101 protein-coding genes, 1 tRNA gene and 1 pseudogene (1 of these 103 running past the window's edge) are annotated in these 115,343 nt (G+C 42.0%); 44 read left to right on the forward strand and 59 right to left on the reverse strand.

From position 1 onward, the window contains the following. The first annotated feature begins 377 nt into the window (after nt 1–377). The 13 genes from FHS10_RS09590 (at nt 378) to FHS10_RS09650 (ending at nt 21,777) form a co-directional block, all read left to right on the forward strand. A complete protein-coding gene (locus FHS10_RS09590; RefSeq protein WP_259089844.1) occupies nt 378–2,747 on the forward strand; it encodes an ABC transporter permease in 2,370 nt (789 codons plus the stop codon). A 504-nt stretch (nt 2,748–3,251) separates the two neighbouring features. Continuing rightward, nucleotides 3,252–3,878, forward strand: a complete 627-nt coding sequence (locus FHS10_RS09595; RefSeq protein WP_259089846.1) for an RNA polymerase sigma factor — start codon at nt 3,252–3,254, stop codon at nt 3,876–3,878. Nucleotides 3,879–3,931: 53 nt separating this feature from the next. Further along, the gene (locus FHS10_RS09600) at nt 3,932–5,104 is read left to right on the forward strand and encodes a FecR family protein (protein ID WP_259089854.1); all 1,173 of its coding nucleotides are present in this window, start codon (nt 3,932–3,934) and stop codon (nt 5,102–5,104) included. 252 nt (nt 5,105–5,356) lie between these two features. After that, nucleotides 5,357–8,626: a SusC/RagA family TonB-linked outer membrane protein gene (locus tag FHS10_RS09605; RefSeq protein WP_259089858.1), complete on the forward strand. Its 3,270-nt coding sequence runs from the start codon at nt 5,357–5,359 to the stop codon at nt 8,624–8,626. A gap of 11 nt (nt 8,627–8,637) precedes the next feature. Beyond that, on the forward strand, nt 8,638–10,152 hold the full coding sequence (locus tag FHS10_RS09610) for a RagB/SusD family nutrient uptake outer membrane protein (RefSeq protein ID WP_259089860.1): 1,515 nt from the start codon (nt 8,638–8,640) through the stop codon (nt 10,150–10,152). Between the two features lie 28 nt (nt 10,153–10,180). Next, on the forward strand, nt 10,181–11,050 hold the full coding sequence (locus tag FHS10_RS09615; RefSeq protein ID WP_259089861.1) for a PKD domain-containing protein: 870 nt from the start codon (nt 10,181–10,183) through the stop codon (nt 11,048–11,050). A gap of 29 nt (nt 11,051–11,079) precedes the next feature. Continuing rightward, complete coding sequence (locus tag FHS10_RS09620; protein WP_259089862.1) at nt 11,080–12,192, forward strand: acyltransferase family protein; 1,113 nt, start codon at nt 11,080–11,082, stop codon at nt 12,190–12,192. 215 nt (nt 12,193–12,407) lie between these two features. Next, nucleotides 12,408–14,030: a glycoside hydrolase family 31 protein gene (locus FHS10_RS09625; RefSeq protein ID WP_259089865.1), complete on the forward strand. Its 1,623-nt coding sequence runs from the start codon at nt 12,408–12,410 to the stop codon at nt 14,028–14,030. 23 nt (nt 14,031–14,053) lie between these two features. Beyond that, nucleotides 14,054–15,580, forward strand: coding sequence for a DUF4832 domain-containing protein (locus FHS10_RS09630; RefSeq protein ID WP_259089866.1), 1,527 nt, complete (start codon nt 14,054–14,056; stop codon nt 15,578–15,580). 158 nt (nt 15,581–15,738) lie between these two features. After that, complete coding sequence (locus tag FHS10_RS09635; protein WP_259089867.1) at nt 15,739–17,736, forward strand: hypothetical protein; 1,998 nt, start codon at nt 15,739–15,741, stop codon at nt 17,734–17,736. A 66-nt stretch (nt 17,737–17,802) separates the two neighbouring features. Further along, entirely contained in the window at nt 17,803–18,936 is a 1,134-nt protein-coding gene (locus FHS10_RS09640; RefSeq protein WP_259089868.1) for a phosphotransferase enzyme family protein, read from the forward strand. Between the two features lie 119 nt (nt 18,937–19,055). Next, nucleotides 19,056–20,093 carry a LacI family DNA-binding transcriptional regulator gene (locus FHS10_RS09645; RefSeq protein WP_259089869.1) on the forward strand — a complete coding sequence of 346 codons (1,038 nt, stop codon included), beginning with the start codon at nt 19,056–19,058 and terminating at the stop codon, nt 20,091–20,093. Between the two features lie 130 nt (nt 20,094–20,223). Further along, nucleotides 20,224–21,777: a right-handed parallel beta-helix repeat-containing protein gene (locus FHS10_RS09650; RefSeq protein WP_259089872.1), complete on the forward strand. Its 1,554-nt coding sequence runs from the start codon at nt 20,224–20,226 to the stop codon at nt 21,775–21,777. A 708-nt stretch (nt 21,778–22,485) separates the two neighbouring features. On the opposite strand, the gene FHS10_RS09655 is transcribed toward FHS10_RS09650, so the two are convergent. Beyond that, nucleotides 22,486–25,251: a substrate-binding domain-containing protein gene (locus FHS10_RS09655; RefSeq protein WP_259089874.1), complete on the reverse strand. Its 2,766-nt coding sequence runs from the start codon at nt 25,249–25,251 to the stop codon at nt 22,486–22,488. Nucleotides 25,252–25,593: 342 nt separating this feature from the next. On the opposite strand from FHS10_RS09655, the gene FHS10_RS09660 reads away from it, so the two are divergent. From FHS10_RS09660 to FHS10_RS09690, 7 genes are all read left to right on the forward strand, one after another. Next, nucleotides 25,594–26,919, forward strand: coding sequence for a sugar porter family MFS transporter (locus FHS10_RS09660; protein ID WP_259089878.1), 1,326 nt, complete (start codon nt 25,594–25,596; stop codon nt 26,917–26,919). 8 nt (nt 26,920–26,927) lie between these two features. Next, a complete protein-coding gene (locus FHS10_RS09665) occupies nt 26,928–27,842 on the forward strand; it encodes a carbohydrate kinase family protein (RefSeq protein WP_259089879.1) in 915 nt (304 codons plus the stop codon). Nucleotides 27,843–27,869: 27 nt separating this feature from the next. Continuing rightward, nucleotides 27,870–31,010 carry a SusC/RagA family TonB-linked outer membrane protein gene (locus FHS10_RS09670; protein WP_259089882.1) on the forward strand — a complete coding sequence of 1,047 codons (3,141 nt, stop codon included), beginning with the start codon at nt 27,870–27,872 and terminating at the stop codon, nt 31,008–31,010. An 18-nt stretch (nt 31,011–31,028) separates the two neighbouring features. Next, nucleotides 31,029–32,735, forward strand: a complete 1,707-nt coding sequence (locus tag FHS10_RS09675) for a RagB/SusD family nutrient uptake outer membrane protein (RefSeq protein WP_259089884.1) — start codon at nt 31,029–31,031, stop codon at nt 32,733–32,735. Between the two features lie 124 nt (nt 32,736–32,859). Beyond that, nucleotides 32,860–34,389, forward strand: a complete 1,530-nt coding sequence (locus FHS10_RS09680) for a glycoside hydrolase family 32 protein (protein ID WP_259089885.1) — start codon at nt 32,860–32,862, stop codon at nt 34,387–34,389. 179 nt (nt 34,390–34,568) lie between these two features. Beyond that, complete coding sequence (locus FHS10_RS09685; RefSeq protein ID WP_259089886.1) at nt 34,569–35,411, forward strand: helix-turn-helix domain-containing protein; 843 nt, start codon at nt 34,569–34,571, stop codon at nt 35,409–35,411. Nucleotides 35,412–35,478: 67 nt separating this feature from the next. Next, nucleotides 35,479–35,835, forward strand: a complete 357-nt coding sequence (locus tag FHS10_RS09690) for a hypothetical protein (RefSeq protein WP_259089887.1) — start codon at nt 35,479–35,481, stop codon at nt 35,833–35,835. 72 nt (nt 35,836–35,907) lie between these two features. Here FHS10_RS09690 and FHS10_RS09695 read toward each other — a convergent pair. The 4 genes from FHS10_RS09695 to pyrE all read right to left on the reverse strand — a co-directional run bounded on the left by FHS10_RS09695 (nt 35,908) and on the right by pyrE (nt 39,292). Further along, nucleotides 35,908–35,980, reverse strand: a tRNA-Lys gene (locus FHS10_RS09695). A 146-nt stretch (nt 35,981–36,126) separates the two neighbouring features. Continuing rightward, nucleotides 36,127–37,755: an ABC-F family ATP-binding cassette domain-containing protein gene (locus tag FHS10_RS09700; protein WP_259089888.1), complete on the reverse strand. Its 1,629-nt coding sequence runs from the start codon at nt 37,753–37,755 to the stop codon at nt 36,127–36,129. A gap of 374 nt (nt 37,756–38,129) precedes the next feature. Continuing rightward, nucleotides 38,130–38,525 carry an SRPBCC family protein gene (locus FHS10_RS09705; RefSeq protein WP_259089889.1) on the reverse strand — a complete coding sequence of 132 codons (396 nt, stop codon included), beginning with the start codon at nt 38,523–38,525 and terminating at the stop codon, nt 38,130–38,132. A gap of 107 nt (nt 38,526–38,632) precedes the next feature. Continuing rightward, nucleotides 38,633–39,292, reverse strand: coding sequence for an orotate phosphoribosyltransferase (gene pyrE / locus FHS10_RS09710; protein WP_259089890.1), 660 nt, complete (start codon nt 39,290–39,292; stop codon nt 38,633–38,635). On the opposite strand from pyrE, the gene FHS10_RS09715 reads away from it, so the two are divergent. Next, on the forward strand, nt 39,291–39,929 hold the full coding sequence (locus FHS10_RS09715) for an NUDIX hydrolase (RefSeq protein ID WP_259089891.1): 639 nt from the start codon (nt 39,291–39,293) through the stop codon (nt 39,927–39,929). The two genes, pyrE and FHS10_RS09715, sit on opposite strands and share 2 nt — an antisense overlap. Here FHS10_RS09715 and coaD read toward each other — a convergent pair. The 3 genes from coaD to nudK all read right to left on the reverse strand — a co-directional run bounded on the left by coaD (nt 39,898) and on the right by nudK (nt 41,369). After that, a complete protein-coding gene (gene coaD / locus FHS10_RS09720; RefSeq protein WP_259089893.1) occupies nt 39,898–40,359 on the reverse strand; it encodes a pantetheine-phosphate adenylyltransferase in 462 nt (153 codons plus the stop codon). The genes FHS10_RS09715 and coaD overlap by 32 nt on opposite strands. Nucleotides 40,360–40,425: 66 nt before the next feature. Continuing rightward, nucleotides 40,426–40,794, reverse strand: a complete 369-nt coding sequence (locus FHS10_RS09725) for a DUF4406 domain-containing protein (RefSeq protein WP_259089895.1) — start codon at nt 40,792–40,794, stop codon at nt 40,426–40,428. Then, the gene (nudK, locus tag FHS10_RS09730) at nt 40,791–41,369 is read right to left on the reverse strand and encodes a GDP-mannose pyrophosphatase NudK (RefSeq protein ID WP_259089896.1); all 579 of its coding nucleotides are present in this window, start codon (nt 41,367–41,369) and stop codon (nt 40,791–40,793) included. The genes FHS10_RS09725 and nudK overlap by 4 nt, the downstream gene beginning before the upstream one ends. A gap of 57 nt (nt 41,370–41,426) precedes the next feature. Here nudK and FHS10_RS09735 point away from each other — a divergent pair, with 57 nt between their 5' ends. After that, nucleotides 41,427–42,176 (forward strand): DeoR/GlpR family DNA-binding transcription regulator, encoded by a 750-nt coding sequence (locus FHS10_RS09735; protein WP_259089897.1) that lies wholly within the window; start codon nt 41,427–41,429, stop codon nt 42,174–42,176. 12 nt (nt 42,177–42,188) lie between these two features. Here FHS10_RS09735 and FHS10_RS09740 read toward each other — a convergent pair whose 3' ends face one another. The 5 genes from FHS10_RS09740 to FHS10_RS09760 form a co-directional block, all read right to left on the reverse strand. Then, nucleotides 42,189–43,202, reverse strand: coding sequence for a hypothetical protein (locus FHS10_RS09740; protein ID WP_259089898.1), 1,014 nt, complete (start codon nt 43,200–43,202; stop codon nt 42,189–42,191). A 24-nt stretch (nt 43,203–43,226) separates the two neighbouring features. Beyond that, nucleotides 43,227–43,763 carry a 16S rRNA (guanine(966)-N(2))-methyltransferase RsmD gene (gene rsmD, locus FHS10_RS09745; protein WP_259089899.1) on the reverse strand — a complete coding sequence of 179 codons (537 nt, stop codon included), beginning with the start codon at nt 43,761–43,763 and terminating at the stop codon, nt 43,227–43,229. Next, nucleotides 43,739–44,551, reverse strand: a complete 813-nt coding sequence (locus FHS10_RS09750; protein WP_259089900.1) for a DUF3822 family protein — start codon at nt 44,549–44,551, stop codon at nt 43,739–43,741. Before FHS10_RS09750 ends, rsmD begins: the two co-directional genes overlap by 25 nt. 25 nt (nt 44,552–44,576) lie before the next feature. After that, complete coding sequence (locus tag FHS10_RS09755; protein WP_259089901.1) at nt 44,577–44,789, reverse strand: hypothetical protein; 213 nt, start codon at nt 44,787–44,789, stop codon at nt 44,577–44,579. 173 nt (nt 44,790–44,962) lie between these two features. Then, the gene (locus FHS10_RS09760; RefSeq protein ID WP_259089902.1) at nt 44,963–45,442 is read right to left on the reverse strand and encodes a hypothetical protein; all 480 of its coding nucleotides are present in this window, start codon (nt 45,440–45,442) and stop codon (nt 44,963–44,965) included. Between the two features lie 78 nt (nt 45,443–45,520). Here FHS10_RS09760 and FHS10_RS09765 point away from each other — a divergent pair, with 78 nt between their 5' ends. Both FHS10_RS09765 and FHS10_RS09770 read left to right on the forward strand, forming a co-directional pair. After that, entirely contained in the window at nt 45,521–46,942 is a 1,422-nt protein-coding gene (locus tag FHS10_RS09765) for an ATP-dependent DNA helicase (protein WP_374759823.1), read from the forward strand. Between the two features lie 299 nt (nt 46,943–47,241). Continuing rightward, nucleotides 47,242–48,072, forward strand: a complete 831-nt coding sequence (locus FHS10_RS09770) for a nuclear transport factor 2 family protein (RefSeq protein WP_259089903.1) — start codon at nt 47,242–47,244, stop codon at nt 48,070–48,072. Nucleotides 48,073–48,150: 78 nt separating this feature from the next. Here the strand turns inward: FHS10_RS09770 and FHS10_RS09775 are convergent, their stop codons facing one another. From FHS10_RS09775 to FHS10_RS09790, 4 genes are all read right to left on the reverse strand, one after another. Then, on the reverse strand, nt 48,151–48,597 hold the full coding sequence (locus FHS10_RS09775; protein WP_259089904.1) for a YybH family protein: 447 nt from the start codon (nt 48,595–48,597) through the stop codon (nt 48,151–48,153). Nucleotides 48,598–48,765: 168 nt separating this feature from the next. Next, nucleotides 48,766–49,092, reverse strand: a complete 327-nt coding sequence (locus FHS10_RS09780) for a HesB/IscA family protein (protein WP_259089905.1) — start codon at nt 49,090–49,092, stop codon at nt 48,766–48,768. A gap of 133 nt (nt 49,093–49,225) precedes the next feature. Continuing rightward, the gene (iscU, locus tag FHS10_RS09785; RefSeq protein ID WP_259089906.1) at nt 49,226–49,639 is read right to left on the reverse strand and encodes a Fe-S cluster assembly scaffold IscU; all 414 of its coding nucleotides are present in this window, start codon (nt 49,637–49,639) and stop codon (nt 49,226–49,228) included. Nucleotides 49,640–49,752: 113 nt separating this feature from the next. Then, nucleotides 49,753–50,964 carry an IscS subfamily cysteine desulfurase gene (locus tag FHS10_RS09790; protein ID WP_259089907.1) on the reverse strand — a complete coding sequence of 404 codons (1,212 nt, stop codon included), beginning with the start codon at nt 50,962–50,964 and terminating at the stop codon, nt 49,753–49,755. Nucleotides 50,965–51,071: 107 nt separating this feature from the next. On the opposite strand from FHS10_RS09790, the gene mce reads away from it, so the two are divergent. The 6 genes from mce (at nt 51,072) to prmA (ending at nt 55,619) form a co-directional block, all read left to right on the forward strand. Beyond that, a complete protein-coding gene (mce, locus tag FHS10_RS09795; RefSeq protein ID WP_259089911.1) occupies nt 51,072–51,470 on the forward strand; it encodes a methylmalonyl-CoA epimerase in 399 nt (132 codons plus the stop codon). A 199-nt stretch (nt 51,471–51,669) separates the two neighbouring features. Next, nucleotides 51,670–51,918 (forward strand): type B 50S ribosomal protein L31, encoded by a 249-nt coding sequence (locus FHS10_RS09800; RefSeq protein ID WP_184550243.1) that lies wholly within the window; start codon nt 51,670–51,672, stop codon nt 51,916–51,918. A 66-nt stretch (nt 51,919–51,984) separates the two neighbouring features. Then, nucleotides 51,985–53,169 carry a GlmU family protein gene (locus FHS10_RS09805; RefSeq protein ID WP_259089916.1) on the forward strand — a complete coding sequence of 395 codons (1,185 nt, stop codon included), beginning with the start codon at nt 51,985–51,987 and terminating at the stop codon, nt 53,167–53,169. Between the two features lie 161 nt (nt 53,170–53,330). After that, nucleotides 53,331–54,095 (forward strand): triose-phosphate isomerase, encoded by a 765-nt coding sequence (gene tpiA / locus FHS10_RS09810; protein ID WP_259089917.1) that lies wholly within the window; start codon nt 53,331–53,333, stop codon nt 54,093–54,095. A 151-nt stretch (nt 54,096–54,246) separates the two neighbouring features. Next, the gene (locus tag FHS10_RS09815; RefSeq protein ID WP_259089918.1) at nt 54,247–54,729 is read left to right on the forward strand and encodes a hypothetical protein; all 483 of its coding nucleotides are present in this window, start codon (nt 54,247–54,249) and stop codon (nt 54,727–54,729) included. 53 nt (nt 54,730–54,782) lie between these two features. After that, nucleotides 54,783–55,619, forward strand: a complete 837-nt coding sequence (gene prmA / locus FHS10_RS09820; RefSeq protein ID WP_259089919.1) for a 50S ribosomal protein L11 methyltransferase — start codon at nt 54,783–54,785, stop codon at nt 55,617–55,619. Between the two features lie 90 nt (nt 55,620–55,709). Here the strand turns inward: prmA and FHS10_RS09825 are convergent, their stop codons facing one another. After that, entirely contained in the window at nt 55,710–56,354 is a 645-nt protein-coding gene (locus FHS10_RS09825; RefSeq protein WP_259089920.1) for an NAD(P)-dependent oxidoreductase, read from the reverse strand. Between the two features lie 54 nt (nt 56,355–56,408). Beyond that, the gene (locus tag FHS10_RS09830; protein WP_259089921.1) at nt 56,409–56,816 is read right to left on the reverse strand and encodes an Rrf2 family transcriptional regulator; all 408 of its coding nucleotides are present in this window, start codon (nt 56,814–56,816) and stop codon (nt 56,409–56,411) included. A 301-nt stretch (nt 56,817–57,117) separates the two neighbouring features. Here FHS10_RS09830 and FHS10_RS09835 point away from each other — a divergent pair, with 301 nt between their 5' ends. Beyond that, on the forward strand, nt 57,118–57,459 hold the full coding sequence (locus FHS10_RS09835; RefSeq protein ID WP_076378169.1) for a helix-turn-helix domain-containing protein: 342 nt from the start codon (nt 57,118–57,120) through the stop codon (nt 57,457–57,459). 27 nt (nt 57,460–57,486) lie between these two features. On the opposite strand, the gene FHS10_RS09840 is transcribed toward FHS10_RS09835, so the two are convergent. The 4 genes from FHS10_RS09840 to mqnC form a co-directional block, all read right to left on the reverse strand. Next, nucleotides 57,487–58,605 carry a GNAT family N-acetyltransferase gene (locus FHS10_RS09840; RefSeq protein ID WP_259089922.1) on the reverse strand — a complete coding sequence of 373 codons (1,119 nt, stop codon included), beginning with the start codon at nt 58,603–58,605 and terminating at the stop codon, nt 57,487–57,489. Between the two features lie 81 nt (nt 58,606–58,686). Then, the gene (locus FHS10_RS09845) at nt 58,687–58,884 is read right to left on the reverse strand and encodes a hypothetical protein (protein ID WP_259089923.1); all 198 of its coding nucleotides are present in this window, start codon (nt 58,882–58,884) and stop codon (nt 58,687–58,689) included. Nucleotides 58,885–59,024: 140 nt separating this feature from the next. Continuing rightward, nucleotides 59,025–59,576 carry an SMC-Scp complex subunit ScpB gene (scpB, locus tag FHS10_RS09850; protein ID WP_259089924.1) on the reverse strand — a complete coding sequence of 184 codons (552 nt, stop codon included), beginning with the start codon at nt 59,574–59,576 and terminating at the stop codon, nt 59,025–59,027. 86 nt (nt 59,577–59,662) lie between these two features. Next, entirely contained in the window at nt 59,663–60,787 is a 1,125-nt protein-coding gene (gene mqnC / locus FHS10_RS09855) for a cyclic dehypoxanthinyl futalosine synthase (protein ID WP_259089925.1), read from the reverse strand. A gap of 189 nt (nt 60,788–60,976) precedes the next feature. Between mqnC and FHS10_RS09860 the strand changes: the two genes are divergently transcribed. Beyond that, on the forward strand, nt 60,977–62,593 hold the full coding sequence (locus FHS10_RS09860) for a DUF5597 domain-containing protein (RefSeq protein ID WP_259089926.1): 1,617 nt from the start codon (nt 60,977–60,979) through the stop codon (nt 62,591–62,593). A 225-nt stretch (nt 62,594–62,818) separates the two neighbouring features. Here the strand turns inward: FHS10_RS09860 and FHS10_RS09865 are convergent, their stop codons facing one another. Next, nucleotides 62,819–64,807, reverse strand: coding sequence for a M1 family metallopeptidase (locus FHS10_RS09865; protein ID WP_259089927.1), 1,989 nt, complete (start codon nt 64,805–64,807; stop codon nt 62,819–62,821). A gap of 539 nt (nt 64,808–65,346) precedes the next feature. Between FHS10_RS09865 and FHS10_RS09870 the strand changes: the two genes are divergently transcribed. From FHS10_RS09870 to FHS10_RS09880, 3 genes are all read left to right on the forward strand, one after another. Beyond that, a complete protein-coding gene (locus FHS10_RS09870) occupies nt 65,347–66,093 on the forward strand; it encodes a carboxypeptidase-like regulatory domain-containing protein (protein ID WP_259089928.1) in 747 nt (248 codons plus the stop codon). A gap of 260 nt (nt 66,094–66,353) precedes the next feature. After that, the gene (locus tag FHS10_RS09875) at nt 66,354–66,929 is read left to right on the forward strand and encodes a hypothetical protein (protein ID WP_259089929.1); all 576 of its coding nucleotides are present in this window, start codon (nt 66,354–66,356) and stop codon (nt 66,927–66,929) included. Nucleotides 66,930–66,980: 51 nt separating this feature from the next. Beyond that, the gene (locus tag FHS10_RS09880; RefSeq protein ID WP_259089930.1) at nt 66,981–67,694 is read left to right on the forward strand and encodes a carboxypeptidase-like regulatory domain-containing protein; all 714 of its coding nucleotides are present in this window, start codon (nt 66,981–66,983) and stop codon (nt 67,692–67,694) included. 249 nt (nt 67,695–67,943) lie between these two features. Here the strand turns inward: FHS10_RS09880 and FHS10_RS09885 are convergent, their stop codons facing one another. The 6 genes from FHS10_RS09885 to FHS10_RS09910 all read right to left on the reverse strand — a co-directional run bounded on the left by FHS10_RS09885 (nt 67,944) and on the right by FHS10_RS09910 (nt 73,847). Beyond that, nucleotides 67,944–69,155 (reverse strand): hypothetical protein, encoded by a 1,212-nt coding sequence (locus FHS10_RS09885; RefSeq protein WP_259089931.1) that lies wholly within the window; start codon nt 69,153–69,155, stop codon nt 67,944–67,946. Nucleotides 69,156–69,267: 112 nt separating this feature from the next. Beyond that, entirely contained in the window at nt 69,268–70,578 is a 1,311-nt protein-coding gene (locus tag FHS10_RS09890) for a DUF885 domain-containing protein (RefSeq protein ID WP_259089932.1), read from the reverse strand. Between the two features lie 24 nt (nt 70,579–70,602). Beyond that, the gene (locus FHS10_RS09895; RefSeq protein ID WP_259089933.1) at nt 70,603–71,607 is read right to left on the reverse strand and encodes a hypothetical protein; all 1,005 of its coding nucleotides are present in this window, start codon (nt 71,605–71,607) and stop codon (nt 70,603–70,605) included. 170 nt (nt 71,608–71,777) lie between these two features. Then, complete coding sequence (locus tag FHS10_RS09900) at nt 71,778–72,272, reverse strand: hypothetical protein (RefSeq protein ID WP_259089934.1); 495 nt, start codon at nt 72,270–72,272, stop codon at nt 71,778–71,780. A 195-nt stretch (nt 72,273–72,467) separates the two neighbouring features. Then, nucleotides 72,468–73,124, reverse strand: coding sequence for an NAD(P)-dependent oxidoreductase (locus FHS10_RS09905; RefSeq protein WP_259089936.1), 657 nt, complete (start codon nt 73,122–73,124; stop codon nt 72,468–72,470). A 126-nt stretch (nt 73,125–73,250) separates the two neighbouring features. Next, the gene (locus FHS10_RS09910) at nt 73,251–73,847 is read right to left on the reverse strand and encodes a short chain dehydrogenase (RefSeq protein ID WP_259089937.1); all 597 of its coding nucleotides are present in this window, start codon (nt 73,845–73,847) and stop codon (nt 73,251–73,253) included. 100 nt (nt 73,848–73,947) lie between these two features. On the opposite strand from FHS10_RS09910, the gene FHS10_RS09915 reads away from it, so the two are divergent. Further along, nucleotides 73,948–74,292 (forward strand): winged helix-turn-helix transcriptional regulator, encoded by a 345-nt coding sequence (locus FHS10_RS09915; RefSeq protein WP_259089939.1) that lies wholly within the window; start codon nt 73,948–73,950, stop codon nt 74,290–74,292. A 382-nt stretch (nt 74,293–74,674) separates the two neighbouring features. On the opposite strand, the gene FHS10_RS09920 is transcribed toward FHS10_RS09915, so the two are convergent. Continuing rightward, on the reverse strand, nt 74,675–75,724 hold the full coding sequence (locus tag FHS10_RS09920; RefSeq protein ID WP_259089940.1) for a DUF2332 domain-containing protein: 1,050 nt from the start codon (nt 75,722–75,724) through the stop codon (nt 74,675–74,677). Between the two features lie 376 nt (nt 75,725–76,100). Here FHS10_RS09920 and FHS10_RS09925 point away from each other — a divergent pair, with 376 nt between their 5' ends. Continuing rightward, nucleotides 76,101–76,661, forward strand: coding sequence for a dihydrofolate reductase family protein (locus FHS10_RS09925; RefSeq protein ID WP_259089942.1), 561 nt, complete (start codon nt 76,101–76,103; stop codon nt 76,659–76,661). A 93-nt stretch (nt 76,662–76,754) separates the two neighbouring features. Further along, nucleotides 76,755–77,327 (forward strand): dihydrofolate reductase family protein, encoded by a 573-nt coding sequence (locus FHS10_RS09930; RefSeq protein WP_259089943.1) that lies wholly within the window; start codon nt 76,755–76,757, stop codon nt 77,325–77,327. A 461-nt stretch (nt 77,328–77,788) separates the two neighbouring features. Here FHS10_RS09930 and FHS10_RS09935 read toward each other — a convergent pair whose 3' ends face one another. After that, nucleotides 77,789–78,154 carry a nuclear transport factor 2 family protein gene (locus FHS10_RS09935; RefSeq protein ID WP_259089944.1) on the reverse strand — a complete coding sequence of 122 codons (366 nt, stop codon included), beginning with the start codon at nt 78,152–78,154 and terminating at the stop codon, nt 77,789–77,791. Between the two features lie 99 nt (nt 78,155–78,253). On the opposite strand from FHS10_RS09935, the gene FHS10_RS09940 reads away from it, so the two are divergent. Then, nucleotides 78,254–79,168, forward strand: coding sequence for an AraC family transcriptional regulator (locus tag FHS10_RS09940; protein WP_259089945.1), 915 nt, complete (start codon nt 78,254–78,256; stop codon nt 79,166–79,168). Between the two features lie 35 nt (nt 79,169–79,203). Here FHS10_RS09940 and FHS10_RS09945 read toward each other — a convergent pair whose 3' ends face one another. The 8 genes from FHS10_RS09945 to FHS10_RS09980 all read right to left on the reverse strand — a co-directional run bounded on the left by FHS10_RS09945 (nt 79,204) and on the right by FHS10_RS09980 (nt 86,993). Then, a complete protein-coding gene (locus tag FHS10_RS09945; RefSeq protein WP_259089946.1) occupies nt 79,204–80,130 on the reverse strand; it encodes a Ppx/GppA phosphatase family protein in 927 nt (308 codons plus the stop codon). A gap of 144 nt (nt 80,131–80,274) precedes the next feature. Next, entirely contained in the window at nt 80,275–81,528 is a 1,254-nt protein-coding gene (locus FHS10_RS09950) for an ABC transporter permease (RefSeq protein ID WP_259089947.1), read from the reverse strand. After that, complete coding sequence (locus FHS10_RS09955) at nt 81,521–82,441, reverse strand: ABC transporter ATP-binding protein (RefSeq protein ID WP_259089949.1); 921 nt, start codon at nt 82,439–82,441, stop codon at nt 81,521–81,523. Before FHS10_RS09955 ends, FHS10_RS09950 begins: the two co-directional genes overlap by 8 nt. A 185-nt stretch (nt 82,442–82,626) precedes the next feature. After that, nucleotides 82,627–83,826, reverse strand: coding sequence for an exo-alpha-sialidase (locus FHS10_RS09960; protein ID WP_259089951.1), 1,200 nt, complete (start codon nt 83,824–83,826; stop codon nt 82,627–82,629). Beyond that, the gene (locus FHS10_RS09965; RefSeq protein ID WP_259089952.1) at nt 83,827–84,423 is read right to left on the reverse strand and encodes a hypothetical protein; all 597 of its coding nucleotides are present in this window, start codon (nt 84,421–84,423) and stop codon (nt 83,827–83,829) included. It abuts the gene before it with no gap. Then, nucleotides 84,420–85,052, reverse strand: coding sequence for a hypothetical protein (locus FHS10_RS09970; RefSeq protein WP_259089954.1), 633 nt, complete (start codon nt 85,050–85,052; stop codon nt 84,420–84,422). The genes FHS10_RS09965 and FHS10_RS09970 overlap by 4 nt, the downstream gene beginning before the upstream one ends. A gap of 10 nt (nt 85,053–85,062) precedes the next feature. Next, a complete protein-coding gene (locus tag FHS10_RS09975) occupies nt 85,063–85,638 on the reverse strand; it encodes a hypothetical protein (protein WP_259089955.1) in 576 nt (191 codons plus the stop codon). A 203-nt stretch (nt 85,639–85,841) separates the two neighbouring features. Next, nucleotides 85,842–86,993 carry a DmpA family aminopeptidase gene (locus FHS10_RS09980; protein WP_259089957.1) on the reverse strand — a complete coding sequence of 384 codons (1,152 nt, stop codon included), beginning with the start codon at nt 86,991–86,993 and terminating at the stop codon, nt 85,842–85,844. Nucleotides 86,994–87,501: 508 nt separating this feature from the next. Between FHS10_RS09980 and FHS10_RS09985 the strand changes: the two genes are divergently transcribed. Further along, on the forward strand, nt 87,502–88,884 hold the full coding sequence (locus FHS10_RS09985) for a Fic family protein (protein WP_259089960.1): 1,383 nt from the start codon (nt 87,502–87,504) through the stop codon (nt 88,882–88,884). Nucleotides 88,885–88,943: 59 nt separating this feature from the next. Here FHS10_RS09985 and dnaJ read toward each other — a convergent pair whose 3' ends face one another. The 5 genes from dnaJ to FHS10_RS10010 form a co-directional block, all read right to left on the reverse strand. Then, the gene (gene dnaJ, locus FHS10_RS09990; protein WP_259089961.1) at nt 88,944–90,113 is read right to left on the reverse strand and encodes a molecular chaperone DnaJ; all 1,170 of its coding nucleotides are present in this window, start codon (nt 90,111–90,113) and stop codon (nt 88,944–88,946) included. A gap of 184 nt (nt 90,114–90,297) precedes the next feature. Further along, complete coding sequence (locus tag FHS10_RS09995) at nt 90,298–90,900, reverse strand: nucleotide exchange factor GrpE (RefSeq protein ID WP_259089962.1); 603 nt, start codon at nt 90,898–90,900, stop codon at nt 90,298–90,300. A 329-nt stretch (nt 90,901–91,229) separates the two neighbouring features. Then, entirely contained in the window at nt 91,230–91,910 is a 681-nt protein-coding gene (locus FHS10_RS10000; RefSeq protein WP_259089963.1) for a cell division ATP-binding protein FtsE, read from the reverse strand. 5 nt (nt 91,911–91,915) lie between these two features. After that, a complete protein-coding gene (locus FHS10_RS10005; RefSeq protein ID WP_076378137.1) occupies nt 91,916–92,119 on the reverse strand; it encodes a fructose-6-phosphate aldolase in 204 nt (67 codons plus the stop codon). Nucleotides 92,120–92,228: 109 nt separating this feature from the next. Next, a complete protein-coding gene (locus tag FHS10_RS10010) occupies nt 92,229–93,254 on the reverse strand; it encodes an acyl-CoA reductase (RefSeq protein WP_259089964.1) in 1,026 nt (341 codons plus the stop codon). A gap of 101 nt (nt 93,255–93,355) precedes the next feature. Here FHS10_RS10010 and FHS10_RS10015 point away from each other — a divergent pair, with 101 nt between their 5' ends. Continuing rightward, nucleotides 93,356–93,709, forward strand: coding sequence for a 4Fe-4S dicluster domain-containing protein (locus tag FHS10_RS10015; protein WP_259089965.1), 354 nt, complete (start codon nt 93,356–93,358; stop codon nt 93,707–93,709). Nucleotides 93,710–93,930: 221 nt separating this feature from the next. Further along, nucleotides 93,931–94,692 carry a C40 family peptidase gene (locus FHS10_RS10020; RefSeq protein WP_259089966.1) on the forward strand — a complete coding sequence of 254 codons (762 nt, stop codon included), beginning with the start codon at nt 93,931–93,933 and terminating at the stop codon, nt 94,690–94,692. Nucleotides 94,693–94,939: 247 nt separating this feature from the next. Here the strand turns inward: FHS10_RS10020 and FHS10_RS10025 are convergent, their stop codons facing one another. The 13 genes and pseudogenes from FHS10_RS10025 to FHS10_RS10085 form a co-directional block, all read right to left on the reverse strand. Beyond that, nucleotides 94,940–95,842, reverse strand: coding sequence for a WD40 repeat domain-containing protein (locus FHS10_RS10025; protein ID WP_259089967.1), 903 nt, complete (start codon nt 95,840–95,842; stop codon nt 94,940–94,942). Between the two features lie 387 nt (nt 95,843–96,229). Then, nucleotides 96,230–97,114, reverse strand: coding sequence for a class A beta-lactamase, subclass A2 (gene bla, locus FHS10_RS10030; protein WP_259089972.1), 885 nt, complete (start codon nt 97,112–97,114; stop codon nt 96,230–96,232). 39 nt (nt 97,115–97,153) lie between these two features. Continuing rightward, nucleotides 97,154–97,759, reverse strand: a complete 606-nt coding sequence (hisIE, locus tag FHS10_RS10035) for a bifunctional phosphoribosyl-AMP cyclohydrolase/phosphoribosyl-ATP diphosphatase HisIE (protein ID WP_259090426.1) — start codon at nt 97,757–97,759, stop codon at nt 97,154–97,156. A gap of 74 nt (nt 97,760–97,833) precedes the next feature. Continuing rightward, on the reverse strand, nt 97,834–98,619 hold the full coding sequence (gene hisF / locus FHS10_RS10040; RefSeq protein WP_259090428.1) for an imidazole glycerol phosphate synthase subunit HisF: 786 nt from the start codon (nt 98,617–98,619) through the stop codon (nt 97,834–97,836). Nucleotides 98,620–98,628: 9 nt separating this feature from the next. Next, nucleotides 98,629–98,973, reverse strand: a pseudogene (locus tag FHS10_RS10045) (endonuclease domain-containing protein); the annotation flags it as partial. Between the two features lie 41 nt (nt 98,974–99,014). Continuing rightward, nucleotides 99,015–99,764, reverse strand: coding sequence for a 1-(5-phosphoribosyl)-5-[(5-phosphoribosylamino)methylideneamino]imidazole-4-carboxamide isomerase (locus tag FHS10_RS10050; protein WP_259089973.1), 750 nt, complete (start codon nt 99,762–99,764; stop codon nt 99,015–99,017). A gap of 5 nt (nt 99,765–99,769) precedes the next feature. After that, nucleotides 99,770–100,435, reverse strand: coding sequence for an imidazole glycerol phosphate synthase subunit HisH (gene hisH / locus FHS10_RS10055; protein WP_259089976.1), 666 nt, complete (start codon nt 100,433–100,435; stop codon nt 99,770–99,772). A gap of 33 nt (nt 100,436–100,468) precedes the next feature. After that, entirely contained in the window at nt 100,469–101,611 is a 1,143-nt protein-coding gene (hisB, locus tag FHS10_RS10060) for a bifunctional histidinol-phosphatase/imidazoleglycerol-phosphate dehydratase HisB (RefSeq protein WP_259089977.1), read from the reverse strand. Between the two features lie 57 nt (nt 101,612–101,668). Beyond that, the gene (hisC, locus tag FHS10_RS10065) at nt 101,669–102,718 is read right to left on the reverse strand and encodes a histidinol-phosphate transaminase (RefSeq protein WP_259089978.1); all 1,050 of its coding nucleotides are present in this window, start codon (nt 102,716–102,718) and stop codon (nt 101,669–101,671) included. A gap of 135 nt (nt 102,719–102,853) precedes the next feature. Then, nucleotides 102,854–104,137: a histidinol dehydrogenase gene (hisD, locus tag FHS10_RS10070; RefSeq protein WP_259089980.1), complete on the reverse strand. Its 1,284-nt coding sequence runs from the start codon at nt 104,135–104,137 to the stop codon at nt 102,854–102,856. Nucleotides 104,138–104,245: 108 nt separating this feature from the next. Next, the gene (gene hisG / locus FHS10_RS10075; RefSeq protein WP_259089982.1) at nt 104,246–105,097 is read right to left on the reverse strand and encodes an ATP phosphoribosyltransferase; all 852 of its coding nucleotides are present in this window, start codon (nt 105,095–105,097) and stop codon (nt 104,246–104,248) included. A 305-nt stretch (nt 105,098–105,402) separates the two neighbouring features. Further along, nucleotides 105,403–106,932 carry a hypothetical protein gene (locus tag FHS10_RS10080; RefSeq protein ID WP_259089984.1) on the reverse strand — a complete coding sequence of 510 codons (1,530 nt, stop codon included), beginning with the start codon at nt 106,930–106,932 and terminating at the stop codon, nt 105,403–105,405. Between the two features lie 188 nt (nt 106,933–107,120). Beyond that, nucleotides 107,121–107,612: a D-glycero-alpha-D-manno-heptose-1,7-bisphosphate 7-phosphatase gene (locus tag FHS10_RS10085; protein WP_259089985.1), complete on the reverse strand. Its 492-nt coding sequence runs from the start codon at nt 107,610–107,612 to the stop codon at nt 107,121–107,123. 524 nt (nt 107,613–108,136) lie between these two features. Between FHS10_RS10085 and gltB the strand changes: the two genes are divergently transcribed. Both gltB and FHS10_RS10095 read left to right on the forward strand, forming a co-directional pair. Further along, a complete protein-coding gene (gene gltB / locus FHS10_RS10090) occupies nt 108,137–112,654 on the forward strand; it encodes a glutamate synthase large subunit (protein ID WP_259089987.1) in 4,518 nt (1,505 codons plus the stop codon). 7 nt (nt 112,655–112,661) lie between these two features. Continuing rightward, complete coding sequence (locus tag FHS10_RS10095) at nt 112,662–114,140, forward strand: glutamate synthase subunit beta (RefSeq protein ID WP_259089988.1); 1,479 nt, start codon at nt 112,662–112,664, stop codon at nt 114,138–114,140. A gap of 68 nt (nt 114,141–114,208) precedes the next feature. Here the strand turns inward: FHS10_RS10095 and FHS10_RS10100 are convergent, their stop codons facing one another. Next, nucleotides 114,209–115,343 carry the end of a TraB/GumN family protein gene (locus FHS10_RS10100; protein ID WP_259089991.1) on the reverse strand. Its footprint extends 2,423 nt past the window's final position, so the window shows 1,135 of its 3,558 coding nt (coding positions 2,424–3,558); its start codon lies beyond the right edge, outside the window — the gene reads right to left on this strand; the stop codon is at nt 114,209–114,211.

Raw genomic sequence — 115,343 nt, forward strand, 5'->3', positions numbered from 1 at the left:
AGACCTGTATAGTTCATCTTAGGACTAACAGAATACCTTGTATAGTATTTACAGGATTTACTCACAAATCTGTATAGCTATTTCCGGACGGGTCACATAGTGCAAATTGGCCCATAATCGGACACATAGTTGTAATGTAACCGAACATTTCTTTTTATAGGGCTTCATTTTAACTAATTGATTGTCAATTAATTATTATATTGATGGCATGTATTTGGTGCCACTAAATCATTCAGTTCTTGGAAAATGTCAACCTTTAAGTGTCACCGGCTAACCCGATGAAGAATCTTCGTTCAGAATGACCTACTGTTCCCGAAGAGAGTTTGAGCGGCGCGCTGTAAATGAATGAATAAGTGAACCAATAAACATACAACGTCATGATCAGGAATTATTTTAAAGCCGCGTTCAGGAACCTTTGGTGTAACAAGGCGTTCTCTGTAATCAACATCTTGGGCCTCAGCGTAGGTCTGGCCTGCTGCATGCTCATCTTTCTATATGCCATGGACGAGCTGAGTTACGACAGGTTCAATGCAAACGCCGCCAACATTTATCACCTGGCAGTTAACTCTAAAAGCCCGGATGGAGAGGTACACAAATTTTCGGGCACAGGCAACATGCCTGGTCCAAGCTTTAAACGGCAGCTTCCTGAAGTTGAGGATTTTGTGCGTATATATGGCACCGATTATACCGTTAAACGAGACAATGAGGTGTTTGATCAGGTAGCATTGTTTGTCGACAGTAACTTCTTTTCCGTTTTTACCTTTCCAATGCTATATGGTAATCCGCAAAATGCGCTTAATGCGCCCAATTCCATTGTGCTCTCGGAAGAAATAGCAGAAAAATATTTCGGTAGGGGAAATCCGGTGGGGAAAACACTCGATCTGAAAGTGCACAATAAATTCCAGCCATTCACGGTAACTGCCGTAACCAGAAAGTCGCCTCAAAACTCGTCGATCAAGATCAAAATGTTAGTGCCGCAGAAATTAAGAACAATGGACGATCATTGGCTTAACTTTTTTCAAAACACTTTCCTGGTGATAAGGCCTGGCACGGATATCAGGCAATTGAATGCAAAGATCAATAAGGTATACCTGAGTGATGCTGCAAGCCAGATTAAAGAGTCTGGTGATAAGGATAAAATAACGTATGTACTGCAGCCTCTGCTTGCCATGCACACCAGTACCGATTATCCGGCCAATAACGGTTTGTCGGATGCCAGTAATCCAACGTATTCCTACATCCTGACTGGTATCGCTTTATTTATTCTTGCCATAGCCTGTATTAATTTTGTGAATCTTACCGTTTCCCGTTCGCTCAAGAGGGCCAAAGAGATCGGAATCCGCAAGGTGATGGGTGGTCTGCGCAAACAATTGATCATGCAGTTCCTGGGTGAGTCATTTATGCTAAGTTTTATGGCCTTTGTTTTGGCGATACTTTTGGTTCAGCTGGCGCTGCCCTTATTTAATGTGCTGACCAACAAAGTCTTGGATTTTTCATACCTGCTCAGCTTAAAATTGGTGGCCGGTTATATTGGTATTTTCCTGCTGACAGGTTTGTTATCCGGTTTTTACCCGGCATTGGTATTGTCGGGCTTTAGCCCGGTGCAAACATTGTATAACCGCACGCAATATGTCGGCAAAAATTATTTATCAAAAGGCCTCGTCGTACTGCAGTTCACCCTGGCTACGTTCCTAATCATATCCACTGTTACCATTTATTCTCAGTTCAATTACCTGATGAATTTCGACCTGGGCTATAATGATAAAAATGTGGTATCGATCTTCGCTTTTAGTATTGATAAGGCCAAGTTTTCCACTTTCAAAAACGAATTATCAAAAGATCCGAATATCCTTAGCGTAACTGCCGACCAGGGGGGCGGCCCATGGGGAACTTCGGCAGTTATCAACGGCTCCCGGGAATTCGGGTTTAATCTGCAACATATCGATGAAGATTACCTGCCTTTGTTCCAGGTACCTATCGTAAAAGGTCGCAATTTTTCAAAAACAATGGTTTCTGACAGCGCTGGTTCGGTACTGGTGAGTGAAGAGTTTGTGAAGAAGGCAGGCTGGAAGAACCCGATAGGGCAGACGGTTGATTTCGCTTCCGATAAAAGGAAATACAACGTGGTTGGTGTGGTAAAGGATTATCATTACCAGTCACTCACTGAAAAAATGTCACCGGTTTTGTACAGCATGAAGCCGGATTATCCGTGGGGGAATATCTTTATCCGGATCAATGATCAAAATAAACCAGAAGCGTTAAACCATATCGGGCAAGAATTCAAAGCGGAGTTCCCGTTCATACCTTATCAATATAAATTCAAAGATGATGAGGTTGCCGAACAATATGATAAAGAGGCTAAATGGAAGCAGATTATAACCTTTGGCGCTGTGCTCACCATTTTCATCTCGTGCATAGGCCTCTTTGGCCTGGCCACATTGTCTGCAGAACGTCGCAAAAAAGAGATAGGAATCCGTAAGGTGCTGGGTGCCAGTGTTGAACGAATTGTGAGGAAGCTTTCTGCCGATTTTTCCGTTTTGATTTTGATTTCCGCTGTAATATCAACGCCTGCAGCACGGTGGACCATGCAAAGGTGGCTGGAAAATTATCCATATCGGATTACGATGGACGCATGGGTATTCCTGTTGGCGACAGTATTTGTATTGCTTATAGCACTGATAACGGTAAGTTTCCAGACCATCAAGGCGGCAGTAGCAAACCCGGTAAATAGTTTACGAAGCGAATAGGCCATTCTAAATCCTTTCATAAGTGGATGGCTTAAATTGTGTTTTTCTTTTCGGGAGTTCATTTGCCGCTGTCTGTAGTTTCAAACCACAGATAAACTATGTTTTTACACGCAGTTTTCGAACACCTTTATGGAAGATTTGAAGAAAATAGCCCCTATAAATGCTCAATTATGAAGCAATAATTTAACTGTTTATTACTTAACCTGACACAAAGCGCGAACATAAGGCACAAAATGGTATGGCTAAGCATTCCAGAATACCCATTTATGATAGCCATTTACATCAATTACCCGCATATAAAGGGAAGTGAACAGACGTTGGTACAGGTAGGTACATTTTTCATTTGTCGGTATATATTTTTCTTTTTCTAACGGGAAAGACCTCAGTTAAACCCGGCAGCTTTTATTACAAGCCCTGACATCTGCAACAAGCCTAAAAGGGTTAATATTACATTAACAAAATGTTATTCTATTTAACTAAGTTTGTTTTAAGTAATTAAGATTATTGAAAAAGGGGTTGGACTATATAAATGAATGGGATGCATTTGTTCAGGCAGAGAACGAAGCGGCATTTCATGAACTATATTGTCACTATTTTAAATACCTGTCATTTATCGCACTAAAAAAGGGCTTCCCGGTAAATAAGGTTAAAGATAACATTAATGATCTCTTTCTTTGTTTATGGGAAAAAAAGGGGCAATTAAACAACGTGGTTAATTTTCATAATTATATTGTTTCATCCTTTCTACGAAAATTATATCGCAAAGAAAATCTTGAAATTGATGAAAGTATGTTTGTTGAAACTGTGCCGGGATTACAAACTTATCCTTCAGTAGAAAGCCAGTATATTGCCCAGCATACCCAGGATGATCTTAGCCGGATACTGAAGATTTTTGTGGAAAAACTTCCTGATAAGCAAAAACAGATGATTTATCAGAAATTTTATCTTGGGTTATCGTACAAGGAAATTTCAGAAACTAATAGTATTTCTATCAATACGGTATACAATACCATTTATAAAGCACTTGAAAAACTAAAAATAGAAATCGGAAAAGAGAATCTTTCTGCCTTTTCGCTTGCGTTAGCACTGCTTTCCCTCCTTTGTTTAATTTATTTTCAAAAAATTTCATAAAAGAATAGTGAAAAACTGAAAATCTGCACTCTATTGCTTATAAACACGATAGGATGCAGGAGAAAGATATTTTCAACCTTTTAACAGACGAAGGTTTTTGCAATTATTGCCTTAAAACTAATGCTGATGATGTAGAATACTGGGAAAACTGGTTGGAGGAACATCCCTCTGAGCGCGAAAATATTGAATCGCAAAAAAACTTAATAATTTTACTGGCGAATGAAACCGCAGCCCAGGTAACACAAAGTGAATATCAGAAACTGCAGCGGAGAATTCAGCTATCTAAAAAAAATAATCGTAAAATATTTCCACTAATAATGAGATGGGCGGTAGCTGCTTCTTTGATAATCTCATTGTCTTTTGGATATTACTTTTATCATAAAGCCCAAAACAACCGGCAAATCGCCACCACTATTTCAAATAAAACTGCACCGGGTAGTACTAAAGCAATACTTATCCTGGCTAATGGTCAAAAAATTGAATTAAGCGCCGCTGCCAATGGAACAATTGCCACACAAAGCAACACTGCGATCAGAAAGACAAATGATGGCAGGATAATTTATGATGGTGACAGCAAAAGTTTACTTTATAATACTACTATAACGCCACGAGGCGGCAAATTTGATTTAACGCTTGCCGATGGTACTAAAGTTACTCTTGATGCAGCGTCTTCCATAAAATATCCGGTTTCTTTCACCGGCAAAGAACGAAAAGTAGAAATAACCGGGCAGGTTTATTTCGAAGTAGCGCATAACGCTGCTAAGCCATTCAGGGTTTTGACCAGGGGCCAAACAATCGAAGTTTTAGGAACACACTTTAATATTAATGCTTATGACGATGAGCCAACGATAAAAACTACATTGTTGGAAGGTAAGGTAAGCGTTAACTATCTGGGTATAAATGCGCTGCTAAAACCTGGCGAACAGGCATCAGTAAAAAGTGGAGTTAGTGATATCCGGGTAAAAGCTGTAGATACAGAACTGGTAATAGCGTGGAAGAACGGATTGTTTCGATTTAGCAAGACAGGTTTGCGGTCGGTTATGAGGCAAATATCACGCTGGTATGATATGGAAATTATTTACCCTGAAACACTAAAAAATACTGACCTGTTTGAAGGGAGTACCCCAAGATCAGCAAATGTTCAGAGTATCCTCCGGAAACTCGAAGTAACCGGTCATGTGAAGTTTAAGGTTGATGGAAATAAAATAATTATTCTAAATAAATAAACTTCTAAAAAATAAAAAACGATTTAAATGAACGGCCTATGATAAAATAAAACTTACTCAACTCCACCCAGCCGAAAATAAAAAAGCGGAAGTGTTTGCACCACCCCCGCCAAATTTTTCCGGTTTGTCTGCCCCCTTAGCGGGAAATAATTCTTGTCAAAATATTTACATAAAACCAGTTTTCAAATGTATAAAAAAATTAACCGATTTTTTTGTGTTCCGTCGGGCTATCTCAGCAAATTCCTGTTTACTATGAAGCTAACAACTCTTATCATTTTAGTAAGCTTGATGCAGGTTAGTGCTTCAAGCAGAGCTCAGAATGTGACTTACTCTAATAACCTGGCATCATTAGATAAGCTTTTCAATGAAATTGAAAAGCAAACAAGTTATCACGTGTTATGGTCATATGATAGAATAAAAAACTTTCCTTTTTTTCAGGCCGATTTTAAAAAAACTCCCGTTAAGGAGGTACTGGATAAAGTATTTCAAGGTTCAAATCTTGAGTATGTGATTGAAGAACAAACAATTCTGATCAAGGAAAAAGATAATAAACCTGATCATAAAGCCGAAAGTTCTGCTAACCTTATCCGAATGATCACAGGGCGCGTTGTTGACGATAATGACAAGCCATTACCTGGGTTAACCATTACCAATAAAAAAACTAAAAAAATATCAGTCTCCAATAGCCAGGGGGAGTACCAGATTGCTGCAGACGACGGGGATGTATTGTCCTATAGTTTTATTGGATTTAAGACTGTTGAATTTACTGTAACAGCCGGGAGGTCCACTTTTGATTTAAAAATGGAATTAAATACGGCCTCTTTAGGTAACGTGGATGTTGTTGTAACGGGTTACAGTAATAAAAGAAAAAGTGAGCTTACAAGTGCCATCACCGTGGTTTCGGCCGAGAAGCTTAAGGATGTAACCTCCAATGATCTGGGCTCGATGTTGCAGGGAAAGGTGGCGGGCTTACAAGTCGTCGCCTCATCCGGCGCGCCAGGTTCGGCAGCCGAGATCAGGTTACGCGGTATATCGTCCGTTAATGCCTCTCAAAGCCCGCTTATTGTAGTTGATGGGATCATCGGCGGAAATTATGATCCCAATGATGTTGAAACGGTAACAGTATTGAAAGATGCAGGTGCTACCGCCATTTACGGTTCACAAGCCAATGCGGGTGTTTTGATTGTTACCACCAAAAAAGCAAAGGATAACCAAACACATTATGAAGTGAAGGCAACAACCGGTTTCCGGCAGGCGGATTTCGGGAAAATGCAAATGATGAACAGTAGTGAGCTATATAACTATCAAAAACAGCTTTATAGAGATTACGTACCGGGAGCTTCAGATAATTCCTATGTGATTGATATCGTAAAGTTTCAAAATGAAAGGCCTGCATCGGTGCTTAACACTAATACCAATTGGCTAAATACAATGTTTACCAGGGCTCCGGTTCAGAATTACTATTTTTCTGCTATAGGAAAAACCGCAAAAAACGAATACGCTTTCGGAACCACCTTTTATGAAGAAAAAGGAACCTTTAACAATTCTGACTACAAACGTGTCAATCTTCGTGCCTCGTCTATTTATCATTTTACTGATAAGATCAGCCTGACCAACAATGTAAATATTAGCGGCACCCAGGGGAAAAGTTTTGATTACACTGATATGTACAATGCGTATCTTAACTTGCCTTGGGATAATCCCTATGATGCAAATCATAGCCCCATTTATGTAGATGGTAATTCAACCTTTAAATGGTGGTCGAGAGATAAGACCAACCCTTTGAACACGATAGAGAATTCCAGCCACCCCTATAAAAATTTTGATGTAAACTGGGATGCTACCCTAAGCCTTCCAATCACCAAATGGCTAACATTCTCCAGCGCCAACCGGCTTTCTGCATATTATTTCTCCAATTCAACCTTTTATAGTCCGGCAGTTGCCGGAACCTATCATGGAACCGGCTACTTAAACCAGCAAAGTACATTCAATTATGGTGGTATTTCCACAAACTTGTTGCGGTTCAACCTGCAATATGGTGATCATACCATCAGTGGTTTGGCGGGTGTGGAATTTGAAGGGAGCCAGAATAATTTCATGGGAGCCTCTGGAAAAGGATTACCCACTGGTTTGAGCGTTTTAAATGTTGTTTCCAACAACCAGGCTGTGAATGGTTATTATAACGACTATTCCATTATTTCATATTTGTCTCAGGCCAGCTATAGCTATAAGAACCGTTATTTTCTGACCGGATCGTTCCGTGTCGACGGCTCATCGGCGTTCCCTCCGGGAAATCGCTATGCGTCCTTCCCCTCTGTTTCGGGAGCGTGGTTAGCCAGCAATGAAGATTTCCTGAAGGGGAATAATATTGTTAATAACCTGAAGCTAAGATTGAGCTATGGCGTTACAGGAAATCAGGATATAGGTGCTTCCAGGTATTTAGGTCTCTATTCGCTTACCAGTCAGTACAATTCTACTGTTGCCGCAACTCCTCTACAACTGGCCAGTCCCAACCTCACCTGGGAAAGCAAATATCAGACGGATGCAGGTATTGACATTGATTTATTCAAAAGGCTTTCGCTTACCATCGATGTTTATCATAACGTAACCAAAAACCTATTATTACAGGTTTCCCAACCCTTATCTGTTGGATTTGAGACCAGGTGGGCGAACATTGGCCAGGTGGTTAATAACGGCCTGGAATTTGGGATCTCATCTACTAATATCAAAACAAAAAATTTTCAATGGGTGACCGACTTTAATATCAATTTCAACAGTAATAAACTCAGGGATCTTCCTTCTGATATCATCAAGATAGGCCAGCTTCATATTCCACAGATATACAGTAATGGAGGTAATCTTTACGAGTTCTATTTACCTAAATGGATGGGTGTTAATGCCCAGACAGGTGCACCACAATGGGAGGTTGAAACAAAAGATGCAGCAGGTAATATCACCAAATCAGTTACATCAGACTATGCATCGGCAACTCAAGAGAAATTAGGGTCTGCATTACCAAAGTTCCAGGGCGGGTTTAATAATACTTTTAGGTATAAAAATTTCTCTCTTGGGGTAAATGCTTACTTCCTGAGCGGCAATAAAATCTATAATAACAACCGCTCCATTACGATGAACGATGGTCATGAGCCTTATCTCAATCAAATGGTTGCACCTAAAGGAACCGTATTGTGGACCAAACCAGGCGATATTGCTACAGAGCCCAGTTATCAGAACGCGACTAATTCAACCAGCCCATCATCAAGATACCTGGAAAATGGCAGTTACATTAATATAAGAAATGTATCTATCGGTTACTCTTTGCCTAAATCTATTGTGAAAAGTTTAAGGCTTGATGAGGTCAATTTATCTGTGACCGCAGATAATCTGCACACCTTCACCAAATTCACTGGCCAGGATCCTCAAGCAACGATAACTCCCGGAATTTATGTAACTCCCGGAGTATCCGATTTTAAATATCCTAACAATCACCAGTATCTTTTTAATATCAATATCAGATTTTAACTATTGCAGCGATGATAAATAAAATATTTATAGTTATTTGCTTGTTAACTGTCGCACTGACAGGCTGCAAGCTTGAATCGAATCCAAGTGATTCGATCACTACTGAATCCATTACTAAAACAGCCGACGGTTTAACCAATGCCGTGAATGGGGCCTACTCATTGTTTAAGGATAAACTTTCCTTCAATGATAGCCAGGACGACAATTTGATGTATTTAAGAAATTTTTATCAGTTAAGCGATTTTGCCTCTGATGATGTTGTTTGCGGGCAGGTAACAACAGACCCACTGTTTTTAAGTTTTTCTTTGGAGCATTCTCCTACTCAAACCAATGCCGGGTATTTATGGTATATTTCCTATAAAATCATTAATACGGCTAATACCGTTATTGAACAGGGCGAAAAAGGCAGCGACCAAAGCGCGCTTACCAAACAATTGATAGGTGAGTGTTATTTTCTGAGGGCATACTGCCATTTTAACCTGGTTAGGTTATTTGCCAAACCTTACACCGTGGATCCCAATGCACCAGGCATTATTTTAAGGACCTCATCAACAGATAACCCTCAAAAGGCCAGGGCCAGCGTAAAGGACGTATACGCTTCCGTAGTTCAGGATGCTATTAAAGGAGTTTCTTTGATGAACCAGGCAAGGGGAGTGCAATATGGCTCTAAAGAAGCCGCCGAGGCCTTGCTTTCGCGGGTGGCGCTTTACCAGGGGGCATACCAGGACGCCATTAATTATTCAAACCAGGTTATTAATTCGGGAAGATTCACTGAAGTAACACCGGCAACCTACCCAACCATGTTCTCTAATGCAATGGGCAGTACAGAAACAATTTTCTGTATTGCCTTCACCACATTAGATGATTATGGGAAATTTGGTTCTATTGCTTCCCAGTATTATTCAGATGGTAATTCAGGATGGGGAGAGGAGTTCGCTTCAAAGCCATTGCGTGACTTGTATGCCCAAAACCCAACCGACATCAGGATAACCAATATAGTGCCTTTAAAAGATGGAAGTGGTAACATTCAGTTAAAAAATGGCATACCCACTTATTATGTTAACAAATTTTCATTCCAGGGTGGAAGCCCGACGCTAAGCTCACCGATACTTTTCAGGCTTTCTGAGATGTACCTAAACCGTGCGGAAGCTGAGGCAAATCTTAATCAAACGGCAACTGCGCTTAATGATGTGGATATGATCCGTAAAAACAGGGGGCTGTCAAGCGCGCTTTATAATGGCGTAGTACCGGCTAATAGCACCTTGCTGCAGACTGTACTAAAAGAAAGAAGGTTAGAACTTGCTTTCGAAGGGCACCGCACCTATGATGTTTACAGAAATAAGCAAAGTATGAACCGTACCTACTGGGGGTACCATCTCCCCGGTCTGAAAGAAAGTGATATCAATTTGAGCGTAGACCCGGCCAATTACACGGGAATGATTATTCCATACACCAGCACGAAGATCATTTATTACCTGCCGATAGACGAGATACTTTCCAACAAATTAGCAACCCAAAATCCATAATCCTAATTAAAATTTAAGAAAATTAGTTATGAAAATGATCAACAAAATTGTACCATATTTATTGCTGCTATGCTTAGCACTCACCTTTGGCGCATGCAGGAAAAACGATAATGTGGATACCACGGATGTAACCTTCACCATCAGCCAGGCCGGCTATTCAGTTACTTATAACAATACTACGGCAAATGCCAAATCTTTTGCCTGGACTTTTGGCGACGGTGGAACATCAACCGATAAAAGCCCTACACATATCTACAAAACCAAAGGCAAATTTGTGGCAAATTTATCAGCTACATTAACAAATGGTAAGGAGATAAGCGGTTCAACAATCATCAACGTGTCTAAAAGTTCACCAATTGTATTGAACGATAATAGCCTTGCCGATTGGGATACCATATCAAACCACGTTACACCTACAGCAGACTTAGGCAAAATATTTAAAACAGCCAAGTTTGATTATGACAGTCAGAATGTTTACTTCTATATGGAAGTACAAACCACGGTAGCGGCAGGTAACATCTTCGATTTTTATTTGGATACTGACAATGATTCAACCACCGGCCTGCTTACCGGGACTTTCGCAGGCGGAGGTTACGATTATTTATTAGAAGGGCCGTTACTATCAACACCCAACGGATTGGACCAATACCAGCATACCGGCGCACAGAGTGCTTTCAGCTTTAATTCGGTTGGCATAGCTGAGTTCTATACCTTAGGTACTGTACAGGAATCAAGCGGCATAGTGAAATTTGAAATGGCCCTGAGTCGGGGTAAAGTTGGTGGTTTAACGGGTAAGGCGTTGCGGTTTGGCATAATTGTAAGTGATAAGAACTATAATGCGTTGGGTTACATGCCAGGCCAGAATCAACAGGCTATCACGCTGAACATCAGTCAATAACAATCTGGTAACTATAGCAGTAAAGTTTAATGGAAAACATTGTTCCCAAAACGTCAAACAGGCTCATCTCTCTGGATGTAATGCGTGGCCTTATTATGATATTACTGGCCGGCGAAAGCTGCCTGGTGTATGAGAAGCTAATGGCCTTGCATCCAGGATATGTTGCCAACGGCTTAATAAGTCAGTTTTTCCACCACCCATGGCATGGTTTGCATTTTTGGGATTGTGTGCAGCCCGCATTTATGCTGATGGCAGGTGCAGCAATGTACATTTCATTCCAATCAAAAAAAGCAAAGGGCGTAACGTGGGAGCAAAACTTTAAACACATAGCTATACGTTCGCTTAAACTATTTCTATTAGGTACAGGATTGCATTGTGTTGCTGCCGGCAAGCTTGTTTTTGAGCTTTGGAATGTATTAACACAGCTATCCGTTACTACATTAATAGCTTATCTTATCATTAACCGGTCCTTTTGGTTCCAGGTTGGTTTCTCGGCAATGTTATTAGTGCTTACAGATATTTTATATCGAAATGTACTTATGCCAGGCTACAATCAACCTTTTGTGGAGTTCCACAATTTTGGAGCTTATGTGGATACCGTATTGATGGGTAAGATTAATGCGGACGGCTGGGTAACCATCAATTTTATTCCAACGGCAGCGCACACCATTTGGGGAGTATTGGCCGGTAAGCTGTTAATAGCTGATAGGCCTGCCCGTCAAAAGATCAGTTGTTTAATAATAGCTGGTGTAATAGGTTTGGTATTAGGCTACGGCCTTGATTTTGCAAACATTACCCCTATTATAAAAAGGATCAGCACAAGTTCATTTGCCCTTGCTTCTGGCGGGTGGGTATTACTGGTGCTGGCCTTTTTATACTGGCTTGTTGATATAAAGCAGGTAAATAAATATGCATGGGTTTGTATCGTGGTTGGCATGAACTCCATATTTATTTACCTGTTTTTTGAAACAGCAGGAGCACAATGGTTCAATGGTGCCATAGGCATATTTGTTAAAGGATTCCTTGGGTTTACGGGTATATCTACAAAAGTTATTGCAGTTTTTTCGGCGCTGGTTGCCTTATTCACAGAATGGTACCTGTGTTATTTTTTAAGTAAGCATAAAGTGTTCATTAAGATATAACTCAACCTTAATATTTCAACCAATTATTGGCTAAAAAAAGATAAAGATGAAAAGCTTGATGATTCCTATTGCCTTTTGTTTGGTATTTACAGCTGTAAAAAGAGGAAACCGACCCATGCAAATATGGCGAAAGCCCGCATCATTTTGTTTCAGCCGGGTTGATCGGTTACGTCCATTTAAACTTGTTATCATTCAGAAAAATGAATTATTAGATTATGATTATTCAAAAATTAAGAAAACGAATCATTGCCGCTTCGTTGATCATGATGCCGTTTTTTTCAGCGGCTCAGCAAGGGAGCCAGGGGCAGCATTTCAAAATATTAAAAGGCGAGCAGTGGTACGGTGGTACGGTTGACGAAGGGAGCCAGGCACCTTATCAATCAGGCTACAGCTATGATCTTTCGGGGTATAATAATGATAACCAGTCGGCACCGCTTTTACTTTCTTCTTTGGGAAGGTATATCTGGAGTAATCAACCTTTTAAATTTTCCATTTCAAAAGAAGAACTGCTGATTTCAGGAAACCTCGACAGTGTGAGTTTGCATAATACGGGAAAAACCCTGGCCGATGCTTTCCGGGCAGCAAGCCGTGCTCAGTTTAAGGCCAGCGGATTGATGCCCGATAGCCTGTTGTTCACCAGCCCGCAGTATAATACCTGGATTGAGCTTGTTTACAACCAGAATCAAACTGATATCCTAAAGTATGCCCATGCCATCATTGATAACGGATTTCCGCCCGGTGTTTTGATGATCGATGATAACTGGGCAGATTACTATGGCAAATTCGCCTTCAGGAAAGACCGGTTCCCGGATGCGAAACAAATGATCCTGGAGTTACATCAATTGGGGTTCAAGGTCATGATATGGGTTAGTCCCTTCATCTCGTCGGATACGCAAGTATTTCGCGATCTGAATGAAAAGAGATACCTCATCATAGATAGTAAAGGCGATAATAATCTTAAATGGCAGAATGCAAGCAAACCGGCGATCATCAGCTGGTGGAACGGTTATAGCTCATGTCTTGATTTTACAAATCCAGGGGCGTTGGCCTGGTATAAAGGCCAGCTCGACGGTATGATGTCTCAGTACGGAATCGATGGTTTTAAATTTGATGCCGGGGATATCGAATTTTATACTGGTGACATATTGACCTATCAAAAAAAGAACGCTAATGAGCAATGCGAGAGCTGGGGCGCATTTGGAGCTTATTATAAGTTAAATGAATACCGCGCCATGTGGAAAAGAGGTGGCCAACCGCTTGCGGAGCGCCTGCGCGACAAAAAACACAACTGGACCGATCTGAAAAAGCTGATCCCGAATATGATAGCCGCAGGGTTGCTGGGTTACCAGTTCACTTGTCCCGATATGATTGGTGGCGGGGAGTACGGTTCATTTATCGGCCTCGCTAAATTTGACCAGGACCTAGTGGTCCGGTCTGCCGAATGCAGTGCTTTAATGCCCATGATGCAGTTTTCGGTTGCTCCCTGGCGCATCCTGGATAAAGAACACTTAGCGGCCGTGAAAAATGCAGTTCTGTTACGGGAAAAATATACCTCTTATATCCTACAAACAGTAAAAGAATCGGCCAAAAGTGGCGAGCCCGTTGTCAGGAACCTGGAATATGTTTTTCCGGGGCAAGCCCTTTCAGCAGTCAATGACCAGTTCATGCTTGGTAATCGTCTCATGGTTGCCCCGGTTCTTGACAAAATTTCAACCAGGATTGTGGTATTTCCTAAAGGAAAATGGGTAGGGCAGGACGGGAGAATATTCAAAGGACCGCTTAAGGCAGAGATCCGGGCAGCGATAGGGGAACTTCCAGCCTTCGACAAAATAGATTAATTAACCATGATTTTATTATGAAAATGAAGAATATACTAATTATAGCGGCCGTGTTGACCTGCCTGCTTACTTCCTGCAGCAAAAAGGAAATACCCATGAAAAGTACCAGCACCGGACCTGTAAGTGTTACCTACACGGAAAGCACAGAAGATATTGTTAACCCGGAGCGGGGTTTTTATCAGTATGCCGAAATTCATGCATCTGATTATTATCCGCTTGACCAGGCTACATTGGCCGCGTACCGGACGGTTCATCCAATCCCGGATGCGAAGTATTCTGTTTCCAGCAGTCTTGTTTTCCTCGAATATGTGCTGGATAGTTTTAAAAATGCCCCCCTGTCTGCAGATTTTTTGGCCAGGCTGAACAATGACTGTGCAACTGCCAGAGCTGCAGGTGTTAAATTAATACCCCGGTTTGTATATGTCAATACCACGCAAACAGGCAGTTGCCCTGCCGGCTCAATATGTCCTCCTTACGGCGATGCATCGAAAGCCATTGTTTTGGGCCACATTGCCCAATTGAAACCCTATTTTCAGCTTAACGAGGACGTAATAGCCTGTGTGCAGCTTGGTCTTATCGGGATTTACGGCGAAGGTTATTACACTGATTATTTTGGCGATGCATCCGAAAACGCACAAGGGAAATTATTAGATGGCAACTGGAACGATCGTAATGAGGTTATCAAAGCCATGCTTGGTGTAATACCTGCCGACCGGATGTTGCAGGTACGGTATCCCCAGATCAAAGAAAGATATGTTTATGGTATTTCTGCGAATGTGATCTCGGCGGCTACGAGTGAGGATGAAGCCTTTACGGGTACAGACAAAGCACGGATCGGACTACATAACGACTGTTTTTTATCAGGCCCAAATGATGTAGGTACGTATGTTGACTACGGCAATTCGGCTACGCCGCTACAGGATGCCACATCGGCACTCCGCAATTTCGAGAGTTATGACAGCAAATATACGGTTGTAGGTGGCGAAACCTGTGATAACTCCTATAGCCCGCAAAATGATTGTGGCCCCACCGGAACGGCGCAAACAGAATTTGCCATGTTCCATTACAGCTTTCTTAATGCGCAATATAACCTAAGCGTTAACAATGACTGGGTTACTGGTGGCTGCATGGACGACATTAAAAGTAAACTGGGGTATCGGTTGGTTTTAAAAAACGGTTCTTTTCCGGCGCAGGCAGCCGCCGGGAGCCAATTGGAGGTTACAATTAACCTGCAAAACCAGGGTTATGCATCGCCTTTTAATCCAAGGCCGGTTCAACTCCTGTTGAGAAACCAGTCGGGCGGCAAGGTGACTGTTATACCGTTCAATACTGATATCAGGAAATGGTACACCGGAGACGTGGTACTGACAGAAAAACTTTCCCTGCCGGGTGACCTGGCAGCCGGCACATACGATCTCCTGCTGAATTTGCCGGATAAATTTGCGAGCCTGTCATCCCGCCCGGAGTATAGTATCCGGATGGCTAACGGCGATACCTGGGAACCCACAACCGGTTACAATAAACTGAATGCCTCACTGATCATCAAATAACGAATACCTATGAATAAGATACTCAATATCGGGACGGTGAAAAGCACGTCGATCATGGAGCTAATCGCGTGTTTCGGGAAAATAAGTGGGCAAAAGCTCAATTATAAAACTGGAAGGCTACGGCCCGCGCTTATGGTTGTAAACGATAAATTATACGTATGACCAGATATATTCACCTAACTATTTTCTTACTGCTTGCTGTTACAGTAAAGACCGTGGCGCAGGTAACCTATCCCGGCACCGATCCAGGCAGCGCTGTTTGCAGCGCCCAAGGGAATGTTATAAGTATAAGTAATCAGGTTTTGGCCCTGCAATTCAGGCAAGGCACAAAAAAACTGGCTTTAGAAAGTTTTACTGATAAAGCGACCGGAGACCGGTTAGCCATCAGGAATTCCCCTTTGTTCAGGATCGATTTGCAGCAAGGCGGGCTCATTACCTCGTCGGAATTTACGGTGATTGGAAAAGGGATTCAGGTTCAGTCGGATACAGGCAAGCTCCCGGGAAAAAAATTGGTAGCCGTTTTGTATAACCAGCGAATAGGCTTAACTATTAATTGGGAAGCCCTGCTTGGAGATCACGCCAATTATGTCCGGCAGGTCATCAGCATCAGGCCCGGCAGCCCAGTCCGGATTGAAAGCGTAAGCATGATTAGTATCAATAATGGCAAAGGCTTTTATAAAGGTGGAACAGTAGATGGATCACCGTTGATCAGGGGAAATATGTTTTTTGCCATTGAACACCCCATGAGCAGCTCGGGCGTGCGCCATGGACAGGTAACAGCAAAGATCTCCCGGCTTGACCCGGTTACTACCTCTGCACCGCTTATGGTTTCGGCAGTTTGGGGAGTAACGCCCAAAAATCAGTTAAGAAGGGGTTTTTTATATTATGTTGAAAGAGAGCGGGCCACTCCATATCACCAGGTGCTGCATTATAATTCATGGTTCGATATTTCTTATGATACTTTAAAACTGAATGATTCCCTATGCCTGGACAGAATCGGGGTGTTTGGCGACAGCCTGGTAAAAAAGAGAAGCGTGAAGCTCAAGGCTTTCCTTTTTGATGACGGGTGGGATGATCCCCGCTCACTCTGGAAATTCAATTCCGGCTTTAGCGAAGGGTTTAGCAAGGTTCGTTCCGCTGCAGAAAAGCTAAATGCAGGCATCGGCGTTTGGATCTCTCCCTGGGGAGGTTATAATGAACCAAAACAGCAACGCATTGATTTTGGTAAAACACAGGTGCCTCCTTTTGAAACAAATGAGAACGGTTTCGCATTGTCGGGACCGGTTTACAAAGAGCGGTTTACATCCGTCACTACAGATTTTGTGCAAAAATATAACGTGTCTATGTTCAAATTTGATGGGGTGGGAGCCGGGAACGGAGCAGGCGGCGCCAGCTTAAAATACCAAAAAGATATTGAGGCCCTGCTGCAGCTGATCTCTGGTCTCCGGGCTATAAAATCCAATTTATATTTCAGTTTAACAGTTGGTACCTGGCCATCAGTTTATTGGCTGAAGTATGGAGATGTGATTTGGAGGGCAGGGGAAGATACCGGTTTGGATGGACAAGGGCCTAAGCGGCAGCGTTGGATCACTTACCGGGATGGACAGGTATATAAAAACATTGTTAAACGGGCGCCTTTATACCCGTTAAACGCGATTATGAACCACGGAATAGTCATCGCGGGCAATGGCCTGCCAGATTCCCTGGAAATGGATGATAAGAATATCCAGGACGAGATATGGTCCTTCTTCGGCACGGGCACATCACTGCAGGAGTTATATGTAAATCCCCATTTGTTGAACAGCGCCAACTGGGATTGTTTGAGTAAAGCAGCAAAATGGTCACAGCGTAATGAATCCATTTTCGGTGATGTCCACTGGTTGGGCGGTGATCCTGCCAAAGCCGAGGTGTACGGCTATGCTGCATGGAAACACGGTAAAGGTGTGGTTACGCTGAGAAACCCCGGCACGAAAAAAAGAAAGTACCAGGCCGCCGTGTCGCAATTGCTGGATATCCCACAAGGTGAAGGGGATAACTATGTATTTTATGATGCAAGGTCCCAGGATCACCATCAGGTTAGCCAGGGAAGGCAGCTAACTATTGAACTTGAACCCTTCCAGGTATTGGTAATGGACGCTATAAAATTAAAATATTAAATGTGCCTGGGTGCTGGAAATAAACCGCCTTCCGTTTAAGGCATTCTTCAAAATAGAGTAGTTAAAATGACAAATTTAGATTTATACGATATCATCAATGCGTTCAACATCCGGGGCAAGGTTGGCGGGGTAAAAGTTTATGGTTCAGGGCATATTAATGATACCTACCTATTGAAAAATAGAGAGCCGGGCCTTCCTGATTATCTGCTCCAAAAAATCAATGACCATGTTTTTAAAGATGTGGAGGGCTTGATGTCAAATATTGATCAGGTGATCAGCCATCTTAAAAGAAAAGCCATCGCGACACCTGCACTGGACCCCGAACTTAATGTATTAACCCTGGTTAAGTGTAAGAATGGCCGTTTATCACTGGTTGACAATAATGGTGGCCACTGGCGGATGTTTTATTTCATGAGGGAAACGCTAAGCTATGACCAGGTCAGTACTGAAAATCAGGCTTTACAGGGTGGATTGGCCTTCGGCAGCTTTTTGAGCGCGCTTGCCGACCTGGACCCGGCACTGTTGATCCAGACCATTCCCGATTTTCTGAATATAGAAAAAAGACTTAGAGATCTGGACATTGCTATGCACGCGGATGCTGTGGGGCGGTTGCCATCGGTAGGGGAAGAGATGAGGTTCTTACTGGAAAGGTCATCGAAAATGATGAATATCTTGCAATTGGGCCGGGCCGGAGTGTTGCCACTTCGAATAACACATAATGATACCAAATTTAATAATGTGCTGCTCGGAAAGGATGACCGTTTTCAATGTGTGATCGATCTGGATACCGTAATGCCGGGATATACCGCATATGATTTCGGGGATGCGATCCGGACGATCATCAACCAGGGAAGTGAGGATGAAAAGGATCTTTCAAAGATTAGGTTAAATATTCCCTTGTTCACCGCTTTTACCCGAGGTTTCCTTGCCAAAACATTGTCATTCCTTATAGAGCAGGAGGTTCAATCATTGATCCAGGGAGTTTTACTCTTGCCCTATATGCAGGCTGTCAGATTCCTGACCGACCATCTTAACGGGGATATTTATTATAAAATAAATGCTAAGGGACATAACCTCCAACGCACCAGGGCCCAGATTCAGTTAGTGAAGATGCTGGAGGAACATGTTGGGGAATTAAACGGCATTATCTTAAGGGAATGGACTAATATCAAAAATACACCATCGGCGATTAAAATATAACATGAACAGGCTAAATCTATTAGACAAGACCAGGTATGATTAAAGTAACGTGCGGCGGGTATATCGCTTAGCTCTTGTGCCAACGGGAAACAACACCCGGTTAACCTTATGATTTCAATATGGAACGGAAAAAAATTACAACCATCAAAGAGATTGCAAAAGTGCTCAACGTTTCTACTTCAACTGTATCCAGGGCCCTTAACGGACATCCCGGCATCAGCCCCGTAACTACTGATAGGGTATGCAAAGTTGCCAGGGAACAGGATTATATTCCCAACCGGGCTGCCATATCCTTTAGCAAAAGGCGGTCCTATACATTGGGGCTGATCGTCCCTGAGTTCTCAGAACCGTTTTTCTGTTCCGCATTTACTGCGATAGAAAACATCGCGTCCACGCATAACTATAATATCATGATCGGGCAATCCTATGACGATATGGAAACGGAAATCAAGATTGTGAAGAAGTTCATGAACCATCGCATAGATGGGCTGATTATCTCTATCGCCAAAAAAGGCAGCGACTATCAACAGCTATCAGCACTTGAAAAACTTAATATTCCCGTGGTGTTCTTTGATTGCGTTTCTGACCGGACAGATATTCATTTTGTAGCATCCAATCTGCAAGCCGGGCTTTTAAAGGGGATCCATGAGCTGGTAGCGGCAGGGCATCACAAAATAGCGTTAATAAACGGACCAGCTGCCCTTTCTGCGAGCAGGCAGCGGTTGGTTGCCTATGTTAAGGGGCTTAAGGAGCATGGGATTGAGCTGAAATCCGACTTCATTGTAGCAACCGACCTTTCACGGGAAGGAAATTTGTCGGCTTTGAATAAATTGATTGAACTGAATGATCCCCCCACAGCGGTCGTCGTTTTTAATGACTATGTTTTTCTTGATTGCTTCGGAGTATTAAATTCTAAGGGATTAAAAGACCTTTTTCAATTCATCAGCTTTGGGAACCTGCCGGATTGGGGCTTGTTTGAGCACAGGCCATTTGGCTCTATAGAACAATTTCCGGCCGAGCAGGGGAGCATCGCAGCCAACATCCTGATACAGTTAATGAATGAAATGTCTGTTGAAGAACAGGCTCCGGTTAGATGTTTTCAGAAATATGTCGATTCAGATATTATCTTTTTCAGGGACAGCGCAAAAGTAGATTAAGCAACCGTTTGCATACGATAGAACAATCGGTTGCATGGCTTAATTGCCTCATTTTTAGTGCTGTAATGCCTGTACGCTACTTCGGCTATTTGTAAATTGCTTACTAAATTATAAACTAAACACAACAACTATGAGACACTTCCTTTTCGCGCTCTTATGTTTATCCGTTTGCGCCGGATGTTCAAAACAATCCTCGTTAAAACCGGTAACAAACACTTCGGTCACAACAAGTCACCTGTCTGTTTCGTCTGTCACCAGTTATTATGTCAATACCTCGACGGGTAATGACGCCAATTCAGGGCTTTCTGCAACCAGTGCCCTTAAAACTATCCAGGCAGGGCTCAATAAAACCACGGAAGGAGTAGGTGCTACCATTTATGTAGCCGCAGGTACCTATTACGAGCGATTGAACTGGCCGCATTCAGGAGCGTCTGGAGCCCCTATCACGCTCACCAGTTATAACGGAGGGACTGTAAACGTGGATGGCAGTACCACCAATTCTTCACTAATCCCGCTGTTAAATGTTTCCAGCAAGAGTTATATCCGGATTGATCACCTCAATTTTACGAATGATATCCAGGCTTTTGCCAAGGGCATATATATAGCCGGATCGGGAACTGATGTGCAGGTAACTTATTGTAAGATCACCAATGTTGGCTGGACTACCAGTGCAACGGCCGTTCCGTCTTCTACGGACAATGCTAACCCACTGAATGTAGTTGGCACCGGCACCGGTTCATACAACCAGATCTACATTGGCAGTAACCAGGTTTACAATTGTAATACAGGTTACAGCGAAGGCCTTACCCTGGCCGGAAATGTGGAGATTTTCCTGCTGGAAAACAACATTATTCATGACATCCCCAACATTGGCATGGATATGACGGGGCACTATTCCTGGACAGGCGCACCCGCAGCAGTTAATTACGCCCGCTCAGGAAACGTAAGACATAATACGGTTTATAACTGTGTTTCTCCGGTTGCAACTTCTGGCGGGATTTATGTAGATGGCGGCGCTTATATCAATATTGAAGGCAATACCACTTATGGCAATGGCGTAGGGATCACTGTAGGATGCGAGAACAATAATTATAACGCAGACAACATTAACATCCGCGATAACTTAATTTACAACAATGTGAATGCGGGAATATTGATAGGTTCCAACCAGTCGAACGGAAAAGTTACCAATTCAACAATCTCTAATAATTCTTTCTTCAAGAACGTTTCTGCCGGAGGATATGACGGCGAGATAGATATCCAGAATACCGACCATTTAAACATCATTAACAATATTGTACAGTCAAGGAGTAATGTTGTAGTTATCGCGCTGTTGAATTATACATCCACAAACCTTACAATGGATTATAATAATTATTATTCGCTGTCGGGTACCTCGGGCACGATAACATTTGACTGGGGTGGGATCAATGGACAAGGTTACTATTCATTGGCCAATTTTCAATCCGCGTTGGGTTTAGATGCACATTCAACATATGCGTTACCAGGATTTACAACGGCAACCCTGCCCACACCTAATCTTCATTTGACGAGCTCGGCAACGGCTTGTATCAATAAAGGTTTACCATCTTTTACCGCAGCGCCTGGCGAATATGATATAGACAGCCAGACAAGAGTGCAAAACTCGCGGGTTGACATCGGAGCTGACGAAACGGCCTATTAGAATTTATTATAATACAGAAGTTTGAAAAAGGGGCGGAGGTTGATACCCCCGCCCTCTTTAATTCCTATTATGTACCGGCCAATCGTATTACCCTGCCGGGAATGGTATTGAAAAAAAGTTTTTTCGATGCCATAACCATTTGTTAAACAAGTCCAGCGTCATTTTAAATTGTTCCGGAGTTTTATGTTAAATTGCATTCAGGTTGATGATGATGAAGCTGCGGTCATATTGAACTTTCTTTGTTTGGTCGCAAAGACCTATCAATATGATAGCAACTTAAGTGCAGTAAATCTTAACGAGAAATCGAACTATAGAAAAGTAGTTTAATCGCATTTCTGGCGCAATTTTAAACCGTTACCCTTTAATGGTTCCGGAATTTCTCTGCTAAAATCGACCTACAAAAGTCTTTATTGTAATTATTTGATTAACAGATTTTTATTGGTATAAAAAAAGGAGGCAACACCTATATGTTGTCTCTTTAAGTGACTTGCGACCGCAATTTTCAAACTTTTTTGTTGAAGATTTGAGAAAATTAGCTTCAATATAGCTATAAAGAACGGTAGAAGAAGGTGGTAATATGTCTAACTTTTTAACTGATATACAGTCTGTTGTGAATTTAAATCGTTTAAAAGATTTATGACCATTAGCCATGTAGATGCGCAGATCTTGCAAACAGGATACTCAGCCTTAATTAATTCTTCATGTTACTCACGATGCCTGTTTCCGTTTAAATTCGCTTGGGGTACAATTGTACTGAGCCTTAAACACCGTTGAAAAATAATTAGGACTGGCGAAACCTACCATGTAGGTTATCTCGGAGATGGAATATCCTTCGTGGGTTAATAGGTATCGGGCCTTTTTTAACCGGCGGTTTAAAATATAATCGGTAATGCTGCAGCCCAATAGCGCTTTTACTTTACGGTATAACTGCACCCGCGAAATACCGATGTTTTTGCAGATGTCATCCACATTAAAGTTTTCATTGGCCAGGTTTTGCTCTACTATACCTGCAAAATCGTTAAGAAATTTTTTATCAAGCGATTTTGATACCGGTATTTTGCCGTGACTTACATCGCTGGTAAAGTGTTCTTTAAGTAGCACCCTGTTTTTGATGAGGTTTTTTACCGTTGCCAGAAGTTGATCATAATTAAAAGGTTTCACCATATACACATCGGCCATGCTGTCAATGCCATCAATTTGCTGTTCAACGCTGGCCTGCGCCGTGAGCAATATCACCGGGATGTGCGATGTTCGGATATCCGTTTTAAGGTTTTTTGTAATTACCTTGCCCGACATGCCGGGCAGCACTACGTCTGATATAATAAGGTCGGGCACTTTTTCAAATGCTTCTACCAAACCCTGTACGCCGTTATCAGCCATAAAAACCTCGTAATCAGCGCCCAGTTTATCGGCCAGGTAGCCGAGCAAATCGGCATTGTCTTCAATAATAAGGATCGATTGCTCTTTAGGATTGGCAAGGGCAGTTGTTTCGGTATTTATTTCACCTTGTTCAAGATCGGTAGTATAAATACGCGACCGCTCATCAATGGCAGCAGCGTTAACAAGCTTGCCGGGTTGGCCGGTACTGTAATTGTATGGATTGCCAAGTGGCAGTGTAATGGTAAAAATACTTCCCTGCCATTTTTTGCTACTTACTTTGATGCTGCCATGATGCAGGGAAATGATCTCTTTAGATAAGGAAAGCCCCAGGCCAGAACCCTTTGCATCGCCATTATCGGCCTGGTAAAACTGGTCGAAAATGTGTTCAGCTTCTTCAGGCTCCATGCCTATGCCATTGTCCTGGATGGCTATTTCAACGTTTTCGGTATTTTGGGAGAAGGTTACCTGGATGCGACCATTATCGTTAATAAACTTAAGTGAATTGGATAGCAGGTTAAAGAAAACTTTGTCCAGCATATTGGCATCAAACCATACACTGATATTTTTTTCTGCCGATATTAAGTTCAGGCTAATATTCCGTTTCCGGGCATTGTGCTGAAAGCTATCCATAATATCCGTAACAAAATCAATCAGGTTGTTTGGTGCCGCGTTAATCTGCTGCTTATCGTACTCAATTTTGCGATAGTCGATCAGCTGGTTAACCAACCTTAACAACCTGAATATATTTCTATGTATTAGTTTTAAATTGTTGCCAGCTATAATATTCAGCTTCTCATTTTTCATCATATCCTCAACCGGTGATAAGATGAGCGTTAATGGTGTACGAAACTCGTGCGAGATATTGGTAAAAAAATTCAGCTTGGCTTCGGTGGCAACTTCGGCCCGGGCCGACATTTCTATCAATTGGTTACGTTGTGCCAAAATTTCGTTATTTTTTACTTCCAGGCTTTTATTGATCTTGCGGTTTTCCATCAGCCAGTAAAAGGCAAGTCCTCCAAAAACAATGGCCAGCACCAGGGTTATTACAATGATATTTAAAATGAGTTGCTGGCTATTGTAAACCTGTCGCTGCTCTTCCAATAATGATTGCTGCCGTTCAATATCCTTTTGCTGGCTGTTGATCTTGTTCCATTGCATTTTCATAAGCTGTACATTGGTTGAATCGATAACCAGCGATTGCAGGATATTTTCTTTGGCAAAAGCCTCCTTATTCAAGATCCTGAACGCGGTGGTAATGGCTTCTTTACCGCCGGTGGGGTATACCAAACTGGCATCAATAATTTTTGATGCTACCATTTGCAGGCCTCCGCCAGCTCCGGGCATCGCGTCAACCCCTAATACTTTAACATGGTGGTTTAAATGCAGGTTGTTCAAAACCTCTCTGGATGCGCTTGCCATTACATCATTATGGGCAAACAGCGCATCGGCTGTGTTTAAATCGGGCTGTACCTGGTAAAGTTGTTTCTGGGCATGATCTTTCAGCCAGTCGCCATATACCTGGGCTTTAATGTGTATATTATTAAATTTAGCTAAGGCATCGCTAAAGCCCCTGTGTCTTTCAATTGCCGGCGAAGAGCCGGGTAGACCCATCACCTCTACAATGTTGCTGTTGCCCTTTAAATTGCTGCCAATGTATTCGCCGGCCATTTTGCCAATCTGGTAATTATCGGCGCCCACATAAGCTGTGTAAAGGTCTGACGATGTTTTACGGTCAATTACAATAACCGGGATACCTTTATTATACGTTTGCTCTACTATGCCTGTTAAGGGTTGCGCCTCGTTTGGTGATATGATGAGCAGATCGATGCCTTCACCCAGCATTTGCTTTACCTGTTCAATTTGTTTTTTACTGCTGTTATCGGCATCGGCATAAATAAAACGGGCATCCGGATGTAGTGAAAGCTCCATTTTCATTTCATCCAGCATATTACGCCGCCACAAGTCAGAGCCTACACATTGCGAAAAGCCTATGGTATACTGTGATGTTTTGTCGGCTTTTTTACAGCCGGTAAATACCATCAGTATATATATGGTTAGCAATAACAGGTTGCGCAGGTGACAAAGCAAAGCCATTAAAAAATATTAAGTATCCGTTTAAGTATGGTTTTATTGGTTAATACAATCCTTTTTGGGAGGGACGTATACAAAAGTATCGATAAAAGTTTTTATAATACAAATAACAGAGTTCGGCCGCTGACTTCCGCCGTGTCATCATGTATCAAAACTGTAAATACGGTGTATCAAAATCAAACATCCTGGTAAAAAAGTATTGATGATATATTTTATTTTGTTGATAATCAATTATTTATATATGCTTTAATTTTTATACTCTTTTGGTATAAAATCAATAACAGCCGCTTTGCATATCGTCCTACTTTGCAACTGTAAATCCAATTAACACCTTTTATAATTATTATGAGAAAACATTCCGTCCTGGCCTGGTCCATGGTGGTGGCCCTTGGTGGCTTCCTTTTCGGGTTTGATACCGCTGTGATATCGGGCGCCGAAAAATCTATCCAGCAATTCTGGCACCTGTCTGTAATGGAGCATGGGCTTACTATATCTATCGCGCTTATTGGTACCGTAATTGGTTCGTTGTTCGGTGCAAGGCCATCAGATATCTTCGGACGAAAAAATACTTTATACTTTGTAGCTGCAGCCTATTTGTTATCATCAATAGGTACCGCACTCGCAGATAACTGGTACCTGTTTTTAGTATTCAGGCTATTAGGCGGGTTGGGTGTAGGTATATCATCGGTAACAGCACCTATTTATATTTCAGAAGTATCACCCGCCGACAGAAGGGGGCGTTTGGTAGGTTTGTTCCAGTTCAATGTAGTATTGGGTATTCTTATCTCGTACCTATCTAACTACCTTATTAGCCAGGGCGGCGAAGCTTCATGGCGCTGGATGCTGGGTGTACAGGCCTTCCCATCCGCACTGTTTTTAGTGCTGATTTACTTTATACCGGAAAGCCCGCGCTGGCTCATCCTCAAAAAAGGTGAAACCGGCAGGGCGTTAGAGATTTTGCGTGTAATAAACCCACTCAACTGCGAGCAGGAGCTTGCCGCTATCAAAAACTCCAGCCTTCATGAGACCGCTTCGAGTAGCAGTCTTTTCTCTGGTCAGTATAAAACTCCGGTAATATTGGCTGTGCTCTTCGCGTTTTTTAACCAGGTATCGGGCATTAACGCCATTATATACTACGCACCCCGCATATTTGAAATGGCCGGGCTTGGCGCGCACTCTTCGCTGCTATCTACAGTTGGCATCGGGTTAATCAATTTTATATTCACCTTGCTGGGTATCAATATTATTGATAAGGTAGGGCGTCGTACATTAATGCTGGTTGGCTCATTTGGGTTAATAGCATCACTATTTATGGTGGCATTCACTTTTTACTCCGGGCACATGAGCGGGTTTGCGATCCCCATTTATATGATGATGTTTATCGCTTTCTTCGCTTTTTCGCAGGGGGCGGTTATCTGGGTTTTTATATCAGAAATTTTCCCCAACCAGGTACGTGCCAAAGGTCAAACACTGGGCAGTTCAACCCATTGGGTAATGGCGGCTATCATCGCTTTTTGCTTTCCCTATCTGGCCGAGTCGCTGGGCGGCGCGGTTACATTTTCATTTTTTGGTGTGATGATGGTATGCCAGCTCATTTTTGTTTGGCGGTTTATGCCCGAAACCAAAGGCCGGTCATTGGAGCAGATAGAAACTAATATGGTAATGCATTAATAATTAAAATGATGACGACCCAGCAAACAAACATAGCAAACCCGGCCATTTGCTACGGCGAAATCCTTTGGGATGTATTGCCCGATGGCCCGCAACCCGGCGGCGCGTTACTTAACGTAGCTTATCACCTAAATAAACTGGGAATGCCAACCAGCCTGGTAAGCAAAATAGGTAACGATGCAAATGGCCGCAAACTGGAAAATTTGATGGACGGCTGGGGCATACCAAAACATTTATTGCAAACGGATACTGAGCATCCAACCAGCCAGGTAATTGCCAAAATGAACAATGGCAACGAGGTATCGTACGAGATTGTTTTTCCGGTGGCCTGGGATTTTATCAGTGATAGCGAGCAAATCATTGGGCAGTTACAGCCATCAACCTACCTGGTATACGGCAGCTTGGCGTCGCGTAACAGTGTATCGCGTAATACCTTGTTTGAATTGTTGGAGAGCGATGCGATTAAAGTGTTTGATATTAACCTGCGGCCACCGTTCATAAGCCGCGATTTGTTGGATGAACTGCTTCATAAAGCCGACATTGTAAAATTTAACCAGGCCGAACTTGAAATGGTTCAGGGCCTTTTCAGGGGATCGTTCGGCAAAGAATCTGAGCAGATCAGATTTATACAGGACCATTTTAACATTCCCGAAATAGTTGTTACCAAGGGCGAGTTTGGCGCATCGTACTACAAGCCGGATAAGGCCTATCATGTTGCAGGGCGCGAGGTAAAAGTTACTGATACCATTGGCAGCGGCGATTCTTTTTTGGCCGCCTTTATTGTCAACCATTATAACGGCGCACCGCCGGAAATTTTATTAAAAAACGCAATAGCGATGGGTGGCTTTATTGCAACAAAGAAAGGAGGTTGTCCCGATTATAAAATCGCAGAATATCAAGACTTTAAAAACCAACTATTTTAACCAACCAATAAATTTAAATTAAAATCAATGAGAAAACTATTACTTATTTGTTCCTTTCTTATACTGCTAATAAGTGAAGGATACGCGCAATCCCGTATTATCACCGGGACCGTATTGGATAACGCATCTAAACCAATGGATGGCGTTACCATAGTGGTTGTTGAAACCCAAAAATCGGTATTATCGGATGCTAACGGTAAATTCAGTATCTCCGTTGTCACGGGGCAGTCTATCAGGTTTTCATACGTGGGCACTCAGCCTATAGTAATGCCTATTGCAGCCGATACTAAAGTACTTAACGTCGTATTTAAAGATGCTGCAAATGCACTCAATGAGGTGGTTGTAACCGGCTACACATCTGAAAGAAAGAAAGACCTGACGGGCGCGGTAGCGGTTGTTGATTTAGCCCCGGTAAAAAACAACAGCTCGGGTAACACCATGCAGGCTTTGCAGGGCAGGGTTGCCGGTTTGTATATCGAAAAAGATGGATCGGCCAATGGATCAACCAGCAGGATACTGATCAGGGGAGCCAACACTTTGGGCAATAACAACCCTTTATACGTTATTGATGGTATACCCACCACCAGGCCCGAAGTGTTTCAAAATCTATCACCCTCAAACATCGCATCGGTACAGGTACTAAAAGATGCTTCGGCCGAGTCGATCTACGGATCAAGGGCTTCAAATGGCGTTATCATTGTTACTACCAAAAACGGCGGCAATACGCAGGGCAAAGTCCAGTTCCAGTTTAATAACAGTACATCTGTTCAGTCCGAAAAATCACTGCGTTTTAAAATGCTGAATTCTGCTGACAGGGGAAAGGCCTTATGGCAGGCTTCGGTAAATGATGGCCAGGACCCGGCTGCTGGGTATGGTGATATTTACACCTTTAACTGGAATGGTAATTATAACAACCCGGTTTTAAATAGCGTGGTACCCAAACAATTTGTTGGCGGCGACCCGAATACCCCCGCCGGTGATACCGACTGGCAAAGCGTGCTGTATAAAACAGCCATGGTTTATAATAATGATTTCACCGCATCGGTTGGTAACAAGAATGCATCGCTCGAAATAAACTTTGGCAACATCAAAAATACAGGCCTGGTTAGGTTTACCAAATACAACCGTACTACAGGTAGCATTAACGGTGTGGTACGCGCCTTTGATAACAAAGCCACCTTTGGCGTAAATTTAAAAATAACCAACTCTAACGAGACGCTTACGACCACAGATCTGGGTGGCGCAGCAACTACATTTTTGGCGGTAACATTGGCACCTACTATACCTGTATATCAAAAAGACGGTGTTACTTACGCCGGCGAGTCAGGCGCAGGCTATTCTGATAGAAACAACCCTTTGCACATGCAGGATCTGGCCAAATGGAATAATGCCAACCGGGTAAACACATTTGGAAACGTTTTTTTAGAAATCCAGCCGGTTAAGAACCTGTATTTTAAATCGAATTTTGGTGCCGATAATGCAAATTACCTGAGTAAGGTAATAACGCCAACTTTCCAGGAAGGTGCCCTGGCCCGTACAACCAATAGCTTGTTTTTTGACCAGAATCATTACCTGAGTACCACTTTTTCAAACACGTTAAGATACAATTACGATTTAACAACCAACAACCATTTTAAATTATTGGTTGGTACCGAGTATATTAAAACCTTTACCGATTTTCAGACCACGCTTAAACAAGGCTATGCCATACAAACCGAAGACTATTTTACTTTAGATGCCGGCACGGGCAATACCATTGTAACGGGCCGCTCAACGGGGAATAGCTTGTTTTCGCAGTTTGCACGGTTAGATTATAATTATGCCGGTAAATACCTGGCATCGGTAACCATCCGCCGCGACGGTTCATCAAGGTTTGGGTCAAATAACCAATATGGTATTTTCCCGGCTGCCTCTTTTGGTTGGAAAATTGACCAGGAAAGCTTCATGAAAAACAACACTATCTTCTCTGAATTAAAACTAAGGGCAGGTGTTGGCCGCGTTGGTAACCAGGAAATTGGTGATATTTCTCGATTCGCACTTTATGATACCCGGTATGGTACTACCCAAAATCAGTTAACCCCAGGCTTTTGGGAGCAGTACATGAATGTGGGTACTGCTTACTCACTTTCGGGTGCTAATACAGGTTCACTACCCTCGGGTTTTGTACAAACGCAGGCTGCAAACCCAGCTCTTAAATGGGAGTCGACAGAAGAAATAAACGCGGGGCTCGATTTTGCCATTTTGAACGATAAGATCTCGGGATCATTTGATTACTTTACCCGGAAAACCACAGGTATCCTGATTACACCTCCTGTTGCCTCGGCATTGGGCGAAGGACAATCAAAGACCGTTAACGGTGCCTCAAAAAGCAATAAAGGCTGGGAGTTTTTAGTAACCTACCACGGCCAGCAATCAGGCGATTTTAATTACAATGTTACTTTAAACTTTTCTCACTTCAGAGACAAGATCACTGATTTGCCAGAGAACGTTAGACCAGCTTATCCCGGCAATATAGATAACACCATAATAGGGCATTCACAGTTTGACATATTTGGTTATAAAACAGCCGGTCTTTTCCAGTCGCAGGCCGAAGTAGATGCTGCCCCAACGCAAATAGGCGCGGGGCCGGGTCGCATCCGTTATGTTGATGTAAACCACGACGGGAAAATTGACGCCAATGATCAAACCTGGATAGGGACTACATTGCCGGTTTTAGAATATGGTGTAAGAATTGATTTAACCTATAAAAAATTCGACCTGTCAATATTCGGATCTGGCGTTGCAGGCAGAAAAGGATTTGATGTGTATACCCTGTATAATAACCTGATGCATAGCCGCGAAAACGTGGGTCCGGGTGTTTTTGATGGCTGGACACCGCAGCATACCAATACAACGGTGCCCGCACTAACACTAAAAGATAACAATAATGAAGGCCGTACTTCCGACTACTTTATTGTGAATACCTCTTACTTCAAACTACGCAACGTTCAAATTGGATACACTATTGTACCTAAGGCAGTTTTTACCAGGCTGAGGGTATTCGCGATGGCCGAAAATGTGTTTACGTTAAAAAGTAAAAACTATTTAAGTCCCGATCCGGAAAGGATTGACCTTGGCCCGGTTCCAATTCCTAAAGTTTTCAGTTTTGGTATCAACGCATCATTTTAACGATAAAAACTATTCAGCATGAAAGCAAAAATATTATTTACAGCTGTTTTATCCGGACTGATCATCTTCAGTTCATGTAAAAAAGCGTTAGACTATACACCAAAAGGCGTATTGTCTTCATCAGATTTAAAAACACCAACCGCTATTGAAGGTTTGGTAACCGCAGCCTATGCTGCAATTGGTAATGGCGATATGATAGGCCCTATATACAGCAATTGGGCTTACGGCAGCGTACGTTCGGATGATGCCTACAAAGGTGGCGGCGGCACCGGCGACGTTGGCGAGGTTGATGCACTTGAGCATTACAACCTGGTAACCCCATCAATGGATTCGTTTGTTTCGCGTACGTGGAAAAATTTGTTCAAATCTATATCAAGGGCAAATGTTGCGCTAAGAGCAGTTAGTTCGTTATCCGAGGCCGATTACCCTAATAAGAAAATACGTTTGGCCGAATTGAAATTTTTACGTGCCCATAGTTATTTCACCATGAAGCTGCTATACAAAAACATTCCCATTTTTGACGAAAACGCAACCGCGGATGATATCCTGAAAGTTTCAAACACGTTATCAAATGAGGATTCCTGGAATAAAATTGCGGCCGATTTTCAGTACGCCGTTGATAACCTGCCAGCTACCCAGCCAGAGTTAGCCAGGGCCAATAAATTAAATGCCCAGGCTTATTTGGCTAAATTAAGGTTATACCAGGCCTATGAACAGGACGATAAACACCATGTGATCAATATCAACAAAACAAGGTTGCAGGAAGTTGTTACGCTTACGCAAGCGGTTATTTCTTCAGGAAAATATTCGTTAAGTGCAGATATTGCCGACGATTTTTTACCCGAAACCGAAAATGGCCCCGAGTCGGTATTCGCAATTCAGTTCAGCATTAATGACGGCACTACCGACGGGCGTTTGAATTTTGAAGATGGTTTGAATTATCCTCACGGCGCGCCGCAATATGGCTGCTGCGGTTTCCATGCTGCAAGCCAGAACCTGGTAAATGCGCATACTACCGATGTAAATGGTTTGCCCAACTTTGATACATTTAACAACAGCATCGTCGATTTAACAAAAGTAACGGTTGATCCCAGGTTAGACCATACCGTTGGTATTGATGGCCATCCGTATAAATACGATAACACAAAGCCATTCAGCAATAGCTGGGTACGTGATCCGGGTGTCTACGGAAACTTCCATACCATGCGTAATCAGCAATTGGCTACAAGCTCGTCTTATTTTAAGCTTGGTCCGTTTATGGGTTCGGCAAAAAACTATGATATCATCAGGTACGACGATGTGTTGCTAATGCAGGCCGAAGCTTATATTGAACTTGGACAGCAGGCAAATGCCTTGCCGCTCATTAACCAGATAAGAAACCGTGCAGCCGCGAGTACCGGCCGATTGAAAAAAACAGATGGCACCTTTCCGTCAACCTATAATGTTAAACCTTATAGCATAGCCAACTGGACACAGGATTATGCCCGTAAAGCGCTGCAATGGGAAAGGCGCCTGGAGTTTGCAACAGAAGGAGCGCGTTTTTTTGATTTAGTAAGATGGGGAATTGCCGAAAAAACCTTAAACGACTATATCAATGTTGAAAAGGTCAGAAGAACATTTTTAGCTACAGCCAAATTTACCGCCGGCAGAGACGAATATCTGCCCATTCCACAATCAGAAATAACATTTACCAATGGTTTATATAAACAAAACCCTGGGTATTAATTTTGTTCAGCATATAAAGGGGCCCTGGTTTGGTAAAGTAAACCGGGGTTCCTCTATTTATGAAATGTTTATTTACTGTTTTTGAATATCGCTGCCAATTAATACATTATTAAAAACTTAAATTATGAAAACAAAATGCGGCATGTTAATGCTGACAGCCTTTATCACCATAATTGGTGTTTGCAGAGCTCAGGATTTACAAAAAAAAACGTATACAGAGCAATACCGCCCGCAGGTACATTTTTCGCCAAAAGCGCATTGGGTAAATGATCCTAACGGTATGGTTTATTTTAACCATACCTATCATTTGTTTTTTCAGTATTATCCTAAAGATATTATTTGGGGACCGATGCACTGGGGGCACGCTGTAAGTAAGGACCTTGTGCATTGGAAAGAGCTGCCGATAGCTTTATATCCCGATAGCCTGGGTTATATATTTTCGGGCAGTGCTGTTGTTGATTCAAACAATACTTCGGGCTTTGGTAAAAAGGGGAAGATTCCGATGGTAGCGATCTTTACCCATCATAATCCGAAAGGAGAAAAAGCGGGAACAGAAGTTTTTCAAAACCAAAGCATTGCCTATAGTTTAGATAATGGCGCCACCTGGACTAAATATACAGGCAATCCGGTACTTAAAAATCCGGGGATTAAAGATTTCAGGGATCCTAAAGTAATGTGGTATGCCAAACAAAAAAAATGGGTAATGACCCTGGCCACCAAAGATCATATTACCTTTTACTCGGCGCTTGATTTAAAAAACTGGAAAAAGGAGAGTGAGTTTGGTTTAAGAGAGGGAGCCCACGGCGGGGTATGGGAATGCCCCGACCTGTTCCCTTTAAAGCTGAACGGTAAAACATACTGGGTACTTGTGGTAAACCTTAACCCAGGAGGCCCTAACGGCGGCTCGGCCACGCAATACTTTGTAGGCAGCTTTGATGGGCATCAGTTTACACCAACTGATACCCAAACCCGCTGGCTGGATTATGGGCCGGACGAGTATGCTGGTATCACCTGGAGCAACACCGGCAGCCGCAAAATTTTCCTGGGCTGGATGAGCAACTGGGAGTATGCCAACCAGGTACCCACAGCAAAATGGCGCAATGCCATGACCATCCCGCGTGATCTGCATCTCAAGCAAAGTAAACAGGGTATAGTAATTGCATCTGCGCCTGTTCCGGAGTTAGCTAATATCAACGGCAATACATCGGTATCAAAAAATGTGCTGGTTGACAAAACACTTGATCTGAATGCCAAAGTGAATAAATTACAAAGTCAATATGTTTTAAAGTTAGTACCTGCACAATTAAAGGGCTATACCATTAAACTATCCAATAAAAAAGGAGAGGAAGTATTAATTGGTTACGACGATGTTAAGGGTCAGTATTTTATTGACAGGACAAAATCGGGCAGGACTGATTTTCAAAAAGATTTTTCGGGCCGGTTTACAGCACCACGATTGAGCACATCAAAAAGCACCGATCTGACGATTGTGGTTGATAAAGCGTCCGTTGAGATTTTTGCCGATGGCGGCTTAACTACCATGACCGCTGTTTATTTCCCCAATGAGGATTATACTAACCTGGTTGTAAATGTTGACGGGATGTTAAAGTTAAGCACACTTACCATTACCGGATTGAAATCGATTTGGAAATAGGACATGCGGCTATAAGCCGTCATCGATAAATAAAAGAGGCTGCTTCAAAGGATGAAGTGACCCAAAAGTACGAATGTCGAACTCTTTTATTGAGGATTGTAAGAAAATTGTAGCTTTAAAGAAATGAACTTATCACTACAAAATTTCGAGAAAAAAAATCTTAATTAGTATCTTCAACAATGGAGAGTCGGAACTTCATTTTGCAAGGGAGCGCATCCCGATATTATTGGAAAGGAACCGGACTGTGTTCGGTAAAAACATTTTGCAATGGTCCGGCCTACTATAATACAGGGAAAGGGAATTTTAAGGTTGGAGAAGACTCATTTCTATTGCTTAATGATGGCACAGAGTATGCTATCGAGATTGATCATACAAAAAATGTTGATTCCTATTGTCTTTTCTTTGACAACCATTTACTGCGATCAGCATTTTTTAGCATTGGCAAAAACCTGGATTATCAGCTAACTAATTTTGGAAATTTTGATAGCTGTCCAACCTTTTTCGAACGGACATACCCTCTTAAATCGATCGGAAGCCAGCTTATTGCACTGAAGCAGAACCAGACGGCCTATTGCAAAGATGATTTTTGGCTGGAACAAATGTTTGCAGAAATTCTTGGCAGTCTTACAACGCTATTGATCGCTGACCTCCATGCAAGAGCCGGGTTGAACGCAATCAGGACGGCAACAAAACAGGAGCTCTTCCGCCGGTTACTTTTGGCGCGGGAATTTATTCATGCAAATGCCGATAAAAAGCTTTCGCTCCAGGAGATAGCCCATGAGTCATGTCTTTCAATTAATCATTTACTGCGCTCATTTAAACATGTATTCGGCATATCACCACATACTTATCATATTCATTTGAAAATGGATCATGCCGAAAGATTATTAACAAAAACCGATATGTCGGTTTCCGAGATAACAGAATCTATCGGATTTGTGAGCCTGGGCAGTTTCAGTTTGCTTTTCAAGCGGTACAAGGGTCATTCGCCTGAAGTTTTCCGAAAAAAAACAAACAGGTGATTTTCGATAAATCGTTTTTGATGCCATGATCATAAATTCGGCCATGGATAAATTAACACATTAAACAATGAAAAAGACAATACTGCTCTTTGCTCCGGGAATAGCGCTCATGGCTTTTACGCTATTTCCACATAACCTTGTAGGTACCTGGACCTCCGGCAACGGTAATTCAAAGGTTATATTAGACTTTAACGCTGATGGCAAATTTAATGTCACTGTTGACGGGGCGCTTGAAAACCAGGGAACATATTCGTTCAAACAGGATACATTCACTATGTATGATGCTAATTGTGGGAAGGGCATACCGGGAAAATATAAGATGACATTTTTTACGCCCGATTCAGCTGCATTTAAGCTGATAGCCGATTCGTGCAAGGGTAGGTCGGGCGAAATTGACGGAGGCAGGATCAGGAGAATAAAGTAATACTCAAGTATTGGCAGCCATAAGACAATTTAATTAAAAAGCACAGTAATATTGAGTACTACTGTGCTTAAGTGACCTGGGAGAGGATCGAACTCTCGACCCACTGATTAAGAGTCAGTTGCTCTACCGGCTGAGCTACCAAGTCGTTCCGGCTTTTTTGCCGGGTTGCAAATATGCGCAAATTTATTGGAGTCGGAAAGCGTTAAAATCAGAAAGTCCGAAAGGTTGTTGTTGAATGACAATTTTCTTCCGGACTTTCTGTCTTTTCCGACATTCAGACTTTTTGATTATCTACACCAGGGCATACAAATCTTCACGTTGTTTTTGTACAACAGCGCTATTGATATACTCGTCATAAGTCATCAATTTATCTATATAACCGCCCGGGGTAAGTTCAATAATGCGGTTGGCTACGGTTTCAACCAGTTCGTGATCTCGCGTAGTGAATAGAATAGTTCCCCGGAAGTCTTTCATGCCATTATTAAGCGCTGTGATCGACTCCAGGTCCAGGTGGTTGGTTGGTTCATCAAACATCAGTAAGTTGGCTTGTTGTAGCATCATACGGCTAAACATGCAACGCATTTTCTCGCCACCAGATAGTACATTACTTTTTTTCAAAACCTCCTCACCTGAGAACAGCATACGGCCTAAAAAGCCGCGGATAAACTGGTCGTCTTTTTCGCCGGGCGAATATTCACGCAACCAGTCAATCAGGTTATCATCTTTGCCTTTAAAATATTCGGCATTATCAATTGGGATATCTGCCGGATTAATGGTAACACCCCATTTAAATGTGCCTTTGTAATCAATATCTCTGCCGGTTAAAATGTTGTAGAGGGCAGTGGTAGCTAAACTGTTTTGCGACAGGATGGCAATTTTATCGCCTTTGTTAACCGTAAAGCTGATGTTATTAAACAATAAGTCACCGTTAAGGGATTTTTTAAGGTTTTCAACCTGTAATATCTGGTCACCAGCTTCGCGGCCAAGGTTGTTGAATATGATACCCGGGTACTTGCGGTTTGACGGCTGGATCTCGTCGATATTGATCTTGTCCAGGGCTTTTTTCCTGCTGGTAGCTTGTTTTGATTTAGAAGCATTTGCACTAAACCTGCGAATAAACTCCTGCAGCTCCTTAACACGTTCTTCTGTCTTTTTATTCTGATCAGATCTTTGTTTAAGGGCTAATTGACTTGACTCGTACCAGAAAGTATAGTTACCGGTATAGATGGTCATTTTAGCAAAGTCAATATCCACCACGTGGGTACAAACGGTATCCAGGAAGTGTCTGTCGTGCGATACTACTAAAACAATAGCCTCATATGAGGCCAGAAAGTCTTCCAGCCAGCTAACGGTGTGGATGTCCAGATCATTGGTAGGCTCATCCAGTAACAAAATATCTGGCTTGCCAAATAGCGCTTGTGCCAATAACACACGTACTTTTTGGGTATTATCCAAATCTTTTACCAGGCTGTAATGAAATTCTTCTTTAATGCCAAGGTTGCTCAGTAGGGTAGCTGCATTACTTTCGGCATTCCAGCCATCCATTTCGGCAAAAAGATTTTCCAGCTCGCCGGCACGTTCGCCGTCGGCATCGGTAAAATCTTCTTTCAAATAAATGGCGTCTTTCTCCTTCATTACGGCGTACATTTCCTTGTGCCCCATCATTACGGTTTCAAGTACCGAATATTCGTCAAAAGCATAGTGGTTTTGACTCAATACCGCCATCCGTTCGCCGGGCGTAAAACTTACCGACCCGCTGCTGGGATCAATATCGCCTGAAAGAATTTTTAAAAATGTTGACTTACCGGCACCATTAGCACCTATAATGCCATAGCAGTTGCCCTGAGAGAATTTTAGATTAACGTCTTCAAATAAAGTACGCTTACCGTAACGTAAAGATAAATTGGATACCGTGATCATGCTGCACCTGTAATTTGGCGCAAAAATACGCTAAAAAGTTCGTTTCTTGGTAATTTAAGCGGATATTATGTTTGAGAGGGGGATCGGGAAATTAGTTCTCAGTAATTTTCCCCAGTTGCCTGGCGGGCGTGGATGCAATTACTCAAATTACTTGAATCTGACAAACTAAAAGCCTGATTTTCACGTTATAAGTGAATATTAACCAATTGTAAATAAATGGAACAACCTTTGACTATATATTCTTAATTAATTTATTTTAAATATAACGCAAGTCATGGGAGCATTGATAGTTGGATTAGTTATTATCAACGTAGTAATAGCTATCAACAATATACAAAAACGTAAAGTTTACTAAATGGCCAGGTTGAAATACATTAGCTTAATATGGTTTTTAAGCTTTGTGTTTCATGGTCAGCTAATTTTTGCAGAGGCCCCGAAGCGAGCATCTTTAACATCATGTTGAGCTCTGCATCAATAGTAAAAACAACATCAGTATGGTCGTTATTAAAAGATAACGACCATTTTAATTTTAAATCAAACGGTGGTTTTGCGGCGGGGATAATAACCACTTGCTCATCTGTTACCCTGCTATCGATCTTTAAAGATAATTTAGCCATATTAGGAATGCTAAAACTGGCGTCATCAACAGACGATACCCACTCTTGAATACTATCGGGCATTAATTGCCGGTGATTATTAAAATCGGCCAGGTAGTTAAATACTTCGTTTACCGGCTTGTTGATACTGATGGTACTGGTGAAGGTGGTCATTTTTTTGATTTGAGATGTTAGATATGAGATTTGAGACCGATGCATCTAAATATTTAATTTAAATAACTAAAATCACCGGAATCGACATCATCAAAATAATCAAAGTCTTAGCTTGATGCTATCTGGCCCCAGGTTGATGGGCTTTCGCGCCACTGGGTTAAAACAGCAACATCTTTTTCGCTGATGTATTGATTGGCCTCGGCATATTTAATCAACGCGTTATAATTTGACAGGGTTACAAACGGGCAACCCGCGTTTTTGAAGTTTTCTGAAGCTACATCAAAACCATAGCTGAATATGGCGGCCAGACCCGCAACTTCAAAACCGGCACTTTTCAATGCATCAACGGCTTGCAAGCTGCTTTTTCCGGTAGAGATCAGGTCTTCAATAACCACAACCCGTTTGCCTGTGGTTGTTGGCACATCGCCTTCAATTAAGCTGCCTGTGCCGTGTTCTTTGGCTTTGGCGCGTACATATATAAAAGGAAGCCCCATTTCCTGGGCAACCAATGCTCCTTGTGGGATACCTGCGGTGGCCACGCCGGCTATACAACCAACGCTGCCAAATTTTTCCTGTATAATAACCGTTAACTGCTGCCTGATATAGGTGCGGATTGACGGATGAGAGAGCGTTACGCGGTTATCGCAATAAATTGGCGATTTCCACCCCGAAGCCCATGTAAAAGGATTGTTAGGTTGTAATTTAATTGCTTTAATTTGCAGCAGGAATTCGGCAACCTGCTGTTCTATCTCATTATTATTAAACATGGCCCAAAAATACAGAATTTATATTAACGAAAAAGTTATCCTTTTAACAGAATCAGTGCCTCATGGAGTAGAGTTTTATGAAAAGCTTGAGGCAGAGACTTTTGACCTCAAAATAATTTACACCTGGATACTGGCAAACCCTAAAAAGTTGTTTTATATTTTATGTAAGGATCCCAAAGCTTTTTTAAAAACTATTAAAAAGAGCATTACGCTTATTGAGGCAGCCGGCGGATTGGTAAAAAATACCGCGGGCCTTTATTTATTCATTTACCGTAATGATAAATGGGATTTGCCTAAAGGTAAAATAGAAAAGGACGAAAAAGTAAAAGAAGCCGCCGTACGCGAGGTAGAAGAGGAGTGCGGTATAAAAGTGAGCAAGCTGAACGAAAAGATTTGTAAAACCTACCATGTTTACATTAACCGGGGCGAAATTGTGCTTAAAAAAACGCACTGGTTTAGCATGGATTGTAAGGGTAAAGAAAAATTAAAACCTCAGAAAGAGGAAGGTATTACCGATGTGCGCTGGTTTGAAAAACACCATATTGAACCCATTATTGATAATACTTTTCCATCTATATTAGATGTGCTGCATAAAGAAAAGCTGGCTACAAATAAGCTAATGCCTCAGCAGGGATAAATTGGGCTACATCGCCATGGTGACGCATAATTTCGCGCACAATGGTTGAGCTGATGGATGAGTAACCTGGCTTGCTTACAATAAAGATGCTTTCAATATCGGGTACCAAAGCATGGTTCATCTGGGCTATCGCTTTCTCGTATTCAAAATCTGATACGGTACGGATACCCCTGATCATGTAAGTAGCACCTATACTTTTACAAAAGTTTACGGTTAAGCCTTCGTAAGCAACAATATGTATGCGGTCGTCGTGTTTAAACACTGCCCTTAGCATTTGTTCGCGGGTTTCTATGCTTAAAAAACCTTGTTTGCTGCTGTTGGCACCTATGCCGATGTAAACCTTATCAAAAAGGTTTACAGATCGTTTTACGATATCCACATGGGCCTTGGTAACCGGGTCAAATGAACCAGGGAAAAGAGCGATCTTCATAGTACTGATGTTAATGCCTTACCAAAAGTAACAATGATTTTGAATGTTTGGCAACTTAAGTGCAATTTAAACCGCTTCAATATCCTCAAGGTTATAATAAACCGTAAGCCCGTTTTCTTTAGCTATCCGTACATCCTCGTCGGCCCCTTTTGAGGCACCCGCAATTCTGAAAATGGCATCGCATTTGGCAAGTACGCGGTGCGATACCGGGTAGGAGATCTCCTCGTAAGCTTCATCACCAGGGTATTTTGAACCGGCCTGTTTTAAAAGCGGCAATGCAAACCACTCGCCAACAACCGGGATATGGCCGGCCCTGAAAATAGGGAGCGCTGCTTCTTCCAGCTTCCTTAAGTTTTCGGCCATCAACGCCGGGTTATCATTGGTGCCGGAGCGGTACGGCCCGGCTATTAAAATAAGTAAAGGCTTGTTGCTCATGATAGTAAATTGCTTATTTGCAGGTGTTGTAAAAGCATAATGGTTTTGCCGTCTTTGATTTCGCCGGTATTGATCATTTGCATAGTCTGGGTAAAAGGTAGTTCCAGTACTTCTATATCTTCATGTTCATGATCCAGGCCGCCGCCATCGCTTACTTTCATATCGCTGGTGTATTCGGCAATAAAAAAGTAAAGCAGTTCAGTAACTGATCCCGGCGACATATAGGCCTCAAATACCTTTTTAATATTGCTCACCTGGTAGCCTGTTTCTTCTTCGGTTTCGCGGCGGATGCAGTCTTCGGCATTGTCTTTATCAAGTAAACCACCACAACATTCAATCAGCATGCCGCTTTCGTTGCCGTTAACGTAAGTTGGGATCCTGAACTGCCGGGTGAGGATCACCGTTTTTTTATCCATGTTATATAAAAGGATGGTTGCCCCGTTGCCGCGGTCATAAGCTTCTCTTGTAATTATTGATACCTCCCCATCATTTTTAGTAGCCTCAAAAGTTAGTTTATACAGCGTGTACCAGTTGTTTGACAGGATATCCTTTTTTAATATTTTGATTTTATTCATTTATTTGATTGTTATTAATCAATTTTGATTATTTTTGAACGAATTAACAATATTTAAATGAACTTTCAAAAAAGAAAACAAAATATACTTGATAAACTGAATATTACCGGCGAGGTAGACGTCAAGCAACTTGCTATGGAACTGGCCATTTCTGAGATCACCATTCGCAGGGATTTAAACCAGTTGGCTAATGATGGCTTGCTTTACCGTACCCATGGCGGAGGAATGAAAGTTGATCCTTTGGCAAAACCTGTTGATTTTATAAATAAATCGGCCCAAAATGCCGCGGTAAAGGATGAGATCTGCCGTAAAGCTGCCGAACATATTCACGACGGAGATATTATTTTTATGGATTGCGGCAGCACCGTATTCAGGCTTTGCCCGTTTATAAAAAATAAAAAGATTAAAGTAATTACCAACTCTTTGCCAGTGATTTACGAATTGCAAAATTGCGCTGTATCCTTAAACATTATAGGAGGGGAGTTTGACAGCGAAAGACAGGCCGTACACGGCAAAATAGCCAACGAGCATATAGCCAGGTATCGTGCCGGTAAGGCATTTTTAGGTGTGGATGGAGTTTCACAAAACGGTCTGTTTGCCAACAGCGAATTAGAGGCCGAAATAACATCGGCTTATATTAACCAAAGCGCTTATACCTACTTGCTATGCGATGCAGGCAAAATAGGGAAGGAAACCTATCTCAAATTCGCTGATATAAACCAGGTTGAGGCTATCATTACTAACGCCAAGGATGGGCAACTTAGTTGTTTTAAGGATACTGCTTTAGCTATTTTGCAGGTGAAATGATAAGGCTAAAAACTATTTTATTTTTTGCGCAAAGCCAAAGCGATTCGTTTTTTTACCTAAACCCGGTAATTGATCAAAGGCCTGGTATAAAATATGGTTGTTATTTGTTACAATGCCCTTGAAAATACCAGCTATGTTTTTCTGCAACGCATCATTTTCTTTTCGCAACGCGGCAGTATCTGCAAGGTTAATGTTGGTTTTGTAATTAATTGAAGGATAAATACCTTCTTTCCCTTTTTCGCCAATAAATTGTGGATTCACACCAAAAATAACCGGATTGGTTTTTATCTGATTAACAGTAATAGGAAATTTATAAAAGGTGTTTGCCTCTTTCAAAATTTTTGAATAGAGGTCTTTCATTTCCGATTCGTTTTTATACTTAAAATATGTACCTCCCGGGCTTCCTATCTGTCCGGCAATAATAATCATATCTGCCGCGTCAATTAAATCCCCTGTATTGTAAAGTTTTAGAGCATATTTATAATAACCAGGCGCATTTTTCCCAATAATCTCGTATTCGCCCATCTGCAGTATGTTCAATTTCCAGTCATCGCCGTGCTTTCCGTAAATGGCAATAATTAGCATACTGTTTACAGTGCCCGTGGTTTTTAACAATGATACATACATTTCTTTATTTAGTGCCAGGTAGTTAACTATATAGTCATCTGTGCTACTAATTGTAGGCATTACGGTATTAGATATGTTTGTTGTGGTATTTTTAACGTAATAACTGTCTATAGTCATGTAACCAGAGCTCGTTGTTTTAAGTGCGGGTCCAACTTGGTTAATAACGCTATCTAAACTTTTACCGGCGCCCTTTATTAACTCAGGCGATAGAATTTGTTTTAGATCAGTGAGGTCCTGCCTTTTGATATCATCATAAAGTTGCTTGTTTAAAAGTTCAACCTGGCTTTTTATCTCTGGCTCAATATGGTCGTTAACCCAGGTGCCAGAAGTGCCAACACGGCAGCTGGGGCCCAGCAAGCTTATGCCGACAATTGCAATTGCTGAAAGATATTTTTTCATTTAGTGGATAAGGTTAGGAATGTTTTACTCAGCTTTAAAAAACGAAAATGACGAATGCCCATATTTACGCTGCTCCACAAAACCAGGTTGCTGGCTTAAGTTTTGCATCGATTGATGTTCAACTATTAGCAACGCGCCGGGCAGCAGGATATTCCGCTCAAAAACTATTTTAGGGATCTCGGGTATTTTATTCAGATCGTACGGAGGATCGGCAAAAACAAGATCGTATTGTTCGGTTTCTATCTGCAGGTATTTAAAAACGTCCTCTTTATAAACTTTGATCTGATTTAGCTTATGCTGCCGCGATATATCTTTCAGGTAGTTTACGCAATGGATGCTCCTGTCAACAGATATGACTTCGGCCGCGCCTCTTGATGCAAATTCCATGCTGATATTACCGGTACCGCTAAACAGATCAAGTACTTTGATATCTTCAAATTCAATTTGATTAAGAAGAATATTGAACAACGCTTCTTTGGCCAGATCGGTAGTGGGCCGTACCGGTAAATTTGTGGGTGGATTAAGCCTTAACCCTCTTAAAGTACCTCCGATGATACGCATAATGACAGGGCAGCAAGTGAAAGAATTTTATGGCTTTCAATTTCGTAGGGCAATTGCAGTGTTTCAATCGTGTTGATAGCTACTTTATCAAAAAACTCCGCGAGGCGACTGATGTTTTTATCCTCAGCCTCAACATCGCCACTTAAATAGATGTACGTGTAAGCAGGTTGTAAACCCAATTCGGTAGTTACTAAAGATACAAAGTAAGCCAATTCATCCTCGCCGGTAAATTCAAAAGTATTGTAAAAACGCAGTTTGGTAAAGTTGAAGTTGGCAATTTCGACAGTTTGACCGCTGATGTTCAGGTAAAGGTCCCTATCGCCGGGCTGATTTCTGGCAATAGCGTTAAGCCAGCCTTTCGACGCGAAAACACTGTTACGTAAGCCAAATTCGTCAGCTGCATTAAGCACACTTTCTGGAGTTTTATAGATGATCAGGTTTTTGCTGTCCAGTGGCTGGGCCAAAACTTTTTCATCAGTGTTTACATCCAGGAAACGGGCAAGATCCGCCAGTTTATCCTGTTTAAAAATGCTTTGCGGTATTAAGGAAAATCCTGTGGCGGGTAAGCCAATCACTACTTTTTTATAGTTTGCCGATAAAAGATCAAGCAGCTCCTGCGGATTGCTTAACTCATCCAGCGGATGGTTATTTGCCGCGGCTATTAGTTTGTTTTGATCGCTTACCGCGTATGAAAATGATGATTTATCCAGTTGTAGCAACAAATTATAATCCTGAGCCTTATCCAGACTAAAGTCATCATCGTGGTAATTGTAGTATTGTTCGCTCATGCCAGTTTAACAAAAGTAATATTTTTTAACAGTGAATATGTAAAATATTTATAGCAACAAACACCCAAATTGCAAACAGGATAAAAGGCGAAAATATACCACTTAAAACTTTACCTCCTGCTGATAACATAAATGCTCGGAAAGATGAATCGGGAAGCAAGCTAAATAAAAGGTTTACACCCTTGTAAATACCGAAGATAAGGAGGATAGCAACAATCAAAACACCGATATTTTCCATAGCAAAAAAAAGTGCGGTTAAATATTGAAAATTAGAAGGTTTTTTAAATGTAGGATAAATTTATGAACAATTCTTTGATGGATGACGCCGCTTATGCAAAATAAAACATCTATTAAGATCACCTTTCGGTTGATGTATTACGCTTAATCCCGCTACAAAAAAATGTTTTATGACTATCTCAGTATCGAGCCAAAAAAAAGAATAATGATAATAAATATAATCACTGGTCGCATTATCGGCCGTGGATAATAATCGTCATCTGGGAAATACTTTTTGAAAAAATAGCGTGTTAGTATTAATCCTGCAATTATGTTAACCGCTATTTGTAAGCCGGTTATTGCAGATAATTGTAACAGTTGTTGTGTAGTGAACTGGCCCTTAGCGGCGATTGTTTTTTGCAGGGCTACGGTATCTATTTTGACTCCCACAGTGCGTACAAGGTAGATGGAAAGAAAATAAAAGCCGAACATTACCAATAGTACCTGACTTATAACTTGTTTATAGCCTGCAACCCATAAGTTTATGATTAGCAAAATACCCGCGTACATAGTGCTGAATACAGAGAAACCAAAAATTGCTCTTTTTGAGTAAATATCAACGTAATCTTCGTCCCGTATTTCTTTTTCCTCTATCGGGTCTTCATTAAATTCCATGGTCAAATTTATAACTAATCCTGTTAGCTTTTTAATAAGGGTAAAGGTTTTTCAATTACTTATCAGCATTTTTGCATAGTGACAGTAATTGATCATATCCGCAAAGCATTCCCGCATACACCAAACGGCCAGCAGTTGGAACTGTTCGACCGCCTGCATGCCTTTTTGCAAAGTCGCGACGGCGACGAATGTTTTATACTGCGTGGTTATGCAGGTACGGGTAAAACAACCGTAGTAGGAGCCTTGGTTAAAGCGCTTAAGCAATATAATTATAGGTCGATATTATTGGCACCTACCGGCCGGGCCGCCAAAGTGATCACCAATTACTCGGGTAAAAAGGCCTTTACCATTCATAAACGCATCTACCGCAAAAAGGCTGCTTTAACCTTAGATGATGGTTTTGCCATTGCTGATAATCTGGCCAGCGATACCTTGTTTATAGTTGATGAGGCATCAATGATAAGCGATGAACCAATAGCCGGCAGGGCATCGTTGTTGTTTGACCTGTTACGTTACGTTTACAACGATAAAAACTGCAAGCTGATGCTGGTAGGGGATACCGCCCAGTTGCCGCCTGTAGGCTCTGATACAAGCCCCGCATTGAGCGAACAGATCATGAAGGATAAGTTCGGCCTCTCGGTTTTTAGATACGAATTAACGGATGTATTGCGCCAGCAAAAGGATTCGGGCATTTTATTCAACGCCACCGAGATTCGCGACCTGATCAGGAAAGAAGAGCTTGTTGCTCCAAAGATTGTTACCAAGGGCTTTAAGGACGTGTACAGGATGACGGGCGAACGATTACCTGAAGGCCTGGAATATGCTTATAAAAAATACGGATATGATCGTACGTTGATCATTTGCCGGTCGAATAAAAATGCCAACTTATATAACGGGCAAATTCGCAACCGCATCCTGTACCGAGAGGAAGAACTGACCGGGGGCGACCAGATCATGATTGTGAAAAATAACTATTTCTGGCTAAAAGATAACGATGAAAACAGTACCGATTTTATTGCCAATGGCGATATTGCCCGGATAAAAAAAGTACGCCGAACCGAAGATATGTACGGTTTCCGCTTTGCAGACGTGCAGATAGAGTTTATCGATTACGCCGAAGATCCGGTACTGGATTGCAAGATATTACTGGATACCCTATATGCCGATTCGCCATCCTTATCACATGAAAATCAAAAGAAGTTTTATGAGGAAGTAATGAAGGATTATGCGCATCTCACCAATAAACGGGCTATGCACAACGAACTAAAAATAAACCCGTACTACAACGCCCTGCAAATTAAATTTGCCTACGCCATTACCTGCCACAAAGCCCAGGGTGGCCAATGGGATGCCGTATTTGTTGATCAGGGCTATGTTACCGACGAGATGATCAATATGGATTTCCTCCGCTGGTTTTATACCGCTGTTACCCGTGCCACAACAGAATTGTTTTTGGTAAATTTTGATAACCGCTTTTACAAAGTGCCGGAGGTTTTTTAGTCATTTGCTGCGCAGTCATTAGTCATTTGCTGCGCAGTCATTAGTCATTTCGCTTCGCTGTCATTAGTCATTAGGGCATTGGTTTTTGTGTTTTATTCCTTTGTCTGAAAATCTTTTATCCAAAAGTCTTTCATTCTTTGTCCCAAAAAAACTACCTTCACTGCATAATTACTTCAACAACATATCAAACAAGGATTGCCAAAAATCCGGCCTGCTAATTACAGGTTTTAAAAAACGCTGATCGCTTAGCGCAGTGTTTTTCTATGCTTGAATTTTACTAACTAATTTTAATTACCGTAATGAAAATTACACCTATACTGGCTATTGGCTTGTACATTATGATATGTAACAACGTGGCCGTAAAAGCAAGAACGCAAATGGATTCTATAACTAAGAAACAAAAAGTATTATCGTTTTATAAACTCATTGTTGGGCAACGCAAGGCAGAGTTAATTCCCGATTTTATATTGGATGATTATAAACAACATAACCCAATCGTTGCCCAGGGAAGGTCCGGAATTACCGGGATGATCAATTACCTTAAAACGTTGCCGCCTCCGCCGGCAGATGCCAAATCGCCAATAATCAGAGCTATACAGGAAGGTGATTTTGTAGTTACCCATCTTGATATTCAATTTATGGGTAAGCGCATGGCTGTAATAGACCTTTTTAAATTAAAAGACGGCATGTTGGCCGAACATTGGGACGCAATACAGGAAATGCCTGACCAGGCAGGGCAGGCTGTAACTTCGACTAACGGAACAGTGGAGATTAATGAAACTGCATCGGAAGAAAATAGCAAGCGAGTTGTTAGGCAATTTTACGCTGCTGTGATTGATAGGAAACCAGCCACCGGATTAATTAAAGCAGATTATGTTGAACATGACCCATCTGTAATTGCATCAGGGAAGAATCTTGATGGATATCTGCAACAGGGGGCTGATCGAAACATCAAAATTCACCGCGTTATTGCCGAAGGAGATTTTGTGGTTGTTCAATCGCAATTTAACAGAGAGGGTAAAACTTATGTGTTGTACGAAATCTTCAGGGTTCAGGATCAACAGATTGCCGAGCATTGGAGTGTGGAGCAGCCTGTGCCTGATGGGGTAGAGGCCGAAAATATGTTTTAAGGGTATCTTACTCTTGTTGACCTTTAGACTTACGAAGTTTTGAAAACTTCGTAAGTCTTTTATTAGTCCGGATGCTTTTTACAATTTATATAACGATACAAATAACTCGGTCTGTAATTTCCATTCGCCGTTATTTTTACGCCACATAGCCGAATATTTACCACCTTTACTATAGGAGTTTTTAGCTACCCATGTGCCGGTTTCCCAAGCCATAACACCATTATCGCCGACGGTAATTTCAGCAGGGGTACGGATATAGGTTACCGTTTTGTTAATCTTGAAAAGATTTTTCCAGCCGGCTATAATGCTGTCTTTACCTACCGTGGTAATTTCCCTACCAATGGTTTGTGTAAAATCGGGCAGCCAATATTGCGCCACGCCGTTAATATCATGCCTGGCTATTGCCGCGTTTGATGTGCTCCTTGCCTTTTTTATTGTAGCTACATCAGCAGCATATTGATTTTGTTGCAGGGCAAGCGATAGCGTTGTAAATGTAATAAGAGCGAGTTTGAGGAAGGGCGGCATGGGCAATTGATTTTACTGTACAAGTTAGTCATTATCAACCTTAAAGTACGCCCAACTAAAAATATTTGGAATTCGCCGGGATAGTAAAGTTGAAACCAGCCCGGGCTCGATTTATGTTAAAACAAAAGAGGCACCTAAGGTGCCTCTTTTAATATTTTATAGTAAAATTTATACAGAGAAGCTTTCGCCGCAACCGCAGGTGCGGCTGGCATTAGGGTTGTGGAAATTGAATCCTTTGCCGTTTAGGCCGTCGCTAAAATCAAGCTCGGTACCGGCAAGGTACAGGAACGATTTCATATCTAAAGCCATGCGTACGCCCTGGTCTTCAAAAAACTGATCGCCTTTTTTTTCTTCGTTATCAAAATCAAGGTTGTATGATAAACCAGAGCAACCACCACCCTGTACAGAAACCCGCAGAAAATAAGAGGCATCAAGCCCGCCATCCTGCATCAGGTGTTCTATTTTATTTTTTGCTTTATCAGTTACAGTTACCATGGAAATAGAATCAAGAGTCAAGAATCAAGAGTTAAGACCTTATCTTAAAGTTGATTCCCTAATTATTTATTAAAAAAAACAAGAATCCAAAGCCAAAAAGTCTTAATTCTTGACTCTTGATTCTTGCATCTTCTTAGTGGTGTACTTTTTCGCTTTCAATTGGCGCTAAGCCGTTTTTTACGCGGAAATCGTTGATAGCTGCTTTGATAGCATCTTCTGCCAAAACAGAGCAGTGGATTTTTACCGGCGGAAGAGCCAGTTCTTCAACAATATCCATATTGTCAATCTTCATAGCATCATCAATGCTTTTGCCTTTTAACCACTCAGTAGCTAAAGATGAAGAAGCGATTGCCGAACCGCAACCGAAGGTTTTGAATTTTGCATCGGTGATAACATTGTCATCATTCACCTCAATTTGCAGGCGCATTACGTCGCCGCACTCAGGTGCACCAACTAAACCGGTACCTACTTTGTGGCTGCTTTTATCCAAAGTGCCCACATTGCGGGGATTAGTGTAGTGATCGATTACTTTATCTGAATATGCCATTTTTTTAATTATTGAATTAGTGAGTTATTGAATTAGTGATTAAATTCTACTCGTATAGTGTTTTATAAGTTAAAGCATCTGCACATTTGAAGTCTGCGCATTTGCATATCTAATTAATGCTCTGCCCACTCAATGGAGTCAAGGTCGATGCCTTCTTTAAACATTTCCCAAAGTGGTGAAAGTTCGCGCAGGTGGGTAACCGCTTTAAGGGTTACTTCAACAGCGTAATCAACTTCTTCTTCGGTAGTAAAGCGGCCTAAACCAAAACGGATTGATGAATGTGCCAGATCATCTGATAAGCCTAAGCTTTTCAGTACATATGATGGTTCTAACGAAGCCGATGTACAGGCCGAGCCTGATGAAACAGCCAGGTCTTTCATTGCCATCATTAAGCCTTCGCCCTCAACATATTTGAAAGAGATATTGGCAACATGTGGTAAGCGGTGTTCAACATTTCCGTTTACATAACTTTCTTCCAATACGGTTAAGGCGCTTTCCAGTTTATCGCGTAAAGCAGATAAGCGTTTCGCTTCGCTTTCCATTTCTAAACCGCAAAGTTCACAAGCTTTACCTAAACCTACAATGCCCGGTACGTTTAATGTGCCAGAACGCATACCGCGTTCGTGACCGCCACCGTCCATTTGCGCGGTAACTTTAACACGTGGTCCTTTACGGCGTACGTATAAAGCGCCAACACCTTTAGGGCCGTATATTTTGTGTGCCGATAATGCCAAAAGGTCAATACCATCGGCGTTTACATCAACAGGTATTTTACCAACCGCCTGTACAGCATCGGTCATAAACAGCGCGCCGTATTTATGGGCAATGGCAGATATTTCTTTAATAGGCTGAATAACACCAATCTCGTTGTTGCCGTACATTACAGATACGAGGATAGTCTCGGTGGTCATGGCTGCTTCTAAAACTGCAAGATCAACCAGCCCATCTTCTTTAACAGGTAGGTAAGTAACTTTTCCGCCTAATTTTTCAACGTGTTTGCAGGCATCAAGTACCGCTTTATGCTCGGTAACGGTAGTTATAATGTGGTTACCTTTTTCTTTATACATTTCAAACACACCCTTAATGGCAAGGTTGTCTGATTCGGTAGCGCCAGAAGTAAAAATGATTTCTTTTTCGTTGGCACCAATCAGTTTGGCCACCTGCTCACGGGCATAATCAACACCTTCTTCTGCAACCCATCCAAAAGGGTGGTTACGGCTGGCCGCATTACCAAATTTCGAAGTAAAATAGGGTAACATGGCTTCCAAAACCCTTGGGTCCATAGGAGTTGTTGCGTTATTATCTAAATAAATTGGAACGTTCATAGTTGCTAAGTATATTAACAGAACAAAGATACACAAGTTTTTATTTAAAATCATTCAAAACAAAGCGTAAATTATCAAAGCTGACCATTAATTTACAATATTTGGACATGAACAAAGTGGAACATATTGGCATAGCGGTTAACAGTGTTAGCCTTGCAGGTAACATCTACGAAAAGCTGTTGAATACTACGGTTTATAAAACTGAGAGGGTGGAAAGCGAAGGTGTGCTAACCGCTTTTTTGCAAACCGGCCCCAATAAGATAGAACTATTACAGGCTTTAAATGACGATAGCCCGATAGCTAAATTCATAGCGAAAAAAGGAGAGGGGATACACCATATTGCTTTTGAGGTAGATGATATTGTTGCCGAAATGCAGCGGTTAAAAGGTGAAGGGTTTGTACTGTTAAATGATGCGCCAAAACAAGGTGCTGATAATAAACTGGTTTGTTTTGTGCATCCTAAAAGCGCTAACGGAGTATTGATTGAATTGTGCCAGGGGATTTAAGTTGGCAATTTTGAGTTGGCAGTTTGCAGTTTTTGGATGTTTTGAAATTATACAATATGTTCTTTATCAGTGTTTAAAGAGTTAGTTGTTGCTGCCGACTGAAAACTGTTAACTGAAAACTGAAATTATTTTTAATTTGTTACTTTTTTAATTACATTTGCGCCTCTTTTAGAAAGTACAGAAGATAAGTTTATATATAATGAAAAAAGATCTGCATCCATCAAACTATAGATTAGTTGTGTTCAAAGACATGTCAAACGAATATGCCTTCATGACTAAATCTTGCATCGATACCCGCGAAACCATTAAATGGGAAGACGGTAACGAGTACCCATTGATCAAATTAGAAATTTCGCATACATCACACCCTTTCTATACCGGTAAAATGAAACTGGTTGATACTGCTGGTCGTATCGATAAATTCCGTACACGTTACAACAAGAAATAATTGCTTGTTTAATTAAATATTTGCAAGTCTCCCGACGTATCGGGGGACTTTTTTTATTTTTGCGCCATGGCTATTATTCTTTTTGACGATACTGCTCATCAAACTTTACTACCGCTTACTTACACCCGGCCCGTTGCCGATTTGCGCATTGGCATCCTTACCATTGCCGAAAAATGGGCTAAGTATTTAAATACCAGTACTTCGTTTTTTACGCTCGATTATTTACGGACTAAGTTTCCTGCAAATATTGAAGCCGATAACCTGTTTATCAACGGCGCTGTTTGCCCCGATGAGAATTTACTGGAAGCCATTGATAAGTTGCAAACCGGCGAGGCCTTAAAGTATAATGACCAATTACTGGCAGTAAAACTAACCGGTACCGATGCCGCCAGTTTTGATATATCTGCCCAATTTGACAGGGTCATCACTTATACCAACCTTTTTGTATCGATAAAATATCCCGAAGATATTTTCAGGAAAAACGATATCGAATTAAGAAAGGATTATGCGTTGCTTATCAAGGGACGAACCAGTTCGACTATAAGTTCAACCAACGTCATCATCGGCAATGATTTTTTTGCCGAAGAAGGTGCTATAGCCGAGTGTTCAACTTTTAATACCACCAATGGCCCCATTTACTTATCAGCTAATACCGAAGTATGGGAAGGTACTCACATTCGCGGTGCTTTTGCCATTTGCGAGCACTCGCAGGTTAAAATGGGGGCTAAAATTTATGGTGCTACTACAGTTGGCCCATATTCAAGGGTTGGTGGCGAGCTGAACAATGCCGTAATATGGGGATATTCATCTAAAGGGCACGAAGGTTACCTGGGTAATTCTGTTTTAGGCGAATGGTGTAATATCGGTGCTGATTCCAATAACTCCAACCTTAAAAATAATTATGATGAGGTGCGTTTATGGGATTACACTACCCAGCGTTTTCGCAAAACCGGCTTGCAATTTTGCGGGTTAATCATGGCCGATCATTCTAAATGTGCCATCAATACCATGTTTAATACCGGTACTGTAGTAGGGGTTAGTGCCAATGTTTTTGGTGCAGGCTTCCCACGCAATTTTGTGGCCGATTTTTCATGGGGAGGGGCGCAGGGTTTTGAAACTTACGCTCTCAAAAAGATGTTTGATACAGCCCAAAAGGTATTTGACCGCCGCGATCACCGTGAATTTAATGAGACCGAAAAAGATATATTGAAGACCGTATTTGAATTAACCGAGGAGTACAGGAGATTTTAGTTTTTGGTTTATTGAGTTGATTAGGTTAATTGAGTTGAATGCTTATATAATTAACGAATCTTAACTTAATCCAACCTAATCAACTAACTCTAACTTAATTAACCAAATCTAACCCAATCAACCCAATCCAACTAAATCAACATAATCTAACACAACATACAATGAGAAAAAAAATTATCGCCGGCAACTGGAAAATGAACCTTGATTATAATGAAGGTTTAGGCGTATTTACCGAAATTATCAACATGGTAAAAGACGAAGTCACCGGTACCCAGGAAGCAGTTATTTGCAGTCCTTTTATCCATATCAACAGCCTGGTGCAACTGGCAAAGGGTTACAATAAGGTATCTGTTGGTGCGCAAAACGCTCACCAGGCAGAGAGTGGTGCTTATACCGGTGAAATCTCAGCAAAAATGATCAAATCTATCGGCGCTGCTTACGTGATCCTTGGTCACTCAGAGCGTCGTCAGTATTTTGGCGAAACCAATGAGTTGTTGGCTAAAAAAACTGATACCGTATTGAAGCACGATCTTCGCCCAATTTTTTGTATTGGCGAAACTTTACAGGAACGCGAAGCTAATGAGCACTTTGATGTGATCAAATCACAACTGGTAGAAGGTGTATTTCATTTAGAAGCTGCTGAGTTCTCTAAACTCGTTTTAGCTTACGAGCCGGTTTGGGCCATTGGTACTGGTGTAACTGCAACATCTGCACAGGCACAGGAAATTCACGAGTTTATCCGCAAAGAAATTGCAGCTAAATACAGCCAGGAAGTAGCTGATGCTACTACTATTTTATACGGCGGTAGCTGCAACCCTAAAAATGCCGCCGAATTATTTGCCCAGCCAGATATCGACGGTGGTTTAATTGGTGGCGCATCCTTGAAATCACGTGATTTTGTGGATATTGTGAAAGCGTATAATTAAGATATGGGATATTAGATTTGAGATATGAGACGAACCGCATCTGCTCAATCGTTATAGTTTCAAACAGAATATCATAAATGATGTTAAGATATGAGTATTTGGGATTGAAAAAATCTCAAATCTCATATCCCACATCTCAAATCTAAAAAGAATGAAGACCTTCCTTCCGGTGATCATTGCATTTATGGGTTTTGCTCTCTTTGTGATAGTGAGCGATTTTACCCGTGCCATGCAAATAGGTGATATGGGGGAGGGGAATATTCATGCCTTTATGGCCTGTTTTTATTATTGCTGGCCACTGTATTTTGTTGTAGCTATACTGACACAGTGGATTATTATCAAACCTGTTTGGAATGCCATTGTATTACACTCGGCATTGGGTGCGTTAACAACTTTTATTATTGTAGCTGTTGTATGCGCGCTGGCAGCCGGTGGTGTAGCTTACTTTATCTGGGATGAAAATGCTGGTTATGATAACCTAACCTGGCTTGCTACCATTATGCTGTTCATTCAGTTGGCCTACTGGGGAGTTAACTTTTTCATTATGTTTTTGGTGACCGGTAAAACGGTAACGTTGAAGCATGCTATGAAAAAGAAGAGCCCCACCCAACCCTCCCCGGAAGGGAGGACTTAAAATATTAATAAAAGTCTCCCCTTCCGGGGGAGATTTAGAGGGGGCTATTTACTATGAACTATTACGAACTATTATTTACTACCATAACAACCGAAGATTATCAGCAAGATCTGCTGATCAATGCTTTGGGCGAGATTGGTTTTGATACTTTTGAAGAACTTGAACTTGGTTTTAAAGCTTATATCCCTGTTGACGATTTTGACGAAGCTAAACTGATCGAGCAGCTTTTACCTTATCGCGACCTGTTTACGTTTAGTTACGAGGTAACACTTATCCCTCAAAAAAACTGGAACGAAGTGTGGGAAAGTAATTTTGAGCCGATAGAAATCGGTAATGAAATTTACGTTAGGGCAACCTTTCATCCGGCTAAACCGGAGTTCCCTTACGAAATTGTGATCGACCCTAAAATGGCTTTTGGCACCGGTCATCATCAAACTACATCCATGATGCTGGCCATGATGTTGGAGAACGACTATAAAGCTAAAAACGTACTCGATATGGGCTGTGGTACAGGTATCCTGGCCATTATGGCCTCAAAACTGGGGGCAGCACAGGTGACAGCTATTGATTACGATCCTGTTTGTTACGAGAGCACTATCGAAAACTCTGCATTAAATCAAATCGATAACATTATCCCTCTTTGCGGCTCAAAAGAGGTTATTCCTGATGAGCAATGTGATACTATATTGGCCAACATTAACCGCAATATCCTAATTGACCAAATGGAGCGCTACGCCGAAGTGCTGAAAACTGACGGCGAGATCTATTTTAGCGGTTTTTATGAAACACCCGATTTAGACATCATCACCGATGAAGCCCGTAAGTATGGCTTAAAGTACATCGCCCACAAAAAAGATAAAGAATGGGTGGCGGCTAAGTTTGTGAAGTAGAAGCCAGCTCCCTCTAAATCTCCCCCGGAAGGGGGAGACTTTAATAAGCAGATTTTTAAGCCCTCCCTACCGGGGAGGTTTTGGGTGGGGCTAATATCCCAACGTAAACCTTCTTTTTACAAACTGGTTGTTTTCCAGTTCATCAAGGATTGCAATAGCCATATCTTCAACGCTGATCTCTGATTTACCATTTGCATCAAATACAGGTTCATCGGTGCCTAAACGGAATTTGCCTGTACGGGTGCCTGGGTGCAGGTTAATCGCCGGACTTAAAAATGTCCAATTCAATTCTTCTTCTTTTTTGATGGTATTAAGGTAATCACGGGCTGCTGTGGCGCCGGTTTTCCACTCAGCCGGGAATTGCGGGCTATCAACCAATTGCAGGCCAGGAGCGGCGTATAAGCTGCCTGCACCACCTACTACCAATAAGCGTTTAATGCCGGCCAGTTTGGTGGCTTGTTGTATGGCTTCAGATCCTTTAATGAAATCGTTATACAAATCAGGGTTGCCCCAGCCGGCGTTAAAGGTGTTTACAACGGCATCGTGGCCTTTCAATACTTCAGCTAATTTATCGGCAGCGTATACGTCTGCCGCGACAAGAGTAAGCTTATCATTTGTTAATGTGATTTTTTTAGGATCGCGTGCTATGGCGGTTACATCGCAACCACGGTTTAATGCTTCGTTTAATACGGCTGTGCCTACAAAACCTGTGGCGCCTATCAATGCTACTTTCATAATTATTGTTTTTGTATTGTAATTTAATTTGTTACAGTTTTGTTTAAATTTTTTTTAATTGAATTTATCGCCAAAATCGGCGAGAGTGATCGTTTTTAATTTATTTATGATGGTGGAGTTAACTTCTTCGGCTAATTCATCAAGGTGCTCACTGATCTGTTTACCCACAGGACAGGCAGGATTTGGTTTGTTTTTAGCCTGGCCTAAGGCTGGCTGCACTTTTACCGCTTTGTAAACATCACTCATCAGGATCTTTTTTGCCGCCATGCCAAGCGAATAACCGCCTGCTTTACCCTCCTTGCTATCAATGAGGCCATACTTGCGCAGGTTACTAATCTCCTTACGTACCAATACCGGATTAATGTTGATGCTGCCGGCAATATATTCAGACGACAACAATTCGCCCGGCTGCGCATTGAGTAGGGTAAGTATGTGTACTGCTATTTGAAATTGCCCGTTCATCTGTAATTTTTAATATTACAGTACAAATATAGGATGTGTATTCAGTAATGCAAATAGTTCTTAACTGTTATTTTTTAAATTACAGTTTAATGATATTTGGGCGGTTAATTGAGAGTTAATGGATGTTGAAATTCGCCTTCGTTGAATATTTACCACGCTCAAACACAGGTATTTGCTAATTGTTTTATATGTCTGCGGTTTTTAATAAAATATTGTGCAAATTAGTTGATAATTAGCCTGATAATAAATATTATTGCAAAGTAATTAACTTTTGCGAAACCTTCACTATTATTCAAATCAAATGAAAACACTTGGAAAAAAAATCAGACTGCTACGTCATCAAAAAGGGTGGAGCCAGGAGGATGTTGCAAAGCGGTTGGATATTTCCATTCCGGCCTTTTCGAAGATCGAAACCGGGATCACCGATATTAACCTGTCGAGGCTTGAACAAATAGCCACTTTGTTTGAGATGTCGGTAGTTCAGCTACTTACATTCAATGATGCCGAACAGGACCAAAAATTTGTTAACGAACTTGAAACCGTTAACAAGCGCTTAATGGATCGCGAAACAGAGGTTATTGATCTGCAAAAAAAGGTAATAGAGCTGTTTGAAGAGCTTAGGCACTCAAAAGCCACTGCATAAATTTATGCCCGGCTAAGCCGGGCATATTTAAAATATACAACGCATTGTTAAATGCTTTTTGCCAAATGTAGCCCCTACAGCTGCATGGATGGCTATCATTTTCTCATTAAAGTCTCCAACCCAGGATAATTCCAGCTCATCATATTGCTTCAAGGGCAAAACGTATTCTTTAAGTTTAATGAATATCGCCGATTCCAAACCGTGCTTTTGATATTTTTGTTTGGTACCCATCACAATGGCCCTCATACGTGATACGCCCTTCCACCGGTAATACAAAAATTTAAGTTTACCTATCAGGTTCAGTTTGCCATTCAACGGTTTGAGCATTTGATTGGCGTCGGGCAAAATGATTACAAAAGCTGCTGGTTCATCATCAATGTAAGCAAACCAGATTAGCTTTTCGTCCATCAGCGCTTTCATCTTTTCAAAACTTTCACGAATGGTAGCCTGGGTTATTGGTACAAAGTTTTCAAAATCGCGCCAGGCATCGTTGTAGATCTCGATAAAATCTGCCGCGAATTTGTCCATCTTTTTTATTTCAAAATGCCTGAAATTGTACCCGGGCTTTTTAATTACCCAGTTGGCTATTTTGGTAAACCGTTCTGAAAATGGCTTATTCACATCCAAATGATTGGTAATTTGCTCATATTGGGTTTTAAAGCCATAATCTTCAAAAAAGGCCCTGTAGTATGGGAAGTTATAGTTCATGCCATAGGAGGGATGGGTAAAGCCCTCAACCAGTAAACCCCAAAACGTATCATTCTCGCCAAAGTTGATGGGACCATCCATAGCCTGCATTCCATTATCCTTCAGCCATTTTTTGGCGGTATCAAATAATAAAAAAGCAGCTTCTTTATCATCTATACATTCAAAAAAGCCCATGCCGCCGGTTGGCTGGTCATAATGGTAAGCTTTTTTATTGTTGATAAAAGCTGCCACCCGGCCAATAGGCTCCTGGTTATCATTATAAAGCACCCAGCGGGTACATTTACCATCCTGGTGAAAATTGTTTTTGGCAGGATCAAACACCGCTTCCACATCATTATCAAGCGGACACACCCATACCGGGTCGTTCTTATAAAGTATGCGGGGTACGTTTAGGAAATCCTTTTTTGATGCTTTGTCTTTTACTTCTGTTATGATCATAGGGAGGTGATGAATATAAAAAAAGCATTCAGGGCATGTGCTCTGAATGCTTTACAAATACGTTATATGCGCGATTAATGATTAATAATCGTCGTCGTCATCATCATCAAATGAATCGTAACCTCTGCCCAGATCATCATCTAAAGGGCCGTCAAAATCATCATCGTCATCATCAACTTTTTTCTTCGTTTTTGGGTCGAGATTCAGATCGTCATCGTCTTCATTGTCATCTTCAGAATTGTCAATCTTCTTAGTGGTCGGTTTTTTTGGCGCTCCCATTGTAACGGATTTTTTTGTAAAACTTTGTCAATAATACTTTAAATTGGATAAAAAGCAGGATTTTTTTTTGAAAGCTTTTATTTCCTTATTCAATAGTAAAAATAATCAAAATCATTTTTATTAAAAATATGAAATAAAAATTATTCTGTTTGTTCGCCTATGGCTACAGAATTGGTTGTAAAATCCTTTATCTGAGGTAATTCCTGTATGCTGTTAATTCCAAAATAATCCATAAAAAGCGGGCTGGTGCCATATAAAATGGGTTTTCCAATAGCTTCAGACTTCCCTGTTATAGCTATCAGCTCTTTTTCGAGCAGTTTTTGGATCGAATAGTCGCAGTTTACACCACGAATTTGTTCCACATCTGTTTTGGTTACCGGTTGCCTGTAAGCTATAATTGCCAGGGTCTCTAATGCGGCCTGGCTTAATCTTTTTTTAGAGCGTTGCAACTGCAACAGGTTAATAACCGGGTGATATTGCTTTTTGGTAAAAAATTGGTAGCCGTTACCAACCTTTACCAACTCAATGGCCAGGTTATCATCACTATACTTTAGTTCGATGGCGCGAAGACTCTCGTTTACTTCATCGGCACTAAAATCTCGCTCAAAAGCAGCCTGCAGGCAGTACATGATCTCCTCCTGGCGGATACCTTGTTCTGATGCAAAGATGAGTGCTTCTATATGTTTTTCCATTAGTTATGAGTGGTGAGTTATGAGTATTGAGTGAAGAGCGTTAAATCAATAAACTAACTTAAAACTCAATACTCATCACTCAAAACTTAATAATTGATAACCTGTTCTTCAATTTCAACAGGCACATCCCGCCAGTCGTATTTTTGGGTACGCAGCTGGGGTTCAAAACCGGCTTCTTTGATGGAATCCTGGATGCCTTTAGCTGTAAACCGGTGTGGCGCGCCTGCTGCAGATACCACGTTTTCCTCAATCATGATTGATCCAAAGTCATTAGCGCCTGCATGTAAGCACAACTGCGCCACCTGTTTACCTACCGTAAGCCATGACGCCTGTATGTTTTTAATATTAGGTAGCATAATGCGGCTTAGCGCTATCATACGGATATATTCATCACCTGTTACATTATTGGTGATGCCACGTACTTTACGTAAAAGCGTGCCGTCATCCTGGAAAGGCCATGGTATAAAGGCCACAAAACCGTGATGTCCTTCGGGTTTTTCGGCTTGTACCTCACGGATCCAAACCAAATGCTCAAAGCGCTCTTCAATAGTTTCAATATGGCCAAACATCATGGTTGCCGATGTTGGCAGGTTGAGCTGATGGGCCGCACGCATTACATCTAACCACTCTTTACCACCACATTTACCCTTTGAGATCAGGCGGCGTACGCGATCGTTCAGTATCTCGGCACCAGCACCCGGGAGTGAATCCAAACCCGATTCTTTCATCGCCCTGAGCACATCTATATGGCTCATGCCTTCCAGCTTGGCCACGTGAGCAATCTCCGGCGGACCTAAAGAGTGCAGTTTTAGCTTGGGATACAGCTGTTTAAGCTCGCTGAACAGATCGGTATAAAACTTCAGGCCCAGATCGGGGTGATGACCGCCCTGTAACAGAAGCTGGTCGCCGCCGTAGCGGAAAGTTTCTTCTATTTTCTTTTTATAGGTCTCTATATCAGTAATATAGCTATCCTCATGGCCGGGCCTGCGGAAAAAGTTACAAAATTTACAGTTGGCTATACAAACGTTGGTAGTGTTAACATTACGGTCTATCTGCCAGGTAACCTTACCATGCGGAACCTGCTTTTTACGCAGTTCGTTGGCGGTGTACATCAAATCGGCAGTAGAGGCGTTGTTATAAAGATAAACCCCTTCATCCTGGGTTAAAAAATCAAACCGCAAAGCGCGTTGCAACAGATCGGCTGTGTTCATATACAAAGATACGTACTTCGGTTATTAATAGTTAATATCAAGATAAGATTGACAAATTAATGGTAATGGAGGTGTTAAATTTCGATGGTTTTAAGGCAAAATTCTATCAATAATTGAGAGTTTTTAGTACTAATTTTAATTGGTGACCTTAATAGAAATTAAGACCGATTATAACACCTACACCAATACATGAAAAGAACTAAAATTACCACTTTTGCCGCCGGCTTAATGTTGATGGCAACCTCAGCTACATTTGCCCAAACCGAAAATGCACCAATCCCCAAAGTTGTTACCAAAAATGGCAGGCATACCCTGCTGGTTGATGGCAAACCATTTTTAATGTTGGGCGGGCAAGCACATAACTCAAGCGGTTGGCCGGGTATGATGCCGCAGGTATGGCAGGCAGTGAAGGAGCTGCACGCCAACACCCTGGAGATCCCGTTATACTGGGAACAGATTGAACCGCAACAAGGTAAGTTTGACTTTTCCTTTATCGATACACTACTTGAACAAGCCCATGAGCATAAAGTACGCCTGGTATTGCTATGGTTTGCCACCTGGAAAAACGGGAGCAACCATTACATGCCGGGGTGGATGAAACAAGACCCAACCAAATACCCCAATATCACAGGTAAAATCGGCAAGCCCATTGATTCGCCTTCGCCACATGCAGAACCTACGTTGGATGCTGATATCAAAGCGTTTACCGCTGTGATGAAGTATTTGAAACAGGCCGATCCGCAACATACGGTGATTATGATGCAGGTTGAAAATGAGTCGGGTTCATGGGATACCATGCGCGATTACTCGGCCAAAGCCCAAAAGCTGTTTGAGGGTAAAGTGCCCGATGAATTACTTAAACCTGTCCTGTTAAAAGCCCTCAATGGTAACACCGGTGCCGGCAACACCTGGCAAAAGGTATTTGGCGACCGTGCCGACGAGTATTTCCAGGCCTGGAGCATCGCCCGTTTTGTAGGCAAGGTAGCTGCTGCCGGCAAGGCAGAATATGCCTTACCCATGTATGTAAACGCCGCCCTGCGCGATCCCTTGACCAATCCCATGGCTAATACTTACGAAAGTGGTGGCCCAACGGATAACGTAATCCCGATATGGAAGGCAGCCGCCCCGGCTATCGACCTGCTGGCACCCGACATCTACCTGCAAGGCAGCGAACGGGTTTTAAAAGTATTGGAATTATATGACCGCCCCGATAACGCGCTGTTTGTACCCGAAGCAGGTTTAATTGCCGATAACGCCAAATATATGTACGACGTGATCGCCCGTGGCGGTATTGGCTTTTCGCCCTTCGGCATTGATGATAATGGTCGCGGTTCAACTAAAGAGGAACTTGCCGAACGCCTTGCACCGTATGGTCGTGAATATGCCGCCTTTACGCCTATAATGAACGAACTTGCCGCCTGGGCTTATGAGGGTAAGATAAAAGCGGTTGTAGAGCATGAAGACCACGTCAACCAAACCATCGATTTGGGTGCCTGGCAGGCTGTTGTATCTTTTGGTAATGAGCTGCATCCGGCTGAAAACAAAACCAAAGCCGATGGCCGACTGATGATTGTTAAGCTGACCGACAATAAGTTTGTAGTGATTGCTGCCCAATGTCACATTACGTTTGTGCCAACCGGAGCCAATATCGGAAAAGCATGGCAGTATCTTAAGGTAGAAGAAGGTAAATATGATCACGGTACCTTTAAACCACTCCGCATTTTAAACGGCGACGAAACCGATTTCGGCGGCCCCCATTTTGGGATAACACCAACTGTTTTGCAGGTTGAGTTGATTACGAGGTAGTGGGGTAAGCTATTAACAGCGTCTCATTGCAAGTTTTGAAATCCGGTGGTCTATGAAGGTGGAAATGACAAAGCGACGAAAAACTTACGAAGTTTTAAAAACTTCGTAAGTTTGGGTCTACACCATGTCATTGCGAGGCGCGAAGCAATCGCGAACTATGCAAGTCTGCTCTTCATGCGTGCGATTGCTTCGTGCCTCGCAATGACATACTGTTTTATTTGAGTTTTATTTCACCTTCAGCGTATTATTACCCCTATTTAAATCTGGCAAAGCATTGTCCGGATCAATGGTGATACTATCAGCTTCCTCAGTTACCGGCAAGGTAACAGTCACCACCTTGCGTTGCAGCCAGGTTTCAACCGGCAGGTATTGGCGTTTTTTGCTGCCGTCTTTGTATTTAATTTCTACGGTAAATGGCATCGGCATCTGCTCTTTGTTTACCACGGTGATTTTTAATCCCTTAATTCCCTCGGCAGTTACGTTCTTAGCATCTATAATAGCAATATCTGTCGACCAGTTGTTATAGAACCAGCCCTTCCAAAACCATGACAGGTCTTCGCCCGCGCCGCTTTCCATCGATCTGAAAAAATCATCTGGCTGCGGGTGTTTAAATGCCCATTTGTTGATGTAATTGCGGAAAGCGTAATCAAACCTATCCTTACCTAAAATTTGCTCACGCAATAAAACCAGGCCAAATGCGGGTTTGTAGTAAACCATAGGGTGGCGGTATTTTTCGGGGATAGCATCCGCCGCGGTCATCATAATAGGGGCGTTAGGATCAGAGATTGTTGGGATGATCTCATCGGCCGGGTTACCGCCACCAGGCGCATATTCGCCATCGCGTTTAGGGGCGTATTCGCCTTTGTTAAAAGCATCTGAGGCGTAAATGTCAATAAAGGTGTTAAAGCCTTCATCCATCCAACCAAAGCGGCGCTCGTCAGATCCTACAATCATCGGGAACCAGTTATGGCCAATTTCGTGCGCGGTTACCCAGTACAATTCGCTTCCTTTATCGGTAATACCGTCAAAAACAATCCCCGGGTACTCCATACCACCTGCAATACCGGCCTCGTTAATGGCTACAGGGTAGGGGTATACAAACCATTTTTCGGAAAAGTACTCTATCGATTTTTTCAAATATTCAGTAGCGCGGTTCCAGGCGTTGGCACCTACACTTTCGGCAGGGTAAACCGACATGGCCAGGGATTTTTTACCACCGGGTAAATTTACCCGCGCGGCATCCCATACATAAGCTTTCGACGCGCCAAAGGCCACATCGCGGGTGTTTTGCATTTTAAAGTGCCAGGTTAAAGTACCCATATTCACCGGGCGGCTTGCCGGATCGGTAACATCGGCCAAACTGCGGATCATGATAGTTTTATCGCTGTTGCGGGCCTCGTTAAGTCGGGTTAATTGTTTGGCGGTTAACACTTCCTGCGGGTTCACCAACTCGCCAGATCCGGCTACGATCATATCCCATGGCACGGTAACCAGGTAGTCAAAGTCGCCATAATCGAGGTAAAACTCGCCCGCGCCTAAAAATGGCAGGGTATCCCAGCCGCGGCTATCATCATAAACACACATACGCGGAAACCATTGAGCTATCTCATAGATCTTGCCGTTTTTGGTATCCACATAATCGGTGCGGTTCCCAAAATCGCCCGGGATGGTGTAGTGGTATTTTATTTTTAGTTTGATAACGCTTTTGGTAAGTAAAGGGCTTTTTAGCCTAACCTGCATCCGGGCGTCGTTAATTACATAGTCAACATTTTTTGCAACGTTGCCGGTAACTACACTTACCGCTTCAATTTTATAACCATCGGTATGTTGGTTTAAACCGGGTGCCCTACCGGTGAAAAAGTTGGAACGGGCATCTTTTTTATAGGTATTTTGATCAAGCTGCAACCACAAATATTGTAAGGCATCAGGACTGTTGTTGATGTAATCGATAGTTACCGTACCACTGATGGTTTTGCTCGCTGTATCTAACTTTACGTTGATGGTGTAGTTAGCACGGTTTTGCCAGTATTTGGGGCCCGGTTCGCCGTTGGCCGAGTGAAATTCATTCCCTTTATCGCTGTAAAACTGGGGTGCAAAAGCCGCTGCCGGGTTATAGTTTGATGTGGTATCATCGGGGGTAATCTTCCGTTTTTGCGCGTTTGCGTTAGCAGCTAACAAAGCAAGTAAGCTAATACCTATAAAATTTATTTTCATGAAGATGATTTTAAGCACACAAGATTATGGAAATCTTTTAAAGATTACCGGGTAATTTGAGCAAAAACGCCCGTTTTATTTATACTTTTTGGCTCACCGAATGTGTTAAAACAGGATCTTTTACTTAACACAGGAAGCAAATTTCCCCGATTGGGGACATATAAAATCAAATATACAAAAAAATGACGTCTATAACAATCTGGCGAGCGAGGTTTTATAAGATTTTTTGTAATGTTTTAAGAAATTTATATATCGTTTGTTTTATTTAAATAATTGATAATTAACTATTTAATTGTTTATGAACTACTCTTATGACACACCTCCCGTGCACTTTCGCATACCTTTTGGCACCCTTACATCAACCTTTTGATGTACCTGTCGATAACCTCCCGCGCACCATCTTTTTTTGATTGGGATGATGTCGAAATATTACCTTGTTTTTGGATGGTTGGCCTGGATTTTTGCGGTCGAATATTTTTTTGAATTTGTTTTATGGAAACCGAAACCCGGCTGCATCTTATCATCAAATAGCAACAAAGATGACCCCGATCAAAAATATAAGCATCCCTAAACCTTGTCACCAATCATGGCAGCAAATGACCCCGGCTGATACCGGCAGGCATTGCCAAAGCTGCTGCAAAACAGTTACCGATTTTACCCAAATGAGTAACCAGCAAATCATTGAACACCTGTCGCTTACCCAAAATGTGTGCGGCAGGTTTAATGACTACCAGTTGAATGGCATCAATTACAAGCTGTATGCCGATAACCTGCCGGCAACAGGTGGCTGGAAAAGACTGGCCATGGCATTGAGTATTATTGGTGCAGGCTTTTCGTTCAAGGCATCGGCCCAAACCAAGCCGGCAGCTGTAGAGCAGGGGCCTGGTTTAAAAAACGATTTAGCAACAGAAAGCACTACTACGATGGGGAAAATCGCCCGTCCGGATTCAAGTGGCTTCAGAGTGATAACAGGGCATGTAACCGATGACAGGAATGAAGCCATACCGGGAGTTTCCATAAAGGTATCCACTGGTTACAACGGAACTTTAACAGACATGAACGGGAATTTTAGGCTAAGGGTGTCAAACACCGTTACCCATTTTACAGCAAGTTTCATCGGTTTTAATACACAAACTATAAATATTGGCGCGGATAGCGCGTATCCTTTAAAGCTTCAAATGCAGGCCGGGTTGTTGGGCGAAGTTGTGGTAACGAGGCGAGCCTCATTTATCAGGCGTGTTTATTACAGGTGTATCAGAAGGCCTATCCGTAAGATATTTAATTGAAATATGGAAAATGTTTTTGAAAGGAGGCACCTACGGAGCCATGACAGGATGTTTGGTTTGCAAGCTATAAACACGGGGCTGCGCTGCAGCCTGAAAATTAAAATATTTAAGGCCGTATATACAATTGTTTTACACTTCGTCAGGAGTATCGGGTTTATAGCAAATCATAAACTCTCGCTTCGCCGGCTCTGTAGGTGCCTCCTATAATTAAAGTTAAGTTTATAACACCAGTATTTAAATGCCCATTATTGAATTTGCAAATGTTACGTATCAAAAGCATCACTATTCCCACACCTTGCCACGAAGTATGGCACGCCATGCAGCTTGTGGATAGTGGCCGCTATTGCCAAAGCTGCTGTAAAACAGTAACCGATTTTACAACAATGACAAACACGGAGATCATCAACTATTTTAGTTATCATACCAATGTTTGCGGCAAGTTTGCGCCTTTTCAACTTAACAGTTTGAATCAGCAATTGGTTCAAAATAGAAAGAACATGGTTTTTTGGAAAAGGATAGGTGTAGTTGCTGCTATGATTGTATTTATTCCTTTTGCCAGGGCAAATGCCCAGAAAAAACATAAAACGGAACAGGCCCCTGTCAAATTTAATCATCGCGATACGCTGAAGGTAAGTGTAAAAGGATTAGGCGCTACGGATATAAAAATACAGCCTGCTTTGCCCGAGATTAAAAATGGAGATTTAACACAGATGGACGGACGCCTGTTATTGGGAACAGTTGGAGGTATAGTAGCTTCGGGGACTTATACTTCAACTATCCGCAGTAATGTTACACAGGTTTATACGTCGGTTTATGATATGTTAATTGGGAATTAAAAATAAACTACTGCATATATTTATTAAAAAGGAACCTTAAGCCATTTGTATATGGGTCAGATTAAAAGCATCACCATTCCCACACCTTGCCACCAAGCAAGGGATGCCATGCGGCCTATCGGCGAAGGCCGCTATTGCCAAAGCTGCTGTAAAACGGTTACTGATTTTACTGCGATGACCAATAACCAGATCGTCGCATACTTCTCGGCACATCAGCAGGTATGCGGCCGGTTTGACCAGGAACAGCTTGCACGCATCAATTATGCACTCGCTGATAATAATCCGGTTGCTTTTTCATGGACAAAATTACTGGCCGCGGCCTCGCTCATCACCCTGATCCCATCTTTTAAAGCAGAGGCCAGGCCTAAACCTGTCGCGAAACAAATTGTAAATTCCGAAAAAACACACGCAGGTTTGCCTGTTGATACAGCCACCTACATCACCTTGAGGGGCAAGGTTGTTACCCGGGAAGATGGCTTGCCGGTGCCCGGCGCATCTGTTACCACAAAAAATAAAACGGCTGTTACATCAACCAATATAACCGGCGATTTTGAATTGAGTGTGCCATCATCTGCAGATAGCGTTGTAGTTTCCTATGTGGGTTACAAAGAACAAATTATTAAAATTGATTATGCGGTTAAGGATTTTCATACCATAAGCCTGGAAGCAAGTGATATGATCTACAAAGAGGTAGTTGTTGGCGGGGCATTTGTAAGGCGTTCTTTTACAGGAAGATTGTGGCATAAAATAAAAAGGATATTTTAGGGCTGTGATGTATGCAAATTAAAAAATATCAAACCTAAATTGAAAACACCGACCAAGTTGAAATTGAACCTAAAATAAGCTTCATTTAGCCTGTGGTCGATGTTTTCGCCGCATCACTCCTGTAATTCGTAATACGCATACCAAATGTAGTTGCGAGAAGATTGGCTTAGTGCGTTGAAAACACCCACCACAGGCTAATATGACAGTGCTACGGTAGCAATTTAACTATTAGCTGTCCATTTATAATAGCTATTGCTGCAAAATGGAGAGGTTATGAAGGTTTCTCATCCTTGCTACAATTGCCCAACTATAAAAGTTATTAACTATACCTATAAGCAATTCGTTACTACCCTGTTTCAGCGGAATATTTATGGTTGAGTTATCTATATTCAGGCAGCCGTCAGGGAATTTGCTCAGCGGCAAACCAAACTGATTTTTATCGGCATCAACCAGCTTTTTGTTTACGAATACATAAACCTCATCACAAAAACCCAATTGCATTTGCACAACCTGGTCTTTGGTGGAATTGATGGTTGTTTTTAACCAAACATAGCGTCCGGTATCGCTGGAACCAAACTTACGCGATAGATTGATCACACCGCGTCGTTCGGCGACAATAGGCGTCCATCCCGTAGTATCGTTAGGCAGATCCTGATCTATCAGTTCCCTGCCCTTCCTCATAACTTGTGCGGATGTAACATCCCAGCGACGGATGTAATTTACATCGTGTTTAGCCGGATCAATTCCTTCAGTAGTGGAAAGTCCTTCAGTTTCGTTAGGTTTGATCACCAGGTTTGCGAAGTAAGCCAGCCCATCAAAGCCTACGGCACCTGTAGTGCTGTTACTTTCAAGGCGCGGAATCTCTAAAACAGGCTCATTCATATCATTTACATAAACGCGCATCTGCATTTCGCATACTACCAGTTTCACATGGTTCCACTCTTTATTATGAACAGGTGCCGGGCCATCATATTGCGACATCATATTAAAAAGCAATACACCATTTACAACCGGAGCGTATTGTATGTCATCATTATCGCGCTTGGTATCATCTTTTTTAGTGCGCAGGTATATGTATTCAGATTCCTTCGTATTTCGCTGTCTAAAATAAATACCGACCGGGCCAAAACCCCTCGTTTCGGCATCTATTGGTTGGGTGTCAAACTCAATAGTTCCATTGGTAAAGCTAATTTCCTTTACACTTATCTCGTTGCCAGTGTGCATTTTAATGGCTTTAACGCCCTTGTAAATTACAAATTCGGCTTTTGTTGCAGTAGTATCCCAATAGGCGGGCTCAAATGGAATATTTGTTATTTTGGCATTGCCTTTTTTTTGTTGTGCCGAACAGATATTAGTAATAAATAATATGACAAGCAGGCTATATGCTAACCAGTTGATTTTTGCGCGTTTGTGTTTCATCATTATTGTTTTATAAAAATTCCGGTCCTGGTACTTTTTCATGCGGATGTTGCTGTAAGTTTGAAGTTATCTTTGGTGATGCCATCATCCGCTACAGCCAATTACCGGTTCAAAACGCATTGGGCTTTATTTTCTGTATCGCTAAAAAAATGGCTTAGTTGCTGGTTTTTAATGCAGCTTCTTTAAATACACCATCTCTGGCGATGGCAAACGGCAAAGAAATGTTTGCCAAAACCCATTCATGAAAATCCTTTATATTAAATTTATCTCCTAATTTGACCTGTAATGCGGTTTTCCATTGGGCTATTTGTGCAGCACCGTAATTGTAGGTAATGGCCTGAGCGGGCCAGTGCCTTACCCTTTCAATTTCGCGCATGGCAATATCATCCTGGTTATTTACATGCTTTTTCCAAAACGCCAGCGCTTGCTGATCCGTCCATCCATAATAATTCACTCCAATATCCATTGGGATTCTTACCGCCCTTACCAGGTCCCATTCCCAGTGGCCAAGCTCATCATAAGGCGTTTTGTAAACACCAAGTTCCTTACCATATCTTTCCACGTAGGCCGCCCATCCTTCAGCGGAACCTACGTAAAAAAACAGGTCCTGCACGTTACTATGCGGCTCCTTCTCATTTATGAGGGTTTGATAATGATGCCCCGGTATCGCTTCGTGAAGAAAAAGCCATCCGAACTGCCTGCTGTTATAGGGGCTACCGGATAAGTTATAATAAAATGTTCCGTCTCTGTAAAAACCAGGTGTATGCACCACCAATTCTTTGGGCCCCTGTTTAATTTTTACTACCGGGATTTGATGGGGGTAAAACAAGACGTTCAACCTGCTCTCTATATTTTCCCGGGTCTGTTCAAAACGTTCCTGAATAATCTCCGGATCATTTATCAAAAATTCGGCGCTGTTAATTTTACGGTAAAAAGCAATTGAATCCAGTCCTGTTTGCCGGCGAATAAGGTTTATGTGCGTGTTTGCATCATCTACTTCATTCAATCCAAACTTAAAAATTTCATCCGGAGTAACATCTGCACCCAGCCACCTCTTTAACAGATAAGCGTACCATGCTTTGCCGTCTGGAATTGCAGCTATATTATTGTCTGGCACTGTCGCCGGAGAATGGGTTAACCATTTTGTTTCCAATTTCAGCCTTTCCAGGTTCATCGTCGTTTCGAACTTTATCTGAAGATAGTCCTGTTGCTGAGCGGCTGAAAGTGCAGACAGTTGATATTGACACAATTGATCTTTGATATTATTAAAAAATGCAATTTCTTTTTTGATGGTATCCTTTGGTTCAATCTCGTGCAGATCATCGATGTAGCCATTTGCTAATCCTGGTATAGGAAGAGCATGGTAACCAATGACAAAACTATGGGTAAATGTGTCGAAATTTGGTTGCGGTTTCGGATTAAGCAAGGAATAAGCGGTAAAAATTAAGGCAGCGTGAATTTTCATGAGATAATAGAGATTTATAAGAGCTTAATTGGTTTTGTTTAAACTGGCTATATAAGCCCTGATCAGTTCCATACCTTCCGTATGAATGATCGTTGTCCCTATTTTTGGCATAGAGTGGTTGCCCATTTTCTTCAAAATACTTTTCTGGTCCCTTAGAATATTGGTTTGATATAAAGGTAGTGTATACGAAAAGTAAAGCTTTGTTCCTTTTGCCCGTCCGGTCGGATTATGACAATGCGCACAGTTTATTTCCATGTAGGCCCTTGCTTGGTTCTCAACCGAATAGTTCGGGTTGAATGCCTGCGGAAGTGAAGCAGATTTATGAACATCAAAATGATCGAGTATCCCGATTTTCTGAAATGCCTCCAGTTGGTTTTCCATTTTAGCTTCTTCGGGTATCTCAAAATTCATGTTCTGTACTTTCGGCCCGATCGGGAAGATAGTGCCGTTCGAATTATGGCAGGTGGCACAGTTTTTTTTGCTGGGTATCTGGTAGGATATGGAACGCGTTGCCCCGCTTTTATCGGTATATGTCACCGATTTACTGCCGCCGGAAGGGAACAGTTGCGCGTCATTCTGCCCATCTGTCCATTTGTAATCAGCGGTGTTCCATTTCCCTTTGCTTTTTACCAGTAACCGGGTTTCTACAATATGCAGTTGCGAAAGGCTGTCGCGTTCGTCAAAGGGGTAATAAAATGTTTTTACGATCATAGACCCGTCCGGAAAATTGAGTAAGCCGTCATCTATCCTGCTCATTTTTGTGCTGGGCGGTAGCCAGATGAGCCGCTGCTTTTCAGCATAGTCGGTAAAAAGTGTGGTGGCAAGCGTATAACTGTAAAATCCACCGGAGGGGATAAGGTTATTCATTTTGCCCCAAAAAATATGATAGTCGGAAAGATAGGGTTTAAAGACATAATCATCCTTCTCCACTGCTGGTCTTGCGTTTTCAATAGTTGCGCCTGTGGACGCGATGATCACCACGAATGCAGACAACAGGGCGATCACTATAGCTCTTTTTGAAAATTTCATGTTACGTTTTCCAATTCGTTCACTGCAACAATCACACAGAACTTTCACTTACCGCCGATGACATCCAAAGCATTCTTTAAAGGTGAAAAGTTGTTTGTGGTATTTTGTTGTTCTGTAACCATTATGCTGATTTTGTGCTTATATGTTTTAGGGAGGCGCTAAGCTGAGCCTTAGTTAAATTTGAAAACGCTGAGCGTAAAAATGGTAAGGAACATTAAGAGCTGAGAAACATAAAAAAGATCGAGGCGATTTTTTACCTTCATAAGATCGGTATTCCGGTTTTCTTGCCCGCGTGGGTCATCCTGAAGAGAGTTCAATTTTTCCAGTGATATTAACCGTTTAAGTTTCGCATCTTGTTTTCTTCCGAATGCCGATCCGTTGATAGCTATAATGACGATTAAACCAATTTTTATCTGAAACCATATTTGTTTGGCAAAAACACCTTGCGTAATTACCAACATCGTCACCCCTGACAGAATCAAGAGAATAATTCCAATATTAACTATCAAATGAAAGTTAAATCCGTCTTCATTGGTTGTAATTGCTCTTGATCTGTCACTCGCGTATAGCTTCCAGAAATGCTTTGTAAGCAAATATTCCAAAAGGGTAGTGCCTGCCATAAGAGTTATCCCCACAATGTGGGTGATTAATGCGATTTGATACATTGTTATATTGTTAAAATTTCATGACTGAAAATTAGCTGGATCTAAAATTAAAATATGGAGAAGAGAACTTTAGAGTTACCCCATATCAGGATAGCTACTATTGCTCAAATTCATTCCCTTAAGTTAACGGGTATGGTGATAAAACCGACCGATTGGCAAGTGCCAACGGAAGCGACTTTGCACCTCCCCGCCATATTAGTTTTCAGAAATAGTTGGGCTTTTCCTATCGTACTTATCGGATTTCACGATATCAACAATGAATTTAGCTACACTTTGCCTGCTGATATATAAACTTGGCTTAGGGAGGTTATTAAAACTTACCTTCAGCGTTTTTATCTTATCGGAATCATTTAAGGCAACAGGCCGCACAGCCGTCCAGTTTAAGTCTGAATTAGCCAATAGTTTTTCCTCTTTTTCATGTTCCGCGTAAACAGGGCCCATGTTGGTATAGTCAATTAACCATCTGAGCCAAAAAGGGATATCTTTTTTGCTGTCCCCAACACCCCACGCAGAGACTGTAATTAAACGTTTTATGCTTTGTTGATCCGCTTCAGCTATCGCATTTTTTATGCTTTCAGATATGAAATTTTTGGCGGTTATTAATTTAGACCAGGGAGCATCTGAGGCCCTTACGATACCCAAAGCACTTATGATCAAATCACAGCCTTGCATTGCAGCTGCCAAATCCGCTCTGCGGGTAGGTGTTCCCTGGTATACGTTAATTGATTTTGAACTAAAGGATATTTTGTTTTTATCCCGCACCAAAACATTTAAATCATAGCCTTGCTTTAGTGCCTCTTCAACAATAAGGCGACCGGTTCTGCCCGTGGCCCCTAAAATGAGTATTTTCATAATTTTTATTTTACTTGTTTGTTAATTCATTTATTGAACACAAACCATTTTTATCTTTTTTAATGACTATCCACAAGTGATACTACATGCAGATAGTCATTCCTTTTTTTAATTTTTGAGTGCCTGTTACAGCACTTTATAGATCTGGCCAGTTTGCCCGCCTAAAACGCTCTTAACATAAGCCTGCGCAACCCTGCTCATGGTAACAGGAACGTGCCCAGGGAAATAGGAAAAATAGGCCATAGATTCTTCAACAATATCAGGACCGACCGCATTGATACGCACCCCATTCTCCAGCTCTATTGCTGCGCCCTTTACAAAGCCATTGATCGCTCCATTCATCGTACTAATGTTTGCACCCATTGCAATCGGGTCATCGGCCAATGCACCTGATGTTAAAGTAAACGACCCTTTGGGATTAATGTAATGCTGGCCGATCAATACCAGGTTAACCTGGCCCATCAATTTACTGTTAACGCCAATCCTGAAATCAGCATCCTTCATACTTGCTAAAGGCCCGAACTGCGCGTCCCCGGCAGCGCAAATTAAGGAGTCAAATTTTCCAACCTGTTTGTAAAAATTTTCTATCGACTCGATTGACGATATATCAACCTGCATATCAGCGCTTTTTGAACCAGCCTTAATTACTTCATGGTCTTTTTGTAATACGGCGGTTACGTGTTTTCCGATGGTACCTGTGGCACCTATAATTAATATTTTCATATTCATTTTTTTAACAAAATTCATCCATAACTTTACCTTTGTCAAGTAATGGCACATTTGTCAAGTATTGACATATTAGGCACTAATATTCGTTATCAACATGTTAGCAGAAAAAATAATTTCAAAAAAAATAGAACCGGATTGTGATTGCTCAATAATAGGATCAATCAACATCATAAGCGGCAAGTGGAAACCTGTTATTATCTGGATGTTATTATCAGGCCCCAGGCGATTTGGTGAGCTTCATAAAACAATTGATGGTATAGCATTAAAGGTGTTATCCAGGCATTTAAAAGAACTGGAGGCTGACGGTATCATCAATCGGAAGGTATATGCCGAAGTCCCTCCCAAGGTGGAGTATACGCTCACCGAAAAGGGGATGTCGCTTAATGATGTGATGCAGCAATTGGCAGAATGGGGTAAAAAGAATACCATAGCTACATAAGGCATTTTAGGATCATTATCCTGCATTGGAAGCGTTACTTTTCCTGTCTTTTTAAATAACACGACATAAATATCAGTTATTTGATATTAGTTTTTGAGCATATCATTTGCAACTTCTAAAATCCCCCCTCAAGGTGTTCTAATAGATTCCCGTATAGTCTTTGATCGGTGTTTTTACCGCACCGCCCCAAATCCGTGATACGTATACCAAATGTACTTGCGGGAACATTGGCGTGGCACGGTGAAAACACCGGCCACGGGCTGAGTATGCAAATTAAAAAAATATCAAACCTAAATTGAAAACACCGACCAAGTTGAATAATTGATACGTTTGCAAGCCACCCTACTCAACTTTTTTAGTTTATTGTTATCAGGGCCTGTTGTTATGTGCTGTAATTATTCCACTTTATCCAATTTCCGTGTCCATTTGTCTCTGCTAAGAATATTTCGGTTCTTTGCTTATTTTTAAAATGGGTTAATTCTATAACTATCTCCTTTGTATTGTATCGGTCTAAAAGATTTTTAATTCCTTCAACTGATAAAAAATAAAAATCTCTTTCTTGTCCAACTCTTTCCAACATAGCATAAAAATCAGCTTTCTGTTCTTGTGTAAATTGATATAGAACGTGAGTTGAATAAACAATCAAATTTTGATTGCTATCTGCTTTTAAAATTTCTCTTTCAAAATTTAAAATTGTGTCAGCCCTTATAAATTTTATGTTTTTAAGTTCATCCAATTTCAATGCTTCATCTATTGCAACAAATCTTTCAAGTTGGTCTGTCCAAACAAGGGCTTTCAGCCACAAAATTTCATCTTTTTCAGTAAGGTCAATAATGTTTTGGTCTATTCCTATTTTTAGGATTGGTTGCGAAATATTATAAATTTCCGGAATGGCCGATTCTATAATTGTACTCTTGTTTATTACTTTACTATCGCCAAATATTTTTTGGTCGTTGTACCAATATTCATATTTGTCAAAATTTAAGGTCAGACCTGCACTGGTTCCTATGTCAATAATTGTAGTTGGTCTATTTTCGTCAGCTATTATTTTTGAAAAAATTGGCATTAAGTAAGCACAACGATTGATTACGTTTGTCTGTACAATCCTGGTTGAAATTATTTTTTTAATTTCATCTTCGCTCTCTAAGCAAAAGGATTTGAATATTGCAAAAGGGATTTCTGATACTTGTTTTCTTTGGATAGAAGGATAGTAACTGGCTAACTCATTCTTTGAGTTTTTTAGCAATAAGTAATGAACAGAAGCGAAGAAAATATTGGGTATTGGTTGTCCGACTCTTGTATTAGAAGCAATTTTTAATAAGCCTTCATCATTCGCAATTTCATTGCTTAATTTATAATAAAGTTCCGAATTGCCTTTACATTCGGACTCAGCAAAAGCTATAAATCGTTCTTTAATTTTTTCTAATTCCATTTATAAATTATTGGGGTAGTTCTGTTTTGCTGTTTCATAACACGTAAATTTATGTTATTTGTCAAGTAATAACAGTATTATCACTCAAAAACGGGCTTGATGTATACAGGTTCTTTGTAGAAAAAAACAGCAACCCCAAACCGAATGCACAATACTTATCCATAATAGGGTAGGGCTTTTCATAACTATATATTAAATTTGGTTACCGTATTGTATCTTTCTCTTTTGTTGAGGCGCTTAATCGCTTTAGATGGGACAATGGCGCTTTTGACGTAAACGCCCCTTTTTTTGTCGCTGATAGCCCTCACCATGATGGACGTGGTATTTTATCTTTGACTTTAGGCAGATTGGAAAAATCAGCATTAAAACCTAAAAAATGAGGAACCTAATTTACGCAATCAACACAACTTTAGATGGCTGCTGCGACCATACCAAATTTTATCCTGATGAAGAAACGTTTGCGTATTTTATACAGCTCACGCGGGATGCCGACACATTTCTTTACGGGCGTAAAACTTATGAATTGATGGTGCCTTATTGGCCCGATATTGCGAAAGACCCTGCTGAGCGGGCAAATCCGGATTACGAATTTGCACAGGCATTTGACGCCGTCAACAAGATTATTGTTTTTTCACAATCATTAAACAGCTCTGAGGAAGAAAAAACAAGCATTGTTAGTACGGGCCTTCGCGACGAAGTACTTAAATTGAAGCAGGAACAAGGCAAAAATATTTTAACCGGTGGTGTAAGTATACCTACACAACTTGCAGAGCTTGGTTTGATTGATGAATATCATTTGGTGGTTCACCCGATTGTAATAGGAGAAGGGAGACGGTTGTTTGAAGGTATTAACCTGCAGGAAAAATTACAATTAAAATTGGTTGAGTCGACGGTTTTTAAGTCGGGGACTATATTGCTCCGGTACGTAAAACAGTAGCTGGAAATCTGCTTCACACAACCCAATGGGCAACAATGCATACGGGCTGGTGACAATAGTAAAAAAACATAGAAAACAATAAAATAGAACTATATGAGAAAAATATTTTCATTTATGCACATATCGCTTGACGGTTTTGTAGCAGGACCGAACGGAGAAATGAACTGGATTAAAGTTGATGAAGAAATTTTTGATTATGTGGGTAAGCGCATAAGCGAAGGCAGCACCGCATTATATGGACGGGTAACTTACCAGATGATGGAAAGCTACTGGCCTACCGCAGCAGACAAGCCGACTGCGAGCAAGCACGACATTGAACATTCGCAGTGGTATAAAAAAGTTCACAAAGTTGTTTTATCAAAAACACTGGAAGACGCTGATTTGCCTAACACAACCATTATTAGCGACAATCTTTTAAACAGTATAAACGAAATAAAACAACAGCCGGGTGGCGACATCCTGCTTTTTGGTAGCCCGACAGCAACACATTCGCTTATCCAACTGAACTTAATTGACGGCTACTGGCTATTTGTTAACCCGATTGTTCTTGGACAGGGCATCCCACTGTTTGTAGACATCAAAGACAAGATAAAACTAAATTTATTGAATACCCGGCAATTTACCTGCGGAGTAACTGAACTGAATTACATAGTGGACGGGCAGTAGGGTTCAACTGCTAACAAGGTATTGCTGTAGTGGGGATTGCTTCGTGACTACCTATGACAAGTCCACCATGTCATTGCGAGGAACGAAGCAATCGCATGCTATACAGGGCGGATCTGCACAGTTCGCGATTGCTTCGTTCCTACCCATGACGTTTTTTAAAAGATCTGTCATCCTGAACGCAGTGAAGGATCTATTCTACGCCATTCCTATTCGCCCTGTAAAGTTCGCTAATAGATGCTTCGTGCCTCAGCATGACAGGGGGGAGAGGATAGTTGTTACGTCATTTCCACCTTCAGATTCCTCCGGATTTTTAAACTCGCAATGACATAGCTGTATGTTGTCATTCCACCTTCAGAATTTCGCGAAATTTTACAACTCGCAATGACGGTTCGATAAATTACATTCTTGAAGGTTCACGAAAATTTACTGTATTTTATTATTTAAACAGGCCTAACCGAATGCTAATAAAAAAAAGTTTCGGTTATGATCTTATCGTCTTTTACGCCAAAAACCGCAATTTCTGCCAGTTGTAACCGCTGCCCGTTTTTTAAGGTCATATCCCTGCCCATGGCCAGGCTAAAATAGCTGCCTCCAACCACCGGTTCGCTGCTGAAAAAGCTGTGTACTTCTGCTATAGTCTCCTGTCTGGCTTTTGATTTTGCCAAAACCGCGTCAATACCTTTGGTTATGGTAGGCACGCCCATCGCCAGGGCATGTTCGGGTTCGGTACAAACAATGTCGGCACTATAAAACTGTTCATAAATTTCTGCTATTTGCCTTTTCTGAAAAAGGGCATAGTACTGATTGGCTAATTCTTGTGTTGTCATTTCTTTTATAATTAATTAATAATCCAAAGGTAGTCTGCTATTTAATACTTAAAGTGTTAAATGGTGTTGTATATTTGCTTTATCGTATCAATTTATCAAATGGACACTTTAAGTACTATATTAGAAGCAACCGGACTAAGGAGTGTTGTTTACAGCAAAGTTACCCTTGAAGCCCCCTGGGGACTGGATATTGTTAAGGACGAAAATTCGCAGTTCTGGCGGCTGGTAAATGGCAGTTGTATTATTGGTTCGCCCGATGGCCGTATTATAGAAATGGCAGAGGGCGACCTGGTATTTGTGCCGCATGGCAGTGCCCATTGGATAGCCGATAAAGCTACAAGCCTGCGTATGCCGTCGCCCCAATTTGTTAAGGCACGCAGAGAGGGGACACCTGTTTTTAATAGTGGCGGCGAGCCAACCAACCTTGTAGCCGGTCACTTTGAATTTGATTACCAGCCCTTGCATCCTTTTTTAAAGGATCTGCCGTCAATTATTCACATCAGGCAGTATACAACAGAAAACCAGCTATTGGTAAAGCAAATTACACAACTGATGTTTGACGAGCTCAATAACGAAAGGCCTGGAAGCAGCGTTATGCTGAAGTGTTTATCAGAAATTATGTTTGTGAATATCATCAGGGCATATTTAGAACAGGCCTTGCCCGGTAGTGGGTTTCTTTCGGCATTAAATGATCCCAGGATCAGTAAAGCGCTAAAACTGATACAAGACTCGCCCCAAAACAATTGGACGCTTGAATCCCTCGCGTCGGAGATTGGCATGTCGCGTTCTGTGTTTTTTAACCAGTTTAAAAAATTGGTGCATGAAACACCACTGGACTACCTCACCAACTGGCGCATCAGGCGGGCTCAGAAACTATTGACAACAGAGAACAGTAATGTATCAGAAATTGCAGCAAACGTAGGTTATCGGTCGGAAGCGGCTTTTAACCGGATCTTTAAATCAAAAATAGGGCAAACTCCCGCGGTGTACAGAAAAAGCAAGTTTTATCAATAGGTTTTTTGCCTAAAAAACACCGTTCACAAGCTGAACTAAGCCAGCATCCCGGCCAACACACCCTCCTTTAACGAATTACTGCACATACTCACTTTGCTAATGCCCAGCTTATGCATAATAAAGCGGGTGATGAGCGAAGCCGCCACGATCATATCAACCCTAACCGGAATAATACCTTTACTGGCCGCCCTTTCTTTATGGGTAGATTGTACAAATTTATTGGTTAGTGTTAACAGTTCGCTTTCGTCAAAATTGTAGTTTTTGGTGGTTTTCAGGTCGAAAGGATGACCTTTCTCAATCTCAATCACTTCGGCAAAAGTTTCAAACGCGCCTGATGAGCCTATCAATACGTCCACTTTTTGAGTGGCAACGGCGGTAAACAGATCATTTAAATGATCTTCAAGGTATAGATTTAATGCCTCGATGGATGCGGGTGGGATAGGGTCGGTTCGGTGGAAAAGGTCCATCAGCCGGGCCGCGCCAATCTCGAAGCTCTGTTTCCAGGTGATGCCATTGATATTGCCTAAAATAAACTCCACACTGCCGCCGCCAATATCCATAATGAGCGAGTTTTGTGCCGATAAACAGCCGCTGATCTTTACACCCTGGTAAATAAAGCCCGCTTCCTGTTCGCCATTAATAATTTCGATGCTGATTCCTGTTTTATCTTTAACCTCTTTAATAAAGTCCTGTCCGTTTGATGCGCTGCGCAGGGCCGATGTGGCAATGGCGCGGGTTTCGGTAGCATTATTGGCCTTTATTTCCCGCGCAAACATTTGCATGGTATCAATGCCGCGCTGGTAAGCTTCGGGCACAATGTAGCCTTTGTTAATACCGCCTTCGCCAAGCTTTACGGCTTCATGGTAATGCACTATTTCCTGGTAGTTATCAATATCGCCATCGGCAATCAATAAATGGAAGGTGTTGGTACCTAAATCCATCACGGCAACGCGTTTACTCATATGGCTAAAATAAATAATTTAGTTCATTGGTTCATTGGTTCATTGGTTCACTTGTTCATTGGTCTTTTCTGGTTGGATTGCCAGGTTGAGAGCAGACAACCACCAACCCCGCCATGCCCGCGTTCCAATGAACCAATGAACCAATTACTCTTTATAAAAGAACCATTTACTCAACTCCTTGAAGCTTGCTTTTTTGCCGTACATTAAAATACCAACCCTGTAAATACGTGAGGCTACATAGGTGGTAAATAAAAAGCCAACTATCATCATAAACATAGATAGGGCTATTTGCCAGGTAGGTGGATCGAAGGGTAACCGCACCATCATGGCAACCGGGGCTGTAAATGGAATTATGGATAACCAGACAGCTAAGGCACTATCCGGAGCGCGGAATAATACGGTTACGGATAACAGATAGGTGAACAATAAAGGCAGAGTTATCGGGAACATGAATTGTTGTGTCTCCGTTTCACTATCAACTGCTGAGCCTACTGCTGCAAATAAGGCACTGTATAACAAGTATCCGCTTAAAAAATAAAACAGGAAGCACCCTAATATGAATCCAAATGGGATAGTAGATAAAGTGGAAATGATACCTGCCATAAAGCTTTGCGGCGAGTTAAACGCATGGCCTGCTATTTTTGATGAAATGACCGATAAAATTATCCAGGCACTAAACTGCGTTAAGCCAACCAAACCTACGCCGATTATTTTACCCAACATCAGTTGAAATGGTTTTACTGATGATATGATCACCTCAATAATACGACTGGTTTTCTCTTCAATTACGCCCCGCATTACTTGCCCGCCGTAAATGAAAAGTGATATGTAAATAAATATGGCACAAGCAATACCTACTCCCATATTGGCGCCTAAATTGCTGCTTTTATCGCCAGCATCTGTAATCTCAACCGTGTTTACAGATATATCAGCCTTTTTTATGGAGTGTATAACTGCAGTATCAATATGGTGCAACACCATATTATAATTAAATGCAATGTCGCCCATTTGTTTTTCAATTTCATCGGTAAGCTGCATGGGAGATTTCTTTTTTGAAAAGATTTGTATAGCGCCTTTTTTTGCATAGTCGGCCGGGATGTAAAGGGTCGAAATATTTTCATCTTTTTTGGAGTCGGCTTTATCCGCCTTCAAATCCTGATGACTTACCGTAAATTTTATGTTAGATACATCATGAAATTTACCAGCAAAGATCTTGGTATCGTCAGATACATTTACTATTTGCAGTGTAGATAAGTTATCACTATTCTTTGCTACCAGGGCTATTATTCCGCCCATCGCCAATATGAGTAGGGGAACTACAAAAATCATCACAATGAACGATTTTTTGCGTACCCGGGTAAGGTATTCGCGCTGTATAATGAGTAGTATTTTATTCATGGCTTAGGGAGTTTGCGTTAACTTTTTCGATGAAAATTTCGTGCATGCTCGGGATCACTTCCTGCAGCATGTTGATGTGGGTTTTAGGGATCAGGTACTGCAGCACATCGTTGGAGTTTTTACCTTCGGTAAGCTTTATTTTAATGGTGTTGCGCTCATCGTCGGTAAGGGTATCACCAATCACTTCAAAGGGCTGTAGTCCGTCTAAACTTAAAGGCGCGCCGGTATACTCCACAAAATAAGTATCGTTACGGTACGAGTTGCGGATGGTTTTAACCTTACCATCTAATATTTTATGTGATTTATTGATGAGGGCGATAGAATGACAAAGCTCTTCTACAGATTCCATACGGTGGGTAGAGAACAAGATGGTAGCACCTTTTTTATTCAGCTCCAGGATCTCGTCTTTAATCACTTCGGCATGCACCGGGTCGAAACCGCTGAAGGGTTCATCAAGGATGATCAGATCTGGCTCGTGTAGCACCGTTGCCACAAACTGGGCCTTTTGCTGCATACCTTTGGATAGTTCTTCTATCTTTTTTTTCCACCAGGTTTCCATGCCCAGCTTGTCAAACCAAAATTTTAAACGTTTTTGGGCTTCATCGCGGCTCAGGCCTTTTAAGCGGGCCAGGTATATCATCTGCTCGCCAATCTCCATCTTTTTGTACAGGCCGCGTTCTTCGGGCAGGTAGCCAATGCGGTCGATATGCGATTGATTGAGCTTTTCGCCATTAAAGAAAACTTCGCCGGAGTCTGGTGCTGTGATCTGGTTAATGATACGGATGAGAGAGGTTTTACCTGCGCCATTTGGCCCCAGCAGACCGAAAACCTGACCACTTTCTACCTCCAGACTTACATCGTCTAACGCCCGGTGACCGGCGTATTGCTTAACAATATTGCGGATGCTTAACATATTTTGATTAAGGTTTATTTTGTTAATTTATGGTTTAGATACGACGAAAATTAAAATGTTACACACGAATAAGAGCGAATTGAGTCGAATTTCACTAAACACGAATGAGGACGAATTGAGTCGAATTTCACGAATTTTTAGGAAATGAGGTGATGTTCATTCTTATTTGCGCCAACTCGAACTAATTAGTGAGATTCGTGTGTATTAATCTGTGTCAAATTAAACTTTAGCACTTCTATCGCTTCCTTTTGCCGGGATATGATTACGTACATATACCCCTGATAGATCATAGTATGCGGATAGCCATATTGGCCGCCTTTCCATAATCCTTCTTTTTTTAGGTGATAAAGCTCATTGGCTATGATATAGTTTTGGGTGAAGGCTTTGCCATCTTTTGAGATGGATAAAATCAGCGGGTTTCTATCGTAATGGTGCAGGGTATCGGGGATGCCCACATAATAAAAACGTTTATCGGGCAGGCGGCCGAAATGAAATTTGCTGTCGTTATCTGAAAAAGGAGCCGCTACCGGGCGCGACCAGCTGCTGCCGTTGTCTTTGCTCTCGGTTAACCAAAGCTTGCCTTTCCAACCCTTACCGGTTACCCTTAGCAGCATGTGGATGATGTTGTCATCCGTTTGATAAAACGAGCCTTCGCATAAGGGCGGTAATCCCAATTTGGCGGCGGGAGCGTAAAATGCAGATGAGTTATCCTGGGTATATAGTGAGTCGGGGTAAAAGCTGCTGAGTTTCCAGCCCGAGATCCCGCGTGGGTCATCGGTATAAGGGAACAGGAAATTACCGCTGATGATGAGCCTGCCGCTTTTGGTAGCCTCAGGGCCGTGGTTGGGGATCAATGGAACATGCATGTCGATGGGATCGCTCCAATGCAGGCCATCGGTGCTGGTTTTAGCCCATAGGTGGGTGTTTTGGCGGTGTTTGGTATATTCGCCATAGTAGGCAACCAAAGTGCCTTTGTATTGATATAAACCGGCAGCAGTAAGCACGGTGAGTGTATCGTTAACTTTACCCGGCGAGGCCAGCGGCACAGGTGCCGACCAATGCTCAAAATCCTTTGAGGTAGCATAAACCACCCGTTGCCCCGGCGAATCTTCGTCGATCAATCCGTTGCTCCATATGGCTATAAATTTATCTTTAAAATGGATAATGCTGGGGTGGTGGTTGTACAGCCATTCCTTATCCGGCGAGTAAATCATACTCCGCTTAATTTGCAGATGGGGTATGCCTGTTTCAGTTTGGTAGTTGTTGCGGATGGTTTGTGCGTAGGTTTTGTTGGAGACGAAATGCACAAGCAAAATAATACCGGCCGCTATGCATTTACCAAGCAAGGAGTTAAAACTTGATTTTAATTTGGGGAGGTTAGTCATTTATTGGATTCGAAATTCAGAGATTGAACGGTTCAATTCGTCCTGGGTTTTTAAATAGCGGGTTATTCCTATCAATGCATAACATAACGAGGCCGGCGTAAATAACAGACAGAACATGATAATTTGTACAACTGTTTGACCTGCAAGGATAATCAACGCGCCGGCTGTAACATAAAACAGCATGTAGGTTAAGTAAGCAAGCCCGAATAAACCATAAGGTAATCTAAGCTCTGTATTACGTAATTTGAAAAATTGAATAATTAAAATGATGCTCATTAACATTATGAAAACTGATAACAAAAACAGTAACCAATCCCCATTTGTATTGGTTGCGGTAACACCCGATAAAAAGGTTATTGTAAAGTTAAATATGATGAACGCAATCAAGGTATTGATATAGCTTTTCTTTTCGTAAAGATGTTTCAAAACATAAACCAGGTATATAAGCTGCGTATCAAAAAGTAACTCCCTGAACAAGGTGAAATAAAACGGCGGGCGCGATTGATTTAACGCAAATAGGAGAGCTACGATAGTTGCTATAAAATAAATAGCATTAATAACCATCATGTATCTTGTTGTTTTGGCGTTTACTTTCATTTTGGAAGTTTGTTTTCGATTGAATTATCGGGGTTTGCAATAGTCGGTGGCATCACTTGTTGCTGGTTGTTAGTAATAATTAATGCTTTATATAGAATGTAAATAATAGCTAATGGAGGTAATGTTTCCGCTAAAACTACATAGTAAAGCAGGTTTCTGCCTACATAATGTTGAATTACAAATACGGATATCAAGAGCTTAAAAAACAATGATAACGGCATAATAGCCCCAAGCAGCTTAAACGGGAACGAAAGTACCGGATCTTTTACGTTTGTAGCTTGGGCGCTAATGTATAATGTTGCTATAAAACCGATCAGCATTGGCAGTATGTTTCCGTTTATACCGGTTCTTCCTACCAATAAATGCCATCCAAAAAATATAATATCAAGGATGATATAAATTCGGAGCGACAATATAATAGTTCTTTTTTCATCAACCTGCTTTAAAATTGCCATTAAATAAAATATGGCTGCAACATAACAACCTTCCAAAATAAAGTTGGTTAAGTAGTTAACCAGATTTGACAGCATGATATGTGAAAGCTTGAGCACGCCTATTATGCCGACCAAAATGGTGTAGAGCAGTGTGGCGGCAATAATATACCCGGTATTCTTAGGCTTTACTTTCATGGTTTTTTGCTTAGGTTAAGATTGATGCCGTCGAGTCTTCTTCGGAAGCCAGATACCTTGCTATTTTAAATAGAATGTAGAATGTCATGGCAGGAATTAATATTTCTGTTAGACTAACGTATTTAAACAACTGAGACGAGTAAATGATACTTGCAATGAGTTGTAATAAAATCACAAAAAGGAACATAAGCCCATAAGTAAGCAGGGGATAGCCAAGCCATTTATTCTGAATCCGGGCAGATTGGATAGTGAAAATAATACCGGCGATAATAGATAGTAAAAAGAAAAGGTAATATAAGCCTACATTATTTGCCGTCATTTTAACTACAACAAAATACAGCGAAATGAAAATATCAATACCGATAAAAATCTTATAGGTTGCTATAATAGATCCATCTTCTTTTAAGTACTTCAACATCATAACCACGTACAGCATCGGAGTTACGTACACTATTTCATTCAATACCTGCAGCCATTTAGCCACGGGCATATCGTTAAATCTCAATGTGATAGATGCAATTACCGTTAGCGTGTAAAGCAGGTTTACAGCCATTATGTAGTAGGTGTTTTTAGCGGTTACCATCATTCTGCTTTATCTAAATGGTCTGGAATAAATATAAGTTTCATTGTTGCTCAAATTAATAAATAATCTTTACGGCCTGTTTAAAAATAAACAAACAGCAAGTTGTAGATCCCAGACTTACGAAGTTTTTAAAACTTCGTAAGTCTTTCGCCTCCTTGTCAGCCCGACGGGTCTTGGCACTCTTATCCAATTTATAAGCCAACCCTTTATTGCATTTTATGGCTGTAGCTGTTAATCACCTGCATTAGTTTATCATGCGGGATGGCGTATACGGTGTTACCGTTAATGCCGGTCATGGTTTTGGCGGCTATCATGGCGTTAATGATCGATTCTTCTACGCTTTCAACAGTGGCCTGGTATACTTTGTCCATTTGTTCTTTGGGGAGTACCGTCCAGGTTTGCAGGGTGCCTTTGGCGTTATCTTTTGGTGGTACGGTACTTAAAGCCAGGAAAATATCGCCGGAGCCATTCCTGCCTATACCACCACAACGGGCAACACCTAACGACGCGCGTTTGGCGACCAGTTTAAGCTGTGCGGGCAGCAACGGAGCATCAGTAGCCACAATAATAATGATAGAGCCATCCTTGGGCTTGCGGTTGATGGTGGGCATATCGCCCTGCCATTCTTTACCAACCGGCACGCCCGAAATTACGAGGTCTTTTCGCCCGCCAAAGTTTCCCTGTACAAAAACACCAATAGTGTAGGTTGCCGTATCTATTTTAATCACCCGGGATGATGTGCCACTGCCGCCCTTGAAATTAAACAGCGACATCCCTGTGCCACCGCCAACGTTGCCTTCTTCTACCTTGCCGCCATGCGCGCTGTTTAAGGCCTCAAAAACATCTTCCTTTTTTACATGCAGGCCGTTAATGTCGTTTAATATCCCGTCGAAGGTTTCGGCGGCTACGGGCAAGCCAAATGAAAAATCAACCAGGCTGCCTTTGCTGAAGTTTTTCATGTTCCACTCGCCGATAGCATCCCGTACCACGCCCACGCTGTTGGTATTGGTAATGCCGATGGGGCCGTAGTTTAAACCATATTCGTCGATAACGGTGGTGCCCGTCATTTCGCCATCACCATTTAAACTAAACCAACCGGCCGGCAACGGGTCGATAGATTTACCGTTGGGCATAATTACGGTAACCCCGGTGCGCACAGGCCCTTTACCGGTAACCAAAGCTCCATCGCCGATAATGATTGTTTTATACCCAACCAGCACACCCTTAACATCCGTAATGGCATTGTATTGCCCTGGCGAACCATCGAATTTAATCCCAAGATCCCGGGCACGTTGCTGGGCGAAGGAGGAAGTGGTTATAGTTGTTATGAGCAATGTGGTTAAGGCGAGTAGTTTCATGTTGATGAATGTTGGGTTGCCTAATATAGTCATCAGAAGCCATTTGAGAAATTGCGTTTTAAATAAAATGGTAGGCAGGAGGCACCTACGGAGCCAAAACATAGTTGTATTTTTTTCTATAAACACGGGGCTACGCTGTAGCCTGCAACGTATTTTCGGCCCCGTAGGTGCCGCGTGTTTATAGTGAAATGTGTATGGGGTGTTTTGGCCCCGTAGGTGCCTCCTTATAAAAGTGATTTTGCATGGAAATCGCCTTTAAAGATTTGCGTAGCAAAAGGTAGCTCCTATGGAGCAAAAAAGCTTCAATTACTCGTTCTACAAATAGGTAGCCGCTATGCGGCATCGAATATTTAATAAGACGAAAGAATGCCGCATAGCGGCTACCTATTGTGCTCATTGAAAGATGTTACCTTATGCAAAAATGTTAAAAGCCATTTTCCTGAGCGATTTTGATGCAAAAGTGCTTGTCGACTTACTTTGTGTAAATTGTAATTTCTATCTTTAAAAAATGAACCTGAAACTCGAAATCGAATTTAGCAAGGCCCCGATATTGCAGGAAGTTGACGCGCTGAAAAAGCAGATTGACGATGTGCGCCCGTTATCTCCAGAGATTGAAGGTAGGGTGATGCAAAAGTTGCGATTAGATTGGAATTATAATTCTAATGCTATTGAGGGTAATAAACTGAGTTATGGCGAAACTACTGCTTTATTGATGCATGGTATTACGGCTAAAGGTAAACCTCTCAAGGATCATTTGGATTTAAAAGGTCATAACGAGGCGATAGGATATTTGGATCGAATCATTAAGGATGGCAGGCCGTTAACCGAAACGGATATCCGAGGGCTACATGAGGTAATCTTAATAGAATCTTATGATGTTAAGGCGCAAACAAGTGATGGTCTGCCGACCACGAAAACAATACAAATAGGAAAATATAAATCTTCTGATAATCACGTGGAGACGATCACTGGAGAGATCCACTATTACACACCATTTCAAGAAATTCCAGCGAAGATGGGGGAGTTGATGGATTGGTATTATTCGATGAATCAAAATACAACAATCCATCCGGTTGTTACCGCTGCACTTCTTCATTTTAAATTTGTTGCCATACATCCATTTGACGACGGAAACGGTAGGTTGGCGAGAATATTAATGAATTTGGTTTTAATGCAAAATGGCTTTCCTCCGGTTGTCGTAAAAAAAGATGACAAACAGAATTATTACGCGCTATTAAGTCAAGCCGACACAGGCGAGTACTTGCCTTTTGTTAACTACATAGGTGAACTGTTAAATAATTCTCTAAATATATATATCAAAGCTATAAACGGTGGTGATATTGACGAGGTTGAGGATATTGATAAAGAAATAGCATTGCTTCAAATGCAATTTAGCGGAGGAATAATTGCAAAGGAAAAAAAGACAATTGAGTCTGTCAAAAATGTTTTTTTTGAATCGATTCTACCTTTGGCGATAAAATTGGATATAGCATCGAGGAGTTTTCAGGAATACTTTTTTTTAAACCAAAATTGGTTAAGATTTAATTTTTCTGAAAATAGAGCGGTTAAAAGTGAAATTGAATATATAGGTTCGGAATACCAAGATAAATACGTAAAAATTCTATCTGAAGTAATAAAAGAACTTGACATTATCAAAATAGAATTAGGGTATCGAGAGTACAGGAATCCCGAAAATAATTTTAATCTCACTATAACTATTGCTGTTGTTTTCGAGCGATTTTATTATAAAATATTCCTTAACAATGAATTATTGACTTCTAAATTATATCATGAAAAGATTTCAATAGAAGATCAAAATAAGATCATTAGGAGCTTTGTTCTTGACTTAAAATATCAATTTGCTGAAAATCAAAAAAGCCCGAAGTCATAACAACTCCGGGCTTCTAAATCTTTCGGACTTTCCGTCTTTACTGACTTCCCGACTAAAATTTACTCAAAATATTCCTTCATCCTGTCAAAAAAGCTTTTCTCGTTTTTGCCGGGATTGGGTTTAAAGTTAGGTGACGATTGTAGTTTCTCCAGGATATCGCGCTCTTCTTTGCTGATCGCTTTTGGCGTCCAGATGTTGATGTGTACTAGTTGGTCGCCGCGGTGGTAGGAGTTAACCTCCGGTACGCCTTTACCTTTCAGTCGCAGAATTTTGCCGCCCTGGGTTCCGGGGTCAATTTTTATTTTGGCTTTGCCATCAATGGTAGGCACTTCCACAGTGGTACCTAAAGTGGCATCCACAAAGTTTACATGCAGATCGTAGATCACATTGTTACCATCGCGTTTTAAAGTTTCGTGAGGTACTTCTTCAATCAATATGATCAAATCGCCGGGAACACCGCCACGTGGGGCCGCGTTACCTTTGCCGCTCATGCTTAACTGCATGCCTTCGCTTACGCCGGCCGGTACGTTAATAGTGATCAGCTCTTCGCCGCGCACCACGCCATCACCATGACAAACATTACATTTTGACAGTATGGTTGAACCTTCGCCGTTACAGGTAGGGCAGGTGCTGGTAGTTTGCATCTGACCCAAAATGGTATTGGTTACCCTGCGCACAGCGCCAGAGCCGCCACAGGTTTTACAGGTTTGGAAAGATGCTTTATCTTTTGCGCCAGAACCGTCGCAGGTTTTGCAAACAATCTGTTTATTTACTTTTATTTTCTTTTCGGCACCGTTGGCAATTTCCTCAAGGGTTAAACGTACTTTAATACGCAGGTTGCTGCCGCGGGCTACACGCCTGCCGCCTGCACCACCGCCCTGGCGACCACCGCCGCCAAAGAAACCTTCAAACGGACTACCGCCGCCAAAAATATCACCAAACTGACTAAATATGTCGTTCATATCCATACCGCCGCCGCCGTAACCACCGCCATTTGGCGATGAAGCATTAGCCGCATGCCCAAACTGGTCATAACGCTGGCGTTTTTCCGGACTGCTTAAAACTTCATAAGCCTCAGCTGCTTCCTTAAACTTTTCTTCCGCCGCTTTGTCACCCTCGTTTTTATCGGGGTGATATTTAATAGCCATTTTACGATATGCCTTCTTTATTTCATCAGCATCTGATCCTTTTGAAACACCCAGTACATCGTAATAATCTCTTTTAGCCATGATTTTTTTATTTCGGATTTCGAATTTTCGATTTCGGATTTAATATTTTTAATTATGATTTTGACTTCAGGACAGTTATTCCACCGAATTTTAATCCGAAATCCCTTTGTTTGAATGCAGTAAATGGAATGTCAGATCAGGATTAAACAAATCCGAAATTGAACATCCCAAATCCCAAATCAAATTACGCTCCTACAATTACTTTGGCAAAACGGATTACTCTGTCTTTCAGGGTGTAACCTTTCTCCATTTCGTCAATAACCTTGCCTTTAAGGTCATCGGTAGGGGCGGGTATATTTGTAATAGCTTCGTGCAGGTCGGCATCAAAAGGCGAGCCTATTGAGCCCATTTCTGCAAGGCCTTTTTGTGTTAGTATATTTTTTAATTTGTTTTGGATAAGCGTGACACCTTCTTTAACCGGGGCTACATCAACTGCTGTTTCCATGGCGCGTTGCGCGCGTTCAAAATCATCTAAAACCGGTAGTAAAGCAATGATAAGCTCTTTACCTTCGGTTTCACGGGCCTCGGCACGTTCTTTTTGGGTACGCCTACGGAAGTTATCAAATTCGGCATACAAACGCAAATACTTATCGTTGGCCTGCGACAGCTCGTCTTTTAACTTATCCTCGGCGGTAGGGCCTGGTATTTCTTCAGTTTCAACAGTTTCTGCCTGCTGATCTTTTAACTGTTGCTCTTCGGTTAAATTCTCTGGTGTAGGCTCGCTTATATTTTCAGGAGTATCCATATTTTCTTTCTTCTTTTTCTTCAACATGTCGTTAAATTTCATAGCTGATAGTGCCAATCAAGTATCTTGCCACAGCCCTAAAGCCGACAACGTGTCAGTGGAGTAAAAACAATGCTGGCACCTATGACAGGTAATGTGCAGGACTGACAGGTGTACGATGTGCAGGTGTGCAGATTTCAGATGTGCAGATTGATTTGAAAATTTGAGGATTTGAAGATTTGAAAATGAATTTATCTGAACCGGGATTAAGCTGATTTTAAGATTAACAGGATTTTGATTTGCAAGTTATTTAACTCATGCAAATCAAAATCCAAAAAATCTGACCAATCTGCTTAATCCCGGTTCAGGCAAAATCGGTGAAATCCAAAAAGCTATATCACCACATCTTCCAAAACCTTACCATTTTCGCACTTGATAATGCGCGATGGGAAAGTGCGGATGATATGATAATCGTGAGTGGCAATCAATACGGCAGTACCCATCTGGCTGATCTGTTTTAGCAGCAGCACAATTTCTTCAGATGTTTCGGGATCAAGGTTACCCGTTGGCTCATCGGCCAGTATAATTTCGGGATCGTTAAGCAGCGCGCGGGCAATTACCACACGTTGCTGCTCGCCGCCTGATAGTTCATGGGGCATCTTTTTTAATTTAGAGCGCAGGCCAACTTTTTCCAATACATCAAGTGCACGGTCGTTAATCAGTTTTTTATCGGTCCAGCCGGTGGCACGCATTACAAAAATGAGGTTTTGCTCAATGCTGCGGTCGGTTAATAATTGAAAATCCTGGAAAACAATACCCAGCTTGCGGCGCAGGTAAGGTACATCGCGGGTTGGCAGTTTGCTTAGCTCATAACCGCAGGCATGACCTGTACCGGCTTTAATACCCAAATCGCCATATATAACTTTTAGCAAACTGCTTTTACCAGATCCTGTTTGGCCAATAAGCCATACAAAATCGCCTTTATCAACATGTAGGTTCACGTTTGACAATACTAAGTGTGCCTGCTGAAAAATATCAACACCGTTTAGCTTTATAATAGAGTTCCCAATCATCTTTTTTATAGCTCTAATTTTAAGATCTGGCCAAAAGGCAGGTCTTTAATAATATTCATAATATACTCGGCCTTATCAGCCAGCCCAACTTTATCTAACGATTTATCGGGCCTATCTACCCTAAAATAAGCCAGCAGCGTAAACTTGTCATCCCGCAGCTGTACATAATCGGGTATTTTGGCAACGCCTTTAACTTTTATAATATACATTGTTTTGGGTCATTAGGTCATTGAGTCATTAGGTCATTGGCAAATTAAACTATTCAATGACTTAATGACCAAATGACTCAATGACCATCTCCCCAAAGGTATTGTTATTTTAAAGATTTGCCAAGAATTCCATTGTATCAATCCCATCGGCATAGTCCCATAACGCGGGTTGCTGGCTTTGGCCAAATGGTACTACCTGGTTGCTTACATTGATGGGGGCGGTGGTTACAATACACTGTATGTTTTCGCTTTGCTCCTGTAAGGTTTTTTGTGCCGATGCCTGGTCGTCATAATAACTAAAATAAACTACCGATAGGGGCGATGCCATTCTGTCGTCCTCCGTTAGCATTAAAAAGCCGTTATCCAGGTGTTTTACACTGTTTACCAGGTAAATGGATTTGTTGTAATCGTAATTGTTGTTGTATTTATGGTGATGAATAATGCCTTTGTAATGCTCTATCGACTCAAAAAAGAAATTGAAAACATAATCCTTAGGTACCAACAGTTTACTTACGTTGCGGCAACCCAGGCCGTAATAATCAAAAATATCATGACCAAGTGCTGATAGTTCTTCAGCGGTTTCATTGCCGGTAAGCAGGGCCACGCTATTGCGGTTTTTGCGGATAATGTTGGGCACTTTGCCAAAATAATAATCAAAATAGCGCGAGCTGTTGTTGCTGCCGGTGGCAATAATGGCATCAAAATTTACCAGGCGTTCTACAAAGCTGAATTTATCGGCAAAGTTGCTATCAATGACAACCAATTTTTGCAAAACAGCTTTAACCAAACGGGCATCTTGTGATGATGCTTTAATCAGGGCCTGGTTGCCCGATGCCAATACACAAAGTACATCATGAAAGCCAACCAGGGGGATATTGCCCGCTAATATCAATCCTACTTTTTTATCGCCGGCTTGCTCATTTAGGTTGTATTTGGCAAACCAGGTTTGCAAATCGACCTCGTTAAGCATTTTACCAATGGCAGTAACCGCTTGTAAAACGCTTTCGGACGTAAACCAAGCATTATGGTGACGTTCATCATCAATGATGGCCATCAGTTGTGTATCTGGTTCGGTAAGTTGCCTGCCTAAGCTTGAAAATGAATTTATTGTACTTTTTATATTAATTTTTGACATATATATGGTAAGGGGTTAAACCCTTAAACTGTTTTTTTGTTATATTTGTGCGCTTGTAAATTACGGGCAAAGTTAATTGAGATTATTATATATTTAGAAATATGGCGATTAAAATCACCGATGAATGCATAAACTGCGGAGCCTGCGAACCGGAATGCCCCAATAATGCAATTTATGATGCAGGTGCGGCATGGCGTTTTAGCGATGGCACCGGCCTGAAAGGAGTTATTGACTTTGGCGATGGTAATACTTTAAATGCCGAAGAAACCCAGGCTGCTTTATCTGACGAGATATATTATATAGTACCAGATAAGTGTACCGAGTGTGTTGGTTTTCATGACGAACCACAGTGTGCTGCCGTTTGCCCGGTTGATTGCTGTGTGGATGATGAAGACATTCGTGAAACACAAGAAGAACTGTTAGCCAAAAAAGATTGGCTGCACATGAACGAATAGTTATTGCTAAAAATACTTGAAAAGGGATTGGCTTGCTGATCCCTTTTTTTGTGGTTTATTTTAAATAATTTAATAAGCCTTTAATATTTTAATACATTAGCAATAAAAACGCTTCGCAAGTCGCCTAAATTGCTAAATCGTTATTAAGCCAATGCTGCCGGTTGTAACTATTTTATTGTTTTAGCCGTATTGTTATTACCTTTTACACATCTATCTTTACTATGGAATACGGTATTTGTAACCTTGCAGTTATCCCGCTTCGCGCCGAACCTGATGACAGGAGCGAACAGGTATCGCAGGTACTTTTTGGAGAAACTTTTGAGATTTTAGAATGGACGGAGCGTTGGGTAAAGATAACCGCGGATGTCGATAATTACACCGGCTGGATAGGCCGGCTGCAATTTGTGATGCTTGGTCATGTTGCACGTAACACCATAAAGCAGCAGCAGCCACACTTAACCTACCGCGCAGTTACCCAGGCCTGGAAAATTATTGATAATTCTGTACTTTATCTGCCTGCGGGTAGCTCACTTACTTTTTTAGAAGGTACTACCTGTAGAATTGGTAACGAAAAATTTGAGATCATTGGCGAAATAGGCGAAAAGGAAGATGTTGCAACCACCGCAAAATCATTTTTGAACGCCCCTTATTTGTGGGGTGGGCGTACGCATTTTGGTATTGATTGTTCAGGTTTTACCCAGGTAGTTTTTAATTTAAATAAAGTAAAAATTAAGCGCGATGCCAGTCAGCAGGCTTTAGAAGGTAAGCCTGTTAATAATTTAAAGGATGGCCGTTTAGGCGATCTGGCTTTTTTCAACAACGATGCCGGTAAAGTTATTCATGTTGGCATATTGCTTAATAACGAGCATATCATCCATGCATCGGGCAAGGTTAAAATTGATGTGATTGATCATGAAGGTATTTACTCGGCTGAGCAAAAAAGGCATACGCATAAGCTGCATAGCATCAGACGGTTTTTTTAGATAGTACCTTTTTTAGTACCAAGTAGTTAGTATCAAGTATCAAGACCAGAGAAGGGTTTGGTCGAAAGTCTGAAAAACGATGTCATTTCGAACGAACCAAGGGCGGGATTGCGTGCCGGAGGTGAGGAGAAATCTTGTAAAAGCGGACATTCGACTATGCAAGGTGTCGAAGATTTCTCCTCGCCTTCCACGGTGCCCCACGCTCGCTCGTCGAAATGACATGCTGGGTGATTATGCGTGGCCTTTTTTAAAACCCAATCCCCCAAACTATCACATTTTTATCATCGCTTACAGATAGCAGATGATCGCCATTCCAGGCCAGTTTGTTGATGGATAATGGATGGCAAGGATATCCTTTTTCGCGGCTGATGATCTTGTATAGTTTAAAATCATCTGCTCCCCATATTTTAATGCTTTTGTCCATACTGGCAGTTGCAAAGTAAGGCCGGGTGGGATGGAAGAGGATATGATTCACTGCGAACAGATGTGCCGCGATATTTTGTATAGGCTGATAGGTAGCCGCATCCCAGATCTTCACCTGCGCGTCACGCCCACCCGAAACCAGGTAAGCACCATCGGGGCTGTAAGCCAATGCGAAAACCGACATGGTATGCCCGTGCAGCGATTTGATAAGCGTGTAATCTTCCAGGTCATAAATTCGGATGGAATTATCCCGGCAACCAAAAGCAACCTGTTTTTCATTCGGCGAAATAGCGATGCCGCGGATGGTATCGGCAGATACTTTAATGGTATGTACAAGCTCCAGGGTATCCATGTTCCAAACCGATACTGTACCATCTTCTGAAGCAATGAGCAATTCCTTTTTATGGTTTACCGATTTGATCTCGAAAATAGGCTTAACATGGTGGTTAAGTGATTTGCTTAATTTTTGAGCGATGAAATCAAACACCAGCACCTGTCCGCTGCGCAAACCAGTAAATAACAATGGGTATCCAACAGGACCATGAATGGCATAAATAGAAGCCTTTACCGGGAACATTACCTTAATGAATGTGTTGGTGTTCAGGTTCCACTCTACCAGGCCTTTATCGTTGCCTCCCGTGAACAATATTCCCGGCTTTTGCGAAAGTTCCAAAGTGAAAATGGGGTTGCCGTGCCCGTTAAGTTCAGCTATTTTTTCTGCAGTCATTTTTTGACAGTATCAAGTAATTAGTATCAGGTATCAAGATTTTGGTGCTATGAAAGCCTGTTGTGGTTTTATAAAGCAATTTATTAATCGCGCCGTCATTGCTTCGCGTTTACCCATAACGTTTTTGAAAAAAGTTTGTCATCCTTCGTTCCTACCGTGACAAGTCCACCATGTCATTGCGAGGCACGAAGCAATCTCATGCTCTACAGGGCGGATCTGCATAGTTCGCGATTACTTCGTTCCTCGCAATGGCATAGTTTTATATTGTAATTCAAGTTTCAAAGTCCGCCGGATTTTAAAACTCAGAATGACAGGGTGGCGCTTTTAGCGATGTAAAAATAGGCTTTTTGTGAGGATGTTTACCGGTGGTTTAATATGGATTTTTCTCTACCTCACCGCCTCATCGTAAGCCGCCTTTGCAATACGTGATATGATCGATTCACGTGCGGTCATATCAACTGGCGTATCTGATACAAAAATGGCTATCGCTAAATGCTTGCCATTAGGTAAAGTAATAATGCCGATATCATTAGTAGCCGCTGTAATGCCTTGTTCGTTGGTGCCAGATCGGCCGGTTTTATGATACACCACCGTACCCGGAGGTAGTAGGCCTTTGATCTGTTTTGGTCCCGTTGAAGTTTCCCGCATAATCTTCCACAGGTAAGCATGGCTTGCGGGCGAAAGAAAGCTGGGTTTAAAAGCAACATCCAACAAATAGGTAAGCCCGGTAACCTCGGCCCAGTTGGTATACTGTACTCCCCAGGCTTGCGCCATTTGAAACTCGGTGGCCTTGAAGGTAACATTTTGTACGCCGATACTGTGGATATAGGTATCTACCTTATCAATGCCACCAAGGGTTTTTATCAGCACATCGCAGGCCACGTTGTCGCTTAATGATACCATATAACTCAACAACTCACGGATAGGGCTATTAAAGTTTCCATCGGGATGTTTATCCTTTAGTGGACTATAGGTATCCCAATAGTCACTTTTATCAATATGGATCAGCTGATCTAACTTAAAATTACCTTTATCAATCTCATGCAAAACCGTAATCGCTATCGAAAACTTCATTACACTTTGCATAGGCAAATGCAGATGCCCGCTATAGGTTAAAGTATCGCGGGTGTCCAGGTTTAATATCGAAACCCCTACAGTCCCTTTGCTTTCCTTAGCTATCTCAATGATCTTACTTCTTAAATCATTGGTCTGGGCATTAGCAGCAATTCCAACCCAAAAAGCAAAAGATAAAACCAAACAAAACTTCCTCATCACAATTCCAACTAATGACTAATGACTAATGACTAATGACTATTTATGCCTGTTCTCTAAATTCTTCGCAATAGTCTCTAAGGTCAACCCTTTTTCGCGAAGCAAAACCAACAGGTGGAAAACAAGATCAGACGATTCGTTTATCAGGTCGGTTTCAGTTTCGGCCAGCGCGGCTATAACTACTTCAACACCTTCTTCGCCAACCTTTTGGGCTATTTTGTTGAGGCCTTTATTGCGCAGCTTGTTTACGTATGATCCTTCAACCGGATTTTCGTACCTATCAGCAATAATGTTTTCCAGTTCAAGGATAAAGTTTTGGTTGTATTCCGTTTGGAAACAGCTACGTGAGCCGGTATGGCAGGTAGGGCCGTCGGCTTTTACTTTAATCAGCAGGGTATCGTTATCGCAATCAATACGGATGTTTTTTACATGCAAAAAATTGCTGCTGGTTTCGCCTTTGGTCCACAAGCGGTTTTTAGAGCGCGAAAAGAAGGTTACCACATTTTCTGCCACGGTTTTATCATATGCTTCCTGGTTCATATAACCCAGCATCAAAACCTCTAAAGTTTGCTCGTCCTGTATAATAACCGGTACTAAACCGTCTGTTTTGTTGAAATCTATATTCATGTTTCTGTGTTCTGTAATCTGAGGTGTGTGGTCTGAGGTGGGGTAGTTTTTAACAGAACTCAGACCTCTGATCACACACCACAGAATCAAAGTTATATCCTCACCTCAATATTATTACTTTTCAATACCGCTTTCAAATCGGGTATCAATATCTCGCCATAATGAAATACCGAAGCCGCTAAAGCTGCATCAACGTTTGTTTTTTCAAATACATCTACAAAGTGCGCCACCGAGCCGGCACCGCCAGAGGCTATTACCGGGATGTGTACCGCATCGTTCACTATCTTTAGTAGTTTGTTATCAAAGCCGGCTTTAGTGCCGTCGTGGTCCATCGAGGTAAGCAGGATTTCGCCTGCACCGCGACTTTCGGCCTCCAGTATCCACTCCAGCGTTTCGCGCTCGGTTGGTAGCCTGCCGCCGTTTAGGTGCACCACGTTTTTATCGCCTATGGCACGGGTATCAACCGCTATTACCACAAACTGAACACCAAATGCTTTGGCCAATTCGTCGATCAAAGCCGGGTTACGCACCGCTGCCGAGTTGATAGAGATCTTATCGGCACCAGCGTTTAAAAGCGCGTCGGCATCGGCAATTTCGTTGATGCCGCCACCAATGGTAAAGGGAATGTTGATTTGCCTTGCTACGGCCTTTACCAGCTCCACCATGGTTTTGCGGCGTTCAAGGGTTGCGGTGATGTCCAGGAAAACCAATTCATCCGCACCCTGACGCGAGTAATTCCAGGCCAGTTCAACGGGGTCGCCCGCGTCGCGCAGGTCGACGAAATTTACGCCTTTTACAGTGCGGCCGTCTTTAACGTCTAAACAAGGGATAATTCGCTTGGCAAGCCCCCCCCGCCCCCTGAAGGGGGAGCCTTTGATTTGCGTGTTTATTTGTTCCAATATTTTATTCAGATTATTGAAAACTTGATCATTTGTAAATCGTATTACTTTGATACCATCAAGTTCTAAATTTATTTGTCGTTCAATATCGCTTTGAGCTACATCAATCCGGTTGTGAATACTACCGTCTAACTCAATGACTAATTTATGCTGATGGCAGTAAAAATCGGCTATATAAATACCCAGGGGATGTTGTATCCTGAATTTGACACCCAGTTGTTGCCCCTTTAAATGGCCCCAGAGTAATTCTTCGGCTGGCGTCATATTGTAGCGTAGCACTTCAGCATTTTTAAAGATCTGCGCCCCAGCGCCAAAAAACATCTTCTTCCTCATGCTATTCAAAAAGTTCCCCCTTCAGGGGGGTAGGGGGCCTCTTATATCGATATCAACGCGTCCAGATTCCAGTTCTTCACGTCCTCAATGCTGATACGGTTTTCATAAATCGCTTTACCCACCACTACCGATTCAACTTTCAGGCGACTTAATTTTTCGATATCATCCATAGAGCTTACACCGCCCGAGGCTATCAGTTTAATGAACGGTGAATGATCAAGCAGCTTTTCGTAAAGCTCAATGCCTGCACCTCCCATTTTGCCATCCTTATCAATATCGGTACATAAAAAACGGAAAAAGCCTAAAGCAAGGCATTTATCAACATAATCCATCAGTTTAATAGGTGAGCTTTCCATCCAGCCCGAGTATTTGATCACTTCGTCTAACACATCAATGGCAATTACAACCTGATCAGAGCATTTGTCTTTACCACAGATCTCTTTGCCAAGCTCCGGTAAAAAATCGGGGTTGGTAATAGCCTGGGTACCTACAATAACGCGGTGTACGCCAGAGTCTATCAGTTCTTTCACCTTATCAATACTACGGATGCCGCCGCCGTATTGAACTTTCATGTCGGTTTTACGGATCACATCAAACAGGTATTGCTGGTTGCTGAAATCGTTTTTAGCGCCGTTTAAATCAATAATGTGGATAAAATTGGTGCCGTTGCTTTGGTAGCGCTCAATCATTTCTTCAAGCGTTACGTCATATTCTGTTACCTGTTGGTAATCACCCTCACGTAGCCTAACTACTTTTTTGTTCAGAATATCGATAGCAGGTATTATGTACATCTTTTTTATATTTTAGAGAAGTTTGTTAAAAGTGTTTCACCATAGGCGCCCGATTTTTCGGGATGGAATTGTACGCCGTAAAAGTTATCCCGCCAAATTGATGCCGAAAATTCATTGCCATACGCTGCAGACAGTAAAGTGTATGCTTTATCGTACTCAATAAAGTATGAATGTACAAAGTAAAAATGTGATCCCGACGGTATATTCTCGAATAAAGGGTTTTCCTTTTCGGGGAAAACCTGGTTCCAGCCGGTGTGTGGTACCTTGTATAAATTACTATCCTTAAACTTTAAAGTTTTAATAGGAAACAGGCCAAGCAAGGTAGAATCTCCCTCTTCAGAATAAGAGGTAAGCAACTGCATCCCCACACAAATTCCCAAAGTAGGCTTTTTTAATTCTTTAATTGCCGGCACTAAACCTGTCGATTCCAGTTTTTTCATAGCAGCCCCGGCATGCCCAACGCCTGGAATGATATAGCGGTCAAATTGTTCAAGGTCCTCCGCCGTATTTACCATGCCATAAGCTATCCCCAGCCTGTCAAGCGCTGCAGTAAGGGAAAAAATGTTTCCGGCTCCGTAACGTATGATGCCAAGCCCCCCCCGCCCCCTGAAGGGGGAGCCGTCTGACGGGTTAGCGTCTGTTGAGTCAATATTTTGTTCTATCTCATCCATGCTATTCAAAAAGTTCCCCCTTTTAGGGGGCCTCTACAATAATCCCTTTGTGCTTGGTAAAACCATCTTATCTACATCACGTTTTACGGCCATTTTTATTGCTTTGGCAAAGGCTTTAAATATAGCTTCTATTTTGTGATGTTCGTTTTGCCCTTCGGCTTTTATGTTTAAATTACTTTTGGATGCATCGCTGAACGATTTGAAGAAATGATAAAACATTTCTGTCGGCATATCGCCCACTTTTTCGCGTTTAAAATCGGCATCCCAAACCAGCCAGTTGCGACCGCCAAAATCAATAGCTGCCTGGGCAAGGCAATCATCCATAGGCAGGCAAAAACCGTAGCGTTCAATACCCATTTTGTTGCCTAAGGCTGTGGCAAAGATCTCGCCTAAAGCGATGCCTGTATCTTCAATGGTGTGGTGCTCGTCAATATGCAGATCGCCTTTGGCATTAATTTCCAGGTCGATGCTGCCGTGGCGGGCAATCTGATCCAGCATGTGGTCAAAAAAGTTCAGTCCCGTTGATACTTTGGCATTGCCGGTACCATCCAGGTTTATTTTAATGTAGATGTCAGTTTCTTTAGTGGTACGGCGATGCTCGATAACACGCTGCCCTAACTTTAAAAACTCATAGATCTGTTGCCAGTCGGTAGTTTCCAGGGCTATGGTATCGCCGATATGGTCTGCTTCGGTAAATTCGCCGCCACCTAAGTTGGAGTGGTTATTTAACCAAATGGCTTTCGCACCCAAATTTTTACCGAGCAATACGTCATTTTTTCTATCGCCGATTGTGAATGAATTTTTGAGATCGTATTTTTCGGTATCGAAATATTGGGTTAATAGGGCCGTGCCCGGTTTGCGGGTTGGAGCTTTATCAGCGGCAAAAGTACGGTCGATGATCTGGTTGGCAAATGTTACGCCTTCGCTCTCAAAAGTTTTAAGGATCAGGTTATGTACCGGCCAAAAAGTATCCTCGGGATAAACCGCGGTACCTAAACCATCCTGGTTGGTAACCATTACCAGTTCAAAATCAAGCTCTTTGGCTATTTTGGGCAGATAGGTTAACGCACCGGGATAAAAGGTAAGCTTTTCGAACGAGTCGATCTGCTCATCCGGTGTTTCGTTGATCAGGGTGCCGTCGCGGTCGACGAAGAGTATTTTTTGCAGCTTGTTCATCAATATAATTATTGATTTATTGAATTAATGAATTATTGATTTTGCTTTTCTATTAGTTTAGTTACCAAAATTCTTTAAGGTATCTAATAATACGGTATTTTCTTCTGGCGTTCCCACGGTAATGCGCAAGCTACCTTCGCACAATTCAACCTTTGAGCGGTTGCGCACAATGATGCCTTTTGATACCAGGTAATCATAAATGCCATTGGCGTCGGTCGTTTTTACCAGTATAAAGTTGGCATCTGAGGGGTAAATATCCACCACAAAATCAAACTCCTTTAAGGCCAGTACCAACCTATCGCGCTGAATAAGGGTTTCTTTTATCCAGTTGTTTACCTGGGCAACGTTGGCCAGGGCTTCCAAAGCTAATTGCTGCGATGACTCGTTAACGTTATAAGGCGGCTTAACTTTGTTCATCACCCTGATGATCTCTTCGCTGGCAAAAGCCATACCCACACGTAAGCCGGCAAGTCCCCAGGCTTTTGATAAGGTTTGCATTACCACCAAATTGGCGTACTCGGTAAGCTCCTGTATAAATGATTTTTGGCGACTAAAATTGATATAAGCCTCGTCAACCACCACAATGCCGTTAAAGTTGGCCAAAAGGGTTTCAATATCCTCGCGGTTAATGGAGTTACCAGTGGGGTTATTTGGCGAGCAGATAAAGATAAGCTTGGTACGCTCATCAATGGCTTCGGCAATGCCTTCTAAATTAAGCTGGTAATCTTCGGTTAGTAAAACTTTGCGGGCTTCAATATCATTGATATTGGCCGATACCTCGTACATGCCATAAGTAGGCGGCACCAGGATTACGTTATCAACACCCGGGTTGCAAAAGCTGCGGAACAGGATATCGATAGCCTCGTCGCTGCCGTTGCCTATGAATATGTTGCGTGGCGGTACGCCTTTAATTTCGGTTAGGCGTTTTTTTACCTCGTATTGTAAAGGATCGGGATAGCGGTTAAACTGCTGTGCCAATGGCGAGCCATAGGCGTTTTCATTAGCATCCAAAAAAACACTCGCCTCGCCCTGGTACTCATCACGAGCAGAAGAGTAGGGGGTAAGCTTTTTGATGTTTTCGCGTAGTAAATTATCTATGTTGTACATTATTCCTAACTATGTCATTGCGAGCGCAGCGTGGCAATCTCGTGGTAAGCAGGGCGAATACGCACAGCTACGGGATTGCTTCGTCGTTCCTCCTCGCAATGACATATTGTTTAAGGAACGCCTTTTACTTAATTATTAACTCTTTCTTATACTCACCGCATTCCTATGCGCATGCAACCCTTCCATTTCGGCCAAAACCTCAACCGTATGGCCAATATTCTGGATGCCTTCCCTGGTGATGTGCTGAAACGTGATCTTTTTTACAAAAGAATCAACCGATACACCCGAGTAAGCCCTGGCATAACTGCTGGTTGGCAGGGTATGATTGGTTCCTGATGCATAATCGCCGGCACTCTCAGGCGTTAAATTACCAAGGAAAACCGAACCGGCATTGATGATGCTCCCGGTAATTTGCTCCCAGCTATGGGTAGCTAAAATCAAGTGTTCTGGCGCATATTGATTGCTGAAATCCATAGCTTCTGCCAGGCTTGAGGTAATCACGATGTAAGAGTTATCCAAAGCCAGTTTGGCGATCTCGGCACGCGGTAAAACCGGTAATTGTTTTTCAATCTCGGCTAATGCTGCTTCGGCAATAGCTGCTGATGTGCAAACCAAAACCGATTGGCTGTCAATACCATGTTCTGCCTGTGCCAGTAAATCGGCAGCAATATAGGCAGGGATGGCGGTATCATCGGCCAAAACCAATACTTCCGATGGCCCTGCAGGCATATCAATGGCGGTTGTGGTGGTAGATTGGATGATAGTTTTAGCCTTGGTTACAAACTGGTTGCCAGGGCCAAAGATCTTGTCAACTTTGGTAATGCTTTCTGTTCCATAAGCCATAGCTGCAATAGCCTGCGCCCCACCCGCAAGATAGATCTTATCTATACCTAACTGTAACGCCACATAAGCAATAAAGGCATTCACCTTACCACTTTTTTGCGGTGGCGAACAAACTACAATTTCGTGACAGCCTGCTATGCGCGCCGGGATTCCCAGCATCAAAAATGTGCTTGGCAAAACCGCCGAACCGCCGGGGATATACAAACCAACCTTTTCAATCGGCCGTAGCTCGCGCCAGCAGGTAACACCGGGCATGGTTTCTACCTTGTCCTCGGTTTTTAACTGTGTTTCGTGAAATTTATAGATGTTGTTGTAGGCGGTTTCTAAAGCAGTCTTTTGCTCGGCTGTAATGGCTGTTGCCAGCTCTTCCAGTTCGGCTTTATTTAAATAAAGCTTGTTTAATTCTACCTTATCAAACTTGTGGGCATAATCAATCAAAGCGGAGTCGCCGTGCTGCTGCACGTTGGCAATCACCTCCTCCACAACCGTGCGGATCTCATTAGCCGGGTCAACATTGCGCTGTACCAGTTTGTTAATGTCGCTTGCAGTAAGTTCTGAATACTTAAATCGTTTCATAAGCCCCCCAACCCCCTAAAGGGGGAGTTTTTTGAAAATTATAGTTGTTAAAATAGACTAAGCTAAACCCTTTTGTTCCCCCTTTAGGGGGTTAGGGGGCTCGCCGTCCTACAATATTATCTTCTCAATCGGCATTACTACAATGCCTTGCGCGCCGGCTTGTTTTAGCTGGCTTATCCTGTCCCAAAAATCGCGTTCGGGAATTACAGTGTGTACCGCCACCCAATCAGCTTCGGCCAATGGCACTACAGATGGGCTTTTTACACCTGGTAATAAAGCTGTAACCGCATCAAGATTATCTTTTTTAACGTTAAGTACCACGTACTTAGTCTCTTTAGCCCGTAAAACAGATTGGATTCGTTGGATCAATTCCTGCACCAGGTCGTTGCTTTCGGTTGCTTTACTGCTGATAAGGATCGCTTCTGACGACATTACATCGGCAAATGCCTTTAATCCGTTGCTTTTTAAAGTACCGCCGGTTGATACCAGGTCGCAAATAGCATCTGATAAACCCAAACCCGGGGAAATCTCAACCGAACCGGAAATGGTACGGATATCAGATTGGATGCCTTTTTCTTTTAAAAACTTACCTAAAATAACGGGATAGGTGGTAGCTATGGCTTTACCATTCAGGTCTTCAAGGGTTGCTATATCGTTGTTGTTGGGTACCGCTATTTTAAGGGAGCATTTACCAAAACCAAGGCGTTGCAGGTAGCTAACTTCAACTTCGGTTTCTTCAATTACGTTTTCGCCAACAATACCTAAATCGGCAATGCCATCCTGAACGTATTCGGGGATATCATCATCGCGCAAAAAAAGAATTTCTAAAGGGAAGTTTGAAACCGGAGAGATAAGCGAGCTTTTGTAATTTTCGAAGTTTAAGCCGCAATTTTTTAGTAATTCAACAGATTTTTCGTTGAGGCGACCAGATTTCTGGATCGCTATTTTAAGTGTTTTCACAGAATGAATTTTTGGAACTATAATAAAAAAGAATATAAACGGAGGTTGTTATTTCGCGTAGAAACATACATATTAACTGATCACCACATGGTGGTGATGCAGATGAAGATGATGTAATGCGATACCGTTCATTTTTTTATAGTATACTACGGGTAAGTCTGCCGCAAATATAGACAGATGATTGTTAAATCAAAATTAAAAGTGAAATTCAGCAAAGCGTAAGCCCGCAGTTGAAGAATTTTTGAGAACTTGAAACGCCAATTAACAGGTCTGTTGGAATTTTATTTCGTTAAATCTTAAATAGCTTATTTTTGATTCTGAGTTTCATCATATTCATAAATTCCACCCTCGGCACCAAAATCTTTAATCAGCTTTAAATGTTTTACCTTTTGGATATCCTTTAAATTAATCAGCTCGGGGTTTTCCAATACATTAAACCAGATGAGGTAATAATGCTTGTAGGTATAAAACTTTGCAATATCCTTTTTAAAGAACCTGTGCGGTACCAGGTAGGCCGACATGCCCGAGAAAAAGTAAACAGCCTCGTGCGCATCGGTATAAATGGTAACTTTTGGGTCGAATTGTTTTTTGTCTATCGTTTTTAAATAAGCCGCAAAGTCGGAGTCCTGCCAGCTTTCGTCGGTGTAGCCGGGGTTGCCGTATTCACCTACAATCTGGTCTACATAACGGGCCTTATCAATAAAAAATTCTTTGGTCACAAAGCCCAGTATGGCCACAATCATAACAGCACCCGCAATTTTACGGGTGTTATTATTGGCTATCTTTTTAAGCAGCAGTAATCCCCAGCTTGTATAACCCCAAAGTGCCGGTATATATATAGGCGCTAACAAACGGTGATTGATACGCTCGTAGCGCGAAAAGGTAGACGAGATCACAATAAAAGCCCCATAAACCAGCGCGAAGGTAATGGCCAGGTTTTCAAAACTGGTTAAATGCCTGCGATAATAATTGTACCCCAGCGCGGCAATAAAACCAATAAAAATCAGCGAAGCTAAAGGGATAGAAAGCCAGTATTGGTTTGGCGTTAAACCCATCCAATCGCAAACTACGTTGCCAAAGTAATACAAGTTTTTACCGAATGAGGTAATAGACGGCTCCCGAGGCCCCGTAACCGTGCCCGACATGAACCTGTTGAATAAAAGGTTACTAACCAGTAACGAGATACATACAAAGCCGTATATAATAATGTGCGTTATCTTCTTTTTAAGCGGCAATGTTCTATCTAACAATAACAGCAGGCCACCTGTACCTACAATAGTAACCGCGGCATACCTGGTTACACAGGCAATGGCTGCAATAAGCGCAGCAAATACCAATGCTTTAACTGTGCGCGTAAGCAGGTATTGCCTGAAGGCTACCATGAAAAACAAAGTCTCGACAATAAACAAAGTTTCTGACCATAAATAGGAGTACACTTGTAATAAGGCCGGACTTAATATAATGGCCACCAACATCAGCCACTTATAAGGTCTTGAGGCCGGTACAAAACGTTGCATGATCCACCCGGCGGTAAAAATGAGGGTGGCAAACATCAATCCGTTTAGTATTGCCCCAAAAACAACAGGATCAATGCGGGTAATAAACATGATGCTGCCGAGGTAAACGGGGTAGAATACCGGGAAATCAACAATGGGGATGTGGTTAAATGTTTGCAGGGTACCGTTGGTGTTTAAACTGCGGGCAGCACTGGTATACATAATAGAATCGGGCGAAATGCCGATGCCACTGTAACTACAAAACATCTGTATAGCAATAAAACCAAGCACGGCAGCTATAAATGAGTCGTAGTTTTTAAGGTAACGGCTTACTTGCATGTGGTTTCTTACTTTTAATTGTTGTAAAGGTTATTTAGAGCGAAATGTTTTAGCTAATGTAACTTTTATGGTACTTAAAACTAAAACTATGTCATTGCGAGGCACGAAGCAATCGCATACTATACAAGGCCGACTTGCAGAGTTCGCGATTGCTTCGTGCCTCGCAATGACATGGAGTAGAATGGTTTTTACGCTATCAAATCCAACACCGTACTTATGGGCTGATCACTATCAATCAAAATTCCTTTAACACCTGCCGCGGTGCCGGCTTCTACGTCGCGTTCACGGTCGCCTATAAAATAGGATAGGGCAGGGTCGATGTTGTATTTGGCAATGCCTTGCAACAGTAAACCTGGTTTTGGTTTGCGGCAATCGCAATCACCCGTAAAGTTTGGATGGTGCGGGCAGTAAAAAAAGTCGGTAATTACCACGCCACGTTCGGCATAAACTTCACGTAAATGATTGTGCATTTTTGCCAGCTCATCTTCGGTATACCAGCCTTTGGCCAGGCCGCCCTGGTTAGTGGCTACTAAAAGCATGTAGCCCCTGTCCTGTAAAGTTTTTAGCGCGTCGAAATTATCCAGTACATGAAAATCCTCAAACCGGCGCACATAGTCGCCCATTTCCTGGTTTAACACCCCATCACGATCTAAAAAAACAGCTTTAACTTTTGCAGACATCTATATTAAATTTTTGGCGAAGATAGTGAATCTTGTTATTGTTCATAGGTTAGAGTTCATGGTCGATGGTTCATAGTTCATAGTAGAAGGTGTTTTTTTTGCAACAGTTCTAATTTAAAAATTCCGCGTCGGCCTAAAATATGCAGCTACTATCAACTATGAACCATCAACCATGAACTTCTCCTTTACCATGAACCATCAACCATGATCCATGAACTCCCCAAATGTCTACCCTTCACATAGAATTTGCCCACAAAATTTTATTCTGTTTTGGCTATATATACTGCTTGTATAACTGAAAACGCTTCAGATTAGCTAACTTTATATTGATTCTAAATAAAAAAATGACTAACTTCATTTTGTAAATCATAATAAATATTAATTAATGTTGCCAAAGTGTTAAATAAACATGATTTAAATAATCGTTTTTTTAGAAATCTTTAAAAATTCTGATTGATTTTATAAATTATTTAGTAATTGGTAACTTCGTTGTTACACCCTTTTATAAACGGTTTACTCTAAAGATGAATCAAACTGATAGCAACCAGGGCCTTTACAGGCCAGAATTTGAACACGATTCGTGCGGAACTGGGTTTATAACCAACATCAATGGTCATAAAAATAACCAGATTGTTGATGATGCCCTCACAATGCTCGAGAACATGGAACACCGCGGTGCTTGCGGATGTGACCCCGAAACCGGCGATGGTGCCGGTATATTGATACAGCTGCCCCATGAGTTTTTTATGGAAGAATGCTCAAACCTGGAAATTAGCCTGCCCGAACCGGGCGAGTATGGCGTAGGTATGATATTTTTTCCTAAAGATTCGGCACAAAAGAAGGCTTGCCGCTTAACCATTACTGCCGCTATTGAAAAGCTGGGTTTGGTAAAATTAGGTTACCGTAAAGTTCCTGTTGACTCGATGGCAGTAGGCGAAACCGCCCGCCAGGCCGAACCGGATGTTGAGCAAATTTTTATTGCCCGTCCGCATCATATTACTAAAGCCGATGATTTTGAGCGTAAGCTTTTCATCCTGAGAAGATATATTAATAAAACCATTGCCGATACCATTCCTGGTGCCGGCGAGCATTTCTACTTTACATCATTAAGCAGCAAAACCATTGTTTACAAAGGCCAGGTCACTACTTACCAGCTGCGTAAATACTATGCTGACCTGATTGATCCGCGTGTTGCTTCTGGCTTCGCGTTGATTCACTCACGCTTTTCAACCAATACATTCCCATCGTGGAAACTGGCTCAGCCGTTCCGCTTAATTGCGCACAATGGCGAGATCAATACTTTAACAGGTAACTTAAACTGGTTTTATGCCGGCTTAAAATCATACGCGTCATCATACTTCACATCTGAGGAGATGGAAATGATTATGCCGGTGATTGATAACAACCAGTCGGATTCTGCCTGTTTGGATAACATCATCGAGATCTTATTACACTCTGGTCGTTCATTACCACATGTAATGATGATGCTGATTCCTGAAGCATGGGATGGTAACGAACAGATGGACCCGGTGAAGAAAGCGTTTTACGAATACCACGCTACCTTAATGGAGCCATGGGATGGCCCTGCCGCTATCAGCTTTACCGATGGTAGGTTAGTAGGCGCTGTGCTTGACCGTAACGGTTTGCGCCCATTGCGTTACGTGATCACTAATGATGGTCGTGTTATCGCTGCATCTGAAGCCGGTACCCTGGCTATCGATGAAAGCACCATTTTACGCAAAGGCCGTTTACAGCCGGGTAAAATGTTGTTGATTGATACCGAACGTGCCTGCATCATTACCGACGAAGAAATTAAAAAACAAGTAACCTCGCAGCAGCCTTATGGCCGTTGGTTGGAGAACTATAAAATTAACCTGAGCGAACTGGCCGAGCCTCGTTTGGCATTCGCCAGTCTGGCCGAATCTGCCGTGTACCGTTACCAGCAGGTATTTGGTTATAGCCGCGAAGATATTGATACCATCATTAAAACGATGGCTATTGATGGCAAAGAGCCGATAGGTTCAATGGGTACCGACGTGCCTCTGGCTATCTTATCTGATAAGCCACAGCACTTATCAAGCTACTTTAAACAGTTTTTCGCCCAGGTAACCAATCCGCCTATCGATCCTATCCGTGAGCGTTTGGTAATGAGCCTGGCTACGTTTATTGGTAATAACGGCAATTTGCTTGATGAGGATAAAATGCACTGCCATTGCGTGGTTTTAAAACATCCGATATTAAAAAACCACCAGTTAGAAAAACTGCGTAGTATTGATACCGGTATGTTCCACGCCAAAACGCTGCAAACATATTTTAAAGCCGATGGCCTTCCGGGATCATTAGAGAAAGGTATCGCCCGCCTTTGCCGTTATGCCGAAGATGCGGTTGATGATGGTTTTGAGGTATTGATCCTTTCAGATCGCGCTGTAGACTCAGAGCATGCACCTATTCCAACTTTGTTGGCTGTATCGGCTGTTCACCATTACCTGGTGAAAAAAGGCCGTCGTGGCTCGGTAGGGCTGGTTGTTGAAACCGGCGATGCATGGGAAGTACACCACTTTGCGTGTTTACTGGCCTTTGGCGCAACCGCCATTAACCCGTACCTGGCGCTTTCAACTATCGAAATATTGAAAAATAACGGTAGCCTGGAAACCAGCTACGATCTTAAAAAATTGCAAAACAACTACGTAAAATCGGTTAACGATGGCTTGTTGAAGATCTTCTCCAAAATGGGGATCTCTACCTTGCAATCATACCATGGTTCGCAGGTGTTTGAAATATTAGGTTTAAATAAATCTGTTGTAGATAATTATTTCTGCGGCGCAGTTACCCGTATAGGCGGTTTAGGCCTTGACGAAATTGCCCGCGAAGCTTTGTGCAAACACCGCATGGGTTTCAGCACCAAAGTTGCAGATAACCTATTACCAGAAGGCGGCATTTACCAATGGAAACGCCGCGGTGAAGCACACTTGTTTAATCCTACTACTGTACACTTGCTGCAACATGCTACCCGCAGCAACGATTACAACATCTACAAAAACTACGCGAAAGCTGTTAACGATCAAACTGAGAAACACTTTACCATTCGTGGCTTGCTTGATTTTGCGCATCACCGTGAAGCGATCAGCATAGATGAGGTTGAACCGGCAGAAAACATCATGAAGCGTTTTGCTACAGGTGCCATGTCGTTTGGTTCTATCTCGCACGAAGCCCACAGTACCATGGCTATCGCCATGAACCGCATTGGCGGTAAAAGTAATACCGGCGAAGGTGGTGAGGACGAAATGCGTTACGAAAAAATGGCCAGCGGCGATTCTATGCGTTCGGCTATTAAACAAATCGCATCTGCCCGTTTTGGTGTAACCTCAAACTACCTTACCAATGCCGATGAGTTGCAGATAAAAATGGCACAAGGTGCAAAACCTGGCGAAGGCGGTCAGCTGCCCGGCCACAAGGTTGACGACTGGATCGCTAAAACCCGTCACTCTACGCCGGGTGTAGGATTGATCTCGCCGCCACCGCACCACGATATTTACTCTATTGAGGATTTAGCCCAGCTGATCTTCGATTTAAAGAATGCCAACCGTGCTGCACGTATCAACGTGAAACTGGTTTCAAAAGCTGGTGTAGGTACCATTGCAGCTGGTGTTGCTAAAGCTCACGCAGATGTTATCCTGATTGCCGGTTATGATGGTGGTACAGGTGCATCGCCAATAAGCTCTATCAAACACGCTGGTTTACCATGGGAGCTTGGGTTAACCGAGGCTCATCAAACACTGGTACGTAATAAATTACGCAGCCGTGTAGTGTTACAAACAGATGGTCAGCTTAAAACCGGCCGCGATTTGGCAATTGCCTGTTTAATGGGTGCTGAAGAATGGGGTGTGGCAACCGCTGCTCTTGTTGCGGGTGGCTGTATCATGATGCGTAAATGCCACTTGAATACCTGCCCTGTAGGTGTGGCCACGCAAGACCCTGAATTACGTAAACTATTTAGCGGTAAACCAGAGCACGTTGTTAACCTGTTCCGTTTTATGGCCGAAGAGCTTCGCGAAATTATGGCCGAGCTTGGTTTCCGTACTATTCATGAAATGGTTGGCCGCGTTCAGTTCCTGAAAGTGAAAGATCACCTGGATAGCTGGAAAGCTAAAAAGATTGACCTGAGCGGTATACTGCACCCGGTTACCAATACCAAAGGTATGACGCTTTATAACAGCGAAAGCCAGGATCATGGTATGAGCGATATTCTTGACTGGAAATTGGTTGAAAGCGCACAGGCTGCTTTAGAAGATAAAACACCCGTATTTGCATCGTTTGATGTCATCAACGTTAACCGTACCATTGGTACCTTGTTATCAAACGAGGTTTCTAAAAAGTACGGCTCGGTTGGATTACCTGATAATACCATCAACTACAAATTTAAAGGCTCGGCAGGTCAAAGCTTTGGTGCTTTTGCTACCAAAGGTTTATCATTTGAGCTGGAAGGCGAAGCTAATGACTACGTAGGTAAAGGCCTGTCAGGTGCGCAGCTGGCAATTTATCCTGCTGCAAATTCAAATTTTGTTCCCGAAGAAAATATCATCATAGGTAACGTTGCCCTGTATGGTGCAACCTCTGGCGAACTGTTTATCGGCGGTATGGCCGGCGAACGTTTCGCGGTACGTAACTCTGGTGCTACCACGGTTGTGGAAGGTATTGGCGATCATGGTTGCGAGTATATGACCGGTGGCCTTGCGCTGATATTAGGTAAAACAGGCCGCAACTTTGCCGCCGGCATGAGCGGTGGTTTGGCCTGGGTATACAACCCGGATAACAACTTTGCCGAAAACTGTAATACCGAGATGGTTGATCTTGATCCGCTATCATTGCAGGATGAAGAGCAGATCCTTACACTGTTACGTAAGCACATTAGCCTTACCGGCAGCGCGCTTGCAAAACAAATAATAGGCAACTGGACCGAAGCATCTACACAGTTTGTGAAGGTATATCCAAAAGAGTACAAAAAAGTTATAGAGAAGTTACAATATCAAACAATAGGCTAAATTTCAAATGGGAAAACCAACAGGATTTCAGGAGTTTAACAGGGAATTACCAACCAAGATTTCCGCCCCTGAACGCGTAAAAAACTATAAAGAGTTTGTTAATTTATATACCGACGAGAAGCTTAACCAGCAATCGGCGCGTTGTATGAATTGCGGTATTCCGTTTTGCCATTCGGGATGCCCACTGGGTAATATTATTCCGGAGTTTAACGATGCGGTGTATCGCCAAAACTGGGAAGAGGCTTACCATATATTATCGTCAACCAACAATTTTCCAGAGTTTACCGGTCGCATTTGCCCTGCGCCTTGCGAGTCGGCTTGTGTGTTAGGCATTAACAAACCGCCGGTTGCCATTGAGGAAATTGAAAAACATATTATCGAAATAGCTTACCAGAAAAACCTGGTAAAACCTACCGCTCCGCTGGTTAAATCGGGCAAAAAGGTAGCCGTAATTGGCTCTGGTCCGGCAGGTTTGGCGGCAGCAGCGCAACTGGTGAAAGCCGGCCACGCGGTAACCGTTTACGAACGCGATGATAAACCGGGAGGTTTATTACGTTATGGCATCCCCGATTTTAAATTAGAGAAAACCGTAGTTGAGCGCCGTATCGAAGTAATGGAAAAAGATGGCGTTGTATTTAAACTGAACAGCGAAGTAGGTGTAAATGTTGCTGCCGACGAGTTATTACGCAGTAATGACGCCGTTATATTGGCGGGTGGTTCAACCGTGCCGCGTAACCTGATGATCCCTGGCAGGGAGTTAAAAGGCATCCATTTTGCGATGGACTTTTTAAAGCAGCAAAACAAACGTGTAAGCAATATTGATGTTGTTGGCGATGATATTATTGCTACTGATAAAGATGTAGTTGTGATTGGCGGCGGTGACACCGGCAGCGATTGCGTGGGTACATCAAACCGCCAGGGCGCAAAATCTGTAAAACAATTTGAGGTGATGTTTCAGCCACCGGCACAGCGTACACAGCACATGCCGTGGCCAACCTACCCAATGGTGCTAAAAACCACCAGTTCGCATGAAGAAGGTGCAGATCGTTTCTGGGGCGTTAACACCCTGGAGTTTTTAGGCGACGAAGAAGGTAACCTGCGCGCTTTAAAAGTTGTTGATGTTGAGTGGGAGCAGGACTTTATGGGCCGCCCGGTAAAATTCCACGTTGTGGAAGGTTCTGAGCGCGAAATTCCGTGTCAGCGTGTATTCCTGGCTATGGGTTTCCTTTATCCGCAGCCTGCAGGTTTATTGGCACAATTAGGTGTTGAGCTTGATGACCGTAAAAATGTTAAAGCCAAAGAAGGTGTTTACCGTACCAATGTAAGCAAAGTATTTGCCGCAGGCGATATGCGCCGTGGCCAGTCGCTGGTAGTATGGGCAATTTCTGAAGGCCGTGAAACAGCCCGCAAGGTTGATGAATTTTTGATGGGCCATTCTTTACTGGAAAGTAAAGACGCCGTTAATCAATTCGACCAGGTGTTTTAAGAACCCTATAAACCCAAAATAAAAAAGCCGGAAGTTGTAATGAACTATCCGGCTTTTATTTTTAAGTGCTATTTGGCCAAATTGGCCAGTTGCGTCTTATTTTGCTCCTTTAGTTTAATAATAAGCCCTTTAGCTTGTAGTTGCCAGTTGGTTTCTTTTACTATGCTATTGTCATAACATCTGTAAATAGAGAAATCGAGTTTGGTTGATCCCAATACATATGGGCCGGAAATTCCAATGTAATCCGTCTTTTCGTCGTTATAGTTTGATTGGTATTTAAACGCGTAATATAAACTACCTTTATCCAGTATTTTACCCAATAATACCAGATTTTCCGGTGTGCTATCGTCTTCATCTGCCGAAATAGATTGATACATACATAATTTGGCAAATTCGTCCTGCTTTTTATATTTAAGAGGTACCTTGTCCAGTTGTTTTGCCTTACTTAAACTCTGCATCAGATCATACCGGATTGCAATACTATCTAAAAGTGTGTTCAATAACTTTTGATTTATGGGCAAATGATTGGCTATTCTGGTGATAACAGCATCGGAAAGCTCATTTTCATCATTTTTTATCAGTTTTGTTGTAAAACTATCAGTGATGGGCTGATTTGTGATTTCCTGCATTAGGCCCAGGTAATTATATCCACCCGAAAACCACTTAACGCTTGTATCTTTTTTGGCGATAAAATCATCGAGGTCGCTTTGGGCATATTGTGTAAGTGCCTGAAATTTGCTTTTTATCAATGGTGTATATTTCCCTTTTTGAGTTTCATACACCATGGAGCGCGCCACCGATAGTAAATTTGTGCGATATTCCGGATATTGAAGTAGTGAATATATCTTATCGAAATTTGCGGCCACAAAATCAAGGGAATCACGCATCGGACTGAAAATCTCATAATTTTCATCGGTTTTTAGTGCCTTTGATGAGGTTAACAAATTAAGATAAATATCGTACCCCGCCTTTTTATCTACATCGGGGAGGGTATTTAAAATGGCCACCTTAAGTATATCGCTGGTGCCGGGGTTTTTATAAAGCGACTGCAGTTCATCAAGTGTTTTCTCGTCATTTACTTTGACTAAAGTTTTGATGAGTTTACCACGGGTACCGGTGCCTAAAGTATCATCGGGATAAGTTCTGTTTAGGGCTTTGTATAAGTAGGGTAGCTCATCTTTTTCAAAATCATAATAGGAGAGC

Source organism: Mucilaginibacter dorajii (assembly GCF_024808255.1).
Classification (GTDB): domain Bacteria; phylum Bacteroidota; class Bacteroidia; order Sphingobacteriales; family Sphingobacteriaceae; genus Mucilaginibacter; species Mucilaginibacter dorajii.

Bases quoted from the DNA above. Each gene is read 5' to 3' on its own strand.
- FHS10_RS09680 (WP_259089885.1), top strand. From the start codon at position 32,860: ATGAAAACAAAATGCGGCATGTTAATGCTGACAGCCTTTATCACCATA.
- FHS10_RS09860 (WP_259089926.1), top strand. From the start codon at position 60,977: ATGAAAAGAACTAAAATTACCACTTTTGCCGCCGGCTTAATGTTGATG.
- FHS10_RS09670 (WP_259089882.1), top strand. From the start codon at position 27,870: ATGAGAAAACTATTACTTATTTGTTCCTTTCTTATACTGCTAATAAGT.
- hisH (WP_259089976.1), bottom strand. From the start codon at position 100,435: ATGGATGAGATAGAACAAAATATTGACTCAACAGACGCTAACCCGTCA.
- FHS10_RS09740 (WP_259089898.1), bottom strand. From the start codon at position 43,202: ATGAAAAAATATCTTTCAGCAATTGCAATTGTCGGCATAAGCTTGCTG.
- FHS10_RS10000 (WP_259089963.1), bottom strand. From the start codon at position 91,910: ATGATTGGGAACTCTATTATAAAGCTAAACGGTGTTGATATTTTTCAG.
- FHS10_RS09725 (WP_259089895.1), bottom strand. From the start codon at position 40,794: ATGAGCAACAAGCCTTTACTTATTTTAATAGCCGGGCCGTACCGCTCC.
- scpB (WP_259089924.1), bottom strand. From the start codon at position 59,576: ATGGAAAAACATATAGAAGCACTCATCTTTGCATCAGAACAAGGTATC.
- FHS10_RS09675 (WP_259089884.1), top strand. From the start codon at position 31,029: ATGAAAGCAAAAATATTATTTACAGCTGTTTTATCCGGACTGATCATC.
- FHS10_RS09980 (WP_259089957.1), bottom strand. From the start codon at position 86,993: ATGAAACTACTCGCCTTAACCACATTGCTCATAACAACTATAACCACT.
- FHS10_RS09665 (WP_259089879.1), top strand. From the start codon at position 26,928: ATGATGACGACCCAGCAAACAAACATAGCAAACCCGGCCATTTGCTAC.
- FHS10_RS09875 (WP_259089929.1), top strand. From the start codon at position 66,354: ATGTTACGTATCAAAAGCATCACTATTCCCACACCTTGCCACGAAGTA.
- FHS10_RS09805 (WP_259089916.1), top strand. From the start codon at position 51,985: ATGGCTATTATTCTTTTTGACGATACTGCTCATCAAACTTTACTACCG.
- FHS10_RS09635 (WP_259089867.1), top strand. From the start codon at position 15,739: ATGACCAGATATATTCACCTAACTATTTTCTTACTGCTTGCTGTTACA.
- FHS10_RS09895 (WP_259089933.1), bottom strand. From the start codon at position 71,607: ATGAAATTTTCAAAAAGAGCTATAGTGATCGCCCTGTTGTCTGCATTC.
- FHS10_RS09715 (WP_259089891.1), top strand. From the start codon at position 39,291: ATGGCCCAAAAATACAGAATTTATATTAACGAAAAAGTTATCCTTTTA.
- FHS10_RS09945 (WP_259089946.1), bottom strand. From the start codon at position 80,130: ATGAGTAAACGCGTTGCCGTGATGGATTTAGGTACCAACACCTTCCAT.
- FHS10_RS09650 (WP_259089872.1), top strand. From the start codon at position 20,224: ATGAGACACTTCCTTTTCGCGCTCTTATGTTTATCCGTTTGCGCCGGA.
- FHS10_RS09600 (WP_259089854.1), top strand. From the start codon at position 3,932: ATGCAGGAGAAAGATATTTTCAACCTTTTAACAGACGAAGGTTTTTGC.
- FHS10_RS10005 (WP_076378137.1), bottom strand. From the start codon at position 92,119: ATGTATATTATAAAAGTTAAAGGCGTTGCCAAAATACCCGATTATGTA.
- mce (WP_259089911.1), top strand. From the start codon at position 51,072: ATGAACAAAGTGGAACATATTGGCATAGCGGTTAACAGTGTTAGCCTT.
- FHS10_RS09735 (WP_259089897.1), top strand. From the start codon at position 41,427: ATGAACTTTCAAAAAAGAAAACAAAATATACTTGATAAACTGAATATT.
- FHS10_RS10080 (WP_259089984.1), bottom strand. From the start codon at position 106,932: ATGCAAGTAAGCCGTTACCTTAAAAACTACGACTCATTTATAGCTGCC.
- FHS10_RS09905 (WP_259089936.1), bottom strand. From the start codon at position 73,124: ATGAAAATACTCATTTTAGGGGCCACGGGCAGAACCGGTCGCCTTATT.
- pyrE (WP_259089890.1), bottom strand. From the start codon at position 39,292: ATGTTTAATAATAATGAGATAGAACAGCAGGTTGCCGAATTCCTGCTG.
- FHS10_RS09750 (WP_259089900.1), bottom strand. From the start codon at position 44,551: ATGAGCGAACAATACTACAATTACCACGATGATGACTTTAGTCTGGAT.
- FHS10_RS09965 (WP_259089952.1), bottom strand. From the start codon at position 84,423: ATGAAAGTAAACGCCAAAACAACAAGATACATGATGGTTATTAATGCT.
- FHS10_RS10085 (WP_259089985.1), bottom strand. From the start codon at position 107,612: ATGTCTGCAAAAGTTAAAGCTGTTTTTTTAGATCGTGATGGGGTGTTA.
- FHS10_RS09645 (WP_259089869.1), top strand. From the start codon at position 19,056: ATGGAACGGAAAAAAATTACAACCATCAAAGAGATTGCAAAAGTGCTC.
- FHS10_RS09985 (WP_259089960.1), top strand. From the start codon at position 87,502: ATGAACCTGAAACTCGAAATCGAATTTAGCAAGGCCCCGATATTGCAG.
- FHS10_RS09775 (WP_259089904.1), bottom strand. From the start codon at position 48,597: ATGCCGCCCTTCCTCAAACTCGCTCTTATTACATTTACAACGCTATCG.
- hisD (WP_259089980.1), bottom strand. From the start codon at position 104,137: ATGAAACGATTTAAGTATTCAGAACTTACTGCAAGCGACATTAACAAA.
- FHS10_RS09940 (WP_259089945.1), top strand. From the start codon at position 78,254: ATGGACACTTTAAGTACTATATTAGAAGCAACCGGACTAAGGAGTGTT.
- FHS10_RS09835 (WP_076378169.1), top strand. From the start codon at position 57,118: ATGAAAACACTTGGAAAAAAAATCAGACTGCTACGTCATCAAAAAGGG.
- prmA (WP_259089919.1), top strand. From the start codon at position 54,783: ATGAACTATTACGAACTATTATTTACTACCATAACAACCGAAGATTAT.
- mqnC (WP_259089925.1), bottom strand. From the start codon at position 60,787: ATGAACACAGCCGATCTGTTGCAACGCGCTTTGCGGTTTGATTTTTTA.
- FHS10_RS09590 (WP_259089844.1), top strand. From the start codon at position 378: ATGATCAGGAATTATTTTAAAGCCGCGTTCAGGAACCTTTGGTGTAAC.
- FHS10_RS10020 (WP_259089966.1), top strand. From the start codon at position 93,931: ATGGAATACGGTATTTGTAACCTTGCAGTTATCCCGCTTCGCGCCGAA.
- FHS10_RS09960 (WP_259089951.1), bottom strand. From the start codon at position 83,826: ATGACTAACCTCCCCAAATTAAAATCAAGTTTTAACTCCTTGCTTGGT.
- FHS10_RS09890 (WP_259089932.1), bottom strand. From the start codon at position 70,578: ATGAAAATTCACGCTGCCTTAATTTTTACCGCTTATTCCTTGCTTAAT.
- FHS10_RS10050 (WP_259089973.1), bottom strand. From the start codon at position 99,764: ATGTACATAATACCTGCTATCGATATTCTGAACAAAAAAGTAGTTAGG.
- FHS10_RS09845 (WP_259089923.1), bottom strand. From the start codon at position 58,884: ATGGGAGCGCCAAAAAAACCGACCACTAAGAAGATTGACAATTCTGAA.
- FHS10_RS09815 (WP_259089918.1), top strand. From the start codon at position 54,247: ATGAAGACCTTCCTTCCGGTGATCATTGCATTTATGGGTTTTGCTCTC.
- FHS10_RS09690 (WP_259089887.1), top strand. From the start codon at position 35,479: ATGAAAAAGACAATACTGCTCTTTGCTCCGGGAATAGCGCTCATGGCT.
- FHS10_RS10015 (WP_259089965.1), top strand. From the start codon at position 93,356: ATGGCGATTAAAATCACCGATGAATGCATAAACTGCGGAGCCTGCGAA.
- FHS10_RS09705 (WP_259089889.1), bottom strand. From the start codon at position 38,525: ATGACCACCTTCACCAGTACCATCAGTATCAACAAGCCGGTAAACGAA.
- FHS10_RS09925 (WP_259089942.1), top strand. From the start codon at position 76,101: ATGAGGAACCTAATTTACGCAATCAACACAACTTTAGATGGCTGCTGC.
- bla (WP_259089972.1), bottom strand. From the start codon at position 97,114: ATGAGGAAGTTTTGTTTGGTTTTATCTTTTGCTTTTTGGGTTGGAATT.
- nudK (WP_259089896.1), bottom strand. From the start codon at position 41,369: ATGAATAAAATCAAAATATTAAAAAAGGATATCCTGTCAAACAACTGG.
- FHS10_RS09620 (WP_259089862.1), top strand. From the start codon at position 11,080: ATGGAAAACATTGTTCCCAAAACGTCAAACAGGCTCATCTCTCTGGAT.
- coaD (WP_259089893.1), bottom strand. From the start codon at position 40,359: ATGAAGATCGCTCTTTTCCCTGGTTCATTTGACCCGGTTACCAAGGCC.
- FHS10_RS09755 (WP_259089901.1), bottom strand. From the start codon at position 44,789: ATGGAAAATATCGGTGTTTTGATTGTTGCTATCCTCCTTATCTTCGGT.
- FHS10_RS09625 (WP_259089865.1), top strand. From the start codon at position 12,408: ATGATTATTCAAAAATTAAGAAAACGAATCATTGCCGCTTCGTTGATC.
- dnaJ (WP_259089961.1), bottom strand. From the start codon at position 90,113: ATGGCTAAAAGAGATTATTACGATGTACTGGGTGTTTCAAAAGGATCA.
- FHS10_RS10025 (WP_259089967.1), bottom strand. From the start codon at position 95,842: ATGACTGCAGAAAAAATAGCTGAACTTAACGGGCACGGCAACCCCATT.
- FHS10_RS09930 (WP_259089943.1), top strand. From the start codon at position 76,755: ATGAGAAAAATATTTTCATTTATGCACATATCGCTTGACGGTTTTGTA.
- FHS10_RS09885 (WP_259089931.1), bottom strand. From the start codon at position 69,155: ATGAAAAAGTACCAGGACCGGAATTTTTATAAAACAATAATGATGAAA.
- FHS10_RS09955 (WP_259089949.1), bottom strand. From the start codon at position 82,441: ATGTTAAGCATCCGCAATATTGTTAAGCAATACGCCGGTCACCGGGCG.
- rsmD (WP_259089899.1), bottom strand. From the start codon at position 43,763: ATGCGTATCATCGGAGGTACTTTAAGAGGGTTAAGGCTTAATCCACCC.
- FHS10_RS09660 (WP_259089878.1), top strand. From the start codon at position 25,594: ATGAGAAAACATTCCGTCCTGGCCTGGTCCATGGTGGTGGCCCTTGGT.
- FHS10_RS09825 (WP_259089920.1), bottom strand. From the start codon at position 56,354: ATGAAAGTAGCATTGATAGGCGCCACAGGTTTTGTAGGCACAGCCGTA.
- FHS10_RS09640 (WP_259089868.1), top strand. From the start codon at position 17,803: ATGACAAATTTAGATTTATACGATATCATCAATGCGTTCAACATCCGG.
- FHS10_RS09970 (WP_259089954.1), bottom strand. From the start codon at position 85,052: ATGAAAGTAAAGCCTAAGAATACCGGGTATATTATTGCCGCCACACTG.
- FHS10_RS09865 (WP_259089927.1), bottom strand. From the start codon at position 64,807: ATGAAAATAAATTTTATAGGTATTAGCTTACTTGCTTTGTTAGCTGCT.
- FHS10_RS09840 (WP_259089922.1), bottom strand. From the start codon at position 58,605: ATGATCATAACAGAAGTAAAAGACAAAGCATCAAAAAAGGATTTCCTA.
- FHS10_RS09610 (WP_259089860.1), top strand. From the start codon at position 8,638: ATGATAAATAAAATATTTATAGTTATTTGCTTGTTAACTGTCGCACTG.
- FHS10_RS09630 (WP_259089866.1), top strand. From the start codon at position 14,054: ATGAAGAATATACTAATTATAGCGGCCGTGTTGACCTGCCTGCTTACT.
- FHS10_RS09830 (WP_259089921.1), bottom strand. From the start codon at position 56,816: ATGAACGGGCAATTTCAAATAGCAGTACACATACTTACCCTACTCAAT.
- FHS10_RS09790 (WP_259089907.1), bottom strand. From the start codon at position 50,964: ATGAACGTTCCAATTTATTTAGATAATAACGCAACAACTCCTATGGAC.
- FHS10_RS09615 (WP_259089861.1), top strand. From the start codon at position 10,181: ATGAAAATGATCAACAAAATTGTACCATATTTATTGCTGCTATGCTTA.
- FHS10_RS09935 (WP_259089944.1), bottom strand. From the start codon at position 78,154: ATGACAACACAAGAATTAGCCAATCAGTACTATGCCCTTTTTCAGAAA.
- FHS10_RS09780 (WP_259089905.1), bottom strand. From the start codon at position 49,092: ATGGTAACTGTAACTGATAAAGCAAAAAATAAAATAGAACACCTGATG.
- FHS10_RS09880 (WP_259089930.1), top strand. From the start codon at position 66,981: ATGGGTCAGATTAAAAGCATCACCATTCCCACACCTTGCCACCAAGCA.
- FHS10_RS09800 (WP_184550243.1), top strand. From the start codon at position 51,670: ATGAAAAAAGATCTGCATCCATCAAACTATAGATTAGTTGTGTTCAAA.
- FHS10_RS09655 (WP_259089874.1), bottom strand. From the start codon at position 25,251: ATGGCTTTGCTTTGTCACCTGCGCAACCTGTTATTGCTAACCATATAT.
- hisC (WP_259089978.1), bottom strand. From the start codon at position 102,718: ATGTACAACATAGATAATTTACTACGCGAAAACATCAAAAAGCTTACC.
- FHS10_RS09995 (WP_259089962.1), bottom strand. From the start codon at position 90,900: ATGAAATTTAACGACATGTTGAAGAAAAAGAAGAAAGAAAATATGGAT.
- FHS10_RS09950 (WP_259089947.1), bottom strand. From the start codon at position 81,528: ATGAATAAAATACTACTCATTATACAGCGCGAATACCTTACCCGGGTA.
- FHS10_RS09915 (WP_259089939.1), top strand. From the start codon at position 73,948: ATGTTAGCAGAAAAAATAATTTCAAAAAAAATAGAACCGGATTGTGAT.
- gltB (WP_259089987.1), top strand. From the start codon at position 108,137: ATGAATCAAACTGATAGCAACCAGGGCCTTTACAGGCCAGAATTTGAA.
- FHS10_RS09900 (WP_259089934.1), bottom strand. From the start codon at position 72,272: ATGTATCAAATCGCATTAATCACCCACATTGTGGGGATAACTCTTATG.
- FHS10_RS09685 (WP_259089886.1), top strand. From the start codon at position 34,569: ATGGAGAGTCGGAACTTCATTTTGCAAGGGAGCGCATCCCGATATTAT.
- FHS10_RS09870 (WP_259089928.1), top strand. From the start codon at position 65,347: ATGACCCCGATCAAAAATATAAGCATCCCTAAACCTTGTCACCAATCA.
- FHS10_RS09700 (WP_259089888.1), bottom strand. From the start codon at position 37,755: ATGATCACGGTATCCAATTTATCTTTACGTTACGGTAAGCGTACTTTA.
- FHS10_RS09975 (WP_259089955.1), bottom strand. From the start codon at position 85,638: ATGATGGTAACCGCTAAAAACACCTACTACATAATGGCTGTAAACCTG.
- FHS10_RS09770 (WP_259089903.1), top strand. From the start codon at position 47,242: ATGAAAATTACACCTATACTGGCTATTGGCTTGTACATTATGATATGT.
- FHS10_RS10095 (WP_259089988.1), top strand. From the start codon at position 112,662: ATGGGAAAACCAACAGGATTTCAGGAGTTTAACAGGGAATTACCAACC.
- FHS10_RS09910 (WP_259089937.1), bottom strand. From the start codon at position 73,847: ATGAAAATATTAATTATAGGTGCCACAGGTACCATCGGAAAACACGTA.
- tpiA (WP_259089917.1), top strand. From the start codon at position 53,331: ATGAGAAAAAAAATTATCGCCGGCAACTGGAAAATGAACCTTGATTAT.
- FHS10_RS09605 (WP_259089858.1), top strand. From the start codon at position 5,357: ATGAAGCTAACAACTCTTATCATTTTAGTAAGCTTGATGCAGGTTAGT.
- FHS10_RS09760 (WP_259089902.1), bottom strand. From the start codon at position 45,442: ATGGAATTTAATGAAGACCCGATAGAGGAAAAAGAAATACGGGACGAA.
- hisB (WP_259089977.1), bottom strand. From the start codon at position 101,611: ATGAACAAGCTGCAAAAAATACTCTTCGTCGACCGCGACGGCACCCTG.
- FHS10_RS09920 (WP_259089940.1), bottom strand. From the start codon at position 75,724: ATGGAATTAGAAAAAATTAAAGAACGATTTATAGCTTTTGCTGAGTCC.
- iscU (WP_259089906.1), bottom strand. From the start codon at position 49,639: ATGGCATATTCAGATAAAGTAATCGATCACTACACTAATCCCCGCAAT.
- FHS10_RS10010 (WP_259089964.1), bottom strand. From the start codon at position 93,254: ATGTCAAAAATTAATATAAAAAGTACAATAAATTCATTTTCAAGCTTA.